This window comes from Magnetococcales bacterium, assembly GCA_015231175.1.
Classification (GTDB): domain Bacteria; phylum Pseudomonadota; class Magnetococcia; order Magnetococcales; family DC0425bin3; genus HA3dbin3.
This window is the reverse complement of record JADGBZ010000010.1, coordinates 1-84975: the sequence shown is the minus strand read 5'-3', so window position 1 is coordinate 84975 and position 84975 is coordinate 1. Positions and strand designations below refer to the sequence as shown.

Here is an 84975-nt window from a genome sequence, read left to right as displayed (position 1 = left end):
AGAGTGGGTTTTGTTCCCGGCTAGACCAGTTATGTCAACGTAGGACACCACCGGATGGCCGCTCTACCACATGGCATGATTCAAGGAGAGTTCCGCCTGATTCAGCCAGAGAGTCTGTTGCTGCAACGCCTGACCAGCTTGTCGGCTCTGCTGGCGCAGGCGCTCCAGGTCTGAGCGGGTGGTGCGAATGGCCTCTCGCCAGGCGGCAGCTGATTGTTGCTGGGGATCTTTGCGCTCAGACTTGTTCAGGTTGGTGAGGGCGATTTGGCGTCGGGTGGTCAGGAGTTGGCGGTAGGCCGCATGCTGTTTGTGGAATTCGGCGCGGGCTGCATCGACGGAGCGTTGCAGTTGTTCGATGCGTTTTGACCAATAGGTTTTGGGCATGAAAAGGCGCTGCAACGTGTCCAGAACAGAGTCCTGGGCGAAAATTTGCGGATCCACAACCGGAGCTTCGGCCTTGGAACACCCCGCAAGCAACAGGAAGAGAAACAGGAGCGACCACGCAGCCGCGCGTTGGCCAGAGAGGACCGATCCGGAAACAGGATCAATCGGGCAGGCGAGCTGCATATTCGTTGAGCTTGTTGCGCAAGGTACGGATGGAGATGCCGAGGATTTCAGCAGCGCGCGTGCGGTTGCCAGCCACCTCGTTCAAGGTGCGGCGGATGAGAATTTCTTCCATCTCCCGGACCGTGGTGCCGACAGGCATGCGGATGCGATCTTCGTTGCTTTCGGTGGCGGGGAGTGTGCCGACCTCTTCGGCCAGCGAGGGTTCGATCATCAGGTCGGCGGGGAGGATCTCCTTGCCTTCGGCAACGAGCAAGGCGCGTTGAATGATGTTTTCCAACTCCCGAACATTGCCGGGCCAGTGGTAGGCTTGCAATACATCGATCGCCACTGGGGAGAAAGAGATTTCGTTGCGCCCCAGTTCGGTGATGAAACGTTGCCGGAAATGTTCGGCAAGGAGGGGAATATCGGTCTTGCGTTCGCGCAGGGCGGGCATGACGATCGGGAAGACATTCAGGCGATAGAAAAGATCCTCGCGAAATTTTTGCTGTGTGGACCAAGCCTTGAGGTCGCGGTTGGTGGAGGCGATGACGCGGACATCAATCTTGACGGTGCCTCGGCTGCCGACAGGATCGACCTCTCCCTCCTGCAAGACGCGCAACAGCTTGGCCTGGAGGTTGAGTGACATCTCCGAGATTTCATCCAGGAGGATGGTCCCCCCGTTGGCTTGCTGGAATTTGCCTTTGCGATCGGTGACCGCCCCGGTAAAGGCCCCCTTGACGTGACCGAAAAGTTCGGACTCCAGCAGGTTCTCTGGCAAGGCGGCGCAGTTGATGGCGACGAAGGGATCCTTATGCCGGTCGGAGACCTGATGGACATAGCGGGCGATCAACTCTTTGCCAGTGCCACTTTCTCCCTGGATCAGGACGGTGGCCTTGGAAGGGGCCACGCGGCGTACCTGATTGAGGAGTTTCTTCATGCCGGGATCAGCCGAGATCAGGCGACGGCCCCGACCCAACTCGGGGTCGAAATATTGGTTGGCGAAGCGGTTCAGGGTCTCCTGGAAGGCGATGTCGTCGATGGGGAGCAGGAGGTAGTCGGCGGCGCCGAGGGCGATGGCGCTTTGGGCTTCGTTGACGCTCCCCTTGGTGGAAGCGACCAGGATGGGCATGCCTCGATAGAGGAAGGTCAGCTCCCGGACTCCCTCCAGGGGGTCGATCAGGCTTTCGACTGCCAGGATGATGAGGCTGATGGGGTGTCGGGCAGAGAGGTGGCTCTTGGCATCCGCTACCGAAGGTACGGAAACGGGGTTGAAGCCGGCGCCGCGCACCTGGACCATCAGGGTGGCCCAGTCCCGGTTTTCGCGACCGATGAGCAATATATCCTTGATTTCAGTCATCATATCCTATTCCACCGCCAGACCCTGAACCATTTTGAGATGCATGGCGTTTTCGCGAGCGACACGCGCCCAGGTACTTCCTGGATCCAGGCGGGACGCTTCCTGAAAGGCCTTTTGGGAACCCGGCAGATCCCCTTTCTTCTGGAGGATATCCCCAATCCGCATTTGCGCCAATGCCTGAATTTCCTTGTTGGTCGATTCTGTGGCAACACGCGTGAAAGCGGGCAAGGATTTATCGTCTCCCTGCCAATCTTGCAGGATGGTGGCGTACCAGTAGAAGTCCCGGCCATCCTGCATGGGCTTTTCAAACAGGAGTTTTTCCAGGGTGGCCACGGCTTGGGGAAAGCGTCCCCGTGCGGCGGCGGCCATGGCAAAGAGGCGGAGACGGCGTTGTTTCTCTTCAGGGTTGAAGACCGCCTCCGGGAGGTTGCCCAGGAGGTTTATGACATCGTTCCACTGCTCCTTTTTGGCGAGACGTCCGGCCTCGGCGAGGACCACCCGTGCGGCGGGTGGACTGATTTTTCGGATGGCGCTGCCATCGGCTTCGGTGCCGACCGAGGGTTCCGGTGACTCCTTCATGGAAAGCATGAGCTGAGTGAATTCAGCGGCCTCGGGAAGTTTGTTGTTGACCAGCAAGGGGGGCACGCGCTCAGGGATGCCGATACGCAGCAACGCCTCGGCCAGGAGGACGCGGGGGCGGTCAAACGCATCTTTCTGTCGCCAGTCGGAGCCATAGGCCTCCGCCAGAGCGACGGCCTCTTCCGGGCGTCCAGACTCCACGGCTTCGGTCATGCCGGTTTCCAGGATATTTTTTTTGAGTATGTTGGTGCGTCGCACGATGGCCCCCCGCGAGGAGAGAACCAAAAGATGGTTGAGTTTGGCCATGGCTTCGTGGAAGCGTTTGGCTTCGGCCAGGAGCAGGGACTGCAAAAACCGGGCTTCATAGGCGGCGCCAGGCAGAGGTTTCTCGGCGATGATGGCATCCAGGGCTTTCAGGCGCTCTTCCAGGGGACGTTTGTCATCGAGGCGGATCTTGTAGATGCGTTGCCAGAACATGGCCTGGGATTGGGGAAACTGCAACTCCAGGCGTCGAAAGGTCTGTTCCGACTCCTTGATCTTGCCCAGTCTTCGGTTGATGTCCCCGATGCGCAGCAAGGCCCATGGGGCGCGGGCAGGATCCCTGGGATAGTTGTCCAGAAAACGGACATACATGTTGTAGGCCTGGGTAAACCGACCGCTGTTGAAATAGATATCCGCCATCTCCTGGAGGGTACCGGGGCTGTTGGCCAGGATGGCGGCATGCTCGGGGGAGAGGAGATCGAGGATGGCCGTGGCCTGGTCGTCATGGGCTTGTCTTGCGGCCAGGCGGGCGAGAAGGAAGTAGGTCTCTGCCTTGTCCTTGTCGCTTGATGGTTCGATGGTCAAGGCCGAGCGCAAGGTCTTTTCCGCATCGTCCCAACGTTCGATCTCCATGAAGGTCCGTCCCCGCTCCATCAGCACCTGGGGGTCGTTTTTGGGCAGATTGGGATCAAACATGATGGCCAGGGCATTCTGGAACTGATCGGCATCGTTGAAGGTACGCAACTGCCGAAGGCGTACCTTGGCATATTGTTTGGTGTTGGGATGCCGGGAAAAGATGCCTTCGATCTCATCCAGAATGACGCCGGGTTGGCGTTCGATCCGGTTGCCCAGGGAGAGCTTGTACAGGTCGACGACCTCCCTGTTGGGTGTTTTGGGGAAGGTCTCCACCAGGCTGTTCAGATAGGCCCTGGCCTGGGCAAAATCCTGTTGGCGTTCGCTTTCTTTGGCCTTGTCGTAGAAGTAGGCCTCGTCGACTGGCGTTTTGGCCAGGGTCACCTTGTCGGGCGGATTGTCAAAAATGGGATCGGTCAAGCGGTTCAAGGGAATGACCTTGTTCTTGGCCAGGGCTTCCAGGCGGGTGGTGAAGAGTTTTTGCGCCTCGGCTTCACGGGTGGGAATGATCACCTGCCTGGCCTCTTCCCCGGGCTTGATGCTGCTGGCCTCCCGACCGCTGGAACTTTTTCCCCGAATCTCCACGACGAAGAGACCGGCTTGGGGCTCCGAGTAGAAATAGGCCTGCCCGGCCTCCTTGTTGAGCGAGAGTTCCATCTCCACGTGTTTGGCGAACGGGTAGTTGATGATGCGCTCGATCAAACCGGCGGGGGGGGGAGTTTGCCAACTGGGGGCCTGGGAGGCTCCGGTCCAGACCAGCTTCAGGATGCCATCGCCGTAGTCGATGGTGGGGTGGACGGTGGCAGGCCCGGTCACGGCAAAGATGGCCAGCGTGCCATCGCGGCCCGGCAGGATGCGGGCGCCGAGGATGCGCACCGGCCCGGTGGTGCTCGGAGCGACAGGACGTTCGATACCGAGGCGGTACATGGGAGGGCGGGCCGCTTCGGGGCGATCGTCCGGTGGCGCCAGAACCCGGCCATGGAACTCCAAAAGGGGCTCCTTCAGGTCAAGGATGAGGTGGAGCCCCATCTCGCCATCGTGAATCTCTTCGAGCTTGATTCCTTTGACAAAGTTCGCTTTGGCTACCTTGTCCTTCTCGAAGGGGACGCTTCTTTGCCCGGGAATGGTCACCTGAAGGGTTGTCGGGTCAAGCAGCCTCATCTCGGGGGGGCGTTGACCGGCCAGCAGGGGGAACGTGAAGAGATCCCTCTGACCGTTCTCCTCCGAGGTGTAGGTGATCGCCGCATTGGCCAGATCGGGCAGGCAACCGATCAGCAGGAACAGCAGGGCTGGCAGGGCGGCAAGCCTATTTTTTTTCCAAGCGTTCAAGGCCTTTCTTCTTGATTTTTTCCACCAGGGTGGTGCGATTGAGGTTGAGCAGGCGGGCGGCTTTGTTCTTGTTCCAGTTGGTTCGATCCAGCGCGCTGAGAATGAGTTGGTTTTCGTAGGCTTCCACCTCGCGATTGAAGTCAGTGCCACCGTTTTCAGCGAGATTAGGGATGGAAAAGGCCGAGGCGGGGATGGGTTCATCGTCATCGACATCGGCCTCCTGGTCCAGCATGCGGAGGGGGAGGTCTTCAGGCAGAACCTCGCCATCACACAAGACGGTCAATCGTTCCATCAGGTTTTGCATTTCCCGCACGTTGCCATTCCAGGGGTACCTGAGAAACATTTGTTGAATTTCCGGGGTAAGGACCACCTTGCTCCGGTTTTGGATTTGGGCAAACTGTTCGGCAAAGTGGTCGGCAAGGAGCAGGATATCCTCCGGGCGTTCCCGCAGCGGGGGAACCTGTAGGGGTACGACGTTGAGACGGTAGAAGAGGTCTTCACGGAAATTGTTGTTGGCGACCTCCTCTTCAAGATTTTTGTTGGTCGCGGCGATGACGCGCACGTTGACCGGGATGGGCGTGACGCCACCGACGGGCTCAACAATCTTTTCTTGCAGAACCCGCAACATTTTGACCTGGAGCTTGGGGCTCATGTCCCCGATCTCATCCAGGAAGAGGGTGCCGTCCTTGGCGGCCTCGAAGCGCCCTTTGCGGGTGAAGGCGGCGCCGGTGAACGACCCCTTGACGTGGCCGAACAGCTCCGACTCCAGAAGATCTTCCGGAATGGCGCCGCAGTTGACCGGGATCAGAGGCCCCGACTTGCGGTTGGAGCTTTCGTGAATGGCCTTGGAGATCAATTCCTTGCCAGTGCCGCTCTCTCCTTGAATCAGCACCGTGGCGTCGGTGGCGGCGACCCTTTCGATCAGCTTGAAAAGCCGCCGCATGGACGGCGATTGTCCTTTAATGCCGTACACGTCTCCTCCTGACAGAGATAACGTCCTGTTTAAACTCTCAATGGTATGCGGTTACGGGAGAGTGAACCGTCAAAAACTCAACATTGTCAAAAAACCAACGAAAATAGTATGCCAGAATGGGGGAAACGACAAGTCTGCCCATGAGAACTGTCAAAAAAAAACTCCCGACATTGGATTCCGAGGCCAGAATGGTATCATGGGATTCAGATGCGGCTCACACGACAGGTTGACATGCGCCATGGCCGTCAAGAAATCCACCTCCAAATCCGCAAGATCCCGTCCCATCTCCCTGGGGCGGCTGATCCAACGAGCGGCCTCGCGCCTGCGGCGTTCCGGCCTTTGCCACGCCAACGGCATGCAGGATCCCTATGCCGAGGCCGAATATTTGGTGTGTTACGCACTTTCCGTGCCATTTGAAACGGTGGAGGTGTGTCATGACCTGATGGTGACGCGGGAGGATCAGGATGCAGTGGCCGAGGTTTTGGATGTGCGTATCCACCAACGCCGGCCAGCGCCGTATATCACCCGCGAGGCTTTTTTTGCCGGTCGGCGCTACTATGTGGACGAACGGGTGTTGATCCCACGCTCCTGCATCGAAAATTTGTTCGATGATGCCGAGGGGTTTACACCCTGGGTGGATCCGGGACGGGTGCGGCGCATTTTGGATCTGTGCACCGGGAGCGGGTGTCTGGCGGTGGCCTTGGCAGAGGCGTTTCCCCAGGCCCTGGTGGACGCTTCCGACATCTCCGCCGATGCCCTGGAAGTGGCCCGGATCAATCGGGACCATCTCGGGTTTGGAGGGCGCATTCGTCTGGTGCATGCGGATTTATTTCAAAATCTGGATCCGGGATGTTACGATCTGATCGTGACCAATCCTCCCTACGTGCCGCAGGCCATTTTCGAGGCCTTGCCGAGGGAGTACCGGCATGAGCCGGCGGTGGCGTTGCAGGGGGGGGATGATGGGCTGCGTCTGGTATCGGCCATCCTGGACCAGGCGCCGGATTATCTGGCCCCAGGGGGTCTCCTGGTGTGCGAAGTGGGTGACGATGTCGAAGAGATCATGAAAACCCGTTGGCCGGATTTGCCGGTGGAGTGGATCTTTTTCCACTTTGGGGCCAGCGGGGCTTTCGTCATTGGCCGGGACGTGCTGGCTGCATGGCGGGACCGGGACGTGCAGAAATGACGCTCCTGGCGGAGAGGATGCCTTTGGACAGACTTTCATGGAGGCGCACAGGGTTGTGCGAGCGTTGATGTTTGAAACCGTCTTGGGCAGATCGCACCGTGAACACCCGGCGACCCGTTTGTTGATTTCCATCCTGACCAATGGCGTCAAGTATGCCTTGTCCCGGGATGTCAATCGGCAACAGGAGGTCGAGCGGATCCTGAAGGAGTTGGCGCGTGGGGTTCCCGAGGAGGATCTGGAGCCGCGTTTTTTGGACCCACTGCGCCAGGTGGCGCGTTGGCTGCGGGAAATGGCCGAAGAGTGGGCCAGGACAGAGCGGTTCGGGGAAGGCGCCCAACGGCAATGGACGGGTGCAGGCGGGGGAGGATTGTCGGGCGAGATGGTCCGGCGTCTGTTGCAAGGGGTGGCCGTCCTGGGGGGGGAAGAGGCGTGGATCAGGACAGGTACCCAGGATATGCTGCATCGGTTGCAGACGGTGGATGATCCGGCTTTTGCTCAGGAGTTGACCGCTTTTTGTGACCAGGTGATCCAGGCAGGGGAGGGGTTGCACCGGAAGTGGAAGCGGGAACGAGAGGTGTTTGTCAACCTGGTGGCTGAGGTTGCCGGCTACATCCATGAAATTCGCGGTCAGACGGGAGGGCTGGACAAACAATTGGGCGGCGCCATCGTTCGGTTGCAGGAGGCGCGCAGCGTTACAGAGCTGTTTGAATTGCGGGAGACCCTGGTGCGGGAGGCCGAGTCCCTCAAGGCGCATACGCATCTTGTTTACCGGCAATTATCTGAAAGTCAACGCAAGTTGCGGGAGACGCAGGATCATCTGACCCGGGTTTCCCATGAGTTGGCGCAGGCCAGGGTCGAGAGCTTGACGGATCGCTTGACTGGAATCCCCAACCGGCGGGCGTTGGATCAGCACATGGAACGGGAGGTGGCACGGAGCCTGCGGCATGATCTGCCCCTCGCCATGCTTATGTTTGACCTGGACCATTTTAAAAAGATCAATGACACCTTCGGTCACCCGGTCGGGGACAAGGTGCTGACGGCGGTGGCAGGGCAGACCCGGAACCTGTTGCGGCAGTCGGACTATCTCGCCCGGTTCGGCGGCGAGGAGTTCGCCGTGATCCTGCCGGAAACGGATCTGGATGCGGCGGTCAGCACGGCCAACAAGATCCGCCATGATGTGGCTTCGCTGCGCTTCAAGATCGGTCGGCAACACCTTCAGGTGACGGCCAGTTTCGGGGTCTGCACCCTGGCGGGGTGTCTGGCGGAACCTGGCCAGGCGGAGAGTGAAAAAATGTTGGCTTCCGGTGAAGATGTGCAACGTTTGGTGGAACGGCTTCTGCAATGTGCGGATCTGGGTTTGTACCAGGCCAAGGAGGGAGGACGGAACCGGGTGGAAGTCGTCATGATGGGTGCTGTCGATCCCGATTTCGGAGGTGTGGCGGGCACGTCCGATCCTGGGTTGCACCCGCAGGCCGAATGAGTGCGGCTCAGGCTTGGCCATGCGTGTGACCAAACCCATTCCCGGCGCTCTCCTGGATGATTTTCGCTACTGTGCGGAGATTGTGCGTGGGCACCCGGAAAATTTTCCTGTCGGTTCCTTTTTGAGTCCGCGGCGGGTGCGCCCCTTCCTGCATGCGGTGTACGCCTTTGCCCGCATGGCGGATGATTTTGCCGATACGCCGGGACGTGATATCGCCGAACGGTTGCAGCTCCTGGACGATTGGTCCCGGCGCTTGCGGTTGGCGGAGACCGGTCAGCCGGATCATCCGGTCTTTCGGGCATTGTCCCATACCTTCCAGGCCACGGGTCTGCCGGCGCGACCCTTGTATGAACTGCTGATCGCCTTTCGCTTGGATGTGACCAACAAGCGTTATGACACGGTGGAACAGTTGGAGGACTATTGCCGCTATTCAGCCAATCCGGTCGGACGGGTGGTCTTGCATTTTGCAGGAATGGAGCACCCCGAAGGGTTGCGGTGGTCGGATGCCATTTGTACGGCGCTGCAATTGACCAACCATTGGCAGGATTTGGGCATGGATCCCTGGAAAGGGCGTCCCCTCTATGTACCGCGTGAAGAGATGGAGCGGTTCGGGGTGGATGAAAAGTTGATTCTGGAGCGGCGTTTTTCTCCGGCTGTGGGCAGTTTGCTGCTCTATCTGGTGGAGGAGACGCGCCGGCTGTTTCAAGCCGGGGATCCTCTGATCGACCTGTTGTCGTGGCCATTCAATCTTGAACTGGCCGTCATTTGGCAGGCCGGCATGGCGGTGCTGGACAAGATCGAGCTTTCGGGTGGCAACACCCTGCGGATTCGACATCATCTGGACGGGCGTGACCGCATGGGGTGCCTCATGCGGGCTTTGCATCGGGTGGTCACATGACCCCGGCTGACTATTGCCAGGAGGTGACACGTCGTTCCGGCTCTTCGTTCTATCATGCCTTGCGTCTTTTCCCCAAAGTCCGCCGGCGGGGGATGCACGCCCTGTATGCGTTTTGTCGTTCCGTGGATGACATCGTTGATTGTTGCCAGAATACAGACATGGCGCGGATCGAGTTGGCATGGTGGCGGGAGGAGATGGAACGCACCTTTGCCGGGGTTCCCCAACACCCGATAGCGCAGGAACTCGTCTGGGCGCAGACCGTTTTTGCCCTGGAACCGGAACCCTTTTTTGCCATTCTCGACGGGATGGCCATGGATCTGGTCGGGCAACGCTACCCAGGCATGGCGGAGTTGGAGTTGTATTGCAGCAAGGTGGCGGTTGCGGTGGGGCAGGTGGCCTTGCGCCTGTTGGGAGTGGCCCACTCTCCTCTTGCGGGCCAGTTTGCCCATCATCTGGGTGTGGCATTGCAATTGACCAACATTTTACGGGATTTGGCCGAGGATGCCCGCATGGGGCGCATTTATCTCCCTCTGGAGATGTTGCAGCGGGCGGGTATAGCGCCGGATCGGGTGTTGGCGGGGCACTGGTTGCCGGAGTTGCAGGGGGTTTTGGAGCAGGTTGCCGAGGCGGCTGCGGCCCATTTCCAACACGCCGACCGGTTGGCAACGGAGATTGGCCGGCGTGAAGTTCGGTCGGCCCTGGCCATGGGGGCGGTCTATCGGCACTACCTGTCCTGCCTGCAAAAATGTGGCTGCAACGTTTTCGATCACCCGGTGCGTGTTGGCCGTTTGACCAGGATGTGGATGACCTGGCAGGCTTGGGTCAGTGCTACCACTTCCTCTTGCCGAGTCCGTGCAGATTTTCCACAAACGCCGCCAACCGGGTGAACGCATGATTGTCCTGTAGCCATTTCCGTCCTGCCGCTCCCATGGCCTCCAGCCTGGGGGGATCGGCCAGCAGTTGCAGGATGGCGCCTTCCAATTCGTTCACATCATCCAGCAGCAGGCCAAATTCCGGTTCCACCCAGGGAAGGGCCTGGCGCAACCCCACCACCGGTGTGGCGCAGGCCAAGGCCTCCTGAACGGCCCGGGCCGCCCCCTCTTTGAGTGACGGATGCACCAGCAGACGGCCCTGATTGTACACTTCGGGCATCCGGTCATGGGAAAACCGGGCCGAGGCCACCTTGCCGTCACCCGAGCGTTTCAGGCCACGAAACAGCCCTATTTTACGCATGTTGTGGGAGTGGAGCAGGTCGTTCAGACGGCTATAGGGTTTGCCTTTGATATACCCCCCCGCATGCAGCCAGCTCAAACCATGCTCCAGGACGATCCGTTGCACCCGGTGGTATTGTTTCTGGGAGGAGAGGTTGCCCGAGCTGACCAGGTCGTAGCGCCGGGGTTGCCCCAAGGGGTGAAAAGTATCGGTGTCCGTACCCAGGGGCAGGAGGAACAGGTGTTCTTTTGCCATCCCGGCTGTTGCGGCAAGTTGGCAGGCCTGGGAATTGGGGAGCAGAAAATAGTCGAAGAGACGCATTTCCGGCCAAGCCAATGTGGTGGTGGAGAGCATGGTGCGTTCCCAAAGGAAGGCCACCGCGTTCCCGGCCTGTTGCAGAAAGCGGGGAGCCATTTCCGTTCCTGTCCCGACCACGTGCAAAATGTCGGGTTGGAAGGCGGCCAGCCATGTCTCCGCTTCCGGGCTCAAGTACCATAAACGCCCGTCGTGTTGGCGATCCTTGGGATTGGTGACGGGGAAAAAAAATGCCTGATACCCCTGCCAGGGGAGGTGCAGGAGTTGTTTGCGCCGGGTCTGGGAGACAAAGGCCACTTCATGTCCCAGGGTGGCGAAGTGGCGGCGCAGTTTGGCATACCAGTCGTCATAGCGGAGGTAGGCGATTTCATCCAGGCCGTGTTCAAAAGGGGGGGCAAATTGAGTAAAGACGATGCGCATGATGTCGGATCCATGAAAAGGGTGGAAAGCCATACTGGTTCAGCACCCGGCAGCAAATCGGGGTCCAGGGGGCTGGCTCCCTGGCGGGTCAAGGGCAGCGCCCTTGCGGGTCAAGGGCAGCGCCCTTGCGGGGTCCGGGGCAGCGCCCCGTTTTGTTTTTGTACGCCCCCCCTTCTCCCAGGCCTTTTTTGCGCTGTTTGCAAAAAAGGCCCAGGGGGGCGGGCCATGGCCCCACACTGGGCGCGTTTTTCAGCGCCCAGTGTGGGGCGTATTGCAGGTTTTCCAACCTTTCCAACCTTTCCAACCGGATGTACCGTTTGGGATCATCATGGCCAAAGGACGATCAAGGCCAAAAACATCATGCGCGTTAAAAGTAACTATTCACCACCCTTGCAAGAAAAGCTTGGACATGAAAGCCTTTGGCAGGGCTTCGCCCCGAACCCCACCAGGACTCTGTCCTGGATCTGCCAGGGAGCCAACCCCCTGGACCCCGATTCATGGTTACCTGAATAATGCCCCGGTTCCGTATTCATGGGCGATTATGGCCCCTGGGGGTCGAGTGGTTCCAGCAGGCGCAAGATGGCCTGGTGGACTGTTTCCACCGGCAACGTGGTCAGGCAATCGCTGACCTTGCCGCCCCCGCATCCATCCATGTTGCAGGGACGACAGGGGTGGCGTGTCGAGGCGACCACTTGCTGGTGGGTACACCAGGGCCCCCAATCCCATTCGCTGCTGGGGCCAAACAGGGCGACGACGGGTGTTCCCACCGCCGCTGCCATGTGCATGGGCGCTGAATCCACACCGACGAACAGCGTGGCGCGTCGGATCATGGCCACCAGTTCGCGCAGGGTCAATTGACCGGCAAGGTTGATCACCCGAGCCTGCATGCGTCCCTGCATGCCTTGAATGTACGCCATCTCCCGGGCATCGGGGGATGCGGTCAGGACCACCGGCAGGCCGGGATGTGTGGCCAACCGGTCCACCAGGGCCGCAGCGCAGGCAGAGGGCCATGCCTTGAACATCCAGCGCGAGGTGGGGTGATAGAGGATGAACCGTCCATCCTCCTGACCCTGGCGGATCATCTCCTGCACCAACTGTTCGGCCCGGGTCTGTTCGGCGTGGCCATCGTAGAGTTGCAGACGGCGCTCTTCCGGTGTGGGATGCACGCCGATGTGACGCAGGCAGTCGAGGTGACGCTCCACATAGTGCCGCCGATACCCCGTGTGCCTCACCAAATGGGTTACCGGATGAATCCATCCTCCCAACAGGGTATTGCCCCCGCGTGCCGAGACAAAGAGGGGAATGCGCGCCAAAAAGGCCAGGGTGGTTGACCGTTCTCCGCCGGTCAGGGAGATGGCCAGGTTGTAACGAGCCTGCCGGATCTGGCGCAGCAGGCGCCATTCGCCGTGTATTCGATGCCAAAGCCCCTTTTGTTTGAGTTGTTGGCGCCGCAAGACGTGCACCACGTTGATGTGTGGATTGTCGGCCAACATCCCTTCTGTTCCCTCGTTGACCAAGGCATCGATGCGCAGATGGGGGTGACGGTTTTGCAACACCGAAAAAACTGGCGTGGTCAGAATCACATCCCCGATGTGGCGTAATAAAATGACCAAAACACGCTGCACCTGCGTCAAATCGATCAGGTCACCATAATTTGCGAGCAGGTCAACCGGGGCCAGAGAGGGCTCAGGCGGTGTGGGGCAGGGAGGGTTGGCAGGAGCGGTCGCGGGTGCGGCGGCATGATCTCCGGGGTCTATGGTAACCATTTATTCACGATCCGGCCACGAATCGGGGTCCAGGGGGCTGGCTCCCTGGTGGGGTTCGGGGCGAAGCCCTGACAAAGGCTGTCATATCCAGGCTTTTTTTGAAAGGGTGGTGAATAGTTGCCCCAGTTTTTCATGCGTTTTTGATGTGGGCCATGCTTGTTCAGGAAAGGGCGCGCAGAATGGCCTGGCAGCGGTGGTCATAGGTGTGCTGGGCCAGGATCAGGGATTGGGCCCGGCGGGCCATGTCGATGGCTTCAAGGGGGTGAGACACATAATGACGCACCTTGTCCAGCGCCTCCTGGTCGCTGGCAAAAGTGGCATAATGCACCCCCACCTCGAACAACTCTTCATAACCCAATCCAGGGTAGGTGTTGGTCAACAGCATGCATTGCCCGTTGGCCATGGTTTCGAAGATGCGCATGTTCATGTCCTGGCCTTTCAGGCCGGTATAGCCGGCGCCCACGTTGAAGCCGACCGTACAACGGGACAACTCCCAGGTGGCCAGTTCACCAAAGCGGCGTCGAAAGTGGAAGTTGGTGGAGAAGCCATGTTTCCGGAACAGCCGTGCAAACTGCCGCCGGTGGGGATAGGGCGCCCCGCACATGCCCACATCGTAGGACGCCGGACCCCAGCAGCGGGAGCGGAGAAAGGCTTGCCGCGCCAATTCGGGGCGGGTGGCGTGGATCCATGGGTCGGCGGCCAGGGGCAGCCAACGGCCCTTCCCCGGAAATTGATCCACGACATGTTTCTGGGCCACCCAAACGTCGTGGAAGCCACAATCCGCCACATATTTCTTGTGTTGTTCCAACTTGTGACACGAGTCGATGCTGACATAGCCTTTGCGACCGGCATATTCCGGCAGACCGGGAAAAACGACGGGCATGCCACAATCCACCATCAAGACCAGATCGGCGGGGGGAATCTCGCGAACCGGCTGAGTCAACAGGGTGTGGTCGAAGGGAATTTCCACCAGATCCACGCCCTGGCGTGCCATGGCCAGACAATACAACCGGGAAGCGGTGTGATGCTCCAGGGTGCGGAACATGACAATTTTTTTGCGACCGGACATGGGGTTGTGTCTCCAGGTGGGGGAACATTCGGCAGGCGGCAAGGTTCCGATACCCATCATTTGATCATGCTGCCGGATCCAAGTCCAGAGGTCTCGATTCAGCACCCAGGGCAGGCGCGTAGTGCCTCACAGGTAAGGATGGACTCAACGTTATGATTTGATGTAAAAATCATGTTTCCGATATGGAGGTCGGAGACATGGGATGGATAGCGATTGCGGCCATTTTGAATTGGCTCAAAGATCGGTTGGTTTGTCCCAGTTGCGGAGGGGTCTTCATCGTGAAAAATGGACTCACAAGGCATGGTGACCAAAATTTCAAATGTCGAGATTGTGGGAGGCAATTTGTTGAAAATCCTAAAAATATCCGGATTAGTGAAGAAGCCATACAATTGATTGATCGATTACTCCTTGAACGAGTCTCATTGGCAGGTATTGCCAGAGTTTCTGGTGTTTCTGAAGGTTGGCTACAAGCGTATGTCAATAGCAAATTCGAGTCAATTCCTCGCAAGATGGAACATATTGGAATCAAAGGGAAACTTACCATAGAATGTGACGAGATGTGGTCGTTTGTGCAAAATAAAGACAATAAACAATGGATTTGGTTGGCAATAGATGTGATTTCCAAGCGAATTGTAGGTGTCTTTGTTGGAGCGCGAGACCGGAATGGAGCAAGATCTTTTTGGAATTCACTCCCCTCCGTTTACCGTCAGTGTGCTGTTTGTTATACTGATTTCTGGTCTTCATATGAAACTGTGATTCCAGAAAAGCGTCACAAAGCAGTCGGAAAAGACAGTGGTAAAACCAATAATATTGAACGTTTCAATAATACCATGCGACAACGAGTTTCACGTTTGGTGTGAATGACTCTATCTTTTTCGAAGAAACTCGTGAACCATATCGGCGCAATTTGGTATTTTATCCATGACTACAATGCATCCTTACCTGTGTAGGACTACGCAACAGGTCAAGAGTTGACACCACCCCATTTTCTATCCCTGGTCGTGTTGTCTCTTTTCTGCCCCTTTATTTTTGCCAGGGCCAATATATGTCCCACGTTACGATGGTCAGTTGTCTTTGAGGACGGCGATTTTTTCCTGGAAACGGCTGCCAAACGACGGAGCAGTTCCAACCCCACAGGGGGATTTCCCTTCGAGGCAACGCACACTAAACAGGCTGTCTCGTAGTCGAATTTGGCACATATCTTCGAAACCATTTCCTCTCTGGAGGGAGGTTGCAAAAATGCGTCATGGCTGGAAGCAGCAGCTTCGATAAGATCCCAACCGATTCCGAAAAAATCCACGAACGACAGCAGGGGGCCATTCATGTCAGCAAGGCCGACAGGCAGAGGTGGTTCCATGGAATCGTTGCTCAAAACTCCCTCCTGTGCCGCTAATAGCCATCCCAAATAGAGAACTCGCAGATCACCTCGGATCAGGTCTGTTCGTACCAGAGCCGGATCAATCATGCGTCCCTGGCCATGTTTGCCCCATTTCCAATCCTTGCCGCCATCTTCGTTGCGAAAGTAATCCAGGATGAGATATCCATCGGCCTCTCTGACGGATGCGTTATGGCCAGGGCAGTAACGCCTTGCCAGGGATAAATCCAGAAACTGTTCAGGAATGCACATCTGAAATCGGCGGGATCCCCATGCGTCCATATCACCATCAACAGCAAAAACCATCTGATTATTGCCCATTATTTTCCTCCCTGATCAACTTCATGATCTCAGACTTGCACCATGTCTGAGAGGGCATCCTTGACTTTCAGTATTTCAGGAATAATCCCAACGAACACGCGCACCATGCTGGGATCGAAAGCAGATCCGGAACATCGCTGGATTTCATCCACCGCATCCTCCACGCTCCAAGGTTGTTTATAAGGACGTTTGGAAGTAAGGGCATCAAACACATCGGTCAGGCTGCAAATGCGACCCATGACAGGAATATTCTCTCCTGCCAAACCGTAGGGATAGCCTTGACCATCCCATCTCTCGTGGTGAGTCAGAGAAATCATGTGGGCAGTACGCAGCAGCAGAGAGGGGTCTTCATCCAACAGTTTTCCTCCCAAGATGGTGTGCTGTTTCATGATGGCAAACTCATCGATGGACAGCTTTCCCGGTTTCAGGAGGATAGCGTCGGGGATACCGATTTTGCCCACATCATGCATGGGGGAGGCATGAAGCAGCAGATCCTGGTCGAAAGGAGAGAAACCAAGAGCACGTCCCAATATACTAGAGTACTGGCTCATGCGCAGAATATGGAGGCCGGTTTCGTTGTCCCGATATTCCGCCGCCTGTCCCAGACGCCGGATGATCTCCATACGGGTGCGAGTCAGATCCATTTTGCTCTCTGCCAAGGCCTGGGCGGTGTGGGCGGCCCGCAGGATGTAACGCACTCGATGACCAAGCAATACCCAGTTGACGGGTTTGGTAATGAAATCAGTGGCTCCCACCTGATAGGCATGATCGATCGAAGCCAGATCATCCAGGCTGGTGGCCAGGACGACGGGCAGGTGCGCCATCTGTTGGCGAATGGTCCGGCACAAGGTAAATCCATCCATCCTGGGCATTACCACGTCAGAGATTACCATGTCCGGATGTTCCTTCTGAACCAACTCCCAGCCATCCACCCCGTTCTCCGCTTCTATCACCAGAAAACCGCTTTGCTCCAAGGCCGCTCGCATGAACACTGTTTGCGCGGACTCGTCATCCACGACCAACACCAAGGGATTGGCCAATTCATCGATCAGTTCATGCATGGTGATCAACCTCCGGGTCATGCAGCAAGGAATTCATTCAGTGCCTGTTGAGCTTCGCCAAAGGTCGGGGCGAGTTGTTGAAAATGCCGTTGCACCAGGGCCAGGTCGGCGTGATTCACCTCCATGGCTCGTGCCAATTCAGCCAGACGGGCAACGCCCATGGTAAGGCTGGATGATTTCAGGGCATGGGCGGCGACCCGCACTCCTTCGGAATCGTTTGTCGTCAGGGCCTTTTCCAATTCAGAGAACAGAATCGGCGTCTGCATCAGGTATCTTGTAGCTACCTTGGTCAACAAGCCTGGATTACCCTGCCTGACCAGTTTCAGAATGTGGCCCAGGGTGACAAGGTCCAAAACAGGAAGCACGGCGGACCCAACCTCTCCTGGTTCGGGGGTAAGCATGGGAGATGGTGGCGCACCGTCCCTTCCGCTTGTAAAGGGCAGCCAACGTTGCAGGATGACCCCCATATCTTCCTGGCTGAATGGTTTCCGGATGAAGTCGTCCATCCCCGCCGCACGGCATTGCTGGCGGCTTTGTTCCATGACGTGGGCGGTCAAGGCGATGATGGGAGTGCGTGGCTTGCCCGCTTTTGATTCCCATTGACGCAAACGCATGGTGGTCTCGAAACCATCCATGATGGGCATTTCGCAATCCATGAAGATGGCATCGAAGGGGATGGTCGCCTTGACCATGGCAGCCAAAGAGTGCTGGCCGTTGTTGGCGACCGTCACCTGGCAGCCAAACAACTCCAGGGTCGCCACTGCCACTTCCTGGTTGACCAGGTTGTCTTCCACCAGCAGGATGCGACCCTGACAACGGAAATTATCCGGGATGGGCGGTTGAAGGGTTTCCTGCCATGCGGCGATTTTCTCTTGATCCCCCGCCAGTTGCTTGCCAAAACGGGCAGTGAACCAGAAGGTTGAACCCTGGCCGGAGACGCTCTCCACCCCCAATTCCCCGTCCATCATGATTACCAGTTGCTTGGTAATCGCCAATCCCAGACCGGTGCCGCCGAACTTGCGTGAGATCGAAGGATCTGCCTGGGAAAAGGCCTGGAACATCCGACTTTGATAGTCGGGAGTCATGCCGATCCCAGTGTCGGTCACCTGGCAACGCAAGAGGCAATCCGCATCCCGCTCCTCCAGGCCATTCACCGTCACCCGGACGGAACCCTGTTCGGTAAATTTGAGGGCATTGCCCACCAAGTTGAACAGGATCTGACTGAGGCGATATGGATCACCCAGGAGATGACGATGAACCCCGGGGTTAATCTGAATGTCCAGGGCCACTCCCTTGGCCTTGGCTCGTTCGACGAACATGGCAGCCACGTCCCGGATCACATCTTCCAGGTGGAACCGCAGCAGTTCCAGGGCCAGGTGACCTGCCTGAATCTTGGAGAGGTCCAGGATATCGTTGATGATGCGCAGCAAGGTGCGACCAGAGCGGTGAATGGTCGAGATGTAATGGCGTTGCTGGTCGGTCAGGGGTGTGCAGAGGACCAGATCGGCCATGCCCAGCACCCCGTTCATCGGCGTGCGGATCTCGTGGCTCATGGCAGAGAGAAAGTCGGCCTTGGCCCGGTTGGCGATTTCCGCATCTTCCTTGGCCTGTTTCAATTGTTCCTCCCAGTGTCGGCGCATCACAAATTCATGCACATTGTCCGCCACCTCCTGAAGTTGCTGGACGTCGTTATCATTGTAGGGATCGACTTTGTTGCACACTGCCAGGATCTTGCATATCCTGCCCTCTTCCACTACTGGGACGCCCAAGTACCGAGAAACTGGAAAGTGTCCATCAGGGAGACCCTTCCGATTCGCCAGAGACAGATAATCGTTGTAGACCACCGGACGCAATTGTCGTGCACAATCGGCCCATGCCCCAGCCTCGGCCAGGGGATTGGGAATCCGGCTCGGTATGGAGCAAAGTTGTTGCGAACCCTTGCTCCAGGAAACTTGGGCAAAGGTGTTTTGATCCTCGTTGAACAGGATTAGAAAACCGGCTTGGCTGTGGGTGAGGATCACGGCGATCTCCAAGGCTTGGTCACACAGTTCCTGCATGTTGAGCTCACGTGCTCGGCGGTTCAGTTCCATCAACAGACGAAGACGTTCTGCGTTGGCCGCTTGGAGGGCATGGGCGGCATGAACTTGCAGCAGGTGGTGCATACGCTGGTGCAATACCTCAACAGATCCTTTCCTTGATGAATTTTCTCCCCGACAGTCAAAAAGGGCGCCCGATGCACATGGTCCGTAAAATCCTGAAAACCCAGCGTCCACTTCATTTCTGCTCCTCTATCTCACATCTGGCAGCGAGCAAGGGTTCCTGATGCGCACAGTTCGCCTCAACATTGGGGTCCAGTTGCAATGGGACTTTTTTCTTCCTTGGTCGATGGTGCGAACGATTGGTGATGGGAGTGGCGGTACCCTGTGCTTCTTCCACGACACCATTCGCTGAGTCATAAACTGGGACTGGGTGACCTGCTGCCACCTCATCCACGTCACCCAGTACGGCGTAGCGATTCAGCGCCGACAGCAGCGCCAGTTTCTTGATGGGCTTGGTGAGATGATCATCGCACCCGGCTGCCAAGCTCTCTTCCTTTTTTCCAATGGCTGCATGGGCGCTTAGAGCAATGATAATCAAAGGGGAACGCCCTTCTTCTCTTTCCCACTGGCGAATGGCTCGGGTAGCCGTATAACCGTCCATGTTGGGCATTTGGATATCCATCAACACCAGGTCGAACGACTCTTCGTGTACACGCGCCACCGCTTCGATGCCGTCATTGACCATGACCAACTGATGGGACGAATTTTTCAGGTAAATTTGGAACAGGGCTTGATTGTCAGGCGAGTCCTCCACCAGCAGTATGCGCAGGCTCCGATTCGGGATATCCAAGGCATCATGTGCCTGCGAGGTCGGGAGAGTGGATGCTTCAGCGATGCGTATCGGCAAAGTAAAAAAGAAGGTGCTTCCCCGCTTTTCTTCACTCTCTACCCATAGACGTCCTCCCATCAACTCCACGAGCCGACGGGAGATGGCCAGCCCCAACCCGGTTCCGCCAAATCGCCGGGTTATTCTGGAATCTGCCTGGGTAAATAGACTGAAGATGTGCTCCAGATGGTGTGTGGCAATACCAATGCCTGTGTCGGAAACGGAGAAAAGAAAGGTGTCCCGTTCCTGAGGATGGAAACCCAGGTGAACTTTGATCTGACCATGGTCGGTGAATTTGGCAGCATTACCGATCAGGTTGACGAGAACCTGGCGAACTCGGCTATCATCTCCCAAAATGGCATCGGGGATTTGTCCGACAATACTCGCTACTAGATTATTGCTCTTTTGCTCGGCAGAGAGCTGCATCATTTGGATCGTATCATTCACAACGATGCCGGGCGAAAATGGAATGTCAACTAGTGTGAATTGACCAGACTCAATCCGGGAGAAATCCAGAACATCGTTGATGATTCCCAAAAGCGCACCTCCTGAACGGTGCATCATCTCCACATAGCGACGCTGATTTTGATCCAAATCGGTTTCCAGCAAGATATCGCTCATGCCCAGCACGACATTCATGGGGGTACGAATTTCATGGCTCATTGTTGCCAAAAACTCACTCTTGGCTTGAGTGGCCTTTTCTGTTTGCTCCTTGGCTTGGCACAGGTCCATCTCCCTCTTCCTGCGATTGGTAATGTCCCGGAAGGCCACGACGGCTCCTTTCACCTTACCGTTGACTATAGGTGATGCGGTCATGGAAACTGGAAATCCGGTCCCATCCCGGTGCCAGAGCCATTCTCCCTCCGAAGTGGCTATGATTTTTTGAGTCAGCACAGCGTGCAACAGACAATCAGTGGCGAGAACGGGAGTACCGTCGGCTTTGGTATGGTGGAAGAGAAGTTGGGAATTTTTTCCCAATACATCCTCTTCCCGCCAACCCAACATGGTCAGGGCAGTGGGGTTGATGAAGGTGATCCGTCCATGCAGGTCAATGACATACAGACCCTCAGCCAAGGTGGAGGTGATTTCCCTCAACCTCAGTTCGTTTTCTCGCAACGCCTCATCAATACGACTTTGATCGGTGATGTCATAGAAGATGCCGCTTAGGCCCCATATCTCCCCTGCCTTGTCGTAAATCGGACGCTTGGCTTCCAGGTAAACCCGCTCTTTGCCAATACTTAGTGGAGTAACCTTTGTGGTTTCATTGGTTGTTTCGCCATGTTCCAGGACACGTTTATCAATGGATGCGATCTGCTCCAATGTGGCGCCAGAGGAATAAAATCTTTCATCCCCTGACTCGATCAACCCTTCGGCAGAACACTGGAAAAGTTCAAGAGCTAAGCGATTCGCATAGATATATCTCCGTTGGCGATTTTTAATGTAAATATGGGCCTCGATATTATCCATGATGTCAGAAAACATTTTATTTTTCGTCAATTCCTCGCGAAGGGCATCCTCTGTTTGTTTGCGTTCGGTAATATTCAGTAACGTGCCAAAGAACCGTTCCACCTGGCCGGAATCATTGCGAATGGCCTGAACATTGAAGACGATATCCACGATTTGGCCATTCTTGCGGAGAAATCTTGAGTCCATGGAACAGTTGTCGGATTTGCCCTGCATAATATCAAGAAAACATTCCAGGATACCTTCCAAGTCATGGGGGTGAATCATCTCGGCCCAGGTGAGTTGGATAAGTTCTTCCTTGGTGTAACCAAACATTTGGCAAAGATAGTTATTGACCATCTTCCATCGTCTGGTACGAGGACAGGTGATGGCCATACCGATAAGGGGCAGATCGTAGAACAGACGCAGCTCCTCTGCCTGTTGGCGCATGATCATCTCGGTTGCCCTGTGCTCGGTTATGTCGCTTGCGGTGGCATAGATGAGATTTCCAACCAGGATTGAACGCCACTCCAGCCATCGGAAATTGCCACCTTTGCAATAGAAGCGGTTGACGAAGCTGCCGATTGGATTTTGATTGTTTTGTGCAACAAGCGATTGTTTGGTGGATTCAACATCCTCTGCATGGATGAATGCGATAAACGGTTTAGTGGTCAGTTCTTCCATTGGATACCCAAACAATTTTTCCCAGGCTGGATTGATCCACAGGAAATTGCCGTCAGTATCCGCAATGCATAAAAGGTCGTCAACATGGGAAAATGATTGATCAAATTCCATTGTCAACTGTTTCTTTTCGCTGATCTCCCTATAAATTGAAATCCAACCCTTTCCGAACGCCGGATGCTCAAACAATGAAGCAGTTACATGACACCAGAAAACGGAACCGTTCCTCTTTTGACTGCGGGTTTCTCCAGCCCACACACCATTTTTATTGAGTGATTTGATCATCTCTGCTGACATTTCCTGGGGTATTTGATCAGCAGGCGCATTAACAGTTCTAAAATTTTTCCCAATCATCTCGTCTGGATCATAGTCAAACAATTTTCCGAAACTGGCATTGGCGTAGAATATCGACTCGTCCATGGCATTGACGAGGATAACACCTTCTTCCCTGTTGAGAAGTATGGCCTCATGTTGGATCACCTTACTTGCGATCCCGACTCTCTTTCCGCGTTCCTGGAACCTTTCAATGAGTTGTGCGCAAGCCAACATCACCGGTCCCAGGTACGCATCTACCAAGGCCATATCGTAACCGGGTTGGCGATTGGCTATCCCCATCACACCCACGACCTTCTCCCCCTGCTTAATAGGCATGCCCAGAAATGTATTGAGCACAGGATGATCAGGTGGCAGATCACAGCTGCGAGGATCGTTGGCCGGGTCGTTGGCGATCACCGGTACACCACTGGCCAGTGCTGCGACATGCAACCCGCGCATTTTGGCAAAACAGATTCCGGACAGGTCATTGGCCTCGTAATACTCCCTGCTATCCTTGTTCCAGGCCATGTTGGAAATGGCCAATGCATGAAGGTAGGAATCACCTTTATCATCTTTTCTTGTTTCGGCGATAAAACCGTAAACACTGTTCGTTAGTTTCAGAATTTCAAGGAGAAGAGTATGAAAGAGTGTGTCCGGGTTTTGGTCTTCAATGTACAGGCTCTGGATACGGTTGATGCAATCTACTTGCACTTGCAGCTTGTTTCTGGTGACCAGGAGTTCCTCTTCGATGCCCTTTCGGTCAGTTATATCCTGGACGTGCAACACAAAATTGGCTGGTTTGTCACTTTCACTGTTGACCCGAACCGTGGAGACGCTCAATAACACCCAGACAACGTGGCCATCCTTGTGAACGTAGCGCCTTTCCATCTGGTAGGTGGGTAAGGTGCCCGATTGCATGAGGCGCACACAGGCTAACTCGGTGTCCAGGTCACTGGTGTGGATGATGGTTTGAAAATCGATGTTCAACAGCTCTTTTTCTTCATAGCCGACGATTGCACACAGGGCACGGTTGACCTTGAGAAATTTGCCAGCTGGTGAAACCAAGGCCATACCATGGACAGCAGTCTCGAAAATACCCCGGAAGCACGTCTCACTCTGGTTGAGCATGACCTCTCTTTGTTGGCTTGTCTCCTCCGCAATTTCGCAGCGTTTGATGTGTTCCTCCAAAAGGGTATTCCGTTTCCCCATTTCTCGCAGCGCCCACCTCAACGTCAAGTGGGTCGTCACCCGTGCCAGAACCTCCTCCGCCCTGAGGGGCTTGGTGACAAAGTCCACACCTCCAGCCTCGAAAACGCTATTTTTGTCGTCCTGGTTGGCCTGATCGCTGATGAAAATGATCGGGACATTGGCATCCGGTTTGATGGCCTTTATTTGGCTGCAAACATCGTATCCATTGATCTCTGACATCTTAACGTTCAGCAGCACCAGATCGGGTATTGAGGTTCGGAAAAAGGCGATGGCTAGCCTGGCTGTGGGAGCAAGATGTACGGCGTGACCCTTGGCCTCCAATGTCCTGGAGAAAAAGGACAGCGTATTCGGATCGCTGTCCACGACCAGAATGGTGGCTACCATGAGCATATTTATAGACAATTTTAAAGGCCTCATTCCGTGAGAATCAAGATCCCAGCCGTGGATATTTCAAAGAATACTTTTAAGAAAAACATCCATGATTATTCAATCTAAAAGCATAATGCATGCCAAGCATAAAATAAAAAATTTTGCTCTGCATGTAATCATCTACAAAAGTCGAAGAATAGCTCAATTAGCGCCTGAGTAATTGATACATTATGTTATGAATTGACGTGTTGTGTTATATTTGCATGGCCGGTTAAATACGTGGTTTGTTGAAAATTAAAAGGAATATATTTTTTTAAAGGTTAATCATGGAATTATTATATACATAGATATTTCTTGGCGTTTATTTTGCTTGTTTATATTTGCGTATAAATGACATGGCAAAAAAATGAATGTGGTTTCCTTGGTTCACACTGTTAAACGCTGTACTTTTGTTTCAAAATAAGGGACACTTTGTAACATGAAACAAAGTGATTCAAATTTATTTTGAAACATGTGGGGCATCTGTGGATTTCAATGAGTGTGAACGCCTCCGGGGAGAACAGGAGATGCTGAAAAATCGCATGGATGCCGTTTTCTAGGGTGTGGATGATGCCATCGTCGCCATAGACGAAGGATGGCGTATCATTCAGGTCAACGACGCGGCTGCTCGTCTTTTTAGGCTTAGCCCCTCATCCATGAATCAGTTGTTGCGGGATGAAATCGCTTGGCTTTTTTCCAGGATTGAACCCCTGTTGCAACAAGCACGGAAAGAGGGTGAAGGCAAACGTGCGGTACGCATGGTCGTCATGAATGAGGATGGCACGGAACGTGTTTTGAATTGTACAGCCTCACTTTTCCATGATCCTGTGCAAAAAACACAGGGAATGATCCTGGTGGTGCGGGATGAAAGTCGCTTGGCCATGCTGGAACGGGAAACCAAAACACGCCAGGGTTATCACGGACTGGTGGGTTCCAGTCTGTCCATGCAAGGGGTCTACGATCTGATCGAACGACTGGCTGAGGTTGATTCCACCGTACTCATTACGGGTGAAACAGGTACCGGCAAGGAACTGGTGGCCCGTGCCCTGCACGACGCCAGCCCCCGATGCCATCGTCCCTTCGTGGCGGTCAATTGCGCTGCTCTGCCTGTTGGTCTGTTGGAAAGCGAGTTGTTCGGCCATGTACGCGGGGCCTATACCAACGCCATACGTGACAAACCAGGCCGTTTTAAATTGGCCGATGGTGGTACCATATTCCTGGACGAGATTGGCGACCTTCCCCTGGACATGCAGGTAAGGTTTCTTCGCGTCTTACAGGAGAAGGTTTTCGAGGCAGTGGGCGACAGTCAGCCCATCCAGGTGGATGTGCGAGTGGTAACTGCCACCAACCGCGATTTGCGGAAACGGATCCAGGAAGGGATTTTTCGCGAGGATCTTTACTACCGACTCAAGGTGGTGGAAATGCACCTGCCACCGCTGCGGGAGCACAAGGTCGACCTGCCCGCACTGATCGACCACTTTCTGGCAAAATTCAACACAAGCATGAAGCGTTCGGTCAAAGGGGTGAGTGAAGAGGTACTGATGACCATCATGGATTACGACTGGCCAGGCAATGTGCGAGAACTGGAACACATGCTGGAGCATGCCATGGTCGTGGCACCACAGTCTATTTTGGCATGGTCCAATCTGCCTGCCGAGTTTCGGGCCCGTCCCCCGCCAATACCAAAACAGCCACAGCTGCCAGTTCGCCAACGCGGACGCCCTTTGAAGAACGGCCATCAACCTGGTGAAGGGCTGGATCGGGACGCCATTTTACAAACTTTAACGGAATCACGATGGCAATTGCAGGTGGCTGCCGTCAAGTTGGGTATCAGTCGCAGCACCTTGTGGCGGCGAATGAAAATCATGGAATTGCATCGTCCAAAAAAGTCAAACAAAAAAGATGTTTAAGTGGAGAAAATAAAAGCAGGAGCCAAGAAAGCGCCTGTAACTCTTGCAAGAATGAAAAACAATTGGAAAAACGCAAGGCGGCGTCCAACGCCAACGCATCCTGGGCATTTACCCAGATCAACTGGGCAGTCTCGAATCCGGGAACCTTGCGCCCTGTGGTGTGATCGTAGTGCCAGCAGACCCCCTCGATCCGGTTTCCCCTCTTCCCTTTAATGGTGGTATCAGCCACCAGGTAGCCGTTGCCGAGATCCAGTTTCCGCCAATGGGGAACGAGTCTCTGGACCAGTGCCCAATGGGCCGTCCTCCAGGGAAAATCGCGCTGCAACAAGCGGTAAAAAGCATCTTTGCCCACATTGAACATCGACAGAAAATGGTCGCGACAGAAAATGTGGATGGAACGCACCTTCAGCAGTGGATGTATGATCAGAAGGACGATCAGGACGGGCAGATCCTTGCCGGAGCGCTTGCTCCATCCATGGCGGGAAAAAATGCCCAAAAAGGCCATTTCCTTGAGGAGATCAAACACGGCGCCATCTACCCCGAATGTCCCGAAAGACCAGGATTTGATGTCATCGATCATGGGGGTGGGCAATGCTGCCTGATTCCTGGTATTCTTATCCATGAGGCCGGCCTTTCTCGTGCTGACATATTGAATTCGCAAGCAATATTTTAGCACAAAAGGGCCAGCCTCACCCGGGTATCTGGCGGAAATCAGGCCACCAAGCCATTTCGCGAACTGCGAAAGTTGAGTACATGAGCACATTGGTGGCCACTCGTTTCAACCCGGTCATACGCCACTTTTATCAACGCCTGGTCGATGCAGGAAAACCCAAAAAGGTAGCACTCACGGCCTGCATGCGGAAGCTCCTAACCATTCTCAACATCATGATAAAAAACATGAAAACATGGACATGCCCCCTAGCAAAAGCTGCTTGACAGTCAAGACAGTTGCTGGATCCCGATTTCTTGCCCCCAATGCGCTGCCTGGTGGTGAATCGTTACGCCTGGATTTCTGCGAGCAGATCCAGGTATTGGGCCAGAACCCGTTCGGGCATGCAGGGGAGGGCGGCCATGCGGCGCCGGGCGGCATCGGCGTCGGGATCGGTGCTGTGGCGTTTCTGGTCCAGAGTTTCGGCAACAGCCGCAGCCCAGGCGGTCGGGCCGGCATCCACTGCAACCACCCGGCCACACGTTGCGGCAGGCAAAACCAGATCGCGCGCCCCCATGCCAGTGCTGATCACAACCGGCAGGCCACAATAGAGCGCCTCGGCCACCACCACGCCGAAGGTCTCCAGCAGGCTGGGAAGCAGCAGCAGATCCGCTGCCGCATAACAAGGGGCCATATCGGCGACCCCTCCCAGAAAGGTCACCTGTTCCGCTATGCCAAGTTGTTGGGCAAGGCGCACATGCCGGGATTGCTCCTTGCGGTCAAAACCGGCAATCAGCAGGCGCACCGCCTGCCCACGCTGCGTCAATTCAGCCACAACGGCCAGCGTGAGGGCCAAACGTTTGATGCGAAAACCCGATCCCACGTGCAATAAAACAGCCTCATTCTCATCCACGCCCAGGGCCGAGCGGGTCTTGTGCCGATCCGCGATCCACTCAGCCGCACTTTTTTGGAAACGGCTGAGATCCACCATGGGTGGAATGACGACGAACCGGTCATCGGGGATAGGATAGAATCGTTGTATTTGTTCCTGCCCCAGACGAGCCATGACGATGATGCGTCCCGCCTGCCGGACCGTATCGGCAAAGATGTGCCCTTCGATGCCACGGATCACCCTGTGCAGGGGGTTGATCGCCATGGAGAGGGCAGCCCGCCAGCCGCCTGTTTGTTGGCGCAGGCGCAACCACTCCGCATGGCAGGCGCTGCCGGCCCGATAAAAGGTCGCTCCCGGCACCCGGGAGAAGGCGATGGCCCGCATGCCGGGATGTTTTTTTAAATGGCTTGCCGCAGCACGGGCGAAGGACCACACCTTGAGCCAGGAACCACCTCGCCACATGGGGATGCGCACCCAGGTCATACCGGATGGTAACGGCCCTCCCCGCCAATCGGCGCACAGCAGGGTGACGTGGCAACCCGCAGCCACCAGGTGCTCCGCCAGAAGGGCAGCCTGGGTCTCATCGCCACCGAAGGGGGTGTAGCGCATGACCACCAGGGTGACATCTTTTTTCATGATACCTGTGGCGATTTCAGCACCTTCGGCAACGATTCGATCTCTGGGAACACACTGCATGGCCGTATCCCAACAAACGTTTGCTTTCCTGTCAGGAGTCGGACAGCCTCCGCAGAGTTATGGATCACTGCCCACGGGAAAGCTGCCGATGAGTATCGACGATCTCAACCTTTTGCGCCAGAAAAAGCGTACCTATGGCAGCGCCTATGAGCAGCATCTTTTTGAGCAATACAAGCTTTGTGTTGAGATGGCGGATCGTGTGAGCGCCAGGCGCGTGATGGCCAACTCGTTTTTCCTGGCTGTTCACACCGCGCTCATTGCGGCATTTGCCGTCTTGCTGAAGGAAAAACTCTTGCAGCCAACCTGGGTAGGCATGCTGCCGTTCGCTGCCGTCATGTTGCTCTGTCTGACCTGGTGGTTCATGGTGCATTCATATCGCCAGTTGAATACCGGGAAATTCAAAGTGATTCATACATTGGAGCAGATGTTGCCGGTTGCCCCATATGATGCCGAATGGGTCGCTTTGGGCGGAGGAAAAAATCCCAGGCTGTACTGGCCGCTGACACACGTTGAAAATGGGGTTCCCATCCTGTTCGTTGTTTTATACCTGCTCTTGGGCATGGCCGTTTTGCGAGGCTGACGCCAGGTGGCCATCAAGCCTGGTGGCCAGGATGTTTGTCCAACAACGCGATGCAATCTTCCGCCAGGCGTTCCGGGCTGAGGTCGTAACACGCCCGATGGCAGTGGTCGCGGGGCTTGGGCAGGTTGAGAATATCCTCGAACAGGTGGCATTGTTGGCGGCAGGGGGGGTGGTAGGCCGGGTTGAACCGGGCGTTTCCCATCTGGAACAGTTCAGGGGGGTTCCACTCGTACCCCTGGAACAGGAGCACGGGTTGGTCGATGGCATTGCAGACGTTGTGGACGCCGCCATCAGAGAGGACCACCAGCCGCGTTGCCTTGAGTCGGGCAGCCATGTCACGAATCGAACCAATGGGGATGAGCTTGTCGCCGATCCCCTCAAACTGCTTCTGTCCCACCTCATAGACCACCAGTGACGGGTCATGGGCCTTGACCAACTGGACAAAGCGCTGCCAGGCCGAACGACGATAGCGCAAACGCTCGTTGTCCAGGCGGCTCTGATCCTGGCGGATGGCGGCAACGTGCAGGGCGATGGCGTTGGGCGCGATTTCCTGGCGCGCCCGCGCCAGCTCTTCGGGAGTCAGGTGGATGCGGGGCCGCAGATCGTCGAAGGCCACAATTTCCGGACCCAACTGGACGGCATAGTTGATGGAAAGGATATTACGCCTGGGATCCTGGATGGTATTCACCAGGTTGTGACCCATGGCCAGGTGGTCAAAGGCGGCTTTTTGCCAATGTGGCCAGATGATGCCATGCCCTCCCCGCCGCTGATACCAACTCCACGCAGACTTGCGGATCAGCTTGCGCGTCAGCCAGGAGGCCGTCACAAACCGGTCCACCCAGGGATCATGGGCAAAAAGGCCAGCGACGACCGCATCGGCCACCACCTCCAGAGTGCCGGGCTGATAGACCTGACGCACTGCCTTGAACAGGGAAGAGAGCATCACCGTATCCCCCAGATTGTAGGGGAAACGCCAACGCGGAAAGAAAAGCTTGAACTTTCTGCCCGTCATCCGGCGACTCTCTATCCTTCTGTAACCATGATGACACCCTTCTTGACCCCAACCTTGGAAACACAGCGAATTGCACAGGCTATCGCAACCCCGGAACCAGTGCAATCCGGAAACGCCTCTCTCTGCGTTTTCTTTTTACTTGCGGAATGCTTGGTGTTTCGTTTACCAATGGTGATGGATATTTGTTTTTTTGAATCTGTTCAGTACTCACCATTCAGCACCCTTTCAAGAAAAGCCCGGGCATGAAAGCCTCTGTCAGGGTTTCGCTTCGAATTTGTCAGGACGCAGTCTCAGGCCTTGCCAGGGCGCCAGCCTCCTGGACCCGATTCGTTTCTTGGCATTGAATGGGTTGCAGAAAGACTGCTTGGCCCATGAAAATCCGGAACTCCATCTCTCCCAATGTGCTCCTGACGGTCAAATGGTTGCTCCTGGTGGTGGCCGTATGGGGAACGTATGCAGGTTGGCATTATCTGCACCAGGAGGCCAAGGTGTATGCCGAGGTGCGGTTTTCCCGGGAAGTTATTGAACATAAATTGTCCATCCAAAACCGCATGCGCACCTATGAACAAATTCTGCGCAGCGGAGTTGGTTTGTTCGACGCCAGTCAGGATGTCAGCCGGCAGGAGTGGCACATGTTTGCCAGGAGTTTGCGCATTGGCGAAAGATTTCCTGGCATCCAGGGGTTTGGCTGGGCCGCTTTCGTGCGCCCGGATGAGCTGGCCGGACATGTGCAGAGCGTGCGCGCCGAAGGTTTTGCCAATTATCACCTTCGCCCTGAAGGCTTGCGGGATATCTATACTTCAATCATTTTTATCGAACCCTTCGACCAACGCAACCAACGTGCTTTTGGCTATGACATGTACACGGAGCCTGTCCGCCGGGCCGCCATGGAGCGTGCCCGCGATACTGGCGAGCCTGCCCTTTCCGGCAGGGTCTTCCTGGTGCAGGAGACGGCAACAAACAAACAGGCTGGCTGTCTGCTTTATCTGCCCGTGTACCGCAAATCCCAGCCGTTGGCCACCATGGCGGAACGCCAGGCTGCCATTCTCGGTTTTGTCTACGCACCGTTCCGTATGAACGACCTCATGCAGGACATCCTGGGCAGCGAACACGAGTTTGTCGCCTTGCGCATCTTCGATGGCCGGGATATTCAGCCGGACAACCTCATGTATGATTCAGCGACTGAGCATACCTCCAGAAGGGTCATGGGAAAGTTTGTACACCGGGAGTCACTGCTCATTTCGGGTCGGGAGTGGACCCTGGAGCTGCAAAGTACGCCGGCATTGGATGCCAGCATGAACCGAAAAGAGCCTGAGATCATTCTGGTCGGAGGCCTGTTGTTCAGCCTTTTGTTGTTCGGTTTCATGGGTAGGGTGACCCATCAGCGCGATCAGGCCGTTGACCAGACCAAAAAAGCCACCGATGCATTGACCGTGAACACTTCCATGACGAAGGCCATCCTGGAGACGGCGGTCAATGCCATCGTCACCATGAATGCAGATCGCCGTATTATCACGTTCAACTTGGCTGCCGAGGAGATGTTTGGGTATACACGAGCCGAGGTCATTGGGGAAAACGTTAAAATGCTCATGCCTGATCCCTACCATGTGCATCACGATGGTTATATCGAGCGGTATATCCGAACCAGGGAATCCCGCATCATCAAGGTCGGCGGTCGGGAGGTGCTTGGCTTGCGCAAGGATGGAACCATTTTTCCGCTCTGGTTGGCCGTGGGTGAGGTTCTGGTTGGCGAGAAGCAGATTTTTGTTGGGTGTATTGTTGATATTACAGAAAGAAAACAAACGGAACACGACCTGTTGGCAGCAAAGGAGGCGGCTGAAAATGCCAATCGGGCCAAGTCCGAGTTTCTCAACATGATGAGTCATGAACTGCGCACGCCACTGACGGTCATTCTGGGCTATCTGCCTCTGCTCACCCGCACGGAAAGCAAGAATCCAACGGCAAAAAAATTGTTTCAGGCCCTTGCCGACAGGCCCGAGGCGGAGTTGCTCGAAAAATTCATGCAGCAGATCGGCAAGATGGCCGGAGAGATGCATCGCAACGGCGAGCATCTGCTCACGCTGATCAATGATCTTCTCGACATAGCCAAAATTGAGTCGGGCAAGTTTGCCATGGATTTTCGCGTGGTTGATGCCGGGGAGATTGTCCGGGGTGTCCTGGATGCCCTGCGTGTCAAGGCAGATGAAAAAAATCTGCGTCTGGCCAACACGCTGGAAAGTCTTCTCGTCATGGCCGATGCGACCCGTCTGCGGCAAATTCTCATCAATCTTATCGGCAATGCCATCAAGTTCACCGACCAGGGCGTGATTCACGTCACTATTGTTCGCTCCGGGAACTTTGCCGAGTTTGCCATCGCCGACACCGGCCAGGGCATTCCCCCCGACGAATTGGAACGCATCTTCGACCGTTTCCACCAGGTGGATCGATCCGCGACACGTCGCGTCGGGGGTTCCGGCCTTGGTTTGACCATTACCAGGAAACTGGTCGACATATCTGGTGGCACGATAACCGTTACCAGCACTCCCGATGCAGGTTCGACATTTCGTTTTACCATTCCACTGGCACAGGTGATGTGATGGCCCATATCCTGATCGTAGATGACCAACCCGATATACGCGCCGTGTTGCGACTTCGCCTTGAATATGCCGACCACACGGTGGAAGAGGCCGAAAATGGCCGGGAGGGTATGGAAAAAACCCTCGCCAACGCCTACGATCTTGTGCTCTTCGATATGCACATGCCGGTCATGGATGGCAGTGAAGCCGTGGTCGCACTGCGCCAGCAGGGGTACACCGGTTGTATCGTCGCGGTAACAGCGGGTGCCATATCCCGGGATGAGCCAAGGGCCATGTTCGGAGGCTGTGACGCCTTGATCTTCAAGCCGGTGGGCGAGGACTTTGAGGAACGGATCGACGAGATATTGCAAAAAAATGGGTACGGGAAGTAAAACGCCACCATCCACCACCTGGCCACGCAATCGGGGTCCAGGGGGCTGGCTCCCTGGCGGGTCCGGGGCAGAGTCCTGGCGGGTCCGGGGCAGAGTCCTGGCGGGTCCGGGGCAGAGTCCTGGCGGGGTTCGGGGCGAAGCCCTGACAAAGGCTTGTATCCCCATGTTTTTTTGGGATGGTGCTGAATGGTTACATGAAAGTTTCACAAAACTCCCCGAGTCTCCTGAATAAAGCGGCGCACGGCCTCGACATCGGCAGGCAGCACGGCGCAACGGGTGGGCATGGCCAAGAGACCGGCAAAAACAGGCGGCAATTCCGGGTCACGACCGGTCGCCTGGCGCACGGCGTCGGCAAACTTGGCCGGGTGGGCAGTGGCCAGACAAATCACCGACCCCTTTTCGTCTCGGGCCGCATGCACGCCGACAGCGGTATGGGGATCCAACAGATAGCGGTGCTGCGCGTCGGTATCCCGGATTTGTTGCAAGGTCGCTGCCTCGGAGACTGCCATGGCCGGAAACTCCCGCGCCGCTGCGGCCTGCTCATCTGCCGTCACCTGGAATCGGCCCGTGCGGGAGAGTTGCTCCATGCAGTCACGTACCCGTTTCGCATTGGCATCGAAGAGATAGTAGAGATAGCGCTCGAAGTTGGAAGAGACCTGAATATCCATGGATGGACTGACGGTCGGCGCAACCTGCCCGGTTTCATAAACACCCGTGGCCACAAAACGGGTCAAAATGTCATTGCGGTTGGTGGCCAACAGCAGTCGGTGTATGGGTAGACCCATGCGGCGCGCCACAAAACCGGCAAAGATGTCGCCAAAGTTGCCGGTTGGCACCGAAAATGTCACGGCATGCCCGGTGTCGCCTTCCGTCACCCGACCCCAGGCGTAAACGTAATAGACAACCTGGGCCAGAATACGTGCCCAGTTGATGGAGTTGACCGCTCCCAGCTGGTAGGTATTCTTGAAGTCCAGGTCGTTGAACAAGGCCTTGACGATACGCTGTCCGTCGTCAAAGTCCCCCTGCACGGCGATGTTGTGAACATTGGCATCCAGGACTGTGGTCATCTGACGTTCCTGGACTGGAGAGACCCGGCCATGCGGATGAAGGATGAAAATGTGGATTCTCTCTTTGCCACGCACGCCATGGATGGCTGCCGAACCGGTATCCCCGGAGGTGGCGCCCAGAATGTTCAATCGCCCCCCTTGCCGGGCCAGAAGGGTGGCAAAAAGATTGCCGAGGAATTGGAGGGCGACATCCTTGAAGGCCAGCGTCGGACCATGAAACAGCTCCAGGATATAACGGGATCCCACCTGCACCACGGGGGTGATCTCCGGATGGGTGAAGGTGGCATAGGAGCGCTGTACCAAATCCCGCAGGTCGGCAGCGGGGATGGCGTCACCCACAAACGGGGCCATCACCTCCAGGGCCAGCTCCTGAAATGAGAGTGTCGCCCAACGCTGCCAAGTGGCGATCGGGATTTCGGGAATCCGCTCGGGCAGGAGCAGACCACCATCGGTGGCCAGCCCCATCATGACTGCCTGGGCAAAATCCACCGGTTGTACACCACCCCGCGTGCTTATGTACCGCATGGTCATAGTACTCCCTTTCGTCATCTTCACCACCCTTATGGCCGGCTGGGGGTCGGGCGGGGCGTTGTCAAGAAATCCGGCATCGTCATCTGGTGACGAATCGGGATCCAGGGGGCTGGCTCCCTGGCAGGGCCTAAGACAGCGTCCTGGTGGGGCTCGGAGCGAAGCCTTGACAAAGTTTTTCATGTCAAAGCTTTTCTTGCAAGTGCGCCGAATCTTCACCACCCTGTTTTCAGTTTATTCCCAGCAGAGCGACCCCCTGATGAAATTTGGTCAATGTGGCTGGTACCAGGTCGTGACGCCTGGTCAGATCGGTGGCAAAGGCGAGGATGGGAGCGAACGGCCCGGCAAGGGACTCCAATTCCACCTCGAACAGGGGTATTTTTTTTCCCCCGGCGCGGATGATTCCGGCGTCCAACGCCATTTCGGCGCGACACCCTTCGGCCAGATCCAGCTCCAGGGTGCGGCGGTGGATGTCGGTGGTCAATAGCGGGGTGACAGGGCTGTCAGCCCGCACGATCGACAGCACCTGGTCGCGCAGCGGGCCGGGTGGCAAATCCCAGAAGCGGACAACGGGCTTTGTGGACCGGACCTCCCACTCCAGGTGCCGGGAAACTCCTGCCACAAGCGAACCACTTCCCTTAAGCCCTATCCACCACTGGTCGCCTACCTGGCGCATGCGAAATCCCAGTTTGCGGCGCAACAACTCTTTTTCTGGCGTGTCGTAATAGGTGGCCAGAAAGGAGCGATCCTGGACTGAATGGCGACCAGCGACCGCCAACACCCCGGGATCTTGCAGAACAGCATCCAGGGCGGATCGGTCGGGAGCGGTGAGTTTGACCTCTTCTTCCAGATGCATGGGAGGTCACAGCCAGCCCGGGTTGCGGGCAATCCCATTCTGTAACGGCTCGGATGGGTAATCCTCCCAAGGCAAGCGCCATGGCGTGCTGCCGACCCATGTTTTTGCGCGACTGTTCACCATCCGGCCACGCACCTCCCTACTGTCCGACCGGGAAACCCTGGCTGCGCCAGGTGCTGGTGCCGCCTGCGACGTTGTAAACCCGAATGGTTTCGGCATGCCGCTTAAGGATGATGGACCCTTTGAGGGAGCGGTTGCCGCTTTGACAGATCACGGCCACGTCGCGCCCCGGGTTTTTTTGCAGCAGGGCCTCTGCCCTTTGGCGCAAATCCGACAGGGGAACCAGGAGAGCTTGTCGGACGTGGCCAGCATTGAACTCGCGTGGCGATCGCACATCCACGAGCAGGGGAGGGGCGTCGCCGGCAAGTTTAGCGGCCAGATCGTGGACCGAGATCTGTTCCACGCCGACCCACCGGGCTTCCAGGCGGTCCCAGAGAAAGAGGTAGGAGAAAAGGGCCAGCACCAGCAGGAGCGGCCAGTTTGTTTGCAACCAGGTCATCCGTTACTCCATTGCCCTGCGCGTTCAAGCCCGTCGGTGTGGCGAGGCGACATCCTCCTGGAGAGTCCGTACAAAATCAGCCAACCGGGGCGACTCTGCTGGAATGTCCATGGGGGTGCTTCCCACGTTGCCAGCATCCTGGGTCTGAGTGCAAAAAATTTTTTTGGTCAAGGCGACCAGATCCAGGACTTTGCAATCACCGACCCGATAGAAGACCTGATTGGCAACGCGACGAGAGGCAAGAATCTCTTTGTCACGCATGATGGTCAGGTGCTGAGAAACGTTGGATTGGGTGGTCCCGACCGCCTCGACCAGTTCCTGGACGCTCATCTCCTTGTCCTTCAGGGCCACAATCACCTTGATCCGCAAGGGATGGGCCAGGGCTTTCATGCATCGGGAGACCTTCTCGATGCTCTCTTCGTTGAAGTCGCAACCCACACCCTCACCTCATGCCACCGCCTGTTGCTTCGGATCCCATGGATCGCCACGCCCCCACCCGGTGAAGCGTACTTCACCACCACTCGCCGCCATGGTAAAGCTGAAGGAACGGTACGTCAACAAATTCGCCGCGATTCATGCTGCAATCCTTGCTTTTCCAAAACCGGTCGACCATCCTGTCCGATTATGAGTGATCACTCCACCATCACCGAATACCAGGTTGATCGATGGTTGCGAGAAAATCCGGATTTTTTTCGCACCCACGCTGATCTTTTGCCGGCTGCCATCACGGCTTCCGGGCGTGTCCTCTCTCTGGAGAGCGGCAAACTGGACCATTTGCAGCGCCAGAACGAGCAGATCCGTGAACAGCTCGACGGCATGCTGGAGCGTGTGCGCCGCAACGAGGAGATTTATCGCACGCTCCACACCATCCAGGTTGGGTTGATCGGTGCCCGGACCCTGTTCCAGCTGGTCAAAGCTGCCACATCGGCTCTTGAACTTGCCTTTGATATTTCACGTGTGACCCTGGCCTTGTCCGATTGTGCGGAGGGTTTTGGTCTTACCCTGGAGAACCGTCCTCCCGAGCTTGCTGACCGGGTCTTTGTTGTCAGTCAGGCCGTGCTGAACCAGATGCTGGGGGATGGACGTTCGACGATCATTCGCATCGGGATGGAGGGGGGTGGCAACCGTCACCTTTTTTTTGGCACCCACACCCCATCCATTCGTTCGGAGGCCCTGGTTCCCCTCTCCCTGACCACGGGTGGCTCACGCAAGCTTCTCGGCAGCCTCAACCTGGGCGGCACCATCCCCAGCCGTTTCATTCCCAGTTACTCCACGGACCTGGTCCAGGATTTGTCGGAAGTGATTGCGCTTTGCCTGAAGAGGATGCTACCATCCGGCGCATGAATGGGCTACCTTTCCCCATGCAAACTTTTCCCATGCAAAATCGGTGTCGGCACAATAAATGCGAGTCCATGCTCTTCCGATCGATGATGTTGTGGTCGATGTGGAGTTGTGGTGGATCGTGGCGTTTTCTCGTGTCGTCCAAAGGGATGGTTGCGCATGTTCCAAGCTGATACCCCCACCCCGTCGCATCCAGGGAAGTCGCCTGGAGATCATGCCACTCTCCCGGAGGGGACCGAACCGGGGGCTTCCGCCATCCTGGTGCCGCACGGTGACCTGTTTCTGCGTCACCTGGTTTTGCGGCGCCACTCGCCGCATACCATCGCCGCCTATCGGCGTGATCTGAACCACTTTGCCGCCTTCTGGCGTGACCGTCACCAGAGGGTTTTGACCGATGCGGATCTTCCCGTGATCGACAAGGAGGATATGCGTGCCTTCATGGGCATGGCGCATCGGACGGGGTTGGCGCGCAGCACCCAGCAACGCCGGATCGCTTCGATTCGGGCCTGGTACCATTTTTTGGAGCGGGAGGGCTGGGTGACCACCAACCCGGCGCGTCTCGTCCACACGCCGAAATTGCCCAAAAGGTTGCCTCGTGCCCCCAGCGAGGCCGACACCGGACGCCTTTTGGATGCCCCCGCACCGACGCCGGACACCTGCACCGGCTGGCCGATGGTGCGCGCTCTGCGCGATGCCGCCATTCTGGAACTTTTGTACAGTTCCGGTTTGCGTATCGGCGAACTGTGCGCTCTGGATCTTGCCGGCCTGGATCTGCGCCAGGAGGAGGTACGGGTCTTGGGCAAGGGCAACAAGGAACGCATCGTCCGGGTTGGTTCATGGGCTGCGCGGGCCATCGAAAAATATATGCATGCCAGGCAACAATTTTTTCCCGGGTTGCCGCTTGAAGGGGCGATATTCGTTGGCCGGCAGAGGGGACGCATCCATCCGCGGGAGGCCCAACGCCTGATCGAAAGGTTGCGGCGTCAGTTGTCTTTGCCCGAGCAGACCACACCCCATTCGTTGCGCCACGCCTTTGCAACACATCTCCTTCAGGCCGGCGCGGACTTGCGTGCCCTCCAGGAGATGCTGGGACATGCTTCGCTCTCGACGACGCAACGCTACACCCACCTGGATCTGACCCATCTGGCTTCCATCTACGATGCGGCCCACCCGCGGGCGCGGCGTTGTCTCCCAGACCATGTGGCGGATGGGCCATGAGCGCTGTGTTGCTCCCTGTTCTGAGTTCTCTTGTCTTGCCTCCTGGTTTGGTTCTGGTCGTACTGGCCCTCGTCTGGTGGTTGATTCCTCGCCATACACGTCTTGCGCGCGTTGTTCTGGTCTTTGGCGCCCTTTTGCTCTACATCTCGACCATTCAGGCGCCGGCGTATTATCTCTCGACTCGATTGGAGAGATACCACCCTCTCACTTTGGAGCAGGTGAAATCCTCTCCTGCCCAGGCCATTGTCGTCCTGGGCAGCGGTCGTGAATCCCCGTCCCGGTTTCTTGGCGATGCGACGCTCACAAGCGACGGAATGGACCGGGTTCGCTATGCCGCCCGCCTGCGCGACTGGACCGGCCTTCCTCTCCTTGCCACTGGGGGCTCCCCCGACCATGAAGCCGTGTCCGAAGCGGAGTTGATGAAAAAAGTTTTTGAGGCCGATCTGCACACCCCTGTGCAGTGGGTGGAAGATAAAAGCAACAACACATGGGAGAATGCTTTGTTTTCACGCCAAATTTTGGCTAGAAGCTCGATTGCGCACATCATTCTGGTGACCCAGGCTTTTCACATGCCCAGATCTGTGTGGGCTTTTGAAAAGGTCGGTTTCCTGGTGACGCCGGCGCCGACACCCTATAATATGCATCGTCCCGGGCTCTCCCTGGGTGATTGGCTTCCCAAGGTCACTGCCGGCATGCGGCTTCCCTTGCATGAATATATCGGCATGCTTTGGTACCGGTTGCGTCATGGCGAAAAGGGGCCTGTGGCAACGGCCCGTGCGGGCCTCCCCTGATCGACCGTATCCGCACATCTGAAACACAAAAAATGGTAACCGTTCAGCACCCTTTCAAGAAAAGCCTGGATATGAAAGCCTTTGTCAGAGCTTCGCCCCGAACCCCACAAGGGCTCCGCTCTTGACCCGCCAGGGAGCCAGTTCTCTGGGCCCCTGTTCGTTACCGGGTGCTGAATGGTTACACATGTTCCTTCAATCCGTCAAATTCAGGGTCATATTCGCCTCCCATGGTCAGTGAAATTTTGATACTGCTCGTCCTTCTGCTTTTCTCGGCTTTTTTCTCCGGGTCCGAGACGGCGTTGACCACGCTCTCGTCAGCCCGTGTCGAAGTTTTGCTGCGGGAGGGCCGTCCTGGCGCCCGCACCCTTTCGCGCATCAAAAGCAACACCAACCGCCTGCTGATCACGCTTCTGATCGGCAACACCGTCGTCAATATCGCTGCATCGGCCATCACCACCGTTCTGGCGCACAAGCATTTTGGTGATCTGGGGACCAGCTTCGTTGTGGGTGTGTTGACCCTGGGCATCCTGTTCCTTTGTGAGATTGTTCCTAAAACCTTTGCCGCCCGTTACGCCGTGACCATCTCGCTCAGGGTGGCGCCTTTTGTGTTGTTTTTCATCCATCTGACCAAGCCCATGACCTGGTTCATGGAGCATTTGACTGTCTGGCTGCAAAAAATGAGTCCAGCGCAAATCGATCCCACGGTGACCGAATCCGAACTCATCTCCATGGCGCGACATGGTGCCGCCGAGGGCAGCATTGAACGCGATGAACACATCATGATCCAACGGATCTTCGCCTTTGATGATCTGCGCGCCGAAGATGTCATGATTCCCCGTCACCGCATCTTCTCCTTGAATGGTTCATTGACCATTCGCGAGGCCCTGCCAGAGTTTTTGGAGCACCCTCACTCCCGGGTGCCGCTCCATACCGGTCTCAAGGATGAAATTCATCGTGTCGCCCATCTGCGGGAGATCCTTGTCGAAGCGGCCCAGGGTAACTGGGACAAGACCCTTGAAGAAATTGCTCAAAACCCGCTTTTTGTTCCCCTCAACCAGCCTGTTGATGCCCTGTTCAACACCCTCCGAGGCACCAAGAAACAGACCGTCATCGTTGTGGACGAGTTTGGCCAGCTCCAGGGGCTCTTCACCCTGGAGGATATGCTGGAAGAGTTGGTCGGGGAGATTTATGACGAACTGGATAAACCCCCCGAAAGCATCCAGGAGGTGCGCGAAGGGGAGTTGCTGGTCGAGGGTACGGTGGAGGTTCGCTCCCTGGCCGAGTATTTCGGCAAAACGCTCAGCGGCAAACCCTCCGATATCATCAGCCTGTGGATTTTGGAGCATGTCCAAAGGATTCCGACGGCAACCGAACGGTTTGTCATCGATGGATTGGAAGTGACCATCGTCCGCGTCACCCGGCGGCGCATTTTACAGGTGCGCGTCGCCATCCCCATGGATGAAAAAACGTAGACGACGAAGCGCATTTTCGACGCCAAAAGCCGGGTGTACCACTGGTTTGCTACGTCACACCTTTCTCCTTGAGGTACGGGACGTAGCGCATGTCGGTCTTCATGATGTGATCGACCAGCCAGCTTTTGGCGAAAGCCAGCAGGTCGATGGCCACCGAGAACTTGCCGGATTCAAAACGTTTGATCAGTTCGGTAACCGATTCCAGAAGCTTCCTGTGCGCGGCCTTGTGGGCTTCGGTTTCCGGGTATCCGTACTGGGTGAAATACTGCTCCTCCCGGCCAAAATGAAATTGGGTATATTCGGCCAACCTTCTGAGAATGGCGCTGATGGCCACGCTTCCTTCGCCGCGTTGCATGGCTGCGTGGAGGTCATTGACCATATTCACCAGTTTGCGGTGGTCATTGTCGATCTCCGACAGGCCGGTGTTCAGTTGATCATCCCAGGGGAAAAACAGTCGTTCCTCTCCATCCGGCGTGGCATCTTGCAGGAACAATTGGTCCAGGTATTGAAACATCTGTTTGCAGGTGGTCAAGAATTCGGCAAAATACCTTTCACTGGCCGGAGCGGCGTCTCCTCCCTCTTGCGAAGCCGCAGTGACGATTTTTTCGATCAGTTCGTGCAGTTTGGGTTGGAGTGTTTCAACATGTTTGCAGGCAGCTGACGAGGTCAAGTGGACCCGCCCCTCATTTTGCAACCAGGTTCCCAAAGCGGACTCCTGGGGGGAGGGGAGTTGCGCCCTGGATAACTGAATGCGCCCGGAGAGCACCTGTTCCAGGTTGCTTTGCCAGGAGAGATAGTACTCCTTGATATCACGAATGTTGAAGAGTGGCGTTCCGATGTCCAACTCCATCTGGGCGGCATAGAGGGCGTTGCTCATATCCTGGAGAACGGTTCCCATACGAGCAAAATGCGCAGCCGATCCGCGCATCAGATCGGCGATCCGGTTGGCCTTGACCATCTCCTGCTGCACGATCGAGGATTCGTTTTCGGTCGTTTGTGCCGCCGTCAGGATGGCGTTGGCCATATCCAGGGCTTCTTTGCTCGAATTGGCCACCTGCTGGGAGGAGTTGGCGACCTCGGCGGCAGAGCGGGCGATTTCGCTGGTACCGGTGGCTGCCTCCGCTGCGGCTCTGGCGACATCCTGGGCGGCCACATTCAACTCCTGGGCGTTGCGGGTCACTTCGCTGGATGCGTCTGACACGCTGTTCATGGAGCTGGCGATATCGCAGATGGTTTTTGACTGGTCATCCACCGAGGAGGTGATGGCCGAATTGGCCCTGTTGATCCGTTCGACACTGGCGACAATTTCTTCGTTCGCGATGGAAACCTCTGTCGTGATAGCCTGAATCTCCAAGGTTTTTTCAGAGATCATCCGGGTGGCATTGGCAGTTTTCTGGGCCAGATCCTTGACCTCGTTGGCCACCACCGAAAACCCCTTGCCTGCCTCTCCCGCTCCGGCTGCCTCGATGGATGCGTTCAGGGCCAACATGTTGGTCTGACCGGCGATGTGATTGATGACCGTGACCACGTCACCGATTTCACGGGCCGAGTCGGACAACTTTTGCATCACTTTCCGGGTGGCGTGGGCATGCTGGTTGGTCTGCATGGACTCCTTGTTGGCGGCCACGCAACGCTGGCGGATGGCCTCGAATGCCCCGGTGATCTCCTGGATGGAGTGTGTCACAAACATCACCGACTGGTTGACCTGGGCCAGGTTGTTGTTCACCCCGGAGATGTTGGCTGTGATCTCTTCGGCTGCCGCCGCCACGGTGGTGATGTTGCTGCTGGCCTCCTCCGAACCTGCGGCGATCACGAAAACATTGTCGGAAACCTGCTGGGCAGCCGACGAGATGCTGTGCAACGCCTCCGTGGCCCGGATGATCGCCTCCTTGACCTGGGTGATTTCGTGGGCAAGCGCTCCGTTCTTGTCCGACACCCGTTCCACCACCGCCTGGGAGTCCCTGGCATCGGCGCTTACAAACTCCCTGATTTTGATCAGTTCTGAGGCACAGGCGGTGATGCTGCCCGAATGCAGCGTGATCAGGGACATCAAACGCTTCATGCCATCCGCCATGGCGTTGATGCGCTTGCCTACCCGGCCAATCTCGTTGTTGTCCCCCAGGTCAGGAACCCTGGCCGTCAAGTCGCCACGGGCCAAGGCATGGACCGACGCCTCGACCTGGTCCAGGGAGACCGACAGGGTACGCATGACCAGCCACCCCAAAATCACAACCATGGCCATGGCAACGATCAACAAACCGGTCATGCCATTCCGTAAATTTTTGATGCCACCAACGGACTGATCCAGTAACTGATTGCCAAAGACCATGCGTTGGGCGACAAAAGGTTGCAAAACTTCTCCCAGGGCTTCTGCCTCTTTGTCGAAAGAGGCCATTTGCCGATTTCCCGCATCGGGACCGCCATCGACGTAGTCATGGGCCATTTTTTGACCCAGGGTATAGTAGGCGGCGAAGCGTGTGGCGATCTCTTCGACGCTGCGCAGGGAGGCCTGGTCCCCGGCTTGCTCGGCATGTTTTCGGAAGCGATCCAATCCTGCCTTGAAGGAGCGGGCACTCTTTTCGGCCTCGTCAAACCCGTCGTTCAAGCCATCCCGGCCACGGGTCGCCGAAACGTCCGACAAGTATTGTTGGACCTGGATGACATCGCGTTCCAAATCCCGCGCCACCATGGCCAGGGCAATGCCCTCTTGTTTGAGAACATCGGTCTGGGACGAGATGGCTTGCGTGGCCACGAATCCCCAGACGTTGATCCCGGAGAGGATGATGATCGGCGCCAGAAAGGCCAGGAAAAGTTTGCCCTTGATACTCAATCCGCGTGTTTTCATGATCGCATTCTCATTCCATCATTTTATCCGTTTTCGGTGGAGTGGGTTTCAATCCAGGTAAAAATGCCTGGCAGACCACGAAACCGTTCTCCCTCGTCCAGGCCATAGCCGGTCACGCGCAAATGGGGTACCTCAAATCCCACCCAGGTGATGGGCAAGGGCAGGGCATGGCTGACGGTTCTGTGCAGCAAGACGCCCAGACGCACCGAGGCAGGCGCCAGGAATTGCAGGCGCTGCAACAAAAGAGAGAGGCTGTTGCCATCATCCAGGATGCCATCGACCACCACCAGATTCCGCCCATGCAGCAATTTTTGGTCCTCCAGGGTGATCCAATCGGGTGTTTTGGGCGGGCGGCGGGGAAGGAAGACAACAGGCCAGGGTTGTTTCATGGCCCGCAGCAGATCCACCCCGAACAGGATGCCCCCTTTCAAGATCACCACCAGAACCGGATCCAGGCCGGCCATGTCCGCCTCGATCTGGCTGGCCAACTCAACGACCCGCTCCTGCAAGTGCTGCGGATCGATCAGCAGGGTAAAATGCTCTTCTGGCCGTGGGCCACCAGGGTGATGGCGGAATTTTTTTGGCTGCTGCATCGCGCCCTCCGATGGGTCATTTTTCGTAACTATTCATCGCCCGGCAACCCATCGGGATCCAGGGGGCTGGCTCCCTGGCAGGGCCTGAGACAGCGTCCTGGTGGGGTTCGGGGCGAAGCCCTGACCAAGGCTTTCATATCCGAGCTCTTCTTGAGAGGGTGTTGAATGGAGACTTTTTTTGGAAGATAGCTGAATGGTCAGGGTTTTCTTTTATCTGGTTTTCTTGGTTGCAGGAAGCGGTTCAGAAAATGGAGCGTGTATTTTCCGCGACAGAACTCACTATCCTGGAGAATGCGTCGGTGCAGGGGGATGGTCGTGGCGACACCACCGATGACATATTCGTCCAAGGCCCGGCGCATGCGGGCCATGGCTTCGTTGCGATCCTCGCCATAGGTGATCAGCTTGCCGATCATGGAGTCATAATGGGGTGGTATGCGGTAACCGGCATAGGCCCCGGATTCAACCCGGACTCCTCCTCCGCCGGGGGCGTGATATTCGGTGATCAAGCCTGGGGAGGGGAGAAAGGTTTCCGGATCCTCGGCATTGATGCGGCATTCGATGGCGTGCCCATGCAGGCGAACCTCCTCCTGATTGATGGGGAGAGGCTCACCGAAGGCAATGCGGATTTGTTGCTTGACCAGATCGATGCCGGAGATCATTTCGGTGATGGGGTGCTCGACCTGGATGCGGGTATTGACCTCCAGGAAGTGAAAGCCACCGTCGCTCAACAGAAACTCGAAGGTGCCGGCGCCTGTATAACCCACGGCAAGTGCGGCCTGGCAGGCCAACCTGCCCAGTTGTTCCCGCTGAGCTGGAGCGACGGCTGGCGAGGGCGCCTCTTCCAGCACCTTCTGGTGTCGGCGTTGGATGGAACAATCCCGTTCCCCTAGATGAATGGCATGACCGTGTTGGTCGGCCAGGATTTGTATTTCAACGTGACGGGGCGCCTCAAGAAATTTTTCGATGTAGATGTGCGGATTGCCAAAAAATTGGCGCGCCTCGTTGCGGGCGATGGAACAGGCGTTGGCCAGGGAGGTTTCGGTGTGGACAATTTTCATGCCGCGGCCTCCGCCCCCTCCGCAGGCCTTGATGATGACCGGAAAACCGATATCCCGGGCTACCTGCAACGCCATATCGTCACTCTCGACCACTCCCGGCGAACCGGGCACCACCGGTACGCCAGCCGCGATCATGGATGCGCGTGCCGTGACCTTGTCGCCCAACAGGCGGATGACAGCCGCCGTAGGGCCGATGAAGGTCAAACCAGAATCGGCGACTACTTCGGCAAATTCGGCGTTTTCAGAGAGGAAGCCGTATCCGGGATGAATGGCCTCGGTGTCGGTGATCTCGGCAGCTGCCATGATGGATTTGATGTTCAGGTAGGATTCGGCGGCTGGTGGCGGTCCGATGCACACCGCTTCATCTGCCAACATGACGTGCAGGGCGTTGGCATCGGCCACTGAATGCACCGCCACGGTCTGAATCCCCAACTCCTTGCAGGCCCGATGAATGCGCAGGGCAATCTCGCCTCGGTTGGCAATCAGGATTTTTTTAAACATGAGGGGTCAGCCGGGCTCGATGAGAAACAACTCTTCGCCGTACTCCACGGGCGTGGCATTTTCCTTGAGGATTTGCAGGACGCGCCCACCCACTTCAGCTTCGATTTCATTCATCAACTTCATGGCCTCGATGATGCACAGGGTATCACCCATTTTGACCCAGTCCCCCGGTTTGACGAAGGGGGGGGCCTCCGGGGAGGGGGCATTGTAGAAGGTGCCGACCATGGGTGAGGTCACCAGTTTGGCAGTTGGCGAGCGTTCTTCGCCGGACACACCCGGGGGGGCGGATCCTGGCGCGCCGACGGGCGGACCGGAGATGGCAAACCTTGTTGCGATCTCACCGGGGGAGGGTAGAACGTCTGCCCGCACGGTGGGCGCAAACTGACCCCGGTCCCGGGTTACCCGCACTGTGGCGCCGTTCTCCTGTTTGATCTCGATTTCGGCCACATCGGTCGTGGCCAGCATTTTCAGGAGTTGGCGTATCTCCCTGAGGTCCATCTCTGCGTTCCTCCCTGTATTCACAGATCCAACGTGCGGCCCAGGCTGGTCAGCCGGGCCGATGCTGCCGAAGGTAGCGTACACCCCCTTCCAGCGCCAGGATATAGCCATCCTTGCCGAACCCGGTTATTTGTCCGATGGCGATGTCGTGGATGTAGGAGTGGTGTCGGAATGGTTCCCGCTTGAAGATGTTGCTCAGATGCACTTCGATCACCGGCAATGCCACGGCCAGCAGGGCGTCGCGAATGGCAACCGATGTATGGGTGAACGCCGCCGGATTGATGATGATCAAATCGCACACCCCCAGCGACTGTTGGATCCGCTCGACCAGCACCCCTTCATGGTTGGACTGGAAGAAGACGATCTCGGCTCTCAGGGTTTCGCCGTGATGTCGGCAGGCCTTCTCGATATCCGCCAGGGTGTCGGCGCCATAGATGCCTGCCTCGCGTTGCCCGAGCATGTTCAGGTTTGGACCATTCAACACCAGAATGCGCCAAAGCGGGGGAATGGTCATATGCGGTCGATCTCCCTTCGTTTCAGGTCGTGGCCGTGGGCCATGACGCTTGCCAACAGCGTCGTCACGGGAAGAAACGGTCGCAAGCCATGTGTGATCCATGTTGGCGGCTGCGTCTCCACAGGCCCAACCGATGACGCAACAGCCGCACGACGGGTCTGCACGCGGCGCAGAAAGTCCTCCAACCGCGCCAGGGCGACGGGAGCCGGCAACGGCTCGGGCGGGACGCCTTGGAGGCGATCCAAAAATTTTTTGAGACGCAAAAGTTCCGGGTGATCCGGTGCAGGGACCTCGCTCGGCAAGGCTCGTTGCAGGGCAGCGAGCGCGGTACGAAAGGCCTGTCCCGGGGCGCGTCCAAAACTCGACAAGCGCTCCTCGATCTCCTTTTCACCCAGGGATGAGACCAGGAGGCGGGCGAAAAGATACCATCGCGCCACGCTCTCTGGAGATTGCTCGCTGGCCTGATCCAGCAGTTGCCGGGCATCTTCCACCTTGTTATCCCGAATCAAGGCCACTATTCGGGTGATGTCGTCCTGCGAATTTTCTGTCATGCTGCCTCGCAAATCTTCTCGCCGTGGCGTCTCTTTTCCCCCCATCATAACGCGCCATCGGCCCTTTCTTCCATATTTCGCAAACAGCAGGCGCCTGAATTGCCGCCCGGTTACGTACTCGGGGTCCAGTGCGATTGCCCTGTTTCGTCATGCCGTGTCGTTGATTTTTTCTCCAAAACACGCCATGCTTCCGCGCCTGACATGCAGAAGGAGAGATTGGGTCATCCTGGACATTGCACACAAGGGAGCAGATGCCGGTCATGAACGTCATACTCAACGGTGAAACCCGCGATTTTCCCTCCGGAAGCACCATCGCGGACATGTTGCAAACCCTGCAACTCGACAGCCAAAGAGTTGCTGTGGAGAAAAACCTGGAGGTGGTCAGAAAGGACCGTTTTGCCGATACCCGCCTCAACGATGGAGACCGGTTGGAAGTGGTTCATTTCATTGGCGGGGGAGCCCCGAAACCTAAGAGCGTTGCCCCCGGGGATCCCTTGCTGTTGGCTGGCCGGACCTATCACAGCCGTCTGCTGGTGGGAACGGGAAAGTACAAGGATTTTGACGAAACGGTGCGCGCCATCAACGCTTCGGGTGCCGAGATTGTCACTGTGGCTGTGCGTCGGGTCAATATCACGGATCCCAAGGCCCCCATGCTGACCGACCATCTCGACCCGAAAAAGTTCACCTATCTTCCCAACACGGCGGGTTGCTACAACGCCGACGAGGCAGTGCGCACTCTCCGCCTGGCCCGGGAAGCTGGTGGCTGGGATCTGGTCAAGCTTGAGGTTCTTTCCGATCCAAAATTTCTCTGGCCCAACAACCCGGAGACCCTTTTGGCTGCCAAGACCCTTATTGCCGAGGGGTTCAAGGTGATGGTGTACACCACGGATGACCCGCACATGTGTCAACGTTTCGAGGAGATGGGGTGTGTGGCTGTCATGCCTTTGGCGGCGCCCATCGGTTCCGGTCTGGGTATCCGCAACCCCTGGACCATTCGCATGATTGTCGAGCAGGCGCGCATTCCGGTTCTGGTGGATGCCGGGGTGGGCACCGCTTCGGACGCGGCGATTGCCATGGAGCTTGGGTGCGATGGCGTTTTGATGAATACAGCCATTGCCGAGGCCCAGGATCCGGTCCGCATGGCTACCGCCATGAAGTTGGCCATACAGGCTGGGCGAGAAGCTTTCTTGGCCGGACGCATGCCGCGCCGGACGCATGCCGCAGCCTCTTCCCCCATCGATGGCACGTTTTTTTAACCCCTTGTCCAGATGCTCGCCATGCGAGGGGAGGTGATGGCATGACGTGCACCGAACCCACCCCCCGTTGGGAGTTCCGTTGGCCCGATCCTGTTGCCATCCAGGTTGCTTCGGAACGGATGCTGCGGGAAATGCTGGCACAGGCTGAGGTCGATGGTGTAGAGTCGACCGGCCTCAATCTGCGCCTGCCGGTCGTGACCCGTATGGAGAGCGCCCCGGACTCTGACGAATTGGCGCGAGCTTTGCTGGTTTCCCCGTGGGGGGTGGAGCGTATCTATTGGCACCCACCCAATCGGCCAACCGATCTATGGATCGTCTCAGCCTACCCTCCAGAGGGTGATGCAGACGGGAAAGTGGCCAAAGGACAGGGGCTTCTGCTGCGGGTGCAAGGTAACTTGAAGCCGGTTTTGGTGGGTCTGGAACCCGAGACAGGCCACTATTTTGTCGAAACCCTCTTGCACTCGGTGCAAGAATTTGACACGATAGAGGAGGCCTTCGCTGCGGCGCGTGCCATGGGTCCATCGCAGCATCCGGGTGCGCGGTCCGTCTCTGATCGCTTGCAGCGTCCGGTCAGTCGTCGTCAAATGTTTGGTTTCTGGTTGGGAAAATAAAAAAACCACCCACCCGCACCGCCCCGGGTTGCATTTTTGGATTGATAATTGTACCGGATCAGTTATATGGTGGGGGGATTTTCGCGGGCAGTCGTACAGTTTCCATAACAGTGAAGTCGGAAAAATACCCATAGAGAGGGAAGAACATGATCAAATCCAAATCTATTCCTGTGATGCTGATGGTGGCAGGGCTGATCGGGGGCATGACGCTCGGTGGTTGCGCCAGCAAACAGCCGGACACCCAGGCCGCAGATCTCAAAAAGGCGGAGCAGGAGCGCATCGCCGCCGAGAAGGCGCGTCAGTCTGCAAAAGAGGATCTGGCCCGCGCCGAAGAGGCCCGCCGCGCTGCTGAGCAGGCCCGTCAGGAAGCCGCTGCCGCTGAAGAGAGAGCGCGCCAGGCCAAAGAGAAAGAGTCTCGCATGTTCAAGCACCGTCTGAAGAAGTAGTCAGACGGAAATTCCAGGGAAAAGCCTTTCAGGCTGTTCCATTCCAGGACGGCGGAGCCGGGTCACCGGTTCCGTTGTCTTGTTTTTGTCTGGTGTCCCGCCAACGTTGGGCCCTATCCCGCATGCCAGAATCCCTGAGCGACAAAAACAGCTCCGTTGCCAAACAGTGGAATTACTCCCGGAATGCGGAAGATCATCCCGCAAGGATTCTCTACCGGGAAAAGCCCATGTCCTTCGCCTGGACAGGGCGGTTGTATGCCAAGCTCTATCGCCAAGTGTTTGCCGACCTGAATGTCCGGCAGGTCTCTTGTCTGGAGATTGGGTGCGGAAGTGGCGACAATCTCTTCCTGCTCTCCGATCTCGGGATCATCGGCCATGCGTTGGGCATCGATATTGCCGATGCCCCATTGGGTCTTGCACGCCAAAAAAAAATAAATGGCGGCTACAAAAATATTGATTTTTTCTGCACGGCGTATGAACATTACCCAACAGATCAACAGGTTGATCTTGTTCTTGCCATGCAGTTTATAAATTATATGGAAGATCTCGGTTATTTTTTTGATAAACTGTCAAAACTGATAAAAAATGGCGGTTATGTTATCCTGTTCGATGGGCAAAGTCCCACAAATGGTGTGGTAACTATGTTAAAACAAAACAATCTTATTAGAGGATTGTTTGGAAAAAAGCCGGTTGTTTCCTATCTTCATTATTGGAATTCAGATTATGTTGTAAGTGTTGCCAGTCGATACGGTTTTCGGTTGCGCCGCGTTTCTTATTATTGCCATTTTTTATGTGGTCTCATTGTTCCAGCCATGTACCGACTTGTTGTGGCAGAGTGGCGCCATGAGACTACAAGATTCCTGGCGAGAAGAGCGTATGTTCTTGCGAGGAGAGTCGTCGAATATAAGAATAATCGGCTTGAACAAAAGAGAGGCGGCAAGTTGTACTTTGTGCTGCTGGAAAAATGTGACCAGAAATGCTGCAGTTCAGCGCCTGTGTGAGAAAAGATTTGACATGAGGTAAACTGTTCAGCACTCTTTCAAGAGAAGATTGGATATGAAAACCCTTGTCAGGGCTTCGCCCCGAACCCCACCAGGACGCTGTCTTAGGCCCTGCCAGGGAGCCAGCCCCCTGGACCCCGATGCGTTGTCGGGTGGTACATGGCCACGTCGCATGCTGAATGGTTACGATATGAGTCACCATGAAAGAGTGCTGAACAGGGACTAACATGAACAGGGATGATCATGGCCGCAGATTGTAGCGCAATATGCAGTAGATGGCCCAAAGTCCATCTTTCCAGGTGATTTTTTTGCCATCGGCGTAAGAACGTCCGTGGTAGCTGATGCCCACCTCGTAGATGCGCACCGCGCTGCCCAGTCTGGCAACCTTGGCCGTAATCTCCGGCTCGAAACCAAAACGATTTTCGGTGATGGGGAGTTGGGCAAGGATTTCACGGCGGAATACCTTGAAACAGGTCTCCATGTCCGTCAGATTCAGGTTGGTGAATACGTTGGAAAGCAGGGTCAGGAAACGGTTGCCCACAGAGTGCCAGAAATAGAGCACCCTGCCGGCCTCGCCGCCTCGGAAACGCGAACCAAACACCACGTCAGCTGCACCATCCAGGATGGGTTGCAGCAAACGGGCATATTCAACCGGATCGTATTCCAGGTCGGCATCCTGCACCAGGACAACGTCCCCTGTTGCAGCCTGAAAACCAGTGCGCAGAGCCGCTCCCTTGCCCTGGTTGCGTTCATGGAAGATCACCCGGATCTCTGCGGGATGTTGCCGGGCCAGTGTTTGCGCCAAAGCCCGGGAGTCATCCCGGGAACCATCGTCCACAATGATGACCTCCCGTTTTAACCCCAGAATATCGGCTGCCAAGACCCGCTCGGTGAGGGAGATCAGGGTCTTGGATTCGTTGTAGCAGGGAATGACGATGGTCAGGGAATGGATGGTCTTCATATCCGGTCGTCACCTTTTTTTTTCTCCCGCCCCCAGGTATCCATGATCTGCTTTAGGCTGAGTGTCAGGGTGCGGATTTTTGTTTCGGTCAGTTTGAAACCAAACATGTCTCGGAGATAAAAGACATCGACGGCCCGCTCGCCGTAGGTGGAAACCTTGGCAGTGCCAATTTGAATCCCCTGGCGTTCCATCTCACGGGTTACGGCATAAAGCAATCCCAGACGATCCAGGGTGTTGATCTCCAGGACCGTGGAGGTATCGGAGAACTCATTGTCCCATTCGACGGTACTGGGCACATCGAAGAGTTCATGCTTGTGCATGGTCAATCTGGAACCGGTCAACAGTTGATCTGGATGTGTCTGCCCGGTCAAGACGGCACGCAGAGTTTTTTCGATACGGGCCAACTTTTCTTCGTTGCGGATGGCTCCCCCTTTGGGCTCCTCCAGAACAAAAATGTCAAACACCATGCCGTCGCGGGTCAGGTTGCCGTTGGCTGCCAGGATGTTGGCGGACTCCGCCGCCAGGGCGCCGGAAATTTCCGCAAAAAGGCCGGCATGGTCCTGGGTTTGTACCAGCAGTGAAGTGGTGTCGGAGTTTGGATTGGGCAAAAAGGCCACGGCCAGCGGCTGGTGAAACTGCTCGACAAGGGCCGTGAAATGGTCTGCAATATCCTCGGCTTCGTTGCCAACAAAGTAGTCTGAATAAAAACGGTCCAGATAGGTGTTGACTGTTGCGGCGCTGTAGCCCGGTGTCAGAATGCCCATGGCGGAATCCCGCTTTTGCTTGGCCTGCCGCGCCAGCTCGTCGGCGGGATAAAGCCCCTTGTTCAAAAACTCAAGCACGAGGTGGTACAGGCGCAACAGGAGGTTCGCCTTCCATTGATTCCAAACCCCGGGACCGACGGCGCGGATATCGGCTACCGTGAGCAGGAGCAACAGGTCCAGATTGGTTTGATTGCCCACCATGCGAGCAAACTGCACGATCGTTTGTGGGTCGTTGATATCGCGGCGGAAGGCCGTGCGGGAGAAGATCAGATGATTTTCCACCAGCCAGGCCACCTGTCGCGTTTCCCACTCCGGCAATCCCAGGCGGGTGCAGACATCCAGGGCGATGACCGCCCCGGCCTTTTCGTGCTGCCCCCCACGTCCCTTGGCGATGTCGTGAAACAAGACGCCCAGATGCAGAACGACCGGGTGGCGGATTTTGCGCATGATCTGGGTGAAGTGGGGTTGATCCTCGACAAGCTTGCCGGACTTGATGTGGCGCAGGTTTTCCACAGCCCGGATGGTGTGTTCATCCACGGTGAAAATGTGGAACAGGTCATGCTGCGACTGGCCGATGATGCGGCCAAATTCAGGCAGATAACGGCCCAACATGCGGCAGAGATTCATCATGCGCAACACCCAGGCAACGGACATGCGCCCGCTCAACATGTTTAAAAAAATCAGGTTGACCTCGGGATTGCGCCGAAAGTCCCGTCCCACCAGGCCCAGATTGCGCGTCACCAGGCGGATTGTCTCCGGATGGATTCCTTTGACGTAGCGCTGCGCCACCTCGAACAGACGCATCAAACGGACAGGATTTTCCTGGAACGCCTCGGCATGGGTCACGGCCACCTTGTCTCCCATCAGAAGGAAGACATCCTCAAGCAACTCCTGTTCGTCCTCATCCGATTGCAGTTGCTCCTCCTGGTATTTTTGCAGAAGAACGTAGGTGAGGTTGCCCACCTGTTTGGCAACCTGGTAATACCGGCGCATGAACTGCTCCACCCCGCGCATGTGGGGCCGATCCCGGTAACCGAACGAGGCGGCGATCTCCAATTGCCACTGGAATGTCAACCGGTCATCCCGGCGCCCGGCTCCGTAGTGCAGGGCGTTGCGGACCCGCAACAAAAACTCGCGGCAGCGTTGGAAGGTCAGGTACTCCTCTTCGGTAATGATCCCTTTGCCGACCAGATCCATGATGCGTTTGACCCGGTAGCGGTATTCCGAGATCCAGAGGAAGGTGTGGATATCCCGCAAGCCGCCCGGATTTTCTTTAATGTTTGGTTCCAGGTAAAACATGGAGTTGCCGAACCGTTCATGGCGCTGCCGTTGTTCGACCAACTTGTCGCGCTGGAACCCTTCCACATCTTCCAGAAGGGTTTTGTCCAGCAGACTGATGCGATAACGTTGAAACAGCCGTTTGTTGCCCGCCAGGAAACGCGATTCCAGAAGGGAGGTGCGGATCTCCGACTCCAGTTTTGCCTGTTCGATGCACTCCTGGATGTTGCGCACCGCATGTCCGACCTCCAGACGAAGATCCCACAGAAAGTAGAGCATCCACTCCACTTGCACATTGAACCGGTCATGCTCCGCCTCTGGCAACAGGAAGAGCAGATCGATGTCGGAGTAGGGGGCCAGTTCTCCACGTCCGTAGCCTCCTGTCGCCACCAGGCAGAATTGTCCCAGGGGCCTGGTGGTTTTTTTTCGCTCCCTGAAGCGCTGCACCAGACGATGCAAAAGAGGTTGCGGCTGGCCTGGCGTTTCTTTGGTGGTCACACCGGTGATCGTTTCCGCGCTGCCTGCCCGGACCAGCAGGAAAAGACGTCGCAACAGGGCATCCATCAGGTAGGCGTGCCCACGCACGATATAGAGTCCCGTGGCCCCCTCCTGGTGGCTCTGACGCAACCGGTCCCGCCCCTGTTGCAAGTGTTGACGAAAGACCTCCAACAAGGCGCTGCGGCTGACAGCCAGGACGGCTGCCGATCCGGCACGATCCAAAATTTCGGAAATTTGACGGTCCAACCCTTCCAGATCGACGATGGTCCGCTTGCGAAATTTTGACACACGCTCACCTTGGGAAAGAGAAAATGATTTCCTTGTTCCAGTTGGGGTTCGCCACCTTGCTGGGGTTATGTCACCATGGTAACGTATCCGGCATCAGGGGGGGTCCACTCGGGAAAGGGGTCTTGGCACATAATGGGAATCCTTTTTGCATGAGTCCGAGCGAAGTACAAGGGCAGGGCGTGAGAAAAAGATTTTCCTGGCACACATGTTCCAACACAAGGGATTTGGCATGTTCAGCAAGTTGATGGGCCTTTTTTCTGTGGACATGGCGATCGATCTGGGCACGGCCAATACCTTGGTCTATGTGCGCGGGAGGGGTGTCGTTTTATCCGAGCCTTCGGTCGTGGCGATTCATGAGAGTTCGCGTGGTGTTCGCAAGGTTTTGGCCGTGGGGACCGAGGCCAAGCGCATGCTGGGTCGTACCCCGGGCAATATTGTCGCCATTCGGCCCATGCGTGACGGGGTCATTGCCGATTTTACCGTCACCGAGGCCATGCTGAAGCATTTTATCACCAAGGTCCACAAGCGTCGTCACTTCAATTCGCCCCGCATCATCATCTGCGTGCCCTATGGCGCCACGCCCGTGGAACGCCGAGCCATTCGTGAATCCGCCGACAGCGCCGGCGCCAGGGAGGTGTACCTGATCGAGGAGCCCATGGCTGCTGCCATTGGCGCCGGCCTGCCGGTCACCGATGCCAGTGGTTCCATGGTCGTCGATATTGGCGGGGGAACGACGGAGGTGGCCATCATCTCTCTGGGTGGTATCGTCTACTCCCGCTCCATACGTGTCGGCGGGGACAAGATGGACGAGGCCATCGTCGCTTTGGTACGCCGCAAATATTCCCTCCTCATCGGTGAAAGTACGGCAGAAACCATCAAGATCAAGATCGGTTCCGCCTTTCCGCTCCCCGATCGCCTGGAGGTGGAGGTCAAAGGCCGTGATCTGGTCCACGGTGTTCCCAAACACCAGATCATCTCCGACCCGGAGATCCTCGAAGCCCTGGGCGAACCCATCAACGCCATCGTCGAAGGGGTGCGCACCGCTTTGGAACGCACACCGCCGGAGTTGGCTGCCGATATCGTTGATCGTGGTATCGTCTTGACCGGTGGCGGCGCCCTCTTGCGTGGACTCGACAAACTTTTGGCCGAAGAGACCGGTCTGCCGGTCATCATAGCCGAAGATCCTCTCTCCTGCGTGGTGATGGGATCGGGACGCGCGTTGGAAGAGTTGGACGCCATGTCCGACCTCCTCATGGATCGATAGCCAACTTCAGGAGCCCAATCGTTGGACTCCTTGTTCAATCTCCTCAGAGAGCATCGCCACACCATTGCTGCCACCATATTTCTTCTGGTGGCCGTGTTTCTCATGCTCTCCGTCCGCACCCACGCCATTGCCTTCCGCACTGTTCAGGAACTGGTGCTAGACCTGGTCGGGCCGGTGCAGCGCGTGGTGCATCTCTCCATCGAAGCGTTGGAGACCTCCAGGGACAGGTTCAGTACCCTGGAGCAGGTTCGCGAAGAGAATGCGTCCCTCAGACTGGATCTGGAGCGCCGCAAGACCAACATGGCCGAGAAAGAGGAACTCCTCAAGGAGAATCGCCGCCTCCGCACCTTGTTGAACATGCGCCTGGATCCGGTCTACATGACGATATCGGGTCGGGTTGTGGGGACATCCTCATCCGCTTTTGCCCGCTCGCTGATTCTGAACGCCGGCAAGAAGGATGGGGTCAGGATCAATACCCCCGTCATTTCCGCCGACGGTCTGGTGGGAAAGATTGTTGAAATCGGCGAATATTACGCTGTGGTCCTTACCTTGCTCGATCTCAATTCGCGCACCCCGGTGCGTATTCAACGCAACCGCATTCCTGGTATCGCCACAGGCGCCAACGATCAACTCATCAACCTGGAGTTCGTCGCCAAGGACGCCGATGTCCAGCTCCAGGATCTGGTCATCACCTCGGGTATCGGCGGTGTCTTCCCCCGCGGTTTGGTTGTGGGCCGGGTGGTGAGCTTCACGCCGCAGGAAGTGGGTCTGTTCCAAAAGGTGACCCTGGCGCCGGCGGTGGATTTTGATCGCCTCGAAGAGGTCTCCCTTCTGCTGAACCCTGAAAACGATCCGCGCCAGCAAATTCCCCCAAGGTCGGAACCGTGATCGGCGCCTTGTTCGCTCCCTGGATCCCGGCGTTGACCCTTCTGCTGGCCACTGCCTTGCAGGAGCTGGCGCTCCCCTGGTCGGGTTGGCAATTTTTTCGTCCCAATCTGGTGCTGATCTGTCTGTTCTATTGGCGTTTGTACCGCCCGGACAGGTGTGGTTCAGGTTTGGCGTTCATCAGTGGCTTGGCCGTAGACTCCCTGACGACCCTGCCTTTGGGACTCTCGGCCATCACCCAAATTTTGGTCATTCTGCTGGTGGGTCGTTTTGGCAACCGCCTGCGCGCCACCGATTTTTTACTCCTGATTCCAGTGCTGGGCGTGATCAGCCTGTTGGAGCAGCTTCTTCAATTGGGTATGATGTCCTTGTTCCAGTACCCCGGTGCATGCTGGTTCCACATGGTTGATCGCTCCCTGGCCACTGCGCTGGCAGCAGCCCCTTTGGTGGCGGTCCTGATCCGGGTCCACCGCCAATGGATGGAGAGTACCTGAATGCTCGAAGACGATCATGAGCTTTTTCGGGTTGATGCCCGCCGTCGCCTTCTGATCATCGGTGGCGTGGGGAGTGTCTGTTTCTCCATTCTGGGGGTGCGCCTTTTCCATCTACAGTTGCTCAAGGGGGGGGAGTATCGTGACCTCGCCGAGAACAACCGCATCAGCCTGCAACCTGTTCCTGCTCCACGTGGGCATATTTTTGATCGCAATGGCGAAATCCTGGTGGAAAACCGGCCCGACTACCGCTTGACCATCATTCCCGAGCTTTCCGGAAACCTGCCCAGGATCCTCAAGAGGCTGAGACGTTACATCGAAATCACCGACAAGGAGATCGAAGGTATCCTGAAGCAGGCGCGCAAACAACGTTCGTTTCTGCCGGTCAAGATCAAATCGCATCTCACCTGGACTGAAGTCAGCCGCATCGAGGTGCGCAACCATCACTTTCCCGGCGCCATCATCCAGATACAATCCCGCAGGCACTACCCTTATGGCAGCCTGGCCTCGCACGCCCTTGGCTATCTGGGGGAGATCAACGAAAGAGACAAACAGGACATTGCCACGACCCAACGTTCGGATGATGGATTCATCTCCGGTTCCAACCGCGATGTACAGGATATCCGCTTTCGTTCTGGAGATCTGGTCGGCAAGACCGGCATTGAACGCAGTTTTGAAACTGTGCTGCGTGGCCGGGAGGGGGTCCGGGAAATGGAAGTCAATGCCCTGGGCCGTCAGGTGCGCGAACTGGGCCACACCTCTCCGGTACCGGGTGAGGATCTTTACCTGACCTTGGACATGGATCTGCAAAGGGATGTGGAAGAGGCCATGGGAGACAAGCTTGGATCCGTCGTTGTCCTGGATCCGCGTTCCGGCGAAGTCCTGGCCATGGTCAGTCGCCCCGCTTATGATCCCAATGCGTTTATCCAGGGTTTTGGTCCGGGTCAATGGCGCTCTCTGATCACCAATCCTGGACGTCCGCTGACCAACAAAGCCATCCAGGGTCAATACCCTCCCGGTTCAACCTTCAAGATGGTCGTGGCTCTGGCCGGCCTGAGCGAAGGCAGGATCTCGCCGCATGACCGGGTTGGTTGCAGTGGCCACGTCGAACGGGAAAAGGTCCGTTTCCATTGCTGGAAAAGAGGTGGACATGGTTCCATGGATATGGTCCAGGCCATCGCCCAATCCTGCGACGTCTATTTTTACAGGTTGGCGGACAAGATTGGCATCGATGCCCTGGAACGGTATGCCCATAAATTCGGTTTTGGTGAGTCTTCCGGTATCCGTCTGGTGGGTGAGCGTTCGGGCATCATGCCCTCCAGGGAGTGGAAACGCATGCATCATCACGCCTCCTGGTATCCCGGCGAGACCCTGATCACCGCTATTGGTCAGGGGTATGTCATGGCGACCCCTTTGCAGTTGGCCAACATGGTGGCCACCATCGCCAACGGTGGTGTTCTTCATCAACCGACCCTGGTGCGTCCGGTCAATCCATTCACTCCGATTGTCCGTCGCCGGATTCGCATCGATTCCCGTCACCTGGCCGTGGTCAGGACTGGTATGGAAGAGGTTGTCAACGGATCTCACGGAACGGCGCGCCAGGCAGCCCCCAAAGGCGTTCGGGCCGCAGGAAAAACCGGCACATCCCAGGTCGTGCGCCAAAAACGGGATGAGAATGGTCGGCCCATCCTCTCAAACGACCCCCGTTTCCAGGACCATGCCCTTTTCGTCTCCTATGCCCCGGTGGAAGCGCCAGAGATGGCCATTGCCGTGGTGATCGAGCACGGGGGTCATGGGGGATCTGCTGCCGCTCCCATCGCCCGGGAGATCATCGAACGTTATTTTGCCCGCAAACGTACCAGCGTGGAGGCGTGAGCTTCATGTCCCGGGCAAATGATAACAAAAATTTTCTCTCCTCCGAAGACGCTGTCGCCCTGCGCCTTCGGGAGCGTCTGGTGCGGTTTCCCTGGGGTTTGATGCTTTTGCTCACCTTGGCGGCCTGTATCGGCTTCATCGTGTTGTTATCCGCTGTCGGTAAGCATAATGTCAACATGTTGATCAGCCAGGTTATTCGTTTCAGTTTCACGTTGATCCTCATGGTGGTTCTGGCCATGGCCAACGAAAAGGTCTACCGGCGTTATGCTTATCTTGTTTACGGTCTGATCCTGTTGATGCTGACAGCCGTGGCGGTTATGGGGGATATTGGCATGGGGGCGCGCCGCTGGCTGGAGATCGGCTTTGTGCGCCTGCAACCCTCGGAAATGATGAAAGCGGCCATCGTGTTGGCCTTGGCCCGCTATTTTCACGATCAATCCGTGGCGAAGCTTCGGCTCCGGGATATCCTGATTCCTCTTGGCATTATCCTGGCGCCCCTGGTCCTGATCGTTCATCAACCCGACCTGGGTACCGCCGTCCTGTTGGCGGTCATCAGCGGTGCTGTCATCTTTGTCGCCGGGCTCTCCTGGAACGCAATCCTGGCCATTTTTATCATCATTCCCGCCTCCACGCCTCTGTTTTGGAACCTGCTCCACGATTACCAGAAACGCCGTATCCTGACTCTCTTCTTCCCGGAGGGCGATCCTTTGGGGGCCGGATACCACATCATCCAGTCCAAGATTGCCGTTGGTTCCGGTGGTTTGACCGGCAAGGGTTTCATGGGGGGCAGCCAAAGTCATCTGGATTTTCTCCCGGAACGCCATACCGACTTCATTTTTTCGGTTCTGGCGGAGGAGTGGGGTTTCATGGGGGCCATGACCCTGATCGTCATCTACGGTCTGATCACTCTGCGGGGCCTGACCATCGCCGCCATGGCCCGGGATCGTTTTGGTCTGCTGTTGGCATCGGGGCTGCTTTCCCTGTTTTTGTTTCAGGTTGTCATCAACATCGGCATGGTCATTGGTCTTTTGCCCGTGGTCGGTATTCCTCTTCCGCTGGTCAGTTATGGTGGCAGCTCGATGATGACCATCATGCTGGCCATGGGGCTTCTGGCACACGTGAGCATCCACTCCAAACAGCACGGTCGCGCCGTGTAGGGAGTTCCCGTGATGAAATTGTCCGACATCGCCAGCGCTCTTGCCTTGCAGCAGCTGGGGCCCGACGTACCCATTACCGGCGTCGCTCCGGTGGAAAGTGCTGGGGCGGGGGATTTGACTTACGTCACCAAAAAAAATCTTCTGGCCCAGACCCAGGCTGCCGCTGCCCTGCTCCTTCCACCTGAGTTGGCCGAAGCGAGTGACAAGCCACGTCTGGTCACCACCCATCCGGCCATGGACCTGGGCCGCACCGGGCGTCTGTTTGGCCTCCCGGAGCTGACTCTCGCCGGCGTTCACCCCAGTGCCGTCATTGACCCGACGGCCACCTTGGGTGCCGATGTCGCTGTTGGCCCCCTGGCTGTCATTGGGCCCCATGTGACCATAGGCGAAGGCAGTGTGATCCATGCCGGCGTCGTCATACACGCACGCTGTAGCGTCGGTGCTCGTTGTGTCATCCACAGCCATGCCGTGATCGGTTCCGACGGCTTTGGGTTTGAGTTTGTCGCCGGTCGCCATGAGCGCATTCCCCATTTTGGCGCCGTCGAGATTGAAGACGATGTGCATATCGGCGCCTCCACTACCATAGACCGGGCGCGGTTTGGCATGACTCGTATCGGCTCCGGTACCCGTATCGACAATCTGGTCCAAATTGCCCACAACGTCCAGATTGGCCGACATGTCATCATCATCTCCCAGGTCGGCATCGCTGGTTCCTGCCAGATTGGCGACGGCGCCGTCCTGGCTGGGCAAGCCGGTCTTGTCCCACACGTCACCATCGGCCCGGGCGCCCGGATCGGTGCCAGCACCGGGGTCGCCACCGATGTTCCCCCCGGAGCCGCCTGGTCGGGTTGGTGGGGTAAGGAGCATCGGAAAAATATGGTTGAAGTCAATTGCTTGCGAATGCTTCCCGAGTTTATGAAACAAGTCAGGAATTTTATGAAAAAGTCGGAGGGTTGACCCCATGACCATGGAATCTCACGTTCACCAACGTTACGCCCAGGGAGCCAGGGAGGTTGTGCCGGCCCTATGCTGTCCTGTCTCCTATGACAGCGCCCTGTTGGCGCTGCTGCCCCGGGAGATCATCGACCGGGATTATGGCTGTGGCGACCCTTCCCGCTACGTACAACCAGGCGATACCGTTCTCGATCTGGGATCGGGTGCGGGAAAGATCTGCTACATCGCCGCTCAGTTGGTGGGGGAGTCGGGCCGGGTTATCGGTATCGACATGAACGATGAGATGCTGGCCCTGGCGCGCAAATATCAACCGGAAATGGCCCATAAACTGGGAAGCGACCGGGTCTCTTTTCGCAAAGGCCGCATTCAGGATTTGGCCCTGGATCTGGAATCCCTGGGCCATTGGCTGGTTGCCCATCCGGTGACCGACCTGGCATCCCTGACCCTGCTCGAACAACATCAACACCGCATGCGTCACCAGGATCCCATGATCCCGGATGCCTCTGTCGATCTTGTCATCTCCAATTGCGTTCTCAACCTTGTGGATGACACCCTGAAGTCCCAGTTGGTAAGGGAGATTGTTCGTGTGCTCAAACCAGGCGGGCGGGTTGCCATCTCCGACATCGTTGCCGATGCCCCGATTCCCCAAACCCTGAAACAAAATCCGGAACTCTGGACCGGCTGCATCTCCGGCGCCTTCACCGAAACGGATTTTGTTCGCGCATTTCGAGAGGCAGGTTTGACCGGCGTCACCATCGACAAATGGGAAACCACCCCCTGGCAGGTCATGGAGGGGATCGAATTTCGTTCCGTCACCCTGACGGCAGTCAAGCATTCCATCACGCAGCAAACCGAAGGGGGGCATGCCATCCTTTATCGCGGTCCCTTTGCCTGTGTCGAAGATGACCTGGGCAACCGTTTCCCGGTGGGGGTGCGCATGGCTGTTTCCCGCGAAGCCCATGCCCGCATGGGTTGTGCGCCTTTTGTGGATCATGTCGTGCGCTTTGCCCCCTTGCGCCCACAACTTCCCACACCCTATCTGGCCCCCCCAGGCGCCGAGCGACCTGCCTCAGCCGGGCGCGGCGGCCAGGTGCAGAGCGTGGGTCAAGGCGAACGGAAGCCGTGTGGACCGGCGGGGGGAGGGGGTAAATGCTGTTGAGGATCCGTGGCTCTTTTTACGGATGGTCCGGTTGCTCCGAAAGGCCGGTGTCGAGGGTGTTTCGTTCATCCAGCTATTGGGACTGAAAAAGATGCTTAACGAATAAGCATCAAGAGGCAATCCATGCAAGGAAAAACAGCAGATGTTTCAGGCCAGAATGGGCTTGCTATGATGCAACATGTTGAAATCAAGTTGAAAGTAATTGTTGGAACGCTTTGTGCTTTACCGTCGGACGTGCGTTACCTGCGCTCTGCGCAACAGTCACCATGGTCACCGGGCTTGTGAGGAGAGGGTTTTGCAAGCCGGCCTCGGAAGTGTGATCGAAGGGCCGTTCCGGGCCTGGGTTTGTCTGGCCCACGCTGCCTTGTTTATCGGGGGGGAGTGAGTCGTGTACAGCATGGTCATCTCTGATCTGTTCTATCTGACACAACCGGCTCTTGGTCTGGGCAGCCCCAACCCGGGGTTTGTCAGCCAGATGTTGGAGAGTCAGCGTCAGGGACGGAGCGCCATGCCCCTGCGTCTGGGGCTTGCCAAAACGGCCTTTGTGCGGATGATTCGTTACTATCGTCTGGAGAAAAAGCCGGCGCCGGGTTGGGATATTCCCCAGCAACACCCCTCCTTCATGCCGGAACGCAATGATCTGCTCCATCTGCTCCATGATCATCGTACCGTACCCCACCACGAGGCTCAGTGGATGGCAACCATCGTTGTCACCGCCTGTTCCGGGTCGGACCATCTGTGGTCGGACCTGGGACTGCGCCATCGGGATGATCTCAGCCGCCTGCTGCTGCACAATTTTCGCACCCTGGCCCAACGCAACACGGGCGATATGAAATGGAAAAAATTTCTTTATCGCCAACTGTGGGAGCAGGAGGGGTTTTCACTTTGCGCAGCGCCTTCCTGCCACGTTTGTCCAGATTGCCCCCCATGTTTCGGTCTCGAACACCCCGTAGCGCAGTGAGTGCGGAACCCTGACGGAGGCTTTCTTGTCCGGGCTTTTCTTGCAGAGGCGCTGAGTAGTGAGGTGTTTGATATCAAGGCTTTTTTTGGCATGATGCCGAACGGATCTCTTCCGCCTTCAATTTTTCCACCAGGGGCCAATCTGCCGGTGGAAAGGGGAGCCGGGCCATCTCTTCGAGATGAAACCAACCCAGATCCGCCACCTCCAGAGGTTGGGGCGTACCAGACCACTGGCGGCAGGAAAAAACCGGCATCAGTAGATGAAAATCGTCGTAGGGGTGGGAGACGAAGGTCCAGGGTTCTGGATCGACGATATCCAGCCCGACCTCTTCGCGGATTTCCCGCACCAATGCCATTTCGGGACTCTCCCCGGGGTGGAGTTTGCCGCCAGGGAACTCCCAACAGGAGCCCATATGGGTTTCGGGACGCCGCCGGGTGAGCAGAATCCGTCCACCCGCACCCCGCAACAAGGCTGCACAGACCAGCAATAAGGGTTTCAAAGCAATTTTTTCCACCAGGGTGCCTTGGTTGGAGCGTCTGTGGCACATACCGAACCATCCGACCAGCCCGGAACCGGTTCAGGGGGGACGCGGGTCAACACCCACCAGGGACGAATGCCTCCGCCACCTCCACACCCACAACCGGCGCGGCGCGGATGATACACCTTGATCAGCCAGGGATCTTCCTGGCTTTGCACATAGATCATGGTGCTCCAGACGCCGCGCTCTTCCCGTAGAATCTCTGCCACCAAAGCAGCCAGATGTTGACTGGCCATCTGGCCATCCACGGTTGACGTGGGTAAATCTGCGCCAGGTTCAAAGAGATACCAACCATTCAATCGTTCCACGGCAGCATTGAGCAACTCAACGTCAGCCAGTCGGATCATGCCATCGAACCGGTCGGACAAACGCTGGGAAAAAGATGGAGAAAGCATGGTTTCTTGCACTCCTGGTGGTATCTGGTCCAGATCCACACGGTGGGGCTTCCCTTGTGTTGGGAAACCGGCTATGAAGTGGCCTCGTCTGACGAATCGGGTGGTCTTTCACCACTCCTCTCAATCATACTCCCGGAAGGAGGTTCTGTCTCCCATGGCCGTTGGTTCTCCCCCTCCGATCGATATTCCACCGGTACCCGGATTTCGTCTGGCAGCCACAGCCTGCGGCTTGAAGGCGACCGGTCGCCCGGATCTTCTCCTGGTCCATATGCACCCGGGCACGGCTGTTGCCGGAGTTTTTACGCGCAATCAGGTGGTGGCCGCTCCGGTGCAGATTTGTCGTCAGCGGCTTGTGGGAGGACGTGCCGACGCCCTGATCGTCAATGCGGGCAACGCCAATGCCGGCACGGGGCCCCAGGGGGTGCAAAACGCTCTGGAGGTGTCCCGATCCGTTGCCCGGGAGTTGTCTGTACCTGAGGCGTGCATTTTCATCTCCTCCACAGGGGTGATCGGCCAGCCTCTACCCGTGGAGAAAATCCGCGCCGCCATTCCTTCCCTGGCGGCCAACCTGCGCGATGATGCCTGGAGCGATGCGGCGGTGGCCATCACCACCACGGACACCTTCCCCAAGGCGCGGCATCGTCGTTGCACCCTGGATGGGCGTCCTGTGCTGCTGGCCGGTATCGCCAAGGGGGCGGGCATGATTCATCCGGACATGGCCACCCTGCTCGCTTATGTTTTTACCGATGCTGCCATCACGCCGATGGCCTGGCAACGTTTGCTGGAGCGTGCCGTTTCAGCCAGTTTCAACAGCATCACCGTGGATGGGGACACCTCGACCAACGACACGTTGCTGGGTTTCGCCTCCGGCCTGGCCGGCAACGATCTCCTGACCGATCCGGATTCTCCCCGCGCCGCACCCCTGGTCACCGCCCTGAACGATTTGTGTCAGGAGTTGGCCCACCTGATCGTTCGGGATGGGGAGGGGGCGACCAAATTCATCACCATCACCGTCGCCGGAGCCAAAAGCGAGGCCGACGCCCGCCAGATTGGCAAGGTGGTGGCCCACAGTCAATTGGTCAAAACGGCTTTTTTTGGTCAGGATCCCAACTGGGGTCGCATTCTGGCCGCTGTGGGACGGGCGGGCATTCCCATCAATGTCGATGCTGTAGACATCCACCTCGGGGATGTGCAGATCGTCCAGAAAGGGGGATTGGATCCCACCTATACCGAAGCTCGGGGCGCCCAGGTCATGTCGGCCCCCGAGATTGCCGTCCACATCCATCTGCACGCCGGATCGGCAGCGGCCACGACCTGGACCTGTGATCTCTCCCATGACTATGTCACCATCAATGCGGATTATCGCACCTGAAACGATGACATGAGGAGAAGGGGCGCGCCCTACCCAAAAAACGCATGAAAGACTGGGATGGAGGTCCAGGAGGAAGGGCTGCGCCCTTCCTCCTGGTGGGGTTCGGGGCAAAGCCCCGACAAAAAAACGTTTAAAAGACTGGGATGGAGGTCCAGGAGGAAGGGCTGCGCCCTTCCTCCTGGCGGGGTTTGGGGCAGCGCCCCAAAAAAAGCCAGCGGAAAGTACGGACCATTATCTTTTACGATTATTTTCGCAAAATCTGCAATGTGTTCGCATCTTGGGCCTTTTTTGCCAACAGCGCAAAAAAGGCCTGGGAGAAGGGGGGCGTACAAAAACAAAACGGGGCGCTGCCCTGGACCCCGCAAGGGCGCTGCCCTTGACCCGCCAGGGAGCCAGCCCCCTGGACCTCAATTCCAAAAAGCGATCATGGCCTCGGGTATGCCCATTCCAAATGTGATTGCCCTGAATTACAGTTACGGTTGTTCTTGCCAAAGGCCTCCCAGGGCTTTGATCAGTGTCACGATGGCTGTATAGCGACGACCGCGCATCGTCAACGCAGCCCGCTCGCTGGTCAAGGTGGCTGTTTGGGTTGTCACCATGGCCGGATAGCCGACAACGCCTGCCCGATATTGGTTCTCGGTCAGGGTTTGCGCCTGCCGGGCGGCCTGAACCGCTTTGGTCTGGGCCACGCTCTGTTCGTTCAGCGACCGCAGTGCCGCCAGATTGTCCTCCACCTCCTGCACAGCGTTCAGAACGCTTTGGCGATAGTGGGCCACCGCCTGATCGTAGGCTGCCAGGGCTTGGCGATGCTGGGTTTGCCGCAGGCCACCGTCGAAAAGGGTGGCCGCCAGGGTTGGCCCCAGGGACCAGACGTGCGCCGGGGCGTCAAACCAGGACGACCAACCGTTTCCCTGGTAACCTCCGGACATGTTCAAGGAGAAGGTGGGGAAAAAGGCTGCCGCCGCCACCCCAACCTGGGCGTTGGCCACCGCCACTCGCCGTTCGGCAGCGGCCACATCCGGGCGGCGCTCCAGCAACTCTGCGGGCAGAGTTGGAGGGATGTCCGGCAACTCCTGCGTCAACGTGGCCGGTTCCAGAGAAAAGTTGGTCGGGACATGGCCGGTCAACTGGGCCAACAGATGTTCCAGTTGGGTGCGTTGCAGGTCGGTATCCAGGGCCTGGGCCTGGGTGCTGCGCAACAGGCTCTCTGCCTGGGCCACATCGCTGGTCGTGGCCACTCCGGCGGCGTGCTGATGCTGGGTCAGGACCAGGGATTTTTCATAAGCTGCCAGGGTTTCACGATAGAGGCGTTGCTGCTCTTCGGCGACACGCAACAAAAAATAGTTCTGGGCCATCTGGGTTTGGAGACTCAGGCGTGCCCCTTCCAAGTCGTCCATGCCAGCCTGGATGCTGGCCTCGCCCCCTTCGACAAGGCGGTTGACCCGCCCCCACAGATCCAGTTCCCAACTGGCATTCAGGCCCAGATGGGGGGTTGTGCCGGTACTTTTGGCGTTGGATGCCTTGCTTCGTGTCACCCCCAGGTTGCTGGTGAGCGTTGGAAACAGGGATGCCCCCGCCGCCTCGGCCTGGGCCACAGCCACCCGGTATTGCGCTTCGGCGGCCCTGAGGCTTTGGTTGTTGAGGGCCAGGCGATCTTCCAGGCGATCGAGCACGGCATCGTTAAAAATTTTCCACCAGGGACTGCGGGCCAGTAGTTCCCGGGGTTGGGCCACCTTCCAGCCAGGCCCTTCCTTGAAGGTGGCGGGTAGTTCGACGTTCGGAACCTGATAATCCGGGCCATGGGCGCAGCCCGTGGGCAGAACCGCCAGGAACAAAAACCAGTAACCATTCGCCACCCGGCCACGAATGGGGGTCCAGGGGACTGGCTCCCTGGCAGGTCCAAAACAGCGTCCTGGTGGGGTTCGGGGCGAAGCCCTGACAAAGGCTTTCATATCCAGGCTTTTCATATCCGCTTTTCAAATCCAGGCTTTTTTTGAAAGGGTGCCGGAGGTGTGCCCATCGCACAGGCGATGGCCCTGGTCAGGAGTTCGATTTCCCATGCACCTGGTAGATGCGGGTTGATATACTGGAGAAGCGGAAACGTTGAGTTGGCAGTATGTACCCATCGTCGAGTTGCACGACCTGTGGATGATGGATGATCAAATTGTGACTTGCGAGGGATTTCATGATCACACTTGGGGAGTGGCTGCCGTCATCCGCCGATTTCATGCCGCATGGGTTTTGTTTCAGCTGGAGCCCGGGATTGCTTTGGCTGCACGTCCTGTCTGACGGCATCATAGCTTTCTCCTATTATGCCATCTCCTTCATTCTGTATTTTCTTCTGAGAAAAAGAAACATTCCTTTCAGCTGGCTTTTTGTCCTGTTCGCTCTTTTCATCATGGCGTGTGGCACGACGCACTGGATGGAAATATGGACCATTTGGCGGCCTGACTATTGGCTGTCGGGTGTCATCAAGGCATTAACGGCCATTGTCTCGGCGGTGGCCCTTGTCGGCCTGATTCCCCTCATGCCCAGAATCCTGCACATGCCCGGACTGGAAAAGACCCTGGCGGAGTTGGAAAAGGCCAACCTCGCCTTGGAGGAGGGCCGCAGGAATCTTGAGAAAAAAATCCTTGATCGGACACGCGAACTGCAAGACAACGTCCTCCTTTCAGAAACGATCATGCGGAGTCTGCCCGGTTTGTTCTACATGTTCGACCAGCAGGGGAGACTGGTTCGGTACAACGAAAATTTTGAACATGTATCCGGATACCGGAGTGATGAACTGACCGGCATGTCGGCAGTTGCCTTCATCGCTCCCCGGGAGCGAGAGTTGGTTTCATCCAGAGTCCAGGATGTGTTTACCCAAGGGCAAAGCGTTGTCGAGGCCCATTTCCTGACCAAAAATGGCCGGGAAATTCCGTATTACTTTACAGGGTTGCGTTTTGAGTTGGACGGGGTTCCCCATTTATTGGGGTCGGCCATCGACATGACCGACCGGAAACGCCTGGAAGCTGACCTGCGGCAAGCCAAAGAGGTGGCCGAGTCCGCCACGCAGGCCAAAAGTCTCTTCTTGGCCAACATGAGCCATGAGATTCGTACCCCCATGAACACCATCGTCGGCATGGGGTATCTGCTCTCCCAGACCCATCTCAATCCCAGCCAGCAGGAGCAGATGCGAAAGATCCAGTTTGCAGCCAACAACCTGTTGGGGATCATCAACGATATTCTGGATTTTTCCAAAATTGAGGCGGGAAAATTTGTGTTGGAATACCTTCCCTTTCAGCTCGAAGAGGTTATGGAAAAGCTGGCCGGCATGCTTGCGCCCCGTGCCGAAGAGAAAGGTTTGGAGATCCTCTTTGCCCAACATGTTGATCTGCCTCAGACTTTATTTGGCGACAGCCTGCGGTTGGAGCAGATCCTGCTCAATCTGGGGACGAACGCGATCAAGTTTACCCACCAGGGCGAGATTGTTTTCCGCACTGAAATTGTTGACAGGTCCGAGGATAGTGTACGCTTGCAGTTTTTGGTCGAGGATCACGGCATTGGCATGAGTGCGGAGCAGCTGGCCGGGCTGTTCAAACCTTTTGCCCAAGCCGACGCTTCCACCACCCGCAACTATGGCGGCACCGGTCTGGGATTGACCATCTGTAAAAATCTTGTGGAGATGATGGGTGGTACCATCGGTGTCACCAGTACTCCCGGTGTGGGGAGCGTCTTCAGTTTTTCCATTCCCTTTGCGATTGAGAAACCTCTCCTGTCGCCGCCCCCCCCTTCCCTGGGACAATTGGCTTCTCTGCGGGTGCTTGTGGTCGACGACAGCGATGCCGCCCGCCAGATTTTCAACGGGATGCTGAAAGCTTTTTCTTTTGAGAGCATCTCGGTCTGCTCGGGTTTCGAGGCGGTTCGTGAACTGGAACGTGTCGCTCTTGCCCATGAACGCCCCTACGACGTGATCCTGCTGGATTGGCGCATGCCGGAGATGGATGGCCTGGAGACAGCCCGGCGCATCAGGAGTGATCCCGCTTTTGTCCAATCCTCCCGCATCGTCATGGTAACGGCATTTGGTCAGGGAAAGGTGATGCAGGAGGCGCAGAGTGTGGGCGTCGCTGGATTTTTACTCAAGCCGGTCACCCCATCCGTTCTGCTCAACACCATCCTCGATCTTTTTGGTGGGACACACTCTGCTGCATCGTATGGGGTGGTTCGTGGTCGGCAGGAGATCGCCTCCCAAAGCGCCCAGCTCCAGCGAACCAGGCAGCTTGATATTTTGCGGGGAGCGAGAGTTCTGGTCGTTGAGGATCACGAGGTCAATTGGCAGGTGGCTGAGGGTATTCTTGGCAAAGCCGGCGTGGTGGTTGAACGTGCGATCCATGGCCTGGAGGCTGTCGAACGCCTGCGCAGGCAGCCTGATGCCTATGATTGTCTGCTGATGGATTTGCAAATGCCGGTCATGGATGGCTACGAGGCTACCCGTGTGTTACGCAGGCAATTTTCGTCGACCCGGTTGCCCATCATTGCCATGACGGCCAATGCGTTGCAAAGCGAGAAGGAGCAGTGTCTGGCCCTGGGCATGAACGACTATTTGACCAAGCCGATCAACGTCAAGACGCTGTTTTTTGTTCTTGCCACGGTTCTGGAACCTGTGTTGGCCGACCGCCCCCCTCCGTTCCCTTCGCCCGCTCCCGAGGCGGATCAGATTTTGGTTCAACTCCGAAAGGTGGGTGGCATCGACCTGGATGATGCCATGGATCGCCTGCAGGGTGATGTCACGCTGCTGCTGCGCGTCCTGCACACGTTCACGGACCGATACGCCACTGCCGGCAGCACGTTGCTCACATTGCTGGAGGCCGGGAAGGTGCAGGAGTTCAAAACCTTGTTGCATGCCGTCAAGGGGATCGCGGGAAACATATCTGCTGTCGGGATCGCCAGGCAGGCTGCCGACATGGGCGCCATGGAGGTCCGGGACGGCGATGCCATCCGGCAGGCCGTGGAGTCTCTGCGCCGGGATTTGGAGGCGCTGGTGGTCGAGATCAGACGGTCGGGGGTTGTTGACGTGTAGCGTTCCAGGGGGCGAGCCCCCTGGGTGCCGATTCGTTGCCGGGTGGTGAATCGTTACTGCCAGTGTTTTATTGCGGCCCATACTCCATCATGTTGTACCCCTTTTCGTCGTGCAGAACCAGATCCAACCCCTCGGACTCCTGGTCCTTGCTGACTCGGACGCCCAACACCGCATCGAGAATCTTGAAGATGACGAAGGTGAGGGCTGCGCTCCAGGCGATGGTGACTCCCACGGCTACGCTTTGCACCAGCAGTTGTTTGCTCATGTCTCCGCCGGCGCCGGCGGCGAACCCCATGCCCCCCAGGTTGGGTGCGGCGAACACGGCTGTCAGCAGGGTTCCCATGATGCCACCCACACCATGGACGGGGAAGACATCCAGGCTGTCGTCAATTTTAAATTTCTGTTTCAAGGTCATGGTGGCAAAGTAGCAGACCACTCCGGCCATCAATCCAATCAGGACTCCTCCCACCGGTCCGACAAACCCCGATGCCGGGGTGATGGTTCCCAACCCGGCCACCATGCCGGTGACGATACCGAGAACGCTCGGTTTGCCGTGACGAATCCACTCCATGCCCATCCAGGCGAGCGCACCGGTGGCGGCGGCCAGGTGGGTGACCAGGATGGCCATGCCTGCCGAGCCGTTGGCAGCCAGGGCGCTGCCGCCGTTGAAGCCAAACCACCCCACCCACAGCATGCCGGCGCCGGTAAAGGTCATGGTCATGTTGTGGGGCATGATCAATGTATTGGGAAATCCTTTGCGCGACCCGAGCATCACTGCGGCAACCAGGGAGGCCACCCCGGCGTTGATATGCACCACCGTGCCGCCGGCAAAATCCATGACTCCCATGCTTTGCAGCCAACCGCCGCCCCACACCCAGTGGCACAATGGCCCATAAACGAAGACCATCCACAGGATGGTGAACCAGACCACAGCGGAAAATTTGACCCGCTCGGCAAATCCACCCACCACCAAAGCGGGGGTGATGATGGCGAAGGTCATCTGGAACATGGAGAAAACCGACTCCGGCAGATCCCCTTTCAAGGTGTTGACATCGGTACCGGCCAGGAAGGCCTTGCTCAGGCCACCCCAGAAACCTTGCAGTGCGCCACCATCGCCGAAGGCGATGCTGTAGACCCCGATCAGCCACAACACCGAAACCAGACAGGTGATGGCCATGCACTGCATGAACAGGGAGAGGACGTTTTTGGAGCGAACCAGGCCACCGTAGAACAGAGCAAGCCCCGGCAGGGTCATGAACAACACCAGCGCGGTGGAGGTCAGAATCCAGGCCGTATTGGCGGTATTCAAGTTTGTTCCGGCATCGGCCCACGACACAAAGGGCCATCCAGAAACCCACCCAGCTCCCAACACTCCCCACCCTTTACCAACCAGGTTCGTGCGCATGTTCACCCTTCTTGAGTCAGATGTTGTTCTACCGCAACTGTTCAGCACCCCGGGACAGAACCCTTTGCGAAAAAACTGTGATACTCAGCAAAAAATAGACCATAACTAATAACTTTATGTATGCAAAGGAAAAACGAAAAAATCCATGGCAGAATGTGCTCACCAAAACGAAAATTCTGCATAATTTATGGTCAACCTGCAAAGGAAATAATCACTTTTTCCCCGTCTGGATGCCGACAAAATGATCATGGGTACATATGTCCATTAAACATGTTATTTTTACAGGAAAAATTTATTCCATGGGCTGCGATTTGTTGTTGCCGGACAGGAAATGGGAAGGATTTGCTTGCTTTTGTTGTTTCCATCTGCTACAAGGGATGACGATAGGATACGATAGATCAAGCAAAAGGGAGGGCGTTCAGATTGAACTGTTGCCCGGGAGAACGAGAAAAATCACTTTTTGGCCCGGTCGTTTTGCCCGAGCATGGCGGGAAGAGACGATGAGGGTGCCCCTGGCTGCCGTCGTGGGGTTTCTGGCGGTCTGGTTCGTGGGTGTGCACTCGGCCTGGGCTGATATCTTTACGTTTGTCGATCAAAAGGGGGTTATCCACCTGACAGATCGGGCGGATGATCCGCGCTACCATTTGCTGATTCGTTTTCCCAAGAAGAAGGATGGCGTGCGGGTCATGCCTTCGGAGCAGGGCGTTGCAGCCACTGCGCAGCGGTTTGGCAACGTCGTTCGAGCCGCTGCCGCTCGCTATGAGCTGGATGAGGCTTTGGTGCATGCCGTCATTCGCGCCGAGTCGAGCTACGATCCAGATGCCACTTCTCCCAAAGGCGCTGTGGGGCTGATGCAGCTGATGCCGGAGACCGCCGACCGCTATGGGGTGCTCAATCGCCGGGATCCAGAGTCGAATGTTGACGGCGGCAGCCGCTATCTGCGCGATCTGCTCCGCCTGTTCAACAACAACCTTCAGCTCTCTCTCGCCGCCTACAATGCTGGCGAAAATGCCGTTCGGCGCTATGGCAACCAGATCCCCCCTTATGAGGAGACCAGGCAGTATGTCGTCCGGGTCATGCAATTCTACAAGCACTATCGCGACAGGCTGTAGTCAGGGACGCTTGCCTCAGGCATGGGAAGGCGGCATGTAGCTATTCAGTACCATCTCAGGAAAACCTGGATATGAAAGCCTTTGTCAGGGCTTCGCCCCGAACCCCACCAGGACTCTGTCCTGGACCTGCCAGGGAGCCGGTCCCCTGGATCCCGATGCGTGGTCGGGTGGTAAATGGTTATGGACATGAAAGCCTTTGTCAGGGCTTCGCCCCGAACCCCACCAGGATTCTGTCCTGGACCTGCCAGGGAGCCGGTCCCCTGGATCCCGATGCGTGGTCGGGTGGTGAATGGTTATGGACATGAAAGCCTTTGTCAGGGCTTCGCCCCGAATCCCACCGGGACTCTGTCCTGGACCTGCCAGGGAGCCGGCCCGCTGGATCCCGATTCGTTGCCGGGTGGTGAGTGGTTACGACGGCATGACCCCGTGGCCGGAGTATCGTCGCACCGCATGGGTACCCGGGCTCGTCCTGTTGCTGGGGTTTTTTTTTGTGTCGCTTGCTCCCGGAACTGCTGCGGGTGACGATCCGATCTTTCAGGACGACTTCAACCGTCCGGATGCCATGCATCCTGGCAATGGCTGGGTTTCTTCACCCATGCCGGAGGGGTGTGGCGAGACCGGGGATGTTGTCGCGCCGCGCCAGGGTCGACAGGATGGGCGCGTCTCCGTTGTGCAACTCCGCGAGGGCCAACTTCACTTTGATGACCAGAACAGCCGGAATGCCCAGCGCGTCTATCGGGATTTCCGCCGTCCCCTGTTGCGGCTTGCGTATGATTTTACGCCGATTTATGTCATGGGTGGCAGCGATGACCGGGCGCGCCTGGGAGTCAGGATCCAGTTTTTGGATGTTGCCGGCAACCTGCTGGCCGAAATAGGGGATTTTTACTACAGCACAGCCTTCGGCGACTTTGTCAACACGCCCACGGCCCATTGGCGTGCCAACCGGGGGCCGTTCGATACCGAAAAACGTCACAGCGAGATTCCCATCCAGGAGATCATGGATTGGCATCTGCGTGATGTGGATCGCACCCGTATCGACCATACCCGCATCATTTTTGAGGCCTTCGCCGGTTGGTGTGGCTCGACCCTGGAGGCCGCCATCGACAACGTCAAGGTCGTTGCCGTTCCCTCTCTGCTGCTCAGTTTCAATCCAGAAGAGTTGGCCGACATGGTTCATAGTGCGCACAGGTATTATCAACAGGCGCCCCAGGCTTTTCCCGGTAACTGGCGGCAACACATCGACTCCCGCTATGGGCAAAAGAAGGTTGATGCATGGCGCAAGGCCATCATGGGTCACATCGGTCAGGATACGGGACGCCTGCTGCGGCTTGTCGAGCGCATGGTGGACGACCAGGGCCCCAAGGCCCTGGAGACAGCGATGGCCTTGTCGTTGCTTCTTTGGGGCAACTGAGAACCCAAAAACGAATGAAAGACCGGGATGGAGGTCCAGGAGGAAGGGCTGTGCCCTTCCTCCTGGTGGGGTTTGGGGCAACGCCCCAAAAAAAATGCCATTGAAAGACTGGGATGGAGATCCAGGAGGAAGGGCTGTGCCCTTCCTCCTGGTGGGGTTTGGGGCAACGCCCTGACAAGTGGCAAGATACTTTATGGAGGGGGTGGTTTTATTCAGGTGATCCGAAACAGATCCTGAAACTGGGCCATGAGGAGGGCGTTACGGACTTTCATACTGGCATTGATCAGGGAGATCCGGGCGGTATCTCCGCCGGCCATTTCCCGCATCATCAGCAGCATGCCCATGCCGGCGCTGTCGATATGACTGGTCTGGACCAAGTCAACCACCAGGGAAGAGGCGTCCTTGTGCATGGTCTGGACAGCGCGCATGAAGTCACCATACAGCCGATAGGTGAGTTCACCCGCAATCTGGATAACGAACGTATGACCCTGCTGGGCAGCGACAATGGACATCACTTTTCACCATTTCAAGTTAACGCGCCGCGCCCGGGCGAGACACGGCCAACCGGGATGCCACAAGCGCGAGTGTGCGGATCAGATGGAGGCGCGTCCCTCCAGAATTTTGCAAAATTTTTTGTCAATCACAGTGATATGATTTGCCAACCAGCTGTAGAGAAACGCCTGGGTCTCTTCTGCCAGTTGGTGTTTTTCATCTGGATCGTGGATAGCCAGAAAACGATCACCCAAACTTTCCACCTGCTTCTCGAATGCACGGTGCTCGACCAGATGGGCGGTCCGGCCCGAATAGCCGTCAGGTGACATCATGGTCTCTTCAAACTTGAAGTGGGTTTTGGTGTAGGTGCGCAGCCCGGCAAGGACAAAACCCATGGCAAAGCCTTCCGTGTGGTCACGCAACGCCCTTTTGACCTCGTCGAAAAGAGCGAACAGAACCGCGTGCTGGGCATCGATGGATGGTTGTCCCAACCAAAGCTCCTCCGGCATCAAAAAACGATCGTCACTCATGGCGTCCGATAACCTGCGAAAAAGGAGAGGGTTCTGATCCATGTGCCATCGACAGCGTCCCGCACGACGTACCACCGCCTCAAGCACCCGTGCTATTCTCGCATATTAGTCCCATTTGAAGAACGAGGCAATTTTTTCCGTACTTCGCAGTCACTATCCAGGTCGTTTTTCCGTAACCAATTCAGAAGCCCGGCGACGCATCGGGGTCCAGGTGGCTGGCTCCCTGGCAGGGCCTGAGACAGTGTCCTGGCGAGGTTCGGGGCGAAGTCCTGATAAAGGCTTTCATATCCGGGCTTTTTTTGCAGGGGTGCTGAAGAGTTGCAAATTTGGCTGAAAAAAACGGCGCCGAAGGAGAGGATCATGTCCATGCAGCGCGTATCATGTTTGTTGGCAAGTCTGTTGGTTTTGTTGGCCGCTTGTGCCGAGGCGGCGGATAGCTCCGGTTTGACCATCATCTACTCGGGCAATCTGGCAGGACATCTGGAGCCTTGCGGGTGTGCGGCGGAGAGCGATTTTGGTGGTCTGGATCGGCATGCTGTCATGTTGGACCGGTTGCGGGCCGAAAAACCGGAAGCCATCGCGATAGCCCATGGGGGGCTTTTGGCGCATGGCGGGGTGACGGAGCGGGTCAAGGCGGAGTTTATTTTGCAGGGATTTGACCTGTTGCATTATGACGCTGTCGGCTTGCAGTGGCCCGATCTGGTGTTTGGCCGTGCATTTCTTGGACAGGTTTCCCTTCCCTGGGTGGCCAGCAATTGGCGCGGCGCCGAGTTTCCGGTCATGCGGCTGATTCGGCGTGGTGCGCGGAAGGCGGCGTTTTTTGCCTGGCTGGATCCGGAACGGGAACCCAGGACAGGAGGAGGCAACCCCATTTATCCTGTTGACAACACGTTGGAGACGTTGGCGCAACGCCTGGCCGGGGCCAAGAACGAGGGCGCCATGGTGATTCTGGCCACAGCCGTGCATCCAGACCATGTGGCACGGCTGCCCCTGTCGCATGTGGATCTCCTGCTTGCAGGAACGGATGGACCTCCTGGTGAACCGCTCCGGGTTGGGAAGACCCTGGTTGTGCGTCCGGAAAAGTGGGGGATGCGCCTGGGGGTGCTGGATCTCAACCTGGATGATCAGGGCCATATCGCCGATTGGCGACACCGGGTGGTCGATCTGGGTGCGGATCTGGGACATGCGCCGCGCATGTTCCCCTGGTATGCAGCGTATACGGAGCGGGTCAAGTTGGCCAATCAGGAGCGTATTGCCCAATTGCGGGCCAAACGCCAGGGCGATACCGGACCTTTCGTGGGTGCGCAGCCGTGTCGTTCCTGCCATGCAGCCCCGTTCGAGGCTTGGCAAAAATCGCCGCATGCCCGGGCGTTGCCAACCCTGGAGAAGGTCAACAAGGATTTTGATCCCGACTGCCTTGTCTGTCACACGGTCGGTTTTGCCCTGCCGGGGGGGTTTGTCGAGAAGGGAGTCACCCCGCATCTGGCGGGGGTGCAGTGTGAATCCTGTCATGGGGCTGGCCGGGAACATGCCCGGGAGGGAGGGGCCAGGATCAAACACCTTGCTGCCGATCAGTCCGAGCCCTTGTGCCGAGGGTGTCACAATGCTCTGCATGCGCCCGCTTTCGAGTTCAAGCATGCTCGGCGCCAAGGTATTCCGTGTGGGCAAAAGAAGGATGAAAAGTTACCATAGGGGGTAACGATTCAAACGGGCAGGAGAAAAGTGAACGTACTTCCCTGTTGGCGCCCGGGGCTTTCCACCCAGATACGTCCGCCATGGAGTTCCACAAGGCTGCGGGTCAGGGAGAGGCCGACGCCGCAGCCGGCATAAGGGATGGTCTCGTGCTCGTCGGCCTGATCGAAAGGCTCGAAGATACGGTCGATCTCTTCTGAGGTCAAACCGATGCCGGTATCGGTGACGCTGACTCTCAGTTGGGGTTTGCCGTTGGAGTCGTCGGCGGGGAGGCGTTGTGCCTGTAAAAAAATTTTTCCTCTCTCGGGTGTGAATTTGATGGCGTTGGAGAGCAGGGCATGGACGACCCGGGAGATGAGGTTTTCATCCATGGGGGCAAGCCTCGGGGCGCGGGACCAGTCACCCGTCAACAGGATCTCCTTCTCTTCGGCCTCCTCGCAGGCTTCGGCAAGACGTTCGGCAAGAAACTCCCCAACGGGCACCTGGGAGAGTTTCAAGTCGATCTCCCCACGCGCAAGATGGGACCAGTTGAGGATATCGTCGATGAGGGAGAGCAGATGGTGACCACTGCGATAAACATCACGTAGGAACTCTTCCTGAAGCCCGGTGAGTGGGCCGGAACCCCGTCCCAGCAGGAGGCTGGTCAGACCGATGATGGCATTCAACGGGGTACGCAACTCGTGACTCATGCTGGCCAGGAAGCGATTTTTGGCGCGCACGCCGGTTTCGGCGCGCTCCTTGGCCACCATCAGATCCTGCTCCAGGCGTCTGCGTTCGGTCACATCCCGGAATATGGCAGCCAGGAGTGGTTCACCCTCGTTCTGGGTAAAACGGACCGTGCGAAGTTCGGCAATGCGGGGGGGGTGATCGGCCATGGGAATGGTGATTTCGCGGTTGTCACCAGGCGTTGTGGGAAACCCCAGGGAGCCTCCCGGCATTTTTCCCCTCTCCTGACCAAAAAGGAGTTCGGCAGCGGGGTTGGCATAGAGAATTTTTCCATCCGGTTGCATGACCACAACACCGTCCGGATTTTGCTCGACAAGTGGAATGCAGCACCCGGTTTCTGGGGCGGGTGGCTCCAGGGTTGTTTCATCACTCATGATTTGGCCCCCTTTCTCGGAGGCTGTCTGGTTTGTCGGGGTTGGGTGCGCCATGGTTTGGTTGCCGTTGTCGTCGGGGCCAACCCATAGAGCCGGATTTTGCCATGCAGGGATTGGCGCGTGATGCCCAGCAGTTGTGCGGCTTTGATTCGATTGCCGCCAGTCTTGTCCAGGGTTTTGCGGATGAGCTGCGTCTCCATCACTCTGCGGTTTTCTGCCAGGGAAAAGGAGGACATTTCGGAGGGTGTACCTGGGAGAATATGCGGGGGGTCTGGCTGGGGGAGATCATCCTGGATGCGCCGCGAGCAGTGTTCCAGGCGGAGGGTCTCGCCATCCTGGGCCAGGGCCACGAGGCGTTCGATCTCGTGTTGCAGCTGCCGGACATTGCCCGGCCAGGCATAATTTTCAAATCTGTCCAGGGTTTCTGCTGCAAAGCCGCGGACCTGTTTCTTGAATTTCAGGCATGTTCGTTCCAGGAACAGACGTGCCAGGGGAGCGATGTCATCCTGGCGTTCCCGGAGCGGGGGGATGGCGATCTCCACCGAAAAGAGCCGGAAGAAGAGATCTTCGCGAAATTTTCCCTGGGCGACCTCCTCGCGCAGATCCCGGTAGGAGGCGCTGATCAGGCGAAAGTCGTAGGAACGGATGTGGTTGCTGCCGACCCGCGCCCCTTCTCCCTCCTGGATGGCCCGCAAAAATTTTGGCTGGACGGAGAGTGGCATATCGGCAATTTCGTCCAGGAACAGGGTGCCATCGCAGGCCTCTTCAAAGCGACCGATCCGGCTGGTATGGGCGCCGGTGAAGGCCCCTTTCTCATGGCCGAAGAATTCGCTCTCCATTAGGTGCTCAGGAATGGATGAGCAGTTGACGGGTACGAACGGGCCCTGGCTGCGATCGCTGCTGCGGTGGATGATTTGAGCGATCACTTCCTTGCCGGTACCGCTCTCGCCGGTGATGAAGACATTGACCGGAACAGCGCTCACCTTGTGGACCAGATTCAGCAGATCCCGCATTTTCTGGCTGCGGGTGACGACTTCCACAGCATCGAAGCGTTGTTGGCGGAACAGGTCCATATCGTCGCGCACCTGATGGGTGATGGCCATGATTTCCCGACTGAGGGTGGAAATTTCCAGGTGAAAGGCCAGGGTGCGGGCCGTTTCCTGGATGAGTGTCCGGTCGGCCATGGTGAAAGGGTCGTTGGTGCGGCGGTTGCGGATATCGACGCACCCCAGAATGTCCGGACCGGCCAGGCTGCGAATCGGGGTGCAGATGCCGTTGCGTATGGGTGGGCCATCATCCGGGTGCAGCGGGGCAGAGGAGGCGTTGTGCAACAGGGTTTTGCCGGTGGTCAAAACCTGTTCGGCAAGACTGCCGGTTGGCGGCGTGGCGACGGCGCCTCGGGGTTGGTCGGTGTCGTGGCGATACCAGAGGCGCACACCGTCTGGTTTGGTGTGGTAGATCCGGCACCACTCGGCGTGGAACAACTCCGGCAATAGTTGAATGAACAAACCCAAAAGAAGTTCCTGATCCTTGCTGGTCCAGGCCTTGTTGACCTGGTCAAGCCGTTCCTGGAGAAGTTGCAGGTGTTTGGCGACCGACTGGGGTGACATGAGAGTGATCCCCTCTGCTGCTCCATGCACTTGAGTGTAAAAATAATTTTTCAGTAACACGGATGGAGTTGTTTTTCAATGAATCCCTGAAAGATTCTTTCGATAGCGTGAAGCGGATGCCAGTTTTCCGTCGGGGCGCATGGTTTCCGGGGGAGGGAAGGGGGTGATAATCCTTTTATGACATGTGGTTGCAAAATCATCATGAGGTGGAATTGATTTTGCTAGGGTGACCGGCATACCGGTTGTCGGTTTGAACGTCGAACATAGTCTGGGCCGTGCCATGGAACGGGACGTCACGCACTGGAGATTGGGGGGAAGGATACTCCCCAAGGCTTGGGAGAAGGAGCTACTTGATGATCCGCATTGTCGTTGCCCTGGCATTTTTGTTGGTTGCGCCCATGATGGCCGTAGCGGGCATGTTCGACGACATTCGTGAGGGGGACAAGTATGCCCAGAACGGGCGTTTGGAAGAGGCGATCGACCGGTATACCTGGGCCATCATGGATGCGGGCAGCCTGGAAAAGGGCAATCTGACGCCCCAGGTGTTGTCCACGTTGCACCGGCGCCGGGGTTGGGTCTATGCCCAGAAGGGGGTGTACCGCATGGCGCTCGAAGATTTGAACGAGGCATTGCGGTTGAATCCGCGTGATTCGCTGGCCCTGGGGTATCGCAGCCGCGTGTTGGAGAAGATGGGCCTGCACGACCAGGCTTGGTCGGACATTCGGGAAAAGCGGCGTATTCTGGGGCGGTTGGAGGGTGATCGTTCCTCCCGTCAGGTGCTGACGCCTTGAAAGGTCGTTTGTCGGACCGGGAAGGTTTGTTGCCGCGATGGACAGGGACACCCTTCTGCACATACTTGACACGGCCTATCAGGATCGGATCGATGTTCTGGATCTGAGTGGCCTGGATCTTCAGGATCTGCCGGCTGAGATTGGCCGCTTTGTCCACGTTCGTCGCCTGTTTTTGGCCGATAATCGTCTGACGACGCTGCCTCCCGAGATTGCCCAACTGACCTCCCTGGAATTGCTGGATCTGCGACGCAACCGGATTCGACACTTGCCTGAGCAAATGGCCTCCATGGCCGCGCTGGTCTATCTGTGGCTGGATGGCAATGGTTTGACGGCGTTGCCGCCGGTCGTTATGGCCTTGACTGGTCTGCAAAGGTTGATCCTGCGTCACAATCTCCTGACCGCGCTCCCTTCCGGGATGGGTGCTTTGACCCGGTTGCGGGAGTTGTCGATCCAGGACAACCGTTTGATCTCGCTTCCCGAGGAGATCGGTCAGTTGTCGGCTTTGGAGTTGTTGTTTCTCTCCGGGAACGCCCTGACCGCTTTGCCGGTCTCTCTGCGAGATCTGGCTGCATTGCAGCGTCTCGATCTCAGGGATAACCAACTCCAGGATTTGCCGGTCGGGATGTATCGCCTGACCTCTCTGGTCCAGCTTGATTTGCGGGGCAATCCCTTGTTGACGGTGCCTGAGGCGTTGTTGGCCAATCCGGAGGATGTGGAGGCCATCCGGGCCAGCTCCCGGGAACGGGACGCCACCAACCGTGTACCACTGCGAGAGGGGCGTCTGGTGGTTGTGGGTGCGCCGGGCGTGGGTAAAAGCGCCTTGATCCGGCGTTTGCGGGAGGAGCCCTACGTTGCTGCGGAGTCGCCGTCGGGTGTGTTGACCATTCGGGTCTGGAGTGTGCCGGACACGCCGGCGTCAGGTGGCGAACCGGGTCAGGCGGTGCGGTTGAATGTTTGGGAGCTGGCTGGTTCGGAGGCGGCGCAGGGTGTTTATGCGCACATGATCACTCCGGGGATTCTTATCCTGCTGGTGGTGGATGACCGGGCCGGGGAGGCTTGGCGGCAGGTGGATCGTTGGTTGGGTCTGGTCAGCAGGTTCGGGGTGGAGAGTCCCGTCATCGTGGCCTGTACCCGTTCCGATCAGACGCTTCTGGAGCCGGAGTGGGAAGTTTGGCAACAGCGTCATGCGGTGATACGGGAGGTGGTGCCTCGGGTTTCCGCCCGCACGGGTGAGGGGATGGCGGCGTTGCGGCAGGCTGTTTTGCGCGCTGCGGCGACGCTGGCGAGCGTGCGTGCCCTGTTGCCGGAGGCCTGGCAGATGGCGCGGCAGCAGATCGAGGCGGACGACGCCCTGACGTGGACCCGGGAGAGCCTGGGAGAGACCTACGGCAAGGCCGGGATTGCCGAGCCCCGTGCCCGGGAGGATTTGACGGAGATTTTGTGCCGCCTGGGTCTGCTTCTTCCCGGTGGGCAGGGGAGTTATTGCCATCCCGAATGGGGCAGCCAGGTCATGAGCCGTCTCCTCAATGCCCCGGCCCTGGCGCGCAACGGTGGTCTTGTCGAGTCGGCTGTTTTGCCCCAACTGGCGGCAGGGGTCGATCTTTCCCAACTGCTGGCATGTCTGGAAGAGTGGGGTTGTGCCCTCCCCCTGGCGAACGGGGATCTGCTGATTCCAGCCTTGTTGCCCCGGGAAGTGCCTGAACCTGCGCGCTGGGACGGGGTGCCGGTGGTTTGCGTCCATGACTACCCCTGGGGTGTTCCCCCGGGCTTGTTGACCTGGATCATGGCTCGGTTGCGCGGGCTGGTGGTTCCCGGACTTTGGTGGCGGCGTGGCGTGATTTTGCAGGACTCCGCCGGAGAGGCCCAGGCGCGGCTCACCTTGCAGGTGGAGAGCGCCAGGGTGACGTTGGCCTTGCGTGGCCACGAGCCGGCCTGTCGAGCGCTGCTCGTGGCCTGTCACACCATGTTGGAAAATCTGCACCAGGAGTTTTCCGGGCTGTCGGTACGAACGCGCCTGCCGGTGCCGGGCTCTCCGGAACTCTGCATCGGGTTGGAGCACGTACAGCGCCTGGTGCAACAGGAGGTGGTCTCCTTCATGCCAGAGGGGTGCGCAACGCCTGTGCCCCTGGGGCCGCTGGCGACCTTGGCGGGTTGGTTGGAGTGAAAACGACTTTTACCATGCAAATCTTCCACGGTATGGAAGAATTGCCAGGATGATACCCAGAAGACGACAAACCCACATTGAACGCAGCCTGGAGCGAAACCCGGCTGTGGCGCTGCTCGGTCCGCGTCAGAGCGGGAAAACCACCACAGCGTTTGTGGTCCATCAAGGCCAGACGTAACGATTCACCACCCGCCAACGAATCGGGGTCCAGGGGGCTGGCTCCCTGGCTTTGTCCAGGGCAGCGCCCTGGCGGGGTTCGGGGCGAAGCCCTGACAAAGGCTTTCCTGTCCAGGCTTTTCTTGCAAGGGTGGTGAATAGTTACGGCCAGACGAGATACCCTCTTCGCGAAGGTGTGGAGGCCATTGGGTTGTTGGACCGGGCAGGCGGAATTCCGCCTGCGTCGCTTTCAGTCGGGAAATTTTGGCCAGTGCTCCCCCATCTGGACGTGATTCAGGTCGGGAAGTTCGATCACTTTGCTGAAATCCATCTCCACCACGCCGATTTTCAGCAGGTGGGCCTGCAGGGCATCCAGTTTGTCCGGGGGGGCGGCGCACATGTCGTGCCAGGAGTCCCCTTCTCTGGTAAAGGCGACCTTGGCGCGGGTGACGCCGTCGATCTCCTCCACCACCAGGATGTCATAGAAGATTTTGACTTCTGTTTCGTGGCCGAGACGGGCAAGAAGTTCGGGAGTGTACGGAGTATGGTGCGCGTGCGCCGGGGTGGCGTGGCGTGAGGTGTCGTGGGCATGGAAAATATTGAGGTGGGCCAGTTGGTCCACCCGCATGCCATAGGGAGGAATTTTGATCTCTTTTCCGGTCAGAACCTGGGTCAGACCCAACTGGTCCAGTTGTTTGGGCGACAGGCGGAACTCGTAGGCAGGCAGCAGGATGGGGTGGAGTTTACCTCGATCCAGATTGTTTTTTTGCAGGCGGGCCATGATCAGGCGCACACTGCCCCGGCTGGTCAGCCTCTCCAGCGAGATCCCCCCCTCCTTGCGAATGACATCAGGGGAGAAACGTTGTGCCATCAGGGTGGGGAGTAGGTCGACCTGTTCCAATTGTTCGATGGTGATCCAGCGGCGGATGGTTTGCAGAACGATCACCTGCTCTTCCACCTTGAGGGATGTTTTTCTGATGGAGATGCCCAGACGGTGCAGGGCGTCGTCCATCTCTCCGTCGATACCGGCTTTGTCCCAGATTGTCCTGGCCTCTTCGATGGGGAGACCGCCGCGTCGTCGGATGCGATCCACGGTGGCGCCGCCCAGAAGGTCGTCGCTGATGCCGAGGCTGTGCAACTCCTCCAGGGTCAGCACGGCGAGGGGAATGGTGAGATGCACCTCCCGGGGTTTGGCAAATCCCCGGCGTTCGATCTCTCTGGGCAGGGCGACATGGAATCCCCGGGGAAGCAGTTTGGGATTGTCTTGCCGGTATTGGTGGTACCAGGCGGCAAAGAGTCGGGGATTGAAATGACCCATGACCGCGTCGCCAACCATGATGACCAGCACCTTGAAAGGGCCAATGCGTTTTTTATAGGAGCGGATCTCCTCCAGGGCGGCTACCATGTCCACAATGGCGGCCTGTTGGGCGACCTCGACGACGGACGGTCCCCATTCGTACAGCTTTTGGAGCATGTCCAGGCCATACTGCTGTTGCAGGGCCTGCCGGAACAGGGTCAATCCTCCGTAACCCTTGCCCGGTACGGTGGCATACCACTCGTGGTGGAGGATGGCGGTACTGGCGGCCAGGGAGAAGTCTTCCGGATCGTAGAGAAGCTGAAAGCCGAAGAAGGCGTGCAGCTGCATCTCCTTCCATTGATTGGGATTCAGGGCTTCCGGCCAGTTCAGGGTGCTCAGACTGACGCGGGTCTTTCCCAGGTCGTGTTGGACAATGGCCATCACCCGATTGATGGCCTCCACTTCGCTCAAACCAATCGATTTGAACAGGCTCATCGCATTGAGCCCGGTGATGATGCTGTGGTTGCCGCTGCTGGGGTGATGTTGTTGCAACTCGTTCAGACGTTGGACGGCCTGCGGCGTAAAATTGTGAAAGACGACCTCCATATTGCGCTGCACGGTCTCCTGAAATTGCCGGAATCCTTCATGATTGCGCAGAATCTCCACGGCAGTCATAACCGACAGGTTCTCCTGCGCCAGGATCTCCTCCATGATGTCGAAGGCTTTTTGCATCTGCGCCGTGGCGGCGGCAAGAATTTTGCTGCCGATGGGCTGGGCGAGGATTTTGGCGATGAAACCTTTTTGCGCCAGTTCCTTCAGCCGGTCCGTCACGCCCGGGGAAATTTTTTCGCCACGGCGGTAGAGCCAGCCGCCATGACCGTTCGGGATATCCTGGGCCAGTTCCATGCCCCTGGACAGAGCGATGCAATCTTCCTCTTGCAAAGGGTCGTAGGAGTTGACCGGGGTGTCTTCCGCAGGCTCTTTCATGCCAAGTGATTTCCGGGTTGTTGTGTGGACGTATCATGGCGCAGGGGTGCTGAATGGGTCACTATTCACCACCCGGCAACGAATTGGGGTCCAGGGGGAACGAATTGGGGTCCAGGGGGCTGGCTCCCTGGCGGGTCCAGGGCAGCGCCCTGGT

At 57.2% G+C, this 84975-nt stretch carries 64 protein-coding genes and 4 pseudogenes; 33 read left to right on the top strand and 35 right to left on the bottom strand.

Going from position 1 to position 84975, the window contains the following annotated elements:
- Window positions 1-63 precede the first annotated feature (63 nt).
- Genes HQL63_04090 through HQL63_04075 form a run of 4 tightly spaced genes read right to left on the bottom strand, consistent with a single transcriptional unit; the run spans window position 64 to window position 5678 of the window.
- Window positions 64-567 carry a hypothetical protein gene (locus tag HQL63_04090; protein ID MBF0176012.1) on the bottom strand — a complete coding sequence of 168 codons (504 nt, stop codon included), beginning with the start codon at window positions 565-567 and terminating at the stop codon, window positions 64-66.
- On the bottom strand, window positions 545-1906 hold the full coding sequence (locus HQL63_04085; GenBank protein MBF0176011.1) for a sigma-54-dependent Fis family transcriptional regulator: 1362 nt from the start codon (window positions 1904-1906) through the stop codon (window positions 545-547). The genes HQL63_04090 and HQL63_04085 overlap by 23 nt, the downstream gene beginning before the upstream one ends.
- A 3-nt stretch (window positions 1907-1909) precedes the next feature.
- Window positions 1910-4705 (bottom strand): tetratricopeptide repeat protein, encoded by a 2796-nt coding sequence (locus HQL63_04080; GenBank protein ID MBF0176010.1) that lies wholly within the window; start codon window positions 4703-4705, stop codon window positions 1910-1912.
- Complete coding sequence (locus HQL63_04075; GenBank protein ID MBF0176009.1) at window positions 4683-5678, bottom strand: sigma-54-dependent Fis family transcriptional regulator; 996 nt, start codon at window positions 5676-5678, stop codon at window positions 4683-4685. Before HQL63_04075 ends, HQL63_04080 begins: the two co-directional genes overlap by 23 nt.
- A 238-nt stretch (window positions 5679-5916) precedes the next feature.
- Here HQL63_04075 and prmB point away from each other — a divergent pair, with 238 nt between their 5' ends.
- The 4 genes from prmB (at window position 5917) to hpnD (ending at window position 10126) form a co-directional block, all read left to right on the top strand.
- A complete protein-coding gene (gene prmB, locus HQL63_04070) occupies window positions 5917-6861 on the top strand; it encodes a 50S ribosomal protein L3 N(5)-glutamine methyltransferase (GenBank protein ID MBF0176008.1) in 945 nt (314 codons plus the stop codon).
- 67 nt (window positions 6862-6928) lie between these two features.
- Window positions 6929-8341: a GGDEF domain-containing protein gene (locus tag HQL63_04065; GenBank protein ID MBF0176007.1), complete on the top strand. Its 1413-nt coding sequence runs from the start codon at window positions 6929-6931 to the stop codon at window positions 8339-8341.
- Window positions 8342-8360: 19 nt separating this feature from the next.
- Complete coding sequence (gene hpnC / locus HQL63_04060) at window positions 8361-9239, top strand: squalene synthase HpnC (GenBank protein MBF0176006.1); 879 nt, start codon at window positions 8361-8363, stop codon at window positions 9237-9239.
- Window positions 9236-10126: a presqualene diphosphate synthase HpnD gene (hpnD, locus tag HQL63_04055; protein ID MBF0176005.1), complete on the top strand. Its 891-nt coding sequence runs from the start codon at window positions 9236-9238 to the stop codon at window positions 10124-10126. The genes hpnC and hpnD overlap by 4 nt, the downstream gene beginning before the upstream one ends.
- Here hpnD and HQL63_04050 read toward each other — a convergent pair.
- The 3 genes from HQL63_04050 to HQL63_04040 form a co-directional block, all read right to left on the bottom strand.
- Window positions 10068-11186, bottom strand: a complete 1119-nt coding sequence (locus tag HQL63_04050; protein MBF0176004.1) for a glycosyltransferase family 4 protein — start codon at window positions 11184-11186, stop codon at window positions 10068-10070. The two genes, hpnD and HQL63_04050, sit on opposite strands and share 59 nt — an antisense overlap.
- A gap of 539 nt (window positions 11187-11725) precedes the next feature.
- Window positions 11726-12952: a putative lipopolysaccharide heptosyltransferase III gene (rfaQ, locus tag HQL63_04045; protein MBF0176003.1), complete on the bottom strand. Its 1227-nt coding sequence runs from the start codon at window positions 12950-12952 to the stop codon at window positions 11726-11728.
- A 160-nt stretch (window positions 12953-13112) separates the two neighbouring features.
- On the bottom strand, window positions 13113-14021 hold the full coding sequence (locus tag HQL63_04040) for a glycosyltransferase family 1 protein (GenBank protein ID MBF0176002.1): 909 nt from the start codon (window positions 14019-14021) through the stop codon (window positions 13113-13115).
- Window positions 14022-14266: 245 nt separating this feature from the next.
- Here HQL63_04040 and HQL63_04035 point away from each other — a divergent pair.
- A pseudogene (locus HQL63_04035) lies at window positions 14267-14971 on the top strand (IS1 family transposase).
- 14 nt (window positions 14972-14985) lie between these two features.
- Here the strand turns inward: HQL63_04035 and HQL63_04030 are convergent.
- From HQL63_04030 to HQL63_04015, 4 genes are all read right to left on the bottom strand, one after another.
- Complete coding sequence (locus tag HQL63_04030) at window positions 14986-15717, bottom strand: hypothetical protein (GenBank protein MBF0176001.1); 732 nt, start codon at window positions 15715-15717, stop codon at window positions 14986-14988.
- 29 nt (window positions 15718-15746) lie between these two features.
- Window positions 15747-16778: a response regulator gene (locus HQL63_04025; GenBank protein MBF0176000.1), complete on the bottom strand. Its 1032-nt coding sequence runs from the start codon at window positions 16776-16778 to the stop codon at window positions 15747-15749.
- A gap of 17 nt (window positions 16779-16795) precedes the next feature.
- Window positions 16796-18940: a response regulator gene (locus HQL63_04020; GenBank protein ID MBF0175999.1), complete on the bottom strand. Its 2145-nt coding sequence runs from the start codon at window positions 18938-18940 to the stop codon at window positions 16796-16798.
- Window positions 18941-19052: 112 nt separating this feature from the next.
- A complete protein-coding gene (locus HQL63_04015) occupies window positions 19053-23735 on the bottom strand; it encodes a PAS domain S-box protein (protein MBF0175998.1) in 4683 nt (1560 codons plus the stop codon).
- A 587-nt stretch (window positions 23736-24322) separates the two neighbouring features.
- Here HQL63_04015 and HQL63_04010 point away from each other — a divergent pair.
- Window positions 24323-25669, top strand: a complete 1347-nt coding sequence (locus tag HQL63_04010) for a sigma 54-interacting transcriptional regulator (protein MBF0175997.1) — start codon at window positions 24323-24325, stop codon at window positions 25667-25669.
- Window positions 25670-25733: 64 nt separating this feature from the next.
- On the opposite strand, the pseudogene HQL63_04005 reads toward HQL63_04010, so the two are convergent.
- Window positions 25734-26291 (bottom strand): annotated as a pseudogene (locus HQL63_04005) (transposase).
- Between the two features lie 122 nt (window positions 26292-26413).
- Here HQL63_04005 and HQL63_04000 point away from each other — a divergent pair.
- Window positions 26414-26605 (top strand): annotated as a pseudogene (locus tag HQL63_04000) (IS110 family transposase).
- 62 nt (window positions 26606-26667) lie between these two features.
- Here the strand turns inward: HQL63_04000 and HQL63_03995 are convergent.
- Window positions 26668-27906 (bottom strand): glycosyltransferase family 4 protein, encoded by a 1239-nt coding sequence (locus HQL63_03995; protein ID MBF0175996.1) that lies wholly within the window; start codon window positions 27904-27906, stop codon window positions 26668-26670.
- Window positions 27907-27994: 88 nt separating this feature from the next.
- Between HQL63_03995 and HQL63_03990 the strand changes: the two genes are divergently transcribed.
- The gene (locus HQL63_03990; GenBank protein ID MBF0175995.1) at window positions 27995-28486 is read left to right on the top strand and encodes a hypothetical protein; all 492 of its coding nucleotides are present in this window, start codon (window positions 27995-27997) and stop codon (window positions 28484-28486) included.
- A gap of 13 nt (window positions 28487-28499) precedes the next feature.
- Here HQL63_03990 and HQL63_03985 read toward each other — a convergent pair whose 3' ends face one another.
- Window positions 28500-29498 (bottom strand): hypothetical protein, encoded by a 999-nt coding sequence (locus tag HQL63_03985; GenBank protein MBF0175994.1) that lies wholly within the window; start codon window positions 29496-29498, stop codon window positions 28500-28502.
- 371 nt (window positions 29499-29869) lie between these two features.
- Here HQL63_03985 and HQL63_03980 point away from each other — a divergent pair, with 371 nt between their 5' ends.
- Both HQL63_03980 and HQL63_03975 read left to right on the top strand, forming a co-directional pair.
- Window positions 29870-32095 carry a CHASE domain-containing protein gene (locus tag HQL63_03980; GenBank protein MBF0175993.1) on the top strand — a complete coding sequence of 742 codons (2226 nt, stop codon included), beginning with the start codon at window positions 29870-29872 and terminating at the stop codon, window positions 32093-32095.
- Window positions 32095-32466 (top strand): response regulator, encoded by a 372-nt coding sequence (locus HQL63_03975; protein ID MBF0175992.1) that lies wholly within the window; start codon window positions 32095-32097, stop codon window positions 32464-32466. Before HQL63_03980 ends, HQL63_03975 begins: the two co-directional genes overlap by 1 nt.
- A 203-nt stretch (window positions 32467-32669) precedes the next feature.
- On the opposite strand, the gene HQL63_03970 is transcribed toward HQL63_03975, so the two are convergent.
- The 4 genes and pseudogenes from HQL63_03970 to HQL63_03955 form a co-directional block, all read right to left on the bottom strand.
- Window positions 32670-34058, bottom strand: a complete 1389-nt coding sequence (locus tag HQL63_03970) for a threonine synthase (GenBank protein MBF0175991.1) — start codon at window positions 34056-34058, stop codon at window positions 32670-32672.
- Window positions 34059-34290: 232 nt separating this feature from the next.
- Window positions 34291-34917 carry a CYTH domain-containing protein gene (locus tag HQL63_03965; GenBank protein MBF0175990.1) on the bottom strand — a complete coding sequence of 209 codons (627 nt, stop codon included), beginning with the start codon at window positions 34915-34917 and terminating at the stop codon, window positions 34291-34293.
- Window positions 34918-35056: 139 nt separating this feature from the next.
- Window positions 35057-35476 carry a rhodanese-like domain-containing protein gene (locus tag HQL63_03960; GenBank protein MBF0175989.1) on the bottom strand — a complete coding sequence of 140 codons (420 nt, stop codon included), beginning with the start codon at window positions 35474-35476 and terminating at the stop codon, window positions 35057-35059.
- A 150-nt stretch (window positions 35477-35626) separates the two neighbouring features.
- Window positions 35627-35866: pseudogene (locus HQL63_03955) on the bottom strand (winged helix-turn-helix transcriptional regulator).
- Window positions 35867-36100: 234 nt separating this feature from the next.
- Here HQL63_03955 and HQL63_03950 point away from each other — a divergent pair.
- From HQL63_03950 to HQL63_03935, 4 genes are all read left to right on the top strand, one after another.
- Window positions 36101-36820: a DUF484 family protein gene (locus tag HQL63_03950; GenBank protein ID MBF0175988.1), complete on the top strand. Its 720-nt coding sequence runs from the start codon at window positions 36101-36103 to the stop codon at window positions 36818-36820.
- A 156-nt stretch (window positions 36821-36976) separates the two neighbouring features.
- Window positions 36977-38035, top strand: coding sequence for a tyrosine recombinase XerC (locus HQL63_03945; protein ID MBF0175987.1), 1059 nt, complete (start codon window positions 36977-36979; stop codon window positions 38033-38035).
- Window positions 38032-38826 carry a YdcF family protein gene (locus HQL63_03940; GenBank protein ID MBF0175986.1) on the top strand — a complete coding sequence of 265 codons (795 nt, stop codon included), beginning with the start codon at window positions 38032-38034 and terminating at the stop codon, window positions 38824-38826. The genes HQL63_03945 and HQL63_03940 overlap by 4 nt, the downstream gene beginning before the upstream one ends.
- Window positions 38827-39053: 227 nt before the next feature.
- Window positions 39054-40298, top strand: a complete 1245-nt coding sequence (locus HQL63_03935) for an HlyC/CorC family transporter (GenBank protein ID MBF0175985.1) — start codon at window positions 39054-39056, stop codon at window positions 40296-40298.
- Between the two features lie 49 nt (window positions 40299-40347).
- Here HQL63_03935 and HQL63_03930 read toward each other — a convergent pair whose 3' ends face one another.
- The 6 genes from HQL63_03930 to HQL63_03905 all read right to left on the bottom strand — a co-directional run bounded on the left by HQL63_03930 (window position 40348) and on the right by HQL63_03905 (window position 46858).
- A complete protein-coding gene (locus HQL63_03930; GenBank protein MBF0175984.1) occupies window positions 40348-43143 on the bottom strand; it encodes a bacteriohemerythrin in 2796 nt (931 codons plus the stop codon).
- A 23-nt stretch (window positions 43144-43166) separates the two neighbouring features.
- A complete protein-coding gene (locus tag HQL63_03925; protein ID MBF0175983.1) occupies window positions 43167-43736 on the bottom strand; it encodes a hypothetical protein in 570 nt (189 codons plus the stop codon).
- A gap of 197 nt (window positions 43737-43933) precedes the next feature.
- Window positions 43934-45295 (bottom strand): acetyl-CoA carboxylase biotin carboxylase subunit, encoded by a 1362-nt coding sequence (accC, locus tag HQL63_03920; protein MBF0175982.1) that lies wholly within the window; start codon window positions 45293-45295, stop codon window positions 43934-43936.
- A 6-nt stretch (window positions 45296-45301) separates the two neighbouring features.
- Entirely contained in the window at window positions 45302-45793 is a 492-nt protein-coding gene (gene accB / locus HQL63_03915; GenBank protein MBF0175981.1) for an acetyl-CoA carboxylase biotin carboxyl carrier protein, read from the bottom strand.
- Window positions 45794-45842: 49 nt separating this feature from the next.
- Window positions 45843-46307: a type II 3-dehydroquinate dehydratase gene (gene aroQ, locus HQL63_03910; GenBank protein MBF0175980.1), complete on the bottom strand. Its 465-nt coding sequence runs from the start codon at window positions 46305-46307 to the stop codon at window positions 45843-45845.
- A complete protein-coding gene (locus tag HQL63_03905) occupies window positions 46304-46858 on the bottom strand; it encodes a hypothetical protein (GenBank protein MBF0175979.1) in 555 nt (184 codons plus the stop codon). The genes aroQ and HQL63_03905 overlap by 4 nt, the downstream gene beginning before the upstream one ends.
- A gap of 260 nt (window positions 46859-47118) precedes the next feature.
- Here HQL63_03905 and thiS point away from each other — a divergent pair, with 260 nt between their 5' ends.
- From thiS to HQL63_03885, 4 genes are all read left to right on the top strand, one after another.
- On the top strand, window positions 47119-48114 hold the full coding sequence (thiS, locus tag HQL63_03900; GenBank protein ID MBF0175978.1) for a sulfur carrier protein ThiS: 996 nt from the start codon (window positions 47119-47121) through the stop codon (window positions 48112-48114).
- Between the two features lie 41 nt (window positions 48115-48155).
- On the top strand, window positions 48156-48725 hold the full coding sequence (locus HQL63_03895; GenBank protein MBF0175977.1) for a hypothetical protein: 570 nt from the start codon (window positions 48156-48158) through the stop codon (window positions 48723-48725).
- Window positions 48726-48871: 146 nt separating this feature from the next.
- On the top strand, window positions 48872-49171 hold the full coding sequence (locus HQL63_03890) for a hypothetical protein (GenBank protein ID MBF0175976.1): 300 nt from the start codon (window positions 48872-48874) through the stop codon (window positions 49169-49171).
- Between the two features lie 122 nt (window positions 49172-49293).
- Window positions 49294-50172 (top strand): methyltransferase domain-containing protein, encoded by an 879-nt coding sequence (locus HQL63_03885; GenBank protein ID MBF0175975.1) that lies wholly within the window; start codon window positions 49294-49296, stop codon window positions 50170-50172.
- 241 nt (window positions 50173-50413) lie between these two features.
- Here HQL63_03885 and HQL63_03880 read toward each other — a convergent pair whose 3' ends face one another.
- Window positions 50414-51133 (bottom strand): glycosyltransferase family 2 protein, encoded by a 720-nt coding sequence (locus HQL63_03880; protein MBF0175974.1) that lies wholly within the window; start codon window positions 51131-51133, stop codon window positions 50414-50416.
- Window positions 51130-53961: a [protein-PII] uridylyltransferase gene (gene glnD, locus HQL63_03875; GenBank protein MBF0175973.1), complete on the bottom strand. Its 2832-nt coding sequence runs from the start codon at window positions 53959-53961 to the stop codon at window positions 51130-51132. The genes HQL63_03880 and glnD overlap by 4 nt, the downstream gene beginning before the upstream one ends.
- A gap of 229 nt (window positions 53962-54190) precedes the next feature.
- On the opposite strand from glnD, the gene HQL63_03870 reads away from it, so the two are divergent.
- The 8 genes from HQL63_03870 (at window position 54191) to HQL63_03835 (ending at window position 62707) form a co-directional block, all read left to right on the top strand.
- Window positions 54191-55225 (top strand): rod shape-determining protein, encoded by a 1035-nt coding sequence (locus HQL63_03870; GenBank protein MBF0175972.1) that lies wholly within the window; start codon window positions 54191-54193, stop codon window positions 55223-55225.
- Window positions 55226-55246: 21 nt separating this feature from the next.
- The gene (mreC, locus tag HQL63_03865) at window positions 55247-56113 is read left to right on the top strand and encodes a rod shape-determining protein MreC (protein ID MBF0175971.1); all 867 of its coding nucleotides are present in this window, start codon (window positions 55247-55249) and stop codon (window positions 56111-56113) included.
- A complete protein-coding gene (gene mreD / locus HQL63_03860; protein MBF0175970.1) occupies window positions 56110-56604 on the top strand; it encodes a rod shape-determining protein MreD in 495 nt (164 codons plus the stop codon). The genes mreC and mreD overlap by 4 nt, the downstream gene beginning before the upstream one ends.
- Window positions 56605-58476, top strand: a complete 1872-nt coding sequence (mrdA, locus tag HQL63_03855; GenBank protein ID MBF0175969.1) for a penicillin-binding protein 2 — start codon at window positions 56605-56607, stop codon at window positions 58474-58476.
- 5 nt (window positions 58477-58481) lie between these two features.
- On the top strand, window positions 58482-59633 hold the full coding sequence (gene rodA / locus HQL63_03850) for a rod shape-determining protein RodA (GenBank protein MBF0175968.1): 1152 nt from the start codon (window positions 58482-58484) through the stop codon (window positions 59631-59633).
- 12 nt (window positions 59634-59645) lie between these two features.
- A complete protein-coding gene (locus HQL63_03845; GenBank protein MBF0175967.1) occupies window positions 59646-60590 on the top strand; it encodes a UDP-3-O-(3-hydroxymyristoyl)glucosamine N-acyltransferase in 945 nt (314 codons plus the stop codon).
- Between the two features lie 4 nt (window positions 60591-60594).
- Window positions 60595-61746: a methyltransferase domain-containing protein gene (locus tag HQL63_03840; protein MBF0175966.1), complete on the top strand. Its 1152-nt coding sequence runs from the start codon at window positions 60595-60597 to the stop codon at window positions 61744-61746.
- A gap of 397 nt (window positions 61747-62143) precedes the next feature.
- Window positions 62144-62707 (top strand): nitrogen fixation protein NifQ, encoded by a 564-nt coding sequence (locus tag HQL63_03835; protein ID MBF0175965.1) that lies wholly within the window; start codon window positions 62144-62146, stop codon window positions 62705-62707.
- A gap of 73 nt (window positions 62708-62780) precedes the next feature.
- Here HQL63_03835 and HQL63_03830 read toward each other — a convergent pair whose 3' ends face one another.
- Window positions 62781-63254 carry a (deoxy)nucleoside triphosphate pyrophosphohydrolase gene (locus HQL63_03830; GenBank protein ID MBF0175964.1) on the bottom strand — a complete coding sequence of 158 codons (474 nt, stop codon included), beginning with the start codon at window positions 63252-63254 and terminating at the stop codon, window positions 62781-62783.
- Window positions 63203-63640, bottom strand: a complete 438-nt coding sequence (locus tag HQL63_03825) for a hypothetical protein (GenBank protein ID MBF0175963.1) — start codon at window positions 63638-63640, stop codon at window positions 63203-63205. Before HQL63_03825 ends, HQL63_03830 begins: the two co-directional genes overlap by 52 nt.
- A 154-nt stretch (window positions 63641-63794) precedes the next feature.
- Between HQL63_03825 and argJ the strand changes: the two genes are divergently transcribed.
- Window positions 63795-65012, top strand: a complete 1218-nt coding sequence (gene argJ, locus HQL63_03820; GenBank protein MBF0175962.1) for a bifunctional glutamate N-acetyltransferase/amino-acid acetyltransferase ArgJ — start codon at window positions 63795-63797, stop codon at window positions 65010-65012.
- A gap of 473 nt (window positions 65013-65485) precedes the next feature.
- On the opposite strand, the gene HQL63_03815 is transcribed toward argJ, so the two are convergent.
- A complete protein-coding gene (locus tag HQL63_03815) occupies window positions 65486-66964 on the bottom strand; it encodes an efflux transporter outer membrane subunit (protein ID MBF0175961.1) in 1479 nt (492 codons plus the stop codon).
- Between the two features lie 233 nt (window positions 66965-67197).
- Here HQL63_03815 and HQL63_03810 point away from each other — a divergent pair, with 233 nt between their 5' ends.
- A complete protein-coding gene (locus HQL63_03810; protein MBF0175960.1) occupies window positions 67198-70074 on the top strand; it encodes a response regulator in 2877 nt (958 codons plus the stop codon).
- A 67-nt stretch (window positions 70075-70141) separates the two neighbouring features.
- Here the strand turns inward: HQL63_03810 and HQL63_03805 are convergent, their stop codons facing one another.
- Window positions 70142-71479 (bottom strand): ammonium transporter, encoded by a 1338-nt coding sequence (locus tag HQL63_03805; protein MBF0175959.1) that lies wholly within the window; start codon window positions 71477-71479, stop codon window positions 70142-70144.
- A 500-nt stretch (window positions 71480-71979) separates the two neighbouring features.
- On the opposite strand from HQL63_03805, the gene HQL63_03800 reads away from it, so the two are divergent.
- Together HQL63_03800 and HQL63_03795 are read left to right on the top strand one after the other, a co-directional pair.
- Window positions 71980-72591: a lytic transglycosylase domain-containing protein gene (locus HQL63_03800; protein MBF0175958.1), complete on the top strand. Its 612-nt coding sequence runs from the start codon at window positions 71980-71982 to the stop codon at window positions 72589-72591.
- A 295-nt stretch (window positions 72592-72886) separates the two neighbouring features.
- The gene (locus HQL63_03795; GenBank protein MBF0175957.1) at window positions 72887-74002 is read left to right on the top strand and encodes a hypothetical protein; all 1116 of its coding nucleotides are present in this window, start codon (window positions 72887-72889) and stop codon (window positions 74000-74002) included.
- Between the two features lie 212 nt (window positions 74003-74214).
- Here the strand turns inward: HQL63_03795 and HQL63_03790 are convergent, their stop codons facing one another.
- Window positions 74215-74514 carry an STAS domain-containing protein gene (locus tag HQL63_03790; protein MBF0175956.1) on the bottom strand — a complete coding sequence of 100 codons (300 nt, stop codon included), beginning with the start codon at window positions 74512-74514 and terminating at the stop codon, window positions 74215-74217.
- Window positions 74515-74595: 81 nt separating this feature from the next.
- On the bottom strand, window positions 74596-75024 hold the full coding sequence (locus HQL63_03785; protein MBF0175955.1) for a hemerythrin family protein: 429 nt from the start codon (window positions 75022-75024) through the stop codon (window positions 74596-74598).
- Window positions 75025-75390: 366 nt separating this feature from the next.
- Between HQL63_03785 and HQL63_03780 the strand changes: the two genes are divergently transcribed.
- A complete protein-coding gene (locus tag HQL63_03780; GenBank protein MBF0175954.1) occupies window positions 75391-76716 on the top strand; it encodes a hypothetical protein in 1326 nt (441 codons plus the stop codon).
- 11 nt (window positions 76717-76727) lie between these two features.
- On the opposite strand, the gene HQL63_03775 is transcribed toward HQL63_03780, so the two are convergent.
- Both HQL63_03775 and HQL63_03770 read right to left on the bottom strand, forming a co-directional pair.
- Window positions 76728-77816 carry a PAS domain-containing sensor histidine kinase gene (locus HQL63_03775; GenBank protein ID MBF0175953.1) on the bottom strand — a complete coding sequence of 363 codons (1089 nt, stop codon included), beginning with the start codon at window positions 77814-77816 and terminating at the stop codon, window positions 76728-76730.
- Complete coding sequence (locus tag HQL63_03770) at window positions 77813-79426, bottom strand: sigma-54-dependent Fis family transcriptional regulator (GenBank protein ID MBF0175952.1); 1614 nt, start codon at window positions 79424-79426, stop codon at window positions 77813-77815. The genes HQL63_03775 and HQL63_03770 overlap by 4 nt, the downstream gene beginning before the upstream one ends.
- A 353-nt stretch (window positions 79427-79779) precedes the next feature.
- On the opposite strand from HQL63_03770, the gene HQL63_03765 reads away from it, so the two are divergent.
- Window positions 79780-80217 (top strand): tetratricopeptide repeat protein, encoded by a 438-nt coding sequence (locus HQL63_03765; GenBank protein MBF0175951.1) that lies wholly within the window; start codon window positions 79780-79782, stop codon window positions 80215-80217.
- A 37-nt stretch (window positions 80218-80254) separates the two neighbouring features.
- The gene (locus HQL63_03760; protein ID MBF0175950.1) at window positions 80255-82381 is read left to right on the top strand and encodes a hypothetical protein; all 2127 of its coding nucleotides are present in this window, start codon (window positions 80255-80257) and stop codon (window positions 82379-82381) included.
- Window positions 82382-82787: 406 nt separating this feature from the next.
- Here the strand turns inward: HQL63_03760 and HQL63_03755 are convergent, their stop codons facing one another.
- Window positions 82788-84821: a hypothetical protein gene (locus HQL63_03755; GenBank protein ID MBF0175949.1), complete on the bottom strand. Its 2034-nt coding sequence runs from the start codon at window positions 84819-84821 to the stop codon at window positions 82788-82790.
- Between the last annotated feature and the right edge of the window lie 154 nt (window positions 84822-84975).

Coding starts and splice junctions, on each gene's coding strand:
- HQL63_04090 (MBF0176012.1), bottom strand. CDS start 567: ATGCAGCTCGCCTGCCCGATTGATCCTGTTTCCGGATCGGTCCTCTCT.
- HQL63_04085 (MBF0176011.1), bottom strand. CDS start 1,906: ATGATGACTGAAATCAAGGATATATTGCTCATCGGTCGCGAAAACCGG.
- prmB (MBF0176008.1), top strand. CDS start 5,917: ATGGCCGTCAAGAAATCCACCTCCAAATCCGCAAGATCCCGTCCCATC.
- HQL63_04065 (MBF0176007.1), top strand. CDS start 6,929: ATGTTTGAAACCGTCTTGGGCAGATCGCACCGTGAACACCCGGCGACC.
- hpnC (MBF0176006.1), top strand. CDS start 8,361: ATGCGTGTGACCAAACCCATTCCCGGCGCTCTCCTGGATGATTTTCGC.
- hpnD (MBF0176005.1), top strand. CDS start 9,236: ATGACCCCGGCTGACTATTGCCAGGAGGTGACACGTCGTTCCGGCTCT.
- HQL63_04050 (MBF0176004.1), bottom strand. CDS start 11,186: ATGCGCATCGTCTTTACTCAATTTGCCCCCCCTTTTGAACACGGCCTG.
- rfaQ (MBF0176003.1), bottom strand. CDS start 12,952: ATGGTTACCATAGACCCCGGAGATCATGCCGCCGCACCCGCGACCGCT.
- HQL63_04040 (MBF0176002.1), bottom strand. CDS start 14,021: ATGTCCGGTCGCAAAAAAATTGTCATGTTCCGCACCCTGGAGCATCAC.
- HQL63_04030 (MBF0176001.1), bottom strand. CDS start 15,717: ATGGGCAATAATCAGATGGTTTTTGCTGTTGATGGTGATATGGACGCA.
- HQL63_04025 (MBF0176000.1), bottom strand. CDS start 16,778: ATGCATGAACTGATCGATGAATTGGCCAATCCCTTGGTGTTGGTCGTG.
- HQL63_04020 (MBF0175999.1), bottom strand. CDS start 18,940: ATGCACCACCTGCTGCAAGTTCATGCCGCCCATGCCCTCCAAGCGGCC.
- HQL63_04015 (MBF0175998.1), bottom strand. CDS start 23,735: ATGGTAGCCACCATTCTGGTCGTGGACAGCGATCCGAATACGCTGTCC.
- HQL63_03995 (MBF0175996.1), bottom strand. CDS start 27,906: ATGCAGTGTGTTCCCAGAGATCGAATCGTTGCCGAAGGTGCTGAAATC.
- HQL63_03990 (MBF0175995.1), top strand. CDS start 27,995: ATGAGTATCGACGATCTCAACCTTTTGCGCCAGAAAAAGCGTACCTAT.
- HQL63_03985 (MBF0175994.1), bottom strand. CDS start 29,498: ATGACGGGCAGAAAGTTCAAGCTTTTCTTTCCGCGTTGGCGTTTCCCC.
- HQL63_03980 (MBF0175993.1), top strand. CDS start 29,870: ATGAAAATCCGGAACTCCATCTCTCCCAATGTGCTCCTGACGGTCAAA.
- HQL63_03975 (MBF0175992.1), top strand. CDS start 32,095: ATGGCCCATATCCTGATCGTAGATGACCAACCCGATATACGCGCCGTG.
- HQL63_03970 (MBF0175991.1), bottom strand. CDS start 34,058: ATGCGGTACATAAGCACGCGGGGTGGTGTACAACCGGTGGATTTTGCC.
- HQL63_03965 (MBF0175990.1), bottom strand. CDS start 34,917: ATGCATCTGGAAGAAGAGGTCAAACTCACCGCTCCCGACCGATCCGCC.
- HQL63_03960 (MBF0175989.1), bottom strand. CDS start 35,476: ATGACCTGGTTGCAAACAAACTGGCCGCTCCTGCTGGTGCTGGCCCTT.
- HQL63_03950 (MBF0175988.1), top strand. CDS start 36,101: ATGAGTGATCACTCCACCATCACCGAATACCAGGTTGATCGATGGTTG.
- HQL63_03945 (MBF0175987.1), top strand. CDS start 36,977: ATGTTCCAAGCTGATACCCCCACCCCGTCGCATCCAGGGAAGTCGCCT.
- HQL63_03940 (MBF0175986.1), top strand. CDS start 38,032: ATGAGCGCTGTGTTGCTCCCTGTTCTGAGTTCTCTTGTCTTGCCTCCT.
- HQL63_03935 (MBF0175985.1), top strand. CDS start 39,054: ATGGTCAGTGAAATTTTGATACTGCTCGTCCTTCTGCTTTTCTCGGCT.
- HQL63_03930 (MBF0175984.1), bottom strand. CDS start 43,143: ATGAAAACACGCGGATTGAGTATCAAGGGCAAACTTTTCCTGGCCTTT.
- HQL63_03925 (MBF0175983.1), bottom strand. CDS start 43,736: ATGCAGCAGCCAAAAAAATTCCGCCATCACCCTGGTGGCCCACGGCCA.
- accC (MBF0175982.1), bottom strand. CDS start 45,295: ATGTTTAAAAAAATCCTGATTGCCAACCGAGGCGAGATTGCCCTGCGC.
- accB (MBF0175981.1), bottom strand. CDS start 45,793: ATGGACCTCAGGGAGATACGCCAACTCCTGAAAATGCTGGCCACGACC.
- aroQ (MBF0175980.1), bottom strand. CDS start 46,307: ATGACCATTCCCCCGCTTTGGCGCATTCTGGTGTTGAATGGTCCAAAC.
- HQL63_03905 (MBF0175979.1), bottom strand. CDS start 46,858: ATGACAGAAAATTCGCAGGACGACATCACCCGAATAGTGGCCTTGATT.
- thiS (MBF0175978.1), top strand. CDS start 47,119: ATGAACGTCATACTCAACGGTGAAACCCGCGATTTTCCCTCCGGAAGC.
- HQL63_03895 (MBF0175977.1), top strand. CDS start 48,156: ATGACGTGCACCGAACCCACCCCCCGTTGGGAGTTCCGTTGGCCCGAT.
- HQL63_03890 (MBF0175976.1), top strand. CDS start 48,872: ATGATCAAATCCAAATCTATTCCTGTGATGCTGATGGTGGCAGGGCTG.
- HQL63_03885 (MBF0175975.1), top strand. CDS start 49,294: ATGCCAGAATCCCTGAGCGACAAAAACAGCTCCGTTGCCAAACAGTGG.
- HQL63_03880 (MBF0175974.1), bottom strand. CDS start 51,133: ATGAAGACCATCCATTCCCTGACCATCGTCATTCCCTGCTACAACGAA.
- HQL63_03870 (MBF0175972.1), top strand. CDS start 54,191: ATGTTCAGCAAGTTGATGGGCCTTTTTTCTGTGGACATGGCGATCGAT.
- mrdA (MBF0175969.1), top strand. CDS start 56,605: ATGCTCGAAGACGATCATGAGCTTTTTCGGGTTGATGCCCGCCGTCGC.
- rodA (MBF0175968.1), top strand. CDS start 58,482: ATGTCCCGGGCAAATGATAACAAAAATTTTCTCTCCTCCGAAGACGCT.
- HQL63_03845 (MBF0175967.1), top strand. CDS start 59,646: ATGAAATTGTCCGACATCGCCAGCGCTCTTGCCTTGCAGCAGCTGGGG.
- HQL63_03840 (MBF0175966.1), top strand. CDS start 60,595: ATGACCATGGAATCTCACGTTCACCAACGTTACGCCCAGGGAGCCAGG.
- HQL63_03835 (MBF0175965.1), top strand. CDS start 62,144: ATGGTCATCTCTGATCTGTTCTATCTGACACAACCGGCTCTTGGTCTG.
- HQL63_03830 (MBF0175964.1), bottom strand. CDS start 63,254: ATGTGCCACAGACGCTCCAACCAAGGCACCCTGGTGGAAAAAATTGCT.
- HQL63_03825 (MBF0175963.1), bottom strand. CDS start 63,640: ATGCTTTCTCCATCTTTTTCCCAGCGTTTGTCCGACCGGTTCGATGGC.
- argJ (MBF0175962.1), top strand. CDS start 63,795: ATGGCCGTTGGTTCTCCCCCTCCGATCGATATTCCACCGGTACCCGGA.
- HQL63_03815 (MBF0175961.1), bottom strand. CDS start 66,964: ATGAAAGCCTTTGTCAGGGCTTCGCCCCGAACCCCACCAGGACGCTGT.
- HQL63_03810 (MBF0175960.1), top strand. CDS start 67,198: ATGATCACACTTGGGGAGTGGCTGCCGTCATCCGCCGATTTCATGCCG.
- HQL63_03805 (MBF0175959.1), bottom strand. CDS start 71,479: ATGCGCACGAACCTGGTTGGTAAAGGGTGGGGAGTGTTGGGAGCTGGG.
- HQL63_03800 (MBF0175958.1), top strand. CDS start 71,980: ATGAGGGTGCCCCTGGCTGCCGTCGTGGGGTTTCTGGCGGTCTGGTTC.
- HQL63_03795 (MBF0175957.1), top strand. CDS start 72,887: ATGGACATGAAAGCCTTTGTCAGGGCTTCGCCCCGAATCCCACCGGGA.
- HQL63_03790 (MBF0175956.1), bottom strand. CDS start 74,514: ATGTCCATTGTCGCTGCCCAGCAGGGTCATACGTTCGTTATCCAGATT.
- HQL63_03785 (MBF0175955.1), bottom strand. CDS start 75,024: ATGAGTGACGATCGTTTTTTGATGCCGGAGGAGCTTTGGTTGGGACAA.
- HQL63_03780 (MBF0175954.1), top strand. CDS start 75,391: ATGCAGCGCGTATCATGTTTGTTGGCAAGTCTGTTGGTTTTGTTGGCC.
- HQL63_03775 (MBF0175953.1), bottom strand. CDS start 77,816: ATGAGTGATGAAACAACCCTGGAGCCACCCGCCCCAGAAACCGGGTGC.
- HQL63_03770 (MBF0175952.1), bottom strand. CDS start 79,426: ATGTCACCCCAGTCGGTCGCCAAACACCTGCAACTTCTCCAGGAACGG.
- HQL63_03765 (MBF0175951.1), top strand. CDS start 79,780: ATGATCCGCATTGTCGTTGCCCTGGCATTTTTGTTGGTTGCGCCCATG.
- HQL63_03760 (MBF0175950.1), top strand. CDS start 80,255: ATGGACAGGGACACCCTTCTGCACATACTTGACACGGCCTATCAGGAT.
- HQL63_03755 (MBF0175949.1), bottom strand. CDS start 84,821: ATGAAAGAGCCTGCGGAAGACACCCCGGTCAACTCCTACGACCCTTTG.